At 38.3% G+C, this 115,343-nt stretch carries 104 protein-coding genes, 1 tRNA gene, 1 other RNA gene and 1 pseudogene; 22 read left to right on the plus strand and 85 right to left on the minus strand.

The features are described 5' to 3' along the window. Positions 1 to 125 (plus strand): annotated as a pseudogene (locus D8Q48_RS03010) (IS3 family transposase); the annotation flags it as partial. Positions 126 to 349: 224 nt separating this feature from the next. Here the strand turns inward: D8Q48_RS03010 and D8Q48_RS03015 are convergent. Both D8Q48_RS03015 and D8Q48_RS17085 read right to left on the minus strand, forming a co-directional pair. Further along, positions 350 to 577: a toxin-antitoxin system, toxin component, HicA family protein gene (locus D8Q48_RS03015; RefSeq protein WP_117991904.1), complete on the minus strand. Its 228-nt coding sequence runs from the start codon at positions 575 to 577 to the stop codon at positions 350 to 352. A gap of 105 nt (positions 578 to 682) precedes the next feature. Further along, a complete protein-coding gene (locus D8Q48_RS17085) occupies positions 683 to 826 on the minus strand; it encodes a hypothetical protein (protein ID WP_172696955.1) in 144 nt (47 codons plus the stop codon). A 311-nt stretch (positions 827 to 1,137) separates the two neighbouring features. Between D8Q48_RS17085 and D8Q48_RS03020 the strand changes: the two genes are divergently transcribed. The 3 genes from D8Q48_RS03020 (at position 1,138) to D8Q48_RS03030 (ending at position 2,541) form a co-directional block, all read left to right on the plus strand. Continuing rightward, positions 1,138 to 1,683: a Uma2 family endonuclease gene (locus D8Q48_RS03020; RefSeq protein WP_121055381.1), complete on the plus strand. Its 546-nt coding sequence runs from the start codon at positions 1,138 to 1,140 to the stop codon at positions 1,681 to 1,683. A gap of 109 nt (positions 1,684 to 1,792) precedes the next feature. Continuing rightward, positions 1,793 to 2,173, plus strand: a complete 381-nt coding sequence (locus D8Q48_RS03025; protein WP_121055383.1) for a DUF4825 domain-containing protein — start codon at positions 1,793 to 1,795, stop codon at positions 2,171 to 2,173. Between the two features lie 35 nt (positions 2,174 to 2,208). Next, complete coding sequence (locus D8Q48_RS03030) at positions 2,209 to 2,541, plus strand: DUF6054 family protein (protein ID WP_121055385.1); 333 nt, start codon at positions 2,209 to 2,211, stop codon at positions 2,539 to 2,541. A gap of 66 nt (positions 2,542 to 2,607) precedes the next feature. Here D8Q48_RS03030 and D8Q48_RS03035 read toward each other — a convergent pair whose 3' ends face one another. The 7 genes from D8Q48_RS03035 to D8Q48_RS03065 all read right to left on the minus strand — a co-directional run bounded on the left by D8Q48_RS03035 (position 2,608) and on the right by D8Q48_RS03065 (position 8,114). After that, the gene (locus D8Q48_RS03035) at positions 2,608 to 3,579 is read right to left on the minus strand and encodes a hypothetical protein (RefSeq protein WP_121055565.1); all 972 of its coding nucleotides are present in this window, start codon (positions 3,577 to 3,579) and stop codon (positions 2,608 to 2,610) included. Positions 3,580 to 3,843: 264 nt separating this feature from the next. After that, complete coding sequence (locus D8Q48_RS03040) at positions 3,844 to 4,368, minus strand: CinA family protein (protein ID WP_117989686.1); 525 nt, start codon at positions 4,366 to 4,368, stop codon at positions 3,844 to 3,846. A 4-nt stretch (positions 4,369 to 4,372) separates the two neighbouring features. After that, positions 4,373 to 4,915 carry a CDP-diacylglycerol--glycerol-3-phosphate 3-phosphatidyltransferase gene (gene pgsA / locus D8Q48_RS03045; protein WP_121055387.1) on the minus strand — a complete coding sequence of 181 codons (543 nt, stop codon included), beginning with the start codon at positions 4,913 to 4,915 and terminating at the stop codon, positions 4,373 to 4,375. Continuing rightward, complete coding sequence (gene rimO, locus D8Q48_RS03050) at positions 4,899 to 6,236, minus strand: 30S ribosomal protein S12 methylthiotransferase RimO (protein ID WP_121055389.1); 1,338 nt, start codon at positions 6,234 to 6,236, stop codon at positions 4,899 to 4,901. Before rimO ends, pgsA begins: the two co-directional genes overlap by 17 nt. A 71-nt stretch (positions 6,237 to 6,307) precedes the next feature. Next, the gene (gene rpoZ, locus D8Q48_RS03055) at positions 6,308 to 6,556 is read right to left on the minus strand and encodes a DNA-directed RNA polymerase subunit omega (protein ID WP_117989683.1); all 249 of its coding nucleotides are present in this window, start codon (positions 6,554 to 6,556) and stop codon (positions 6,308 to 6,310) included. 4 nt (positions 6,557 to 6,560) lie between these two features. Further along, entirely contained in the window at positions 6,561 to 7,193 is a 633-nt protein-coding gene (gene gmk / locus D8Q48_RS03060) for a guanylate kinase (RefSeq protein WP_117989682.1), read from the minus strand. Between the two features lie 45 nt (positions 7,194 to 7,238). After that, positions 7,239 to 8,114 carry a YicC/YloC family endoribonuclease gene (locus D8Q48_RS03065; protein ID WP_117989681.1) on the minus strand — a complete coding sequence of 292 codons (876 nt, stop codon included), beginning with the start codon at positions 8,112 to 8,114 and terminating at the stop codon, positions 7,239 to 7,241. A 207-nt stretch (positions 8,115 to 8,321) separates the two neighbouring features. Between D8Q48_RS03065 and D8Q48_RS03070 the strand changes: the two genes are divergently transcribed. After that, entirely contained in the window at positions 8,322 to 10,058 is a 1,737-nt protein-coding gene (locus D8Q48_RS03070) for an NFACT RNA binding domain-containing protein (RefSeq protein ID WP_117989680.1), read from the plus strand. A 54-nt stretch (positions 10,059 to 10,112) separates the two neighbouring features. Here the strand turns inward: D8Q48_RS03070 and D8Q48_RS03075 are convergent, their stop codons facing one another. Then, positions 10,113 to 11,408, minus strand: a complete 1,296-nt coding sequence (locus D8Q48_RS03075; protein ID WP_121055391.1) for an ATP-binding protein — start codon at positions 11,406 to 11,408, stop codon at positions 10,113 to 10,115. 89 nt (positions 11,409 to 11,497) lie between these two features. Beyond that, entirely contained in the window at positions 11,498 to 12,628 is a 1,131-nt protein-coding gene (gene pheA / locus D8Q48_RS03080) for a prephenate dehydratase (protein ID WP_121055393.1), read from the minus strand. A 165-nt stretch (positions 12,629 to 12,793) separates the two neighbouring features. Here pheA and D8Q48_RS03085 point away from each other — a divergent pair, with 165 nt between their 5' ends. Genes D8Q48_RS03085 through D8Q48_RS03095 form a run of 3 tightly spaced genes read left to right on the plus strand, consistent with a single transcriptional unit; the run spans position 12,794 to position 14,774 of the window. Continuing rightward, positions 12,794 to 13,330 (plus strand): nitroreductase family protein, encoded by a 537-nt coding sequence (locus D8Q48_RS03085; protein WP_117989677.1) that lies wholly within the window; start codon positions 12,794 to 12,796, stop codon positions 13,328 to 13,330. A gap of 39 nt (positions 13,331 to 13,369) precedes the next feature. Further along, a complete protein-coding gene (gene pyrB, locus D8Q48_RS03090; RefSeq protein ID WP_117989676.1) occupies positions 13,370 to 14,290 on the plus strand; it encodes an aspartate carbamoyltransferase in 921 nt (306 codons plus the stop codon). Between the two features lie 40 nt (positions 14,291 to 14,330). After that, complete coding sequence (locus tag D8Q48_RS03095) at positions 14,331 to 14,774, plus strand: aspartate carbamoyltransferase regulatory subunit (protein WP_117989675.1); 444 nt, start codon at positions 14,331 to 14,333, stop codon at positions 14,772 to 14,774. A gap of 50 nt (positions 14,775 to 14,824) precedes the next feature. Here the strand turns inward: D8Q48_RS03095 and D8Q48_RS03100 are convergent, their stop codons facing one another. From D8Q48_RS03100 to D8Q48_RS03145, 10 genes are all read right to left on the minus strand, one after another. Continuing rightward, positions 14,825 to 15,856, minus strand: a complete 1,032-nt coding sequence (locus D8Q48_RS03100; RefSeq protein WP_121055395.1) for a 3-deoxy-7-phosphoheptulonate synthase — start codon at positions 15,854 to 15,856, stop codon at positions 14,825 to 14,827. Positions 15,857 to 15,907: 51 nt separating this feature from the next. Continuing rightward, positions 15,908 to 16,260, minus strand: an RNA gene (gene rnpB / locus D8Q48_RS03105) — RNase P RNA component class A. A 30-nt stretch (positions 16,261 to 16,290) separates the two neighbouring features. Next, a complete protein-coding gene (gene rnhA / locus D8Q48_RS03110; RefSeq protein ID WP_117989673.1) occupies positions 16,291 to 16,770 on the minus strand; it encodes a ribonuclease HI in 480 nt (159 codons plus the stop codon). Between the two features lie 29 nt (positions 16,771 to 16,799). Beyond that, positions 16,800 to 17,261: a molybdopterin-binding protein gene (locus D8Q48_RS03115; RefSeq protein ID WP_117989672.1), complete on the minus strand. Its 462-nt coding sequence runs from the start codon at positions 17,259 to 17,261 to the stop codon at positions 16,800 to 16,802. Positions 17,262 to 17,362: 101 nt separating this feature from the next. After that, positions 17,363 to 18,640 (minus strand): amidohydrolase, encoded by a 1,278-nt coding sequence (locus D8Q48_RS03120; RefSeq protein ID WP_121055397.1) that lies wholly within the window; start codon positions 18,638 to 18,640, stop codon positions 17,363 to 17,365. A 105-nt stretch (positions 18,641 to 18,745) separates the two neighbouring features. Further along, positions 18,746 to 20,218, minus strand: a complete 1,473-nt coding sequence (spoIVA, locus tag D8Q48_RS03125; RefSeq protein WP_117989670.1) for a stage IV sporulation protein A — start codon at positions 20,216 to 20,218, stop codon at positions 18,746 to 18,748. Positions 20,219 to 20,315: 97 nt separating this feature from the next. Next, complete coding sequence (locus D8Q48_RS03130) at positions 20,316 to 21,335, minus strand: NAD(P)H-dependent glycerol-3-phosphate dehydrogenase (protein ID WP_117989715.1); 1,020 nt, start codon at positions 21,333 to 21,335, stop codon at positions 20,316 to 20,318. Positions 21,336 to 21,353: 18 nt separating this feature from the next. Next, the gene (plsY, locus tag D8Q48_RS03135) at positions 21,354 to 21,983 is read right to left on the minus strand and encodes a glycerol-3-phosphate 1-O-acyltransferase PlsY (protein ID WP_117989669.1); all 630 of its coding nucleotides are present in this window, start codon (positions 21,981 to 21,983) and stop codon (positions 21,354 to 21,356) included. 3 nt (positions 21,984 to 21,986) lie between these two features. Continuing rightward, positions 21,987 to 23,315, minus strand: a complete 1,329-nt coding sequence (der, locus tag D8Q48_RS03140) for a ribosome biogenesis GTPase Der (RefSeq protein ID WP_117989668.1) — start codon at positions 23,313 to 23,315, stop codon at positions 21,987 to 21,989. Between the two features lie 53 nt (positions 23,316 to 23,368). Further along, positions 23,369 to 24,679, minus strand: coding sequence for a DUF512 domain-containing protein (locus D8Q48_RS03145; protein ID WP_121055399.1), 1,311 nt, complete (start codon positions 24,677 to 24,679; stop codon positions 23,369 to 23,371). Positions 24,680 to 24,873: 194 nt separating this feature from the next. Between D8Q48_RS03145 and D8Q48_RS03150 the strand changes: the two genes are divergently transcribed. Further along, positions 24,874 to 26,052 (plus strand): ribose-phosphate pyrophosphokinase, encoded by a 1,179-nt coding sequence (locus tag D8Q48_RS03150; RefSeq protein WP_117989666.1) that lies wholly within the window; start codon positions 24,874 to 24,876, stop codon positions 26,050 to 26,052. A gap of 52 nt (positions 26,053 to 26,104) precedes the next feature. On the opposite strand, the gene ilvA is transcribed toward D8Q48_RS03150, so the two are convergent. The 11 genes from ilvA to mgtE form a co-directional block, all read right to left on the minus strand. Beyond that, positions 26,105 to 27,325 (minus strand): threonine ammonia-lyase, encoded by a 1,221-nt coding sequence (ilvA, locus tag D8Q48_RS03155; RefSeq protein ID WP_117989665.1) that lies wholly within the window; start codon positions 27,323 to 27,325, stop codon positions 26,105 to 26,107. Positions 27,326 to 27,475: 150 nt separating this feature from the next. After that, positions 27,476 to 28,432, minus strand: a complete 957-nt coding sequence (gene ftsY / locus D8Q48_RS03160) for a signal recognition particle-docking protein FtsY (RefSeq protein ID WP_117989664.1) — start codon at positions 28,430 to 28,432, stop codon at positions 27,476 to 27,478. 37 nt (positions 28,433 to 28,469) lie between these two features. Continuing rightward, a complete protein-coding gene (gene smc / locus D8Q48_RS03165) occupies positions 28,470 to 32,042 on the minus strand; it encodes a chromosome segregation protein SMC (RefSeq protein WP_121055401.1) in 3,573 nt (1,190 codons plus the stop codon). Between the two features lie 15 nt (positions 32,043 to 32,057). Continuing rightward, positions 32,058 to 32,744: a ribonuclease III gene (rnc, locus tag D8Q48_RS03170; protein ID WP_117989662.1), complete on the minus strand. Its 687-nt coding sequence runs from the start codon at positions 32,742 to 32,744 to the stop codon at positions 32,058 to 32,060. Between the two features lie 87 nt (positions 32,745 to 32,831). Further along, positions 32,832 to 33,065 carry an acyl carrier protein gene (gene acpP / locus D8Q48_RS03175; RefSeq protein WP_121055403.1) on the minus strand — a complete coding sequence of 78 codons (234 nt, stop codon included), beginning with the start codon at positions 33,063 to 33,065 and terminating at the stop codon, positions 32,832 to 32,834. A gap of 26 nt (positions 33,066 to 33,091) precedes the next feature. Then, complete coding sequence (gene plsX / locus D8Q48_RS03180; protein ID WP_118687598.1) at positions 33,092 to 34,129, minus strand: phosphate acyltransferase PlsX; 1,038 nt, start codon at positions 34,127 to 34,129, stop codon at positions 33,092 to 33,094. 100 nt (positions 34,130 to 34,229) lie between these two features. Next, positions 34,230 to 34,409 (minus strand): 50S ribosomal protein L32, encoded by a 180-nt coding sequence (gene rpmF / locus D8Q48_RS03185; RefSeq protein WP_004068723.1) that lies wholly within the window; start codon positions 34,407 to 34,409, stop codon positions 34,230 to 34,232. 3 nt (positions 34,410 to 34,412) lie between these two features. Next, positions 34,413 to 34,940, minus strand: a complete 528-nt coding sequence (locus tag D8Q48_RS03190; protein WP_117989659.1) for a DUF177 domain-containing protein — start codon at positions 34,938 to 34,940, stop codon at positions 34,413 to 34,415. Between the two features lie 148 nt (positions 34,941 to 35,088). Further along, positions 35,089 to 36,282: an acetate kinase gene (locus D8Q48_RS03195; protein WP_118687599.1), complete on the minus strand. Its 1,194-nt coding sequence runs from the start codon at positions 36,280 to 36,282 to the stop codon at positions 35,089 to 35,091. A gap of 10 nt (positions 36,283 to 36,292) precedes the next feature. Next, on the minus strand, positions 36,293 to 37,285 hold the full coding sequence (gene pta, locus D8Q48_RS03200) for a phosphate acetyltransferase (RefSeq protein ID WP_118687600.1): 993 nt from the start codon (positions 37,283 to 37,285) through the stop codon (positions 36,293 to 36,295). Between the two features lie 219 nt (positions 37,286 to 37,504). After that, a complete protein-coding gene (mgtE, locus tag D8Q48_RS03205) occupies positions 37,505 to 38,848 on the minus strand; it encodes a magnesium transporter (RefSeq protein ID WP_118687601.1) in 1,344 nt (447 codons plus the stop codon). Between the two features lie 82 nt (positions 38,849 to 38,930). Here mgtE and D8Q48_RS03210 point away from each other — a divergent pair, with 82 nt between their 5' ends. After that, a complete protein-coding gene (locus tag D8Q48_RS03210; RefSeq protein WP_118687602.1) occupies positions 38,931 to 40,217 on the plus strand; it encodes a nucleotidyltransferase in 1,287 nt (428 codons plus the stop codon). 82 nt (positions 40,218 to 40,299) lie between these two features. Here D8Q48_RS03210 and D8Q48_RS03215 read toward each other — a convergent pair whose 3' ends face one another. The 6 genes from D8Q48_RS03215 to polA all read right to left on the minus strand — a co-directional run bounded on the left by D8Q48_RS03215 (position 40,300) and on the right by polA (position 47,075). Continuing rightward, positions 40,300 to 41,163, minus strand: coding sequence for a DegV family protein (locus D8Q48_RS03215; protein ID WP_117989654.1), 864 nt, complete (start codon positions 41,161 to 41,163; stop codon positions 40,300 to 40,302). 74 nt (positions 41,164 to 41,237) lie between these two features. Next, complete coding sequence (locus D8Q48_RS03220) at positions 41,238 to 42,602, minus strand: PFL family protein (RefSeq protein WP_117989653.1); 1,365 nt, start codon at positions 42,600 to 42,602, stop codon at positions 41,238 to 41,240. Between the two features lie 62 nt (positions 42,603 to 42,664). After that, positions 42,665 to 42,937, minus strand: a complete 273-nt coding sequence (locus tag D8Q48_RS03225) for an ACT domain-containing protein (protein WP_118687603.1) — start codon at positions 42,935 to 42,937, stop codon at positions 42,665 to 42,667. Positions 42,938 to 43,037: 100 nt separating this feature from the next. After that, positions 43,038 to 43,835 (minus strand): MBL fold metallo-hydrolase, encoded by a 798-nt coding sequence (locus tag D8Q48_RS03230; protein WP_118723844.1) that lies wholly within the window; start codon positions 43,833 to 43,835, stop codon positions 43,038 to 43,040. Continuing rightward, positions 43,832 to 44,413: a dephospho-CoA kinase gene (gene coaE / locus D8Q48_RS03235; RefSeq protein WP_121055568.1), complete on the minus strand. Its 582-nt coding sequence runs from the start codon at positions 44,411 to 44,413 to the stop codon at positions 43,832 to 43,834. Before coaE ends, D8Q48_RS03230 begins: the two co-directional genes overlap by 4 nt. 46 nt (positions 44,414 to 44,459) lie before the next feature. Continuing rightward, positions 44,460 to 47,075: a DNA polymerase I gene (gene polA / locus D8Q48_RS03240; RefSeq protein ID WP_121055405.1), complete on the minus strand. Its 2,616-nt coding sequence runs from the start codon at positions 47,073 to 47,075 to the stop codon at positions 44,460 to 44,462. A gap of 237 nt (positions 47,076 to 47,312) precedes the next feature. Between polA and D8Q48_RS03245 the strand changes: the two genes are divergently transcribed. Then, complete coding sequence (locus D8Q48_RS03245; RefSeq protein WP_121055408.1) at positions 47,313 to 47,930, plus strand: HAD family hydrolase; 618 nt, start codon at positions 47,313 to 47,315, stop codon at positions 47,928 to 47,930. Between the two features lie 130 nt (positions 47,931 to 48,060). On the opposite strand, the gene D8Q48_RS03250 is transcribed toward D8Q48_RS03245, so the two are convergent. Continuing rightward, on the minus strand, positions 48,061 to 50,049 hold the full coding sequence (locus D8Q48_RS03250; RefSeq protein WP_121055410.1) for a TIM-barrel domain-containing protein: 1,989 nt from the start codon (positions 50,047 to 50,049) through the stop codon (positions 48,061 to 48,063). A gap of 175 nt (positions 50,050 to 50,224) precedes the next feature. Between D8Q48_RS03250 and D8Q48_RS03255 the strand changes: the two genes are divergently transcribed. From D8Q48_RS03255 to D8Q48_RS03265, 3 genes are all read left to right on the plus strand, one after another. Next, positions 50,225 to 51,130, plus strand: a complete 906-nt coding sequence (locus D8Q48_RS03255; protein ID WP_121055412.1) for an AraC family transcriptional regulator — start codon at positions 50,225 to 50,227, stop codon at positions 51,128 to 51,130. 191 nt (positions 51,131 to 51,321) lie between these two features. Next, a complete protein-coding gene (locus D8Q48_RS03260; protein WP_121055414.1) occupies positions 51,322 to 52,362 on the plus strand; it encodes an SPFH domain-containing protein in 1,041 nt (346 codons plus the stop codon). A gap of 2 nt (positions 52,363 to 52,364) precedes the next feature. Next, positions 52,365 to 52,574: a PTS ascorbate transporter subunit IIC gene (locus tag D8Q48_RS03265; RefSeq protein WP_117989646.1), complete on the plus strand. Its 210-nt coding sequence runs from the start codon at positions 52,365 to 52,367 to the stop codon at positions 52,572 to 52,574. 99 nt (positions 52,575 to 52,673) lie between these two features. On the opposite strand, the gene D8Q48_RS03270 is transcribed toward D8Q48_RS03265, so the two are convergent. Next, positions 52,674 to 52,756, minus strand: a tRNA-Leu gene (locus tag D8Q48_RS03270). 273 nt (positions 52,757 to 53,029) lie between these two features. On the opposite strand from D8Q48_RS03270, the gene D8Q48_RS03275 reads away from it, so the two are divergent. Then, positions 53,030 to 53,800, plus strand: a complete 771-nt coding sequence (locus D8Q48_RS03275; RefSeq protein WP_191855105.1) for a TSUP family transporter — start codon at positions 53,030 to 53,032, stop codon at positions 53,798 to 53,800. A 201-nt stretch (positions 53,801 to 54,001) separates the two neighbouring features. Further along, positions 54,002 to 54,178, plus strand: coding sequence for a hypothetical protein (locus tag D8Q48_RS17090; RefSeq protein ID WP_172696954.1), 177 nt, complete (start codon positions 54,002 to 54,004; stop codon positions 54,176 to 54,178). Positions 54,179 to 54,269: 91 nt separating this feature from the next. Here D8Q48_RS17090 and gpmI read toward each other — a convergent pair whose 3' ends face one another. The 9 genes from gpmI to D8Q48_RS03320 form a co-directional block, all read right to left on the minus strand. Then, positions 54,270 to 55,808, minus strand: coding sequence for a 2,3-bisphosphoglycerate-independent phosphoglycerate mutase (gene gpmI, locus D8Q48_RS03280; RefSeq protein ID WP_117989643.1), 1,539 nt, complete (start codon positions 55,806 to 55,808; stop codon positions 54,270 to 54,272). Positions 55,809 to 55,887: 79 nt separating this feature from the next. After that, positions 55,888 to 56,637, minus strand: a complete 750-nt coding sequence (gene tpiA, locus D8Q48_RS03285; protein WP_117989620.1) for a triose-phosphate isomerase — start codon at positions 56,635 to 56,637, stop codon at positions 55,888 to 55,890. A 73-nt stretch (positions 56,638 to 56,710) separates the two neighbouring features. Next, a complete protein-coding gene (locus D8Q48_RS03290; RefSeq protein WP_022075780.1) occupies positions 56,711 to 57,904 on the minus strand; it encodes a phosphoglycerate kinase in 1,194 nt (397 codons plus the stop codon). Between the two features lie 147 nt (positions 57,905 to 58,051). Further along, complete coding sequence (gene gap / locus D8Q48_RS03295) at positions 58,052 to 59,065, minus strand: type I glyceraldehyde-3-phosphate dehydrogenase (RefSeq protein WP_117989619.1); 1,014 nt, start codon at positions 59,063 to 59,065, stop codon at positions 58,052 to 58,054. Between the two features lie 164 nt (positions 59,066 to 59,229). Beyond that, entirely contained in the window at positions 59,230 to 60,048 is an 819-nt protein-coding gene (locus tag D8Q48_RS03300; RefSeq protein WP_121055415.1) for a histidinol-phosphatase HisJ family protein, read from the minus strand. Then, positions 60,045 to 61,115 (minus strand): tRNA 2-thiouridine(34) synthase MnmA, encoded by a 1,071-nt coding sequence (gene mnmA / locus D8Q48_RS03305; RefSeq protein WP_121055417.1) that lies wholly within the window; start codon positions 61,113 to 61,115, stop codon positions 60,045 to 60,047. The genes D8Q48_RS03300 and mnmA overlap by 4 nt, the downstream gene beginning before the upstream one ends. Next, positions 61,115 to 61,558: a Fe-S cluster assembly scaffold protein NifU gene (gene nifU / locus D8Q48_RS03310; protein ID WP_022075784.1), complete on the minus strand. Its 444-nt coding sequence runs from the start codon at positions 61,556 to 61,558 to the stop codon at positions 61,115 to 61,117. The genes mnmA and nifU overlap by 1 nt, the downstream gene beginning before the upstream one ends. A 35-nt stretch (positions 61,559 to 61,593) precedes the next feature. After that, on the minus strand, positions 61,594 to 62,778 hold the full coding sequence (nifS, locus tag D8Q48_RS03315; RefSeq protein ID WP_121055419.1) for a cysteine desulfurase NifS: 1,185 nt from the start codon (positions 62,776 to 62,778) through the stop codon (positions 61,594 to 61,596). Positions 62,779 to 62,822: 44 nt separating this feature from the next. Then, positions 62,823 to 63,284, minus strand: a complete 462-nt coding sequence (locus tag D8Q48_RS03320) for an Rrf2 family transcriptional regulator (protein ID WP_121055572.1) — start codon at positions 63,282 to 63,284, stop codon at positions 62,823 to 62,825. A gap of 175 nt (positions 63,285 to 63,459) precedes the next feature. On the opposite strand from D8Q48_RS03320, the gene D8Q48_RS03325 reads away from it, so the two are divergent. Continuing rightward, positions 63,460 to 64,782: a polysaccharide biosynthesis protein gene (locus tag D8Q48_RS03325; RefSeq protein ID WP_118687610.1), complete on the plus strand. Its 1,323-nt coding sequence runs from the start codon at positions 63,460 to 63,462 to the stop codon at positions 64,780 to 64,782. Between the two features lie 49 nt (positions 64,783 to 64,831). Here the strand turns inward: D8Q48_RS03325 and D8Q48_RS03330 are convergent, their stop codons facing one another. The 11 genes from D8Q48_RS03330 to D8Q48_RS03385 form a co-directional block, all read right to left on the minus strand. Next, positions 64,832 to 65,371, minus strand: coding sequence for a stage II sporulation protein M (locus tag D8Q48_RS03330; protein WP_117989613.1), 540 nt, complete (start codon positions 65,369 to 65,371; stop codon positions 64,832 to 64,834). A gap of 70 nt (positions 65,372 to 65,441) precedes the next feature. After that, positions 65,442 to 65,981, minus strand: a complete 540-nt coding sequence (locus D8Q48_RS03335) for an NUDIX hydrolase (protein WP_118687611.1) — start codon at positions 65,979 to 65,981, stop codon at positions 65,442 to 65,444. A 109-nt stretch (positions 65,982 to 66,090) separates the two neighbouring features. Then, complete coding sequence (gene rny / locus D8Q48_RS03340; RefSeq protein WP_121055421.1) at positions 66,091 to 67,641, minus strand: ribonuclease Y; 1,551 nt, start codon at positions 67,639 to 67,641, stop codon at positions 66,091 to 66,093. A gap of 84 nt (positions 67,642 to 67,725) precedes the next feature. Beyond that, on the minus strand, positions 67,726 to 68,340 hold the full coding sequence (locus tag D8Q48_RS03345) for a regulatory protein RecX (RefSeq protein ID WP_121055423.1): 615 nt from the start codon (positions 68,338 to 68,340) through the stop codon (positions 67,726 to 67,728). A 1-nt stretch (position 68,341) separates the two neighbouring features. Beyond that, positions 68,342 to 69,430 carry a recombinase RecA gene (gene recA, locus D8Q48_RS03350; protein ID WP_022076408.1) on the minus strand — a complete coding sequence of 363 codons (1,089 nt, stop codon included), beginning with the start codon at positions 69,428 to 69,430 and terminating at the stop codon, positions 68,342 to 68,344. A gap of 436 nt (positions 69,431 to 69,866) precedes the next feature. Next, a complete protein-coding gene (locus tag D8Q48_RS03360; RefSeq protein ID WP_117989608.1) occupies positions 69,867 to 70,343 on the minus strand; it encodes a methylglyoxal synthase in 477 nt (158 codons plus the stop codon). 323 nt (positions 70,344 to 70,666) lie between these two features. Continuing rightward, a complete protein-coding gene (locus tag D8Q48_RS03365; RefSeq protein ID WP_117989607.1) occupies positions 70,667 to 71,338 on the minus strand; it encodes a UDP-N-acetylglucosamine pyrophosphorylase in 672 nt (223 codons plus the stop codon). 15 nt (positions 71,339 to 71,353) lie between these two features. Then, the gene (locus D8Q48_RS03370; RefSeq protein ID WP_118687612.1) at positions 71,354 to 73,381 is read right to left on the minus strand and encodes a DNA topoisomerase; all 2,028 of its coding nucleotides are present in this window, start codon (positions 73,379 to 73,381) and stop codon (positions 71,354 to 71,356) included. 23 nt (positions 73,382 to 73,404) lie between these two features. Continuing rightward, complete coding sequence (locus tag D8Q48_RS03375) at positions 73,405 to 74,451, minus strand: aldose epimerase family protein (protein WP_118687613.1); 1,047 nt, start codon at positions 74,449 to 74,451, stop codon at positions 73,405 to 73,407. A 21-nt stretch (positions 74,452 to 74,472) separates the two neighbouring features. Next, a complete protein-coding gene (ppk1, locus tag D8Q48_RS03380; RefSeq protein ID WP_121055425.1) occupies positions 74,473 to 76,590 on the minus strand; it encodes a polyphosphate kinase 1 in 2,118 nt (705 codons plus the stop codon). 15 nt (positions 76,591 to 76,605) lie between these two features. Continuing rightward, entirely contained in the window at positions 76,606 to 77,463 is an 858-nt protein-coding gene (locus tag D8Q48_RS03385) for a patatin family protein (protein WP_191855106.1), read from the minus strand. Between the two features lie 285 nt (positions 77,464 to 77,748). Between D8Q48_RS03385 and D8Q48_RS03390 the strand changes: the two genes are divergently transcribed. Next, positions 77,749 to 79,386, plus strand: a complete 1,638-nt coding sequence (locus D8Q48_RS03390; RefSeq protein WP_117989602.1) for an ATP-binding cassette domain-containing protein — start codon at positions 77,749 to 77,751, stop codon at positions 79,384 to 79,386. A gap of 234 nt (positions 79,387 to 79,620) precedes the next feature. On the opposite strand, the gene D8Q48_RS03395 is transcribed toward D8Q48_RS03390, so the two are convergent. From D8Q48_RS03395 to D8Q48_RS03410, 4 genes are read right to left on the minus strand one after another with little or no spacing between them, the layout of a single operon-like run. Then, a complete protein-coding gene (locus D8Q48_RS03395; protein ID WP_121055428.1) occupies positions 79,621 to 80,268 on the minus strand; it encodes a histidine phosphatase family protein in 648 nt (215 codons plus the stop codon). A gap of 19 nt (positions 80,269 to 80,287) precedes the next feature. Then, on the minus strand, positions 80,288 to 80,836 hold the full coding sequence (locus tag D8Q48_RS03400) for a DUF5662 family protein (RefSeq protein WP_118723876.1): 549 nt from the start codon (positions 80,834 to 80,836) through the stop codon (positions 80,288 to 80,290). Positions 80,837 to 80,854: 18 nt separating this feature from the next. After that, positions 80,855 to 82,552, minus strand: a complete 1,698-nt coding sequence (locus tag D8Q48_RS03405) for an alpha-amylase family glycosyl hydrolase (protein WP_121055430.1) — start codon at positions 82,550 to 82,552, stop codon at positions 80,855 to 80,857. A 12-nt stretch (positions 82,553 to 82,564) separates the two neighbouring features. Continuing rightward, positions 82,565 to 83,581, minus strand: a complete 1,017-nt coding sequence (locus tag D8Q48_RS03410; protein WP_121055432.1) for a substrate-binding domain-containing protein — start codon at positions 83,579 to 83,581, stop codon at positions 82,565 to 82,567. 158 nt (positions 83,582 to 83,739) lie between these two features. On the opposite strand from D8Q48_RS03410, the gene D8Q48_RS03415 reads away from it, so the two are divergent. Further along, positions 83,740 to 84,054: a DUF1292 domain-containing protein gene (locus D8Q48_RS03415; RefSeq protein ID WP_121055434.1), complete on the plus strand. Its 315-nt coding sequence runs from the start codon at positions 83,740 to 83,742 to the stop codon at positions 84,052 to 84,054. On the opposite strand, the gene D8Q48_RS03420 is transcribed toward D8Q48_RS03415, so the two are convergent. From D8Q48_RS03420 to D8Q48_RS03470, 11 genes are all read right to left on the minus strand, one after another. After that, complete coding sequence (locus D8Q48_RS03420; RefSeq protein WP_121055436.1) at positions 84,037 to 85,953, minus strand: ATP-dependent helicase; 1,917 nt, start codon at positions 85,951 to 85,953, stop codon at positions 84,037 to 84,039. The genes D8Q48_RS03415 and D8Q48_RS03420 overlap by 18 nt on opposite strands. A 45-nt stretch (positions 85,954 to 85,998) precedes the next feature. After that, positions 85,999 to 87,453 carry a glutamate--tRNA ligase gene (gltX, locus tag D8Q48_RS03425; RefSeq protein ID WP_121055438.1) on the minus strand — a complete coding sequence of 485 codons (1,455 nt, stop codon included), beginning with the start codon at positions 87,451 to 87,453 and terminating at the stop codon, positions 85,999 to 86,001. A gap of 124 nt (positions 87,454 to 87,577) precedes the next feature. Continuing rightward, complete coding sequence (locus D8Q48_RS03430) at positions 87,578 to 88,549, minus strand: hypothetical protein (RefSeq protein ID WP_121055440.1); 972 nt, start codon at positions 88,547 to 88,549, stop codon at positions 87,578 to 87,580. A 188-nt stretch (positions 88,550 to 88,737) separates the two neighbouring features. Continuing rightward, entirely contained in the window at positions 88,738 to 90,171 is a 1,434-nt protein-coding gene (gene purB, locus D8Q48_RS03435) for an adenylosuccinate lyase (RefSeq protein ID WP_117989593.1), read from the minus strand. 71 nt (positions 90,172 to 90,242) lie between these two features. After that, positions 90,243 to 91,670, minus strand: a complete 1,428-nt coding sequence (gene purF / locus D8Q48_RS03440) for an amidophosphoribosyltransferase (RefSeq protein WP_121055442.1) — start codon at positions 91,668 to 91,670, stop codon at positions 90,243 to 90,245. Positions 91,671 to 91,864: 194 nt separating this feature from the next. Beyond that, entirely contained in the window at positions 91,865 to 92,623 is a 759-nt protein-coding gene (locus D8Q48_RS03445) for an amino acid ABC transporter ATP-binding protein (protein ID WP_117989591.1), read from the minus strand. Positions 92,624 to 92,634: 11 nt separating this feature from the next. Next, positions 92,635 to 93,282, minus strand: coding sequence for an amino acid ABC transporter permease (locus D8Q48_RS03450; protein ID WP_117989590.1), 648 nt, complete (start codon positions 93,280 to 93,282; stop codon positions 92,635 to 92,637). Positions 93,283 to 93,404: 122 nt separating this feature from the next. Continuing rightward, a complete protein-coding gene (locus tag D8Q48_RS03455; RefSeq protein WP_118687623.1) occupies positions 93,405 to 94,247 on the minus strand; it encodes an amino acid ABC transporter substrate-binding protein in 843 nt (280 codons plus the stop codon). Positions 94,248 to 94,371: 124 nt separating this feature from the next. Continuing rightward, positions 94,372 to 95,139 (minus strand): hypothetical protein, encoded by a 768-nt coding sequence (locus tag D8Q48_RS03460; RefSeq protein ID WP_117989588.1) that lies wholly within the window; start codon positions 95,137 to 95,139, stop codon positions 94,372 to 94,374. Continuing rightward, positions 95,114 to 96,397 carry a DUF5716 family protein gene (locus tag D8Q48_RS03465; RefSeq protein WP_117989587.1) on the minus strand — a complete coding sequence of 428 codons (1,284 nt, stop codon included), beginning with the start codon at positions 96,395 to 96,397 and terminating at the stop codon, positions 95,114 to 95,116. Before D8Q48_RS03465 ends, D8Q48_RS03460 begins: the two co-directional genes overlap by 26 nt. Positions 96,398 to 96,411: 14 nt before the next feature. Beyond that, entirely contained in the window at positions 96,412 to 99,702 is a 3,291-nt protein-coding gene (locus D8Q48_RS03470; protein WP_121055444.1) for a DUF5717 family protein, read from the minus strand. Between the two features lie 211 nt (positions 99,703 to 99,913). On the opposite strand from D8Q48_RS03470, the gene D8Q48_RS03475 reads away from it, so the two are divergent. Continuing rightward, a complete protein-coding gene (locus D8Q48_RS03475; RefSeq protein ID WP_117989585.1) occupies positions 99,914 to 100,399 on the plus strand; it encodes a cytidylate kinase-like family protein in 486 nt (161 codons plus the stop codon). 113 nt (positions 100,400 to 100,512) lie between these two features. Here D8Q48_RS03475 and D8Q48_RS03480 read toward each other — a convergent pair whose 3' ends face one another. The 3 genes from D8Q48_RS03480 to pth all read right to left on the minus strand — a co-directional run bounded on the left by D8Q48_RS03480 (position 100,513) and on the right by pth (position 105,608). Beyond that, the gene (locus tag D8Q48_RS03480) at positions 100,513 to 101,565 is read right to left on the minus strand and encodes a peptidylprolyl isomerase (protein ID WP_118687738.1); all 1,053 of its coding nucleotides are present in this window, start codon (positions 101,563 to 101,565) and stop codon (positions 100,513 to 100,515) included. A gap of 108 nt (positions 101,566 to 101,673) precedes the next feature. Further along, positions 101,674 to 105,027 carry a transcription-repair coupling factor gene (mfd, locus tag D8Q48_RS03485; RefSeq protein WP_117989584.1) on the minus strand — a complete coding sequence of 1,118 codons (3,354 nt, stop codon included), beginning with the start codon at positions 105,025 to 105,027 and terminating at the stop codon, positions 101,674 to 101,676. Positions 105,028 to 105,029: 2 nt separating this feature from the next. Then, complete coding sequence (gene pth, locus D8Q48_RS03490) at positions 105,030 to 105,608, minus strand: aminoacyl-tRNA hydrolase (protein WP_118687626.1); 579 nt, start codon at positions 105,606 to 105,608, stop codon at positions 105,030 to 105,032. A 171-nt stretch (positions 105,609 to 105,779) separates the two neighbouring features. Here pth and D8Q48_RS03495 point away from each other — a divergent pair, with 171 nt between their 5' ends. Then, complete coding sequence (locus tag D8Q48_RS03495) at positions 105,780 to 106,214, plus strand: hypothetical protein (RefSeq protein ID WP_118687627.1); 435 nt, start codon at positions 105,780 to 105,782, stop codon at positions 106,212 to 106,214. An 82-nt stretch (positions 106,215 to 106,296) separates the two neighbouring features. Here D8Q48_RS03495 and D8Q48_RS03500 read toward each other — a convergent pair whose 3' ends face one another. From D8Q48_RS03500 to D8Q48_RS03530, 7 genes are all read right to left on the minus strand, one after another. Beyond that, positions 106,297 to 106,560 (minus strand): glyoxalase, encoded by a 264-nt coding sequence (locus D8Q48_RS03500; protein WP_117989581.1) that lies wholly within the window; start codon positions 106,558 to 106,560, stop codon positions 106,297 to 106,299. Between the two features lie 13 nt (positions 106,561 to 106,573). Then, positions 106,574 to 107,269, minus strand: a complete 696-nt coding sequence (locus tag D8Q48_RS03505; protein WP_330514333.1) for an HAD-IA family hydrolase — start codon at positions 107,267 to 107,269, stop codon at positions 106,574 to 106,576. 51 nt (positions 107,270 to 107,320) lie between these two features. Then, positions 107,321 to 108,103 carry an RNA polymerase sporulation sigma factor SigG gene (sigG, locus tag D8Q48_RS03510; protein WP_121055446.1) on the minus strand — a complete coding sequence of 261 codons (783 nt, stop codon included), beginning with the start codon at positions 108,101 to 108,103 and terminating at the stop codon, positions 107,321 to 107,323. A 115-nt stretch (positions 108,104 to 108,218) separates the two neighbouring features. After that, positions 108,219 to 109,757, minus strand: coding sequence for a sodium/proline symporter (locus D8Q48_RS03515; RefSeq protein ID WP_121055448.1), 1,539 nt, complete (start codon positions 109,755 to 109,757; stop codon positions 108,219 to 108,221). 223 nt (positions 109,758 to 109,980) lie between these two features. Beyond that, entirely contained in the window at positions 109,981 to 111,591 is a 1,611-nt protein-coding gene (locus D8Q48_RS03520) for an MBL fold metallo-hydrolase (RefSeq protein WP_117989577.1), read from the minus strand. Positions 111,592 to 111,698: 107 nt separating this feature from the next. Continuing rightward, positions 111,699 to 112,439 (minus strand): RNA polymerase sporulation sigma factor SigE, encoded by a 741-nt coding sequence (sigE, locus tag D8Q48_RS03525; RefSeq protein WP_117989576.1) that lies wholly within the window; start codon positions 112,437 to 112,439, stop codon positions 111,699 to 111,701. Then, the gene (locus D8Q48_RS03530; protein WP_117989575.1) at positions 112,405 to 113,271 is read right to left on the minus strand and encodes a sigma-E processing peptidase SpoIIGA; all 867 of its coding nucleotides are present in this window, start codon (positions 113,269 to 113,271) and stop codon (positions 112,405 to 112,407) included. The genes sigE and D8Q48_RS03530 overlap by 35 nt, the downstream gene beginning before the upstream one ends. 220 nt (positions 113,272 to 113,491) lie before the next feature. Between D8Q48_RS03530 and pckA the strand changes: the two genes are divergently transcribed. Next, positions 113,492 to 115,096, plus strand: coding sequence for a phosphoenolpyruvate carboxykinase (ATP) (pckA, locus tag D8Q48_RS03535; protein ID WP_117989574.1), 1,605 nt, complete (start codon positions 113,492 to 113,494; stop codon positions 115,094 to 115,096). Positions 115,097 to 115,343: the final 247 nt, after the last annotated feature.

The raw sequence follows: 115,343 nt of genomic DNA on the forward strand, positions 1-115,343 counted from the left end.
TGGTTGCGAGCATAACAGACCGCAATATTACCAGTGATCTGGCGATACGCACGCTTCAAAAAGCGTTGGATTCCCAACCGAAGATTCAAGGCGAACTCATCCTGCACAGTGATCAGGGATCCCAGTTGTTTATGTTTCATCTTTCTCGCCTATGAGTACAAAAATACCACCGGCCATTTTGATTGGTGGCAACTATACAACTGCATTTAATGCTTTGTTGTATTCAATGTCTAATTCATGTTTAAACTTTTCAAAATCTACATCAACCAGAATCAATATTCCATCAGAATAATCAAAATCAGTATTGGATATGCTCCTTTCATCTTTTTTTCACTTTCTTGCTATTTAGTTATAGTAATCGATGCCTTGACGTCAATAAATTATGCCCGAAAGCCTGGGAATCTATTTCAATCCCCATTTTTTTCAGGATTCTTTTCTCCGTAATCTCATTAATTTCAGTGTGTCTAGGAACTTGTTCCGTATCATTTCCACGTTTATACGTATCATAATTCCCGCCATGATCTTTGAACAAAAATCTTGCGTCTTCAAGTTTCTTTATCAGGTCACGCCGTTTCACGTACTCATCTCCGTTTTTCTTTGTTATACGCCTTAAATACGCATTTGCCAATAGTAAGTACGCATAATATACGCATTTATTTTATTTTCAAAAAAGGACAACTTGTCACCAGATTGCCCCTTTTCTAGGTTTGTCTCTATGGAGTTTTAACGAGCCGTATGGATTCAGCCTTTGCTTTAATCCCTTTTCTGAAATAACATTTTTCAAGCGAACTGCAACGATGCTATTTGATGCTGTAATATCAAGCAACTTTATTTCTCCTTTCTTTTTAACCAATTTTTGTTTTTGATAATATAATAAAATTCTTGTTTTATCGATATATTTTTAACAAACTTCTTCTTGTTTCCCTTTATTGACATACCAAGATTTACGAAATACAATACCTATATAAATTCAAGTCAAACATCCGTGAGACTTGGCGCGTGATTCTGATCAGCGAAGCTGACATATTCCTATCAGAATCACTGCGCATCCTCGCGGAGCGTTTATCTCAGTCTTCTCGACTGAGATAAAATTGGTTATACTTAAGTCATACAATCAAGTAGAAAGGATGTGATCACATGCCACTATTAAAAAACGATACTTACACAGTCGAAGACATCTACGCTCTTCCAGAAGGAAAACGTGCAGAGCTGATTGACGGACAGATTTATGACATGGCACCACCAAGTCCGTTGCATCAGGAATTAGTAATGGAGCTTTCTGCAACTCTCAGAAATTATATTAGAAATAATAACGGACCATGCAAAGTTTACCCTGCACCATTCGCTGTATTTCTCAATCAAGATGATCGGAATTATGTAGAGCCGGATATCTCAGTAATCTGTGATCCAAACAAAATGAATGACAGAGGATGTAATGGTGCACCGGATTTCATTATCGAAATCGTATCACCAAGCAGTCAGAGAATGGATTATTTGACCAAGTTATTCAAATATCGTACTGCTGGTGTTCGGGAATATTGGATTGTAAACCCTATGAAGCAAACGGTTCAAGTTTACTACTTTGGTAATGTTGAGGATTCAACACAATATTCTTTTGACGATGAAATCAGTGTTGGAATTTATGATGATTTAAAGATTTGTATTACAGATTTATTAAGATAAAATAACCAAGAAAGATCATATGTAATATAGAATTGAAAAAAGTGAAAAAATCGGTATTTGAAGAATTCAGGTGATTGTGCCATCTTACTGTTAAGAGAGGAGATTGCTTATGAAGAAAAAAGTAATTGCAATTATTCCAGTTGTATTATCAATAATATCAGTTCCTGCATGTGGAAGAAAAGAAAAAATGTATGAGATTCCTGATTTATCACAGTACAAGACAGATTATGTAGGAGATTCTTCGAATGTTATAAAAATTGTAAGCAGTCAAGATTATCCGGAAGGATACGCATATGACAGTATAGAGATACATTCTGAGAGTGAGCCTTATGGATTAACAGTTTTTCTAAAAGTTGAGCCGTCTGCCTCTAAGCTCGAAGATGAATTACAGGTTAATGCAGATATAACATTTGATTTGATTGGTAATTTGGAAACACTTGATTATAAAATAGCAGATAGCAAAGAAATTATTGCATCGTATGAACGGTAGTGCAGGATTTTTAGATAATTAAGGAGTGGTTGTGTATGGCAAAAATAGAAAGAAGTATAAATGAAGATTTTGATCAGTTACTTTCCAATATCGAAAATGGGATATTAAATAATAGTATGTCAGCAACACTAGAAGATGCCAGTGACTTTCAAAGTGGAACTGCGCGTTGCAGTGTTCGTGTTTTTGAGCGTTACAGCTATGCTGGTGGAAATAGAGTTAGTCTTAATATTACGCTTTTCCAAAACGACAAAGATCCTGTTCAACTTTCCGCAATTACATCAGGAGGAAGTCAAGCTGTATTTTTCAAAATTAATACATTAGGGGAAGAAGCATTTCTTGACAAGTTGATCGAGTTGCTAGATGTGTAACTTTCTTTTATATAGAAAGAAGCTGCTCACTAATTTCTTAGTTCGCAGCTTCTTCTAACATTCAAACTATTTTATTTTACACTCACTTATAAGATTCTGTATACCGATAACGGATTCTTCTAATTCTTCTGCTATCTCATCTATTGATTTTCCTTTAGAAAGTTTTCTTTGAATTTGTTGCTTTAGCAGTTCAATTCGACCTTCCTCGATTCCAGCCTTTCGTCCTTCTTCAATTCCAGCCTTTCGCCCTTCCTCCAGACCAGCCTCAAATTCAGCCTTCCTCAGCTTTTTCTCTTCTTCATCCTTGTTATATTCGAATATACTCATGCTAATCACCTCAGCTCGATTTTGGATTAGAAATTCCGCTAATATCCCTTCTTTTATACATTCTTCAACAGCACATTCTACCGCTTCTTCTAATGACAGCTCTCCTAAAGAAGTATATTTACGGACTTTCGCTACATACTGAGCATATTCCTTTAATGTTTGACAGTGTTCCATCAGTTCCTGATTATGACCTTCATTAACATTCAGCACGGTTACTCGCAATTCCAGATCCGGATCATCTGTCTGGCATTCATATGCTGATGAAAGTCTGAATTCACTAATGTCTTCAATCTCTTTCATTCCATTATAGAACACAACAAATTTTGGTGCCGGAATCTTCTGTAGCACTGATGAATACAAAGACTTCTGAACAACCAGTTTCTGGTATTCATTGGAGATATAAAACAAGTCTCTTAACGGCATGTTCGGGTTATATGTGGACTGGTGCTCATATAGATATAAATTCATATCCAGAATAAATGCCAAGTCATTTTTCATTCCCATATAAATCGAATTCTCCAATGTCACTACCTGTAATGCATCTGCATCGGTATAATTCTTGTGGTTCATTGCGTTGTAAAGCGACAACAGATTTTCCTTGTTTTCGAACAACATACGGAAAATGGTATCTTTGTACTTTTTTGTTGCTTTTACCGTCCGATTCCGTACAGAATACTTTCTGCTTCTCTGTGCATTCTTTCGTTTTGACATATTCACTTTTCCTCCTTTTTTACAGGAGGTCATCTACTTTTTTCAGCCGCCTCCTGCTTTACATAACTATTGGTATCTAAAGCATAGACTTCTGAAATGAAATTAGAAAATAGATGGTGAATCGTCACCTTAGATTCATAAGAAATATGCTTTGTGTTAGTATAGCACATGCTATTCACAAAAAACAACTTAAAAAGAAGCTGCTCACTAATTTCTTAGCTCGCAGCTTCTTTTTTACCTGTCTCTATATTTTCTCAATTATACTTATTCAGCCAGATTCTCTCCACAATTATCCAGGAATAACTGGAATACCGCCTGTACAGTATTCAGACGATTTTCCATGCGGCTTCCTTTGAAATGGCATTCTCTTACAAATACATTTCCCCGGATATAACAGCTCACAAAGATTAATCCTACCGGTTTCTCCGGCGTACCGCCTCCCGGTCCTGCAATTCCAGTCGAAGCAAAAGCAACATCTGCCCCTGCGGCTTTCGCTGCCCCTTCTGCCATTTCGCGTGCAGTCTGGTCGCTGACAGCACCATATTGCTCTAATGTCTGAATCTGAACTCCAAGTAATCTGTGCTTCGCCTCATTTGAATACGTAACGTACCCTTCATTCAAGACTTCTGATGCCCCGGAAACATTTACCAATGTGCCTGCTATCAGACCTCCTGTACATGACTCTGCAGTCGTTACTGTCCATCCGAATTTTGTAAGAACTTCAACTACACGTTCTTCTAATACATCTTTTTGATCTACCTTTTCTGCCATCTGCCAGTCTGCATACATTTTCTTACATGCCTCCCTGTGTTAAGACCTCTTTATTTTTTACAATATAATCAATCAATGAAATAACGGTAAGTGCCAATGCTATCCAAATCAAAACCTGTGCAATGATATCGAAAATGCCGCCAAAATCTGCAATCAGTACGATAATCATAGCCATCTGAAATACCGTTTTGAATTTTCCCCAGTAGCTTGCGGCGATAACAATTCCGTTATCAGAAGCAACCAGACGGAATCCACTAATGATAAATTCTCTTGCAATGATCACAATAACAATCCACGCCGGAAGTTTTCCCATCTCAATCATACAGATCATTGCTGAACATACGAGAAGTTTATCTGCCAATGGATCCATAAATTTTCCAAAGTTTGTCACCAGATTATATTTTCTTGCAATCTTTCCATCCAACATGTCTGTCAGACTTGCTACACAGAATAAAATGAGTGCGATCCATTTATTCGCCGGTCCACCTACATCTGTTAACATAAAAAACACAAAAAACGGAACCATGATTACTCTTAATACAGTTAGTTTATTCGGTAAGTTCATTTGTCAATCCTCCTATCAGATCATATTCTTCTGCTCCTGTCACTGTTACTTTTGCGAAATCACCTGACATGAGTAGTTCCCCTGTTTCCACAAAAATGAGTCCATCCACCTTCGGTGCATCGCGATAAGTTCTTCCTACATATGCCGGCTCATCTGCAATTTTTCCTTCGATCATAACGAGCATCTCTCTGCCAATCATTTTTTCCGCAGTATCAAAAGCAACCTCCTGCTGAAGTTCCATCAGTTCAGCCTGACGTTCGAATTTTACTTCTTCCTCTATCTGATCTGGCATTGTCGCAGCCGGTGTGTCTTCTTCCGGTGAATATGTAAATACACCCAGACGGTCAAATTCCATCTCATCTACAAATTCTACCAGTTCCTGATGCTGTTCTTCTGTCTCTCCCGGAAATCCTGTGATCAAGGTTGTTCTCAGACAAATATCCGGAATTTCTTTTCGAAGCTTTGTAACAATATCAACCAATTCCTGTTTACTTGTTCTTCTTCCCATACGTTTTAGAATTTCATCATTCGCATGCTGGATCGGAAGATCTAAATAGTGACAGATCTTTGGTTCTTCTTTTATAACCTGAATCAATTCATCTGTAATCTCTTCTGGATAGCAATAGAGGATTCGTATCCACTGAATCCCACTCACTTTACACAGCTCTTTTAATAACTTGTGAAGTGACTTTTCTCCGTAAAGGTCTTTTCCGTAAAGTGTCGTCTCCTGTGCGACCAGAATCAACTCTTTTACGCCTTGTGCTGCCAGTTCTTCTGCTTCTTTGATAAGCTGCTCCATCGGTACACTTCGATAAGTGCCTCGAATCTTCGGAATAATGCAATATGTACAATGCTTGTCGCAACCTTCTGCTATCTTCATATATGCGAAATGTCCGCCTGTTGTTATCTGTCGTTTTGTATTGACAACAGGCAATGCCTGAAGATCCTCCATCTCCAGAAAATGTTTTCCTTCCAATGCTTCGTCAACTGCATCCAGTATCTTGTCATATGCCGTTGTTCCAAGCACTGCATCTACTTCAGGAATCTCATCAATGATCTCTTGCCTGTAACGCTCTGCCAGGCATCCTGTTACGATCAGAGCTTTTAATTTTCCTGTTTTCTTATATTCTGCCATCTCGAGAATATTATCAACGCTTTCCTGTTTTGCATCGTGAATAAAACAGCATGTATTCACAACAATAATATCTGCTTCCTGCTCATCGTCGATCATCTCATAACCTCTGGACGCAAGAAGCCCTAACATTACTTCTGAATCAACCAGATTCTTATCGCATCCCAGGGAAATAAATAATATCTTCATAATCACTCTCCAAATCACTCAGAAAGGCAGATACCTGCCGGAACCTGCCTTTTCTTTATTCTTATCTACTTTTATTCTTCTTTCTCTGCGTTATCAGTAACGATTGTAAGCTTTCCTTCATTCATCTCCTGAATTGCGATAGAAAGTGGTTTTTCACCTTTCTTTGCTTTTACCAGCGGCATCTCTCCGTCGATAAGCTGTCTTGCTCTCTTAGATGTTGCCATAACGATAGAATAACGGCTGTTAACAACCTTTGTTTCGCCCTCTTCCACGTCCTTATTCACTACCTGCATTAAATCTGTATAAGATGGATGTAACATACTTTTATTCTCCTTTCATCTCTTTCAATTCTTTTTGAATCTTTTCTATAAAGTTTGCATTTCTTGAACATCTTAAATGTTCTGCCTGAATAACTGAATGCATCTGTTCCACACACTCTTCCAATGTATCATTAATGATCAGATAATCATAATTCTCCATACCTTCTGCTTCTTCCGCAGCACGGCTCATTCTGGAATTGATCACTTCCATTGTCTCTGTTCCTCGTCCCACAAGACGATGCTTCAGTTCCTGTGCAGTTGGAGGAGCTACGAACAATAACAGTGTATCAGGGAACTTCTCTTTCACCTTCAGCGCTCCTTGAATCTCAATCTCAAGAATCACATCCTTGCCTTCGTCAAGCTTCTGCTCTACATAGCTTCGTGGTGTACCATAGTAATTTTCCACGTATCTAGCATACTCTATCAGCTCATCTTTCGCAATCATTTTTTCAAATTCATCTTTTGAAATGAAAAAATACTCGCGGCCATGAAGTTCTCCTTCTCTTGGCTGTCTTGTTGTTGCCGAAATAGATAACGCATACTTTTCTTCATATTTCTGCAGAAGTTCTTTCATTAAAGTTCCTTTGCCGGCTCCTGAAAAACCGGATACTACGATTAAAATGCCTTTCTTATTCATTTGCTCTCTTCTCCACTATCTCATACTTAAAACCATATTCAATAACTATTCAATATTCTGGATCTGTTCACGAATTTTTTCAATCTCTGTCTTTAATCCAATCGCATAATTCGAAACTTCCAGATCATTCGCCTTTGAAAGGATGGTGTTGGCTTCTCTGTTCATCTCCTGGGCAATAAAATCAAGCTTTCTTCCGATTCCTTCCGTTTCCTCTAATGTATCCCGCATATGCGAAATGTGGCTTTTCAAACGAACTGTCTCTTCGTCTGTACAAATCTTGTCAGCATATAAGATTACTTCAGCTGCCATCCTGTTCTCATCGACTGGCATCTCCAGAAGTTCATGTATCTTATCTTCCAGTTTCTTACGATACTCTTCCACAATCTGTGGTGAACGCTCTTCCACATGTCCTACCAGTGTCTCCATGCCGGAAAGCTTGTTCAAAATATCTTTTTTCAGGTTCTCACCTTCTGTGGTGCGCGTCTCAACAAACTGTGCAAATGCACCTTCTAATGCCATCTTCAGACCACTCCACAAAGCGTCTTCATCATCCGGCTTTTCTTCCATTGTCAATACCTCCGGACAATGTGCCAATGTAGAAACGCGGATATCATTATCAATTCCAAACGATTCTTCCATCTGCTTAAAGTATCTCATGTATTCCGCTGCAAGTGTTTCATTATATTTAAGTGCAGCCTGACTTTCTGAGTTATCTTCGTATGTAATAAAAATATCCACTTTACCACGCAGCGCATACTGTTTTAACAATGTGCGGATTGCAGTTTCGAAAAAATTAAATTTCTTCGGCATACGAATGTTAACGTCTAAATATCTGTGGTTTACCCCTTTTAATTCCACTGTAAATTTTTTAGATCCGGTCTGATACTCATATCTTCCAAATCCTGTCATGCTTTTTATCATGATGTCAACCTCTGTTTATTCGTTTTTTTACATTCATAACATTATACCTCGTAACCACAGTCAAGGTCAACCATTTCACTTTGAGTTTTATAAATTTCTTTATCTGAAAATAAATCTGTGTTATACTTTCTCTGTATCAGTTACTAATTTTTTGTAACCTGACATTCCATATTCAGGAATATAATCATAAAGAAACGAGGATATGATATGGCATTTGATGGAATTGTCGTGGCCAATCTGGTTCACGAATTAAAACAAGAATTAACAAACGGAAGAATTGCCAAAATTGCACAACCAGAAGCCGATGAGCTTCTTCTTACGATCAAGTCTCCTGCCGGACAGAGACGTCTTTGTATTTCGGCAAGTGCATCGCTTCCTTTAATATATTTAACAGACACCAATAAACCAAGCCCTATGACGGCGCCAAACTTCTGCATGCTGCTTCGTAAGCATATTGCAAACGGCCGTATCGTTGATATATGGCAGCCAAAGCTGGAGCGTATCATCCATTTTACGATTGAGCATTTAGATGAGATGGGGGACTTATGCCGTAAGGATTTGATTGTAGAGATTATGGGAAAACACAGCAACATCATTTTCTGCAATGAAGAAGGTATGATTATCGACAGTATTAAGCATGTTCCTGCACAGATGAGTTCTGTACGTGAAGTATTACCGGGACGCACTTATTTTATTCCCGATACAATGGAAAAGCATGATCCGCTAAGTATCACTGCGCAAGATTTTATCGAAACTATTGACAGCAAACCGCTCCCGCTTGCAAAAGCTATCTATACTAGTTTTACCGGTGTCAGTCCTATTGTTGCGGAAGAAATCTGCTACTTATCCGGAATTGATTCTTCTATTACGCCTAAGGAATTATCTGAAGATATCAAGCTGCATTTATATAATCAGTTTACAATTTATTTTTCTGCTGTTTCCGAGGGGGATTTTAAACCGGCTATTTATTATAGTGGAAATGAACCAAAAGAATTTTCTTCACTACCACTGTCGCATTTTTCAAATTATACCCGCAAGGACTTTGAATCTGTTTCTGAAGTGCTGGATCTGTACTATTCTTCTCGAAATGCGCTCACGAGAATCCGCCAAAAATCTACAGACCTTCGTCATATAGTACAGACAGCTCTGGAACGTGCGCGAAAAAAATATGATTTGCAGGTACGCCAGCTTAAGGATACCGAAAATCGTGATAAGTTCAAAGTATACGGAGAACTAATCAATACTTATGGTTATAATCTTGAACCAGATGCGAAAAAGCTAGACGCACTCAATTACTATACAAATGAGATGGTGACGATCCCACTTGATCCAACAAAGACGCCGCAGGAAAATGCACAACGTTATTTTGACAAATACAACAAGCAGAAACGTACCTTCGAAGCACTCTCTCGCTTGATTGAGGAAACGAAAGAGGATATTGATTATCTGGAATCTGTCCAGAACGCACTTTTCATTGCACAGACAGAAGACGATCTTGCTCAGGTCAAGGAAGAATTGATCGAGGCCGGATATATGCGCCGTAAATTCACGAAAAAGAAGATTAAAATTAAAAGTCAGCCTCTGCATTATATTTCCAGTGATGGATATCATATGTATGTTGGAAAGAATAATTTTCAAAATGAAGAACTCACATTTCATTTTGCTGTCGGCAATGACTGGTGGTTTCACGCAAAACAGGCTCCCGGCTCTCACGTTATCGTCAAGACTAACGGAGACGAACTTCCGGACCGTACATTTGAAGAAGCCGGAAAACTTGCCGCTTACTACTCCAGTATGAAGGATAAAGATAAGATTGAGATTGACTATGTCGAGAAAAAGCACGTGAAAAAGCCACGTGGTGGAAAACCTGGATTTGTCGTATATTATACAAATTATTCACTGATCATCGACAGCGATATTTCCGGAATCCAGCTTATAGAATAGATTGAGATTATAAAAAGAGGATGACGAAGCTTTTGTGCTCCATCATCCTCTTCTTTATGCGTTCTGACCCAGCAAAAAATCGATAAACTGCTGTGCTGTTCTTCCCGATAATCCACCATGAGCAAGCTCCCACTTGTTCGCTTCAAGCAACAGCTCTTCCTCCGGCATCTGAATCTGATTTGCTTTTGCCAGCTCTTTTACAATCTGCTGGAACTCTTTCTTTGTCGGTGCTCCATAATAAATTGTCACTCCGAATCTTGCTACTAAAGATAATTTTTCCTGAACCGTATCATTTGTATGCATATCTTCATCACGATCCTGTTTATCCTTAAATGTCTCTCTGATCAGATGACGACGGTTTGATGTCGCATAGATCAGTACGTTGTTTGGCTTTTTCTCTAATCCGCCTTCAATAACGGCTTTCAAATATTTATATTCAATCTCAAATTCTTCAAATGAAAGATCATCCATGTAAATAATAAATTTATAATTACGGTTTTTAATCTGTGCGATTATGTCATTCAAATCTTTAAACTGATGCTTGTAAACTTCAATGATACGCAATCCTTGGTCGTAATACTGATTTAAAACTGCCTTGATAGAAGATGATTTTCCAGTTCCTGCATCTCCATACAACAGACAGTTATTTGCTTTTCTTCCTTCTACAAATGCTTTTGTATTATCGATTAGTTTCTTTTTTGCAATTTCATAACCTACAAGGTCGTCAAGATGTACGTGTGCAATATTGGTAATTGGAACAATCTCTGCACTTTCCCCTTCCAGATGCTCGATACGGAAAGCCTTATGAAGTCCTAATTTTCCGACTCCGAATTCTTTGTAAAATTGTGTCAGGCGTTTTCCAAATAACTCAACTGATTCTGCCTCTCCTAATGATTTACTCAAGTTACAGATTCTGTCCCGAATACGTTTATTAAACACTTTGCTTCCTTCATTTACATTTGTATAATTCAATAAAACAGCAAAGCTTTCTGCATCCAGCTCTTTCATCAATGGTTCAAAATCATAATCAAACAATTCCTTGAACACTTTAAAATCATGCATGGCAATTTGATTGATGCTGCCTTCTACCGGTCCTAGAATTTCACAAGAGGTGCTATAGGCGTTCTCATCATTTGATAAAAGAAATGTCAGGTATGTATGCCATAGGTTTCCTTCAAATCCATGACTGACCGAAATTTCTAACAATTCATTAATGCACTCGAACAATAAACTTCTCAAGTCTTCTCTGTTATAGTATTCATTGTTATAGTTCTCCATCAAAAATGTCATGTCCTGAAGAATCTCTCCATATTCCATGTTTTTGTACAGCATCAATTCATTTGTATGCATTGTAATTCCTTCTTTCTATCAAATAATTGCCATCACATTCAAGTTTCTTATTCCTTAATAATTTTCCAAATACATTCTACTTTTTGTTTTTAGTAATTTCCCAATATATTCAGATTTCTTGTTTCTTCGCGAAGCCCACGAAGCGCATTCTTCACTGCCGGCTGTTCCATATTCCCCTCAAAATCCACAAAGAAACGGTATTCCCAGTTTCTTCCTTCGATTGGTCTTGACTCAATCTTTGTCATATTCAGATCATTATAAATGAAATGGGACAAGATACGATAGAGTGAGCCGCTCTCGTGAGGCAGCTCAAAACTTATACTAATCTTATTCGCATCTTTCAAATATACTTTCTGGTTGGTTACAATTACGAAACGGGTTGAATTATTTTTTTCATCATTGATATTGTCCGCCAGTATTTCCAATCCTTGTAATTTAGCCGCATAAGCACTGCATACCGCTGCCTGTTCTTTATTCTGTTCTTCTGCTACTTTTGCTGCTGCAATTGCAGTGTTTACAACACTGATTCGTTGCCAGTCTGCATGCTCATCGAGAAAATGTGTTGTCTGCATGAGTGCTTCTGCCTTAGAGTAAACACGTTTTACTTCCTCTAATTTAGTTCTGGGAATGCCTGCTAATGTATGTGTAATTGGAATGATTGTCTCTGCAACAATATAATTCTCGAACTCGTCAAGGAGATCGTACATCTCATTTACTGCCCCTGCCGATGAATTTTCAATCGGAAGTACGGCGTAATCTGCCGAACCTTCTTCGATAGCTTCCATTGCATCACGAAATGTATGCACATGAAAGCCATTGCAAGACTCTCCAAAATAATTAAACATGGCAGCTTGTCCATAAGCTCCTTCTACGCCCTGAAATACGACTCTTGCTTTTTCTTTTTCTAGAGATTCAATCGCAATAAATGGGAGTCTTCCCAATGCTCCTGCCTCTACTAATTTCTGATACTGAAGCTTACGGCTCATTGACATCAGCTGTGTATAAAGTTCCTGAATCCCCTTTTTATTAAACTCACCATGTACTTTTGATGCCACATCGGCAAGCTTATTATTCTCTCTTTGTCTGTCCAGAACCTTCTTCCCGCTCTGGATCTTATATTCACCAACTTCACCACACACTTTCATACGTTCTTCAAAAAGCCGGGCAATCTCATTATCTATTCCATCTAACTGTACTCGCAATTCTTCCAGTGTTGCCATAGTCTTTCTCCTTTCCACTTTTTGCGGCAATTCCCCAATAATCGACGCAAAATTGAACAGTAATCATGATATCATATTTTTTTTGCAAAATCTATGTGAAAATGTGTTGAAAATAACCAGAATGTGTTATATTATTATTTAGAATATTTGATAGGAGGTAGCATTATGAACGTCAATGAATGTATCAAAAGCAGAAGAAGTATTCGAAAATACAAACCAAACGCGATTGACCATTCTATTATTGATTCTATTGTTTCCACAACTTCTTTTTCCCCTTCTTGGAAAAACACACAGATTACCCGTTTTATTGCAATTGAAGATCAATCTATTTTAAGCACAATAGCCAAATGCCATGTGCCTGATTATAATGCTAAGATTATAAGTCAGATTCCTATGTTGATCGCCGTAAGCTACATAAAGGGACGCTGTGGATTTGAGCGTGATGGTTCTTATTCTTCCAAAAAAGGAGATCGCTGGCAGATGTTTGATGCCGGAGTTGCCTGCCAGACATTTTGTCTCGCAGCAAAGGAACAGGGTTTAGGCACTGTTATTATGGGAATGTTTGATGAAGATGAGATAAGTAAACTCATTGAACTCCCAGAAGATCAGGAACTTGCTGCTCTCATTGCAATCGGTTATCCTGATATCGAACCGGAAGCACCAAAACGTAAGACTGTTGACGTTTTGCTTCAATATAAATAAGAAATATATGTCATTGAACATACTAGGAGGTATACAAATATGAGACATCTGATGAGTCCTTTAGACTTCTCTGTTGAAGAACTTGACACACTTCTTGATCTTGCACAGGATATCGAGAAGAATCCAAAGAAATACGCACATGCTTGTGACGGAAAAAAACTTGCAACTCTTTTCTATGAGCCAAGTACACGTACACGTCTAAGCCATGAAGCTGCAATGCTGAATCTTGGTGGAAATATTATGGGATTCTCTTCTGCTAATTCAAGCTCTGCTGCTAAAGGTGAAAGCGTATCTGACACGATTCGCACAATTTCATGCTATGCAGATATTTGTGCAATGCGTCATCCAAAAGAAGGTGCTCCTATGGTTGCATGCCAGCACTCTACAATCCCTGTGATCAATGCAGGTGATGGCGGACACGAGCATCCTACACAGACACTTACTGATCTTTTAACAATCCGTAATGTTAAAGGCCGTCTGGACAACATGACAATTGGTCTTTGCGGAGACTTGAAATTCGGTCGTACTGTACACTCTCTGATTCACGCTCTGGTTCGTTACCCTGGAATCAAATTTGTACTTATTTCACCAGAAGAATTACGACTTCCTGACTACGTTCGTCATGATGTCCTTGACAAAATGAACATTCCTTATAAAGAAGTTGTCCGTCTGGAAGATGGTCTTCCTGAACTTGATATTTTATACATGACTCGTGTGCAGAAAGAACGTTTCTTCAACGAAGAAGATTATGTTCGTATGAAAGACTTCTATATTCTTGACAAAAAGAAAATGGAACTTGCCCCTGAAGATATGTACATTCTTCATCCACTTCCACGTGTTAACGAAATCTCTGTTGAAGTTGATGATGACCCACGTGCAGCATATTTCCGTCAGGTACAGTATGGTGTATATGTACGTATGGCATTGATCCTTACACTGCTGGATATTCATGTAGACTAAGTTTAAAACATTTAAATTTTGGAAAGGAATAAAGATTATTATGCAAAATACATTATCAGTTGGAAAAATCTCAGAAGGATTTGTCCTGGATCATATCGAAGCCGGAAAGAGTATGGAAATTTACAAATACCTTCACCTTGATAAACTGGATTGCTGTGTTGCAATCATCAAAAATGCAAAAAGCAGTAAAATGGGAAGAAAAGATATCATGAAAATTGAATGCCCGATTGACTTCATTGATCTTGATATTTTAGGATTCATTGATCACAATATTACGATCAATATCATCCAGAATGAAGAGATCGTTGAGAAAAAACTTCTCAAACTTCCAAAAGAAATTAAAAATGTGATTCGTTGTAAAAACCCTCGCTGTATCACTTCTATCGAGCAGGGACTGGATCATATCTTCGTACTTACAGACGAAGAAAAACAGGTTTATCGTTGTAAATATTGCGAAGAGAAATATCATCGTAAAAACCAGTAATCAAAAAAGCTTTCGCTTCACGATCATTCATCGTAAAGCGAAAGCTTTTTTTAACACTTTTCTGCAATTTCATAAATCAAGCGTTCTGTATCTTCCCATCCAAGACATGGATCCGTAATAGATTTACCATAAATCATATCCGGACATATCTTCTGATTTCCTTCTTCCAGATAACTTTCGATCATTACACCTTTTATCAGCTTTTTAAGCTCTGGATTATAGCTTCTGCTGTGAAGTATCTCACTTGTAATACGAATCTGTTCTTTAAACTTCTTGTTAGAATTTGAATGATTCGCATCAATGATCGCTGCCGGATTTTTCAACTCCATTTTCTGATATAAAGAAAGCAGGCGGACCAAATCTTCATAATGATAATTTGGATTGCATGTACCATACTTATCTACGCCACCGCGCAAAATCACATGTGCAAGATCATTACCATCTGTAGTCACATCCATACCTCGGTAAATAAATGAATGCGAATGCTGTGCTGCTATTACAGAGTTCAGCATAACAAGGAAGTCACCGCTCGTCGGATTTTTCATTCCGATTGGAATATTCATCCCACTCGCTGTAAGGCGATGCTGCTGATTCTCCACTGAACGAGCTCCAATTGCCTCATATGACAAAATATCATCCAGATAGCTTCTATTTTCAGGATAGAGCATCTCATCAGCCGCTGTCAGTCCTGTCTCTTCAATGGCACGGATATGCATCTTGCGAATTGCAATAATTCCTGCCAGTAAGTCCGGTGCCTTATCCGGGTCTGGCTGATGAAGCATACCTTTATATCCTTCTCCGGTTGTTCTAGGTTTGTTTGTATAAATTCTAGGAATGATCATAAGACGATCTGAAACTTTTTCATTAACTCTCGCAAGACGATTCACATACTCGCAGACTGCATCTTCATTATCTGCCGAACACGGTCCCACGATTACAATAAATTTATCGGACTTTCCTGTAAATATATCTCTAATCTCAGCATCTCTTTTTTCTTTAATCTTGATAATCTTGTCTGAAAGCGGATATTCTGCCTTCAAATCAGCCGGTAACGGAAGCTCCGCATTTATTCTCATTCCCATGTTGATATCTCCTTATGTTGTCTCACTGTGTTTTATGTCAATTGTTTCAATGTGTTAAGCAAGACGATGAGCCGGGTTATGTCGTTGAACAATCATCTATCTAGGCCTGTTGTCGCCAACAGGCTCGAGCGACCTACCTAAAGCGTGACGGGCAGCCACATTGCTTTTATCCGGTCTTGCTTCGGATGGGGTTTACATGTGCCCTCTCTGTTACCAGCGAGGCGGTAGTCTCTTACACTGCCTTTCCACCCTTACATATGTAAATACATATGCGGTTTATTTCTGTTGCACTTTCCTTAGAGTCACCTCTACCGGACGTTATCCGGCATCCTGCCCTATGAAGCCCGGACTTTCCTCGTCTGCAATCTTTCGATTCCCGCAGCCGCGATTGTCTGTCCTACTTAACACAGTTAAGAATTGTACCATGATTTTTCCTAAAAGTCCAGTCCCTCATCCACAATCAATGCATTCCCATCTGCTGCTGTTGTTGCAAGTTCATCACATCGTTCATTCTGTGGATGTCCATCGTGTCCTTTAACCCAATGAAATGTCACATCATGCTTTGCTTTCACTGCCATAAGACGCTTCCACAAATCTACATTCTTTACCGGTTCATTTTTTCCACGTTTCCAATTCTTTTTGATCCATGAATCCACCCAATGCTGATTAAACGCATCTACAACATATTTAGAATCGGAATACACATCCACCTGACACGGACGATTTAACGCCTCCAATCCGGAAATTACAGCCATTAATTCCATTCTGTTATTTGTTGTCTTCTTATATCCTTGTGACAACTCCTTTATATGAAGTTGTCCTTTTGTATCCACGTACTCCAATACTGCGCCATATCCTCCCGGTCCATCGGGATTCCCTCTTGCAGCACCATCTGTATATAGTTTTATATGCATCTGCTATATATCTCCCTTTTTAATCTTCACTATGCATTCATCGTCTCCAATGCCTGTACTAATTCCATTATAATATATTCCAGACTTTCTTTTGCTGATTTTTGTCCTTCATGAAGATTTACTATAATTGTCTTGTTACGGATTCCTGCTGTTCCGCGATCCAATATTACTTTCTTCGTATATCGGATATTATATGCCCGGATTGCCTCTGGAATTCCCGGAAGTAAACGATCTGCCACTTCCATCAGTGCATCCGGCGCGCAATCTTTTTTCAAATATCCAACTGCGCCTGTTGTAATGATCAGCTGTACTGCTTCTGAATCTGCCAGCTGCTTAATTACAGCTGCCACTACTGTCTTGTCTTCCGGAAGCACACCTTCTTTTACTTCAAAGCCGATCTGTTCTAGTGTTGTTTTCAATGCAGCACCTGTCTTGCTGCTTTTTTTCTGTTCATATGCTCTTGTATTTATTGTAAATACTGCTGCCTTCACTTCTTGTGTACCCCTTTCTATTTATATCCCCTGCATTTGCCATAAAGGCAGCTTATGTTTTTCTTCCCCAAAGCTGTCCTTTACTTTTTACTTTTTATTTTCTAATCTAATATCTTTCTTGCCAATGAATTTGCCTTTTCATAAACTTCTTCTGCCGGACAATCAAGATAGAATTCTCCGTCCTGATATAATACTTTACCCGCAACCATTGTCATCTTGACATTCTGCTTGCTTCCTGCATATACAAGATTCTTCTCTGTATTCTGGATTGGCTGCATATTCGGCTGTTTGAGATCGATCATGATCAAATCTGCTTTTTTTCCTTCGCTCAAAGTATCACATTCATTAAGTCCCATAGCATGTGCTCCATTTACCGTAGCCATCTTCAAAACTTCCATTGCCGGTACTGCTTCCGGATCATCACACACTACCTTCTGAAGACCTGTCACAAGAAACATCTCTCTAAACATATCAAGGCAGTTGTTACTTGCAGGTCCATCTGTTCCTATAGCAACCGGGATTCCTTCTTTCAGATAACGATTGATCGGTGCGATACCACTTGCCAGTTTCAAGTTTGATGCTGGGTTTGTCACTACATACATACCACGTTTTTTCAAAATATCATAATCTTCTTCATCCAAATGCACACCATGGAATATAGTTCCTCCATAATTAAACAGCCCCAGTGAATCCATATATACAACCGGTGTCATGCCGCTGTGGGCACGACAACCCTCTACTTCTTTTCTTGTCTCCGAACAATGCACACTGACCGGTGCCTGATATTTATGTGCAAGCTGGGCAATATCCTCCATCAGTTCTTTCTTTGTTGTATACTCTGCATGGAAACCAAGACGATGGCTGATCATGCGAGATGGGTCTTCATTCAAACGAATATAATCTTTTTCCATGCTCTCTGCTGTTCCGCCAAAATCATTTGTACTATCACAGAATGTATAGCGGAATCCACAATCTCTGGCTGAACGTGCTCCATCATCTACAAAGAAATACATATCATATGCTGCAGTGATCCCGCTTGTCAGATATTCCATGATTCCTAATTTCGTAAACCAGTATACAGCTTCTCCATCCAGCTTTGCTTCATTTGGAAATACCTGTTTATTCAGCCACTCGTCTAATTTCATATCATCTGCATAAGAACGTAAAAACGTCATTGCTGTATGTGTATGTGCATTTTTAAATCCCGGCATGATCAAATTGCCCTTTGCATCAATTTCTTTATCCCAAACAATATCCGTTTCTTTCCCTTCCGGTCCTGCATAAACAATGGTGTCCCCATCAATCCACACTTCACCCACAAATGCAGACTTTCCTTCTTCCATTGTTAAAATTCTTGCATTATATATCCTTGTATTCATCTTCCATCCTCGTCTTTTCCATAATATTTGTCAGTAGTCTCTCAAATTCTTTACCTCTGCGATATCTCATTTTTTATCACTTACGCAGTCATTTTTATTATACTCTTAAATAATAATACAAACAAGACCTCCATTGCTGTCATTTACAATCTTTTGCATCGTATCCTGCAGCTTCACCTGGCTTTCTTCATTAATTTTTACAAGCTTACTCTGAATCCCCTCTATCACTAATTCTTCTACGGATTTTCCGAAAATATTTGTTGCCCAGACACCTTCTTCTGTCTGACTTTCTGCTTTAATATATTGTACCAGATCTTCCGCCTGTTTTTCACTTCCAACAATCGGAGCAATCTCCGTTGCAATATTCGCCCTGATCATATGAATAGAAGGTGCCTCTGAATGGATTTTCACACCAAACTTATTTCCCTGCTTTATGATTGTTGGTTCATCCAACACGATTTCGTCTCGTTTTGGACTGACAACTCCATAACCTTTTCGTTTCACATCCGCAAATGCATCTTTTATCTGAACATATTCTTCTTTCATCGCAGATAAAGATTTTAAAACAGATATCAATTCATATTCTCCCTGGATAGATGTCCCCGTCAGTTCGCTCAATACTTGATAATAATATTGCATGTCAAACTCTAACTGAACACAGACTTTTCCTGTATCCATCTCAATCCTATCCACCCGAACTTTCTCTATGTAGGGACTGTCTGTTTTTTCTTCTATTAATCCGGCGCTTCTGATATCCACAAGTTCATCTAAAATTTTTTTCACTACTTTCAAAAGATCTTGTTTAATTACATGCTCCCTCGACAACATTTCTACCCATTTGGGAATAAAAAATTCGACCTCCGATATTGGAAATTCATATAAAAGCTGCTGAATCATCTGATTAATATCTTCCATTTTTAATTGTTCGCAGTTCACTGTTATTACTGTTGTCTTATACTTTTTCTCAAGCTCCTGCTTCAAATCCTGTGCTTCCTCAGAATACGGTTTTTTACAATTTAGTATAATTAAAAATGGTTTTCCTATACTTTGAAGTTCTTGTATTGTCTGTTCTTCTGCTGCCACATAATTTTGTCGTGGAATTTCTCCGATACTTCCATCTGTTGTGACAACCAGACCTATTGTTGAATGATCGCGTATTACTTTCTGCGTCCCTATTGCTGCTGCTTTTGTAAACGGGATTTCTGTATCAAACCACGGTGTCTTCACCTGTCGTTCAACATCATGCTCAATATGTCCTATTGCACCATCTACCATAAATCCGACGCAATCAATCAGTCTTACTTTTATATTTACATCCTCTCCCAGCTTTAATTGCGCCGCATCTTTTGGAATAAATTTCGGTTCTGTTGTCATAATCATTGTACCGGATGCCGATTGTGGAAGTTCATCCTGCGTTCTCTTCCTGTCATGCTCATCTGTTATATTGGGAAGCACCAGCAAATCCATAAATCTTTTGATAAATGTCGACTTGCCTGTCCGAACCGGTCCTACTACTCCGATATAAATCTCCCCATTGGTTCTTGTCTGCATATCTTTGTATAACTGAAATGAATCCATAAAAATACCCCCTTGTTCTGCTGATACAAATGTATGCAGACCAAGAGGGGTTTATACGTTTGTTTTCTTTTAATCCAAATTCAAGTCGAACGTCCTATTACACTTCATCTGGCCATGGCAGTGATGCATGTTCGTTTTTAGACTCTCTAAGCATCAATTCGTTTACTGCATCACGCGCTTTCTTACCTTCAAACAAAATCTGGTTGACCGCTGTTACGATTGGCATAGATACATCATATTTTTCTGCAAGTTTTGCTGCTGCTTTTGCAGAATAAACGCCTTCTACTACCATCTGAACTTCATCCATTGCCTCTTGCATGGATTTTCCCTGTCCCATAAGATATCCGGCTTTACGGTTACGGCTGTGTACACTTGCACAGGTTACAATTAAATCTCCAATTCCTGTAAGCCCTGTAAATGTTTCCAGTTTTCCACCCATCTTCATACCAAGTCTTGCAATCTCTGCGATTCCACGTGTGATAAGTGCGGCTTTTGTATTGTCTCCATAACCCAGCCCGTCAGCCATGCCGGCTGCCAGTGCAATCACATTCTTAAGTGAACCGCCAAGCTCGATTCCCAGAATATCCGGGCTGATATAAACACGAAATACCGGACTGATAAAAGCCTTCTGAAGATATTCTGCTGTTTTCTTAGTCTTTGCTCCAATCACACATGTCGTTGGTAATTTTCTTCCAACCTCCTCTGCATGACTTGGTCCTGAAAGTACTGCCACATCTGCTTGAGGAATCTCTTCCTCTATCTGTTGAGACAATGTCTTCAATGTACTCTCTTCAATACCTTTCGCAACGTCTACGATTTTTTGTCCCTCTGCAACATACGGGCACATCTTCTTTGCCGTTGCTCTTGTAAATGGAGATGGTACTGCCAATACAAGAAAATCTTTTCCTTCAATTGCTTCCTGAAGATTTCCTGTGATCAGCATCTTATCAGACAGCTTTACTCCCGGCAATTTTTTAGCATGTTCACGCTGCTCATTCAACATCTTCACTTCTTCCGAATCGATCGACCAAATCGTCACCTGATGTCCGTTATCATCCAAAAGTACCGATAATGCTGTTCCCCAGCTTCCTGCTCCAATTACTCCTACGTTTGCCACATCAAACACCCCTTTCTCTTATTTTTTTGAGCCGAATCTATTTTCTGTTCCGGCTATCAGACGTTTGATATTTTCTTTATGTCTAAACCATGCAAGAACCATAATGATACATGCAAGCACATAAGTTTCAACACGATAATTTAAGCTCATTCTAAGACCGCCCATCTCGCCATAAAGAATGATCTCCATAAAAAATGTGGTTGCTGCCAATAGAGAACCAAGCGACACATAACGCGTTAAAATTGATGCGATCAAAAAGCATGTCAATGGAATTGGCACCAAAACCGGATGAGTTGCAACTACCAGTCCTGCCAGTACAGCAATTCCTTTTCCACCTTTAAACTTCAAATAAAACGGAAAATTATGTCCCAGAGTTGCACCAACACCTGCGTACATTGCCAGCATCGGCGCATACGCTGTATCACGGTAAATATATCGAGTAAGACATATCGCTAATACGCATTTCAACACATCTCCTGCAAATGTACACAAGCCGGCTTTCCATCCCATTACACGAACTGCATTTGTCGAGCCGGCATTTCCACTGCCCTGCTGTCTGATATCAATATGATGCAGTTTCCCAACAATATAACCTGTCTGAAACAAGCCAAAAATATATCCAATTACTAAACAGATGATACGTTCCATCTTCTACTGATCCTTTTCCTTTCTCTCTCTAATGAAGAATTTTAATGAAGTTCCTCTGAATCCAAAAGCTTCACGAATCTTGTTCTCCAAATATCTTGTATATGAAAAATGCATCAGCTGCTTATCATTTACAAAAATTACAAATGATGGTGGTTTAACCGCTACCTGAGTGATATAGTAAAGTTTCAAACGTTTTCCCTTATCTGAAGGTGGCTGCTGCATAGCAACTGCCTCTGTCATGATCTCATTCAAAACACCTGTTGCAACACGAAGTGTCTGATTCTCAATAACCATATCGATCATATCATATAATTTATTCAAACGCTGTCCTGTCATAGCAGATACATACATGATTTCTGCATACGGCATATATGACAATACCTGACGGATCTTATTCTCATATTCACGCATTGTCTTATCATTTTTTTCAATGGCATCCCATTTATTCACTACAATGATGACACCCTTACCTCGTTCATGGGCAATTCCGGCAATCTTTGCATCCTGCTCTGTTACACCTTCTGTTGCATCAATCACCATCAAGACCACATCTGCACGCTCCACTGCTGTTACTGTACGGATAATACTGTAACGCTCCAGTTCTTCTTTTATCTTATTCTTACGGCGAAGTCCCGCTGTATCAATAAAAACATATTCCTTGTCATTATGCTTGATTGCTGTGTCAATGGCATCTCTTGTCGTACCTGCAATATTAGATACAATCACGCGGTTCTCTCCCAACAATTTATTAATGATCGAAGATTTTCCTACGTTTGGTTTCCCTACGATGGCGATACGAGGACGTTCATCTTCCTCTTCTTCTCCTGCCCCTTCCGGGAAATGTGAAATCACAACATCGAGCATATCTCCCAATCCAAGTCTGGATGCAGCCGAGATTGGAATTGGATCTCCGATTCCAAGATTATAGAACTCGTACACATCTGCCATGTATTTATCAAAATTATCTACTTTATTTACAACAAGTACGATTGGTTTTCCGGAACGACGAAGCATATCTGCAACCTTTGAATCCGAATCCTGAAGTCCTTGTTTTACATCTGTAATAAATACAATCACATCTGCTGTATCAATGGCAATCTGCGCCTGTTCTCTCATCTGTGATAAAATGACATCTCTGCTGTCCGGCTCAATACCGCCTGTATCGATCATTGTAAATTCTTTATCCAACCAGGAAACATCCGCATAAATACGGTCTCTTGTTACTCCCGGTGTATCTTTGACGATGGAGATCATCTCCCCCGCCAGTACGTTAAATAATGTAGACTTTCCTACGTTAGGTCTTCCCACAATTGCTACCACTGGTTTACTCATCTTTGTATCTACCTTTCTTATATTCTCTATTTATCAGTTACTTTTTTATGTGTTTATTTTTCCAATATTGCATCAAGCAAATCTTGTCCGCTTGATTTTACAATATTCAACTTTACTTGTAAAGTTTTCTCTACATCATCTGTCGTATAATCATCCAAAAATACATCCTCATCTATACGCAGCATATTGCATGGAATCAATAATCGTTCTCCCTGCATCTGTACTTTCATCTGGCTCATCAAATCCTGTCCGGTAATCAGTCCGGACACCGTGATTAATTCACCAAAGAAATCATTTCTGATTGGGACAACATTTACATGAACATTCGGGAACTTGTCCTTCATCGCCTGTACAAGACGCAACAGATACGGATAAGCAAGACGCCCCGTTGCCATAGACATCACACGTTCTTTGTCATCCCCTTCTTCTTTCTCCAGTGCTTCCATGAACTCATCATGGAGCAGTCGAAGCATTCCAACACCATTCTCAAGCTGAAGATATCCATCATATTGTTCTTCATCCGGAAGTTCCCGCTCTGCAAGAATATACCATTCATCGCTGGCATGAATAAAATGTATTCCGTATTCCGGATAAATTTTTTCTCTCCATTTGTAAATAATATCCAACACCTGATTCGCATCTTCCTTTGTAAATGGTTCGAGTGGCTCAAGCCCATCACGATATTTACTAAGTCCTACCGGAACGACAGAAACACTTCTTAAAAATGGCAAGTATTTTGTCAGGTCCCGGATACTTCTCTCCAACTCTTCTCCGTCATTAAAGCCCTTACACAGTACGATCTGGCCATTCATCTCAATGCCTGCCTGATATAAAATATCAACCTTCTTTAAAGCATCTCCTGCAAAACGATTGTGCAGCATCCTGCACCTAAGTTCCGGATTGGTCGTCTGAAATGAAATATTGATTGGCTCCAGATGATACTTTACAATTCTTTGCATATCATGCTCACTCATATTTGTAAGTGTCACATAATTCCCCTGTAAAAATGAGAGTCTGGAATCATCATCTTTAAAATAAAGTGTCTCTCTCATTCCCGGAGGCATTTGATCAATAAAGCAGAAAATACATTTATTATGACAGGAACGATATTCATCCATCAGACCCTGCTCAAAATCCATTCCCAAATCTTCAAATTCTTCTTTCTCAATCTCTAATTCCCACTGTTCTCCATTTGCCTTCTCTACGAGCAGAACAACAAGCTCATCTTCCATGTAATAGCGATAATCAAAAATGTCTTCGATTTCATTTCCATTCATCGTCAACAATCTATCCCCTGGTTCGATTCCCATCTCTTCAGCAATGCTGCCAGGGTGCACTGTGCTGATGATATGTTTATGTTTCATATAATTAAACCTCTTTCATATTGACATAATTTCCGCAATATACCATGATATTTTAACATAATCCGCAAATTTAGTAAAGATAAGGTTGAGTCACTTGAATTTCTATATAAAAAATGATATAACGATATTGTATCTGTGTATGATGATGTATTCATACACCGCACGATTACGAAAATAATACTTAGGAGAAAATCATGTCAAACAATATTGAAGCATTGGAAAAAACACTTCCTATTGCACCTCTGAAACTGGTTGCAATGGAAAGCTGTAAGGACCTTGGTCATAAGGTCAATGACTATCTTGTATCTTTTCGAAAGGACACTATCAACGAGATTACAACCTCTCCACTTTACACAAACTACAAATCAAACAGTTATCTTGTAGATTGTAGTTGTCCGCGTTTCGGAAGCGGAGAGGCAAAAGGTATTCTGAAAGAAACTATCCGTGGAACTGATCTGTTTATTATGACGGATGTCTGCAATTACAGTCTGACTTATTCTGTAAACGGACATCTCAATCACATGTCTCCAGATGATCACTATCAGGATCTGAAGCGTATCATCTCTGCTGCAACTGGAAAGGCTCACCGTATTAACGTTATCATGCCATTCCTCTATGAAAGTCGCCAGCATAAACGCACAAAGAGAGAATCTTTGGACTGTGCACTTGCATTAGAAGAGTTAAATGCAATGGGGGTTACAAATATTATTACTTTTGATGCACATGACCCACGAGTACAGAATGCAATCCCTTTGAGCGGATTCGATAGTTTTGATCCTCCGTATCAGTTTATGAAAGCTCTTTTCAGAGCAGTTCCTGATATCATTGTCGACAAAGAACATCTGATGATCATCAGCCCGGATGAAGGTGCAATGCACCGTGCTGTATACTTTTCAAATGTCCTTGGCGTGGATATGGGTATGTTCTACAAACGTCGTGACTACTCTACTATTGTAAATGGTAAGAATCCTATTGTTGCCCACGAATTTTTGGGAGATGATGTAACAGGAAAAGATGTTATCATCGTTGACGATATGATTTCTTCCGGAGAAAGTATGCTTGATGTTGCGAAGAAATTAAAAGAACGTGGTGCCGGACGTGTATTCGTATGTACAACATTTGGTCTGTTCACAGAAGGTTTTGAGAAATTTGATGATTATTATGAAAAAGGATATATCAACAAAGTAATCACAACAAACCTGACATATCTTCCATCTGTTGTAAATGAAAAACCATATTTCGTTACTGCCGATATGAGTAAATTCTTAGCTTTGATCATTGATTCATTGAATCACGATGTTTCAATCGGCAACGTACTGAATCCAACAGACAGAATTCATTCTTTATTAGAAAAACACAATATCAAACGATAAAAGCAAAAAAGAAAAGGTTTTCGGACCTTTTCTTTTTTTGCTTTTATTATCATTAATACAATTTTGCGCTGATTGTTTTTGGTTTTAAACCATTTTCTTCAAGTGCTGCAAGTATCTGATGCTTATGCTCTGTTCCAAACGCTTCCATCGTAATTCTAAGTTCTACTGCTGCATTTCTATTTGTACTTACAAACTGATTGTGCTCAAGTTTGATAATATTACCTTTCTGACCTGCAATAACAGATGCAACTCTCTGCAACTCACCCGGCTTATCCGGAAGTAATACAGATACTGAGAAAATACGATCTCTCTGGATCAATCCATGCTGTACGATAGATGACATTGTAATCACATCCATGTTACCACCGCTTAAGATACATACAACCTTTTTGCCTTTGCAATCCAGCTGTTTCAATGCTGCGACACTCAAAAGACCGGAATTTTCTACTATCATCTTGTGATTTTCTACGATATCCAAAAATGCACCGATCAACTCATCATCTTCTACCAACAATACTTCATCTACATTCTCACGTACATATGGGAGATTCTGATGTCCTACTGCTTTTACTGCTGTACCATCTGCAATTGTATTCGCACTGTCAAGTTCTACTACTTCTCCGGCTTTTAACGCTGCTGTCATACTTGCAGCTCCGGCTGGTTCTACACCAATGACTTTAATCTTTGGATTGAGCATCTTGGCAAGTGTAGATACACCTGTGATCAATCCGCCTCCGCCGATCGGTGCAAGAATATAATCTACAGTAGGCAGTTCCTGAATGATTTCCATAGCAATTGTTCCCTGTCCGGTTGCAACGTCCAGATCATCAAATGGATGCACAAATGTATACCCATGTTCTTCTGCAAGTTTATATGCATACTCACATGCATCGTCATATACATCTCCGTGAAGAATTACTTCTGCACCATAGCTCTTTGTACGATTCACCTTGATAAGTGGTGTTACTGTAGGCATAACAATCGTTGCCTTACAGCCATATGCCTTTGCTGCATATGCAACTCCCTGTGCATGGTTTCCCGCAGATGCTGTGATCAGACCTTTTGCACGTTCTTCTTCTGACAATGTACTGATCTTGTAATAAGCTCCACGTAACTTGTATGCTCCTGTATGCTGCATATTTTCTGGTTTTAAATACACCTTTGCCCCTGTCTGCTGGCTTAAATAATCACTCTTTATCAATTTTGTCGGGTTTGTAACTCGTGTAACTATTTCACTTGCTTCCTCGAACTTCTCTAATGTTAATTCATTCATCCTGCTCACCTTTTTTCTTCGTGTTTTAACTTCTATTTCAGCTTTTTTAAAAAAACTTTATCTGTTTCTTATGTTATATCATAAGAACTCTCGAGTTCGATGTCAATTATTTTTTATATAATATGCAAATTTTTGTATGTTTATTCGTCATTACGCCTCATCTTCTGCATATTCTTTTTTGTCATTTGTATAAAATAATGCATTTACAAATTCATCTGCATTAAATTTCTGCAGGTCATCAATCGACTCGCCAACGCCGATATATTTTACCGGAATACCAAGCTCTGACTGGATTGCAACTGCTATTCCGCCTTTTGCTGTTCCGTCCATCTTCGTTAATACAACACCTGTAATATCTGTAACTTCATTAAACTCTTTTGCCTGAGCTAATGCATTCTGCCCTGTTGTAGCATCCAGAACAACCAGTGTCTCACGATACGCATCTGGATATTCTCTATCTATCACGCGATTGATTTTTTTCAATTCTTCCATCAGATTCTTTTTGTTATGAAGACGTCCTGCTGTATCACAGAGCAAAATATCTGCTTTTCTCGCTTTTGCTGCTGCTACTGCATCATAGACAACTGCTGCCGGATCAGAGCCTTCCTGTCCGCCAATCATCTCTACCTGCGCACGATTTGCCCATTCTTTAAGCTGTTCTCCTGCTGCAGCACGGAATGTATCTGCCGCACCAAGGATTACTTTCTTCCCTTGTGCATGAAATTTTCCTGCCAGCTTTCCAATTGTTGTAGTTTTACCTACTCCATTGACTCCAATCACAAATACTACCGATTGACGGTTTTCAAATTCATATGCTGTCTCGCCTACGTCCATCTGTTTTTTTATGCTATCGATCAATAGTTCTCTACATTCGATAGGTTCCTTGATATGCTGTTCTTTTACTTTCTCTTTGAGATCTTCTATAATCTCCATTGTTGTATGCACACCGAGGTCTCCCATGATCAATGTCTCTTCTAATTCCTCATAGAAATCATCATCAATATGAGAAAACCCATGAAAAATACTGTCCATTCCGGACACAATATTATCTCTTGTTTTTGTCAGACCTGATACCAGTCTGCTAAAAAAACCTTTTTTCTCTCCCATTTTTCTCTCCTTTTGTAATTGCTTCTCTAACCTGCAATTATGCTTTTCTTTCTTTTTCTAATTGCTCCTCTACCAAATCAACAGAAACCAATGTAGAAATACCTTTCTCCTGCATTGTAATACCGTACAGGCGGTCTGCAGCCGCCATAGTTCCTCGTCGATGAGTGATTACAATAAACTGTGTATGCTTTGTCAGCTTATGTAAATATTGTGCATATCGGTCTACGTTGCTGTCGTCAAGTGCTGCCTCAATCTCATCCAACAGACAGAACGGCGAAGGCTTCAAATTCTGAATCGCAAATAATAAGGAAATCGCAGTCAATGCTTTCTCTCCACCTGATAATTGCATCATATTCTGTAATTTCTTGCCAGGTGGCTGAGCAATGATTCGGATTCCGGCCTCAAGTACATCTTCATCTTCCATAAGCTCCAATGTACCTTTTCCACCTCCAAAAAGTTGTTTAAACACACTGTCAAATTCTGATCTGATACGTGCGAACTGTTCTTGGAACTGTTGTCTCATTGCTACATCAAGTTCCTCAATAATTTTCACAAGAGATACCTCTGCCTCTACCAGATCATCATGCTGTGTTTTTAAAAATTCATATCGCTCTGACACACTCTTGTATTCTTCGATTGCATTGACATTTACATTTCCAAGATTTTTAATCTCATTCTTCAAACCATGGATTGCCTGTTTCATATAAGCCAGATCTGTCATATTCTCGTCACGCAGCTCCAGCGCATGATTATATGTCAGTTCATATTCTTCCCACATATAATTAATCTGCTTATCAGAAGCCTCTTCATATGACTCTTTTCGACTGTTCAGACGGAAACATTCTTTATCAAGATCTGACATGTATTTTGACAATGCTTCTCTTTTTTCCAAAAAGCTTTTATTTTTACTGCTCAGTTCTTCCCTCTGCTTTGTTTTTTCTTCAATTTCTTTCTGGATTTCCTCAAACAAATCTTTTGACTCTTCGATCGTTCTCTGTAAATCTGAAATTTCTTCTTCTTTTGCCCGAATTTCTTCAACTGCATTTCCTTTATTCAGTTTCAATTCTTCCAGTTCCTCTTCAAACTGTTTTATCTCTTCCTGAATACGATTGATATTCTCCTGTACAAATGCTTCCTTTTGCTCTAATCCTGCAAAATTAAGATGTACTTTTTCTGAAAGATGCTGCTGTTCGCTTTCTTTTACCTTATCGGCCTCCAAAGTCTGCTGCATCATATCAATCTTCTCATTCAACTTTTTTTCCAGATTTTCAGATGTCTCTAACTCCATCTGAATAGACTCCTCGTTGTCACGGATTTCTTCCAGTTCTTTTTCAATATCACCTAATTCTGACTGATAACGTTGTTGTCTTTGGAATAGTTCTCTCTGATTTTCCTGCACCTGTTCCATATTCATCTTAAGTGTATTTTCAACTACAGATGCTTCCTGGACATTCTGCTTCAAAGAATCAATCTTTTCATAACATGCTGTACGCTTCTGTTTTATTCCAGCCAGCGATTCTTCGATTTCCTGAATCTTGTCTTTTATCACAACAACATGTTTTTCAAATTCTTCAATCTCACGGCGTCTGCTTAAGAGATTACTTGAATTTTTAAATGCACCACCAGTCATAGAACCGCCTGGATTGATCAAATCGCCTTCCAATGTCACAAGTCGAAGCGACTGTCTGTATTTTTTCGCAATCGCAATTCCATGGTCAATATGATCTACCACAACTGTTTTTCCAAGTAACTGATCTGCAAGAACCTGGTATTTTTTCTCAACATGGACCAGCGTATTTGCCAGACCAATCACCCCCGGTTCTCTCAAAGCTTCTTCATTTCGGATTCCATTTCCTCCATGCATACTTGTTAACGGGAGAAATGTTGCTCTTCCAAATTTATTTTTCTTTAAAAATTGAATCATCCGTTTTGCAGTTTCTTCATTATCTGTTACGATATTCTGTATACTTCCACCAAGTGCAGTCTCAACAGCGATCTCATATTCCTTATCTACTTTGACGATATCTGCTACCACACCCAGCAATCCCGGCTCATGGTCTCGATTGTTCATCACGCGCTTGATGCTGTTGCCATATCCGTCATAACGCTCTGTCATATTTTTTAATGATTCTAACCTTGAAACTTCTCTGTGATAATTTGACTGCTCTGTACGTAATTCCTGCTCTACTTTTGATATTTCATTTTGATAAGCTAAAATCTGCTCTTCCTGCTCTTGCATCACATGATTATAGTCTGCTATCTCTGCTTGAACTTTTTTTCTTTGTTCTGCATAATCTGAAAGTACTGCATTCTTCTGTGCACCTTGACTTGCAATCTCAAGGATTACTTTATTCAAAGAGGCTCTTCTTGTTGTAATCTGACTTTTTGTTGTTGTAAAATGCTGAATCTGTGCTTTTGTAGATGCACGATTATTCAAAAGCTCCATGATTTCCTGTTTATGCTGCTCAATCTCATCTGTCGCACGGGCAATCCTTGTCTGAATATCCGTCAATTTCTGCTGTGCATCGTTGTTTTGAACAGACTCTTGCTGTAATTCCTGACGAATCTGATGACGTTCACTCTCCAGAGCTTCCTTTTGTTCTTGTCTGGACTCGATTTCTTTGCAAATTATATTGAAACGATTTTCATAGTGTTCATCGTTCATACGGACTGTATTGATCTGCTCCTTCAGGACATTGATCTGTCCTTCAAGCTGCTGCTTCAATAAATTCGTTTCATTTAGTTGTGTTTTTGACGTTTCTAATGCCACATCAATAATATCAACCTGTTCTTCAACAGACTCGTATTCAGCCTTCATTTTTTCATAATTGCCTTCTGCCTGTTCCAGTTCTTCCTCTGCAATTTTTAACTGTCCTTCAATCTGGCTCAGTTGTTCTTTAATCCGCTCTGTCTCCAGAAGGAACATATTGATATCCAATGTTTTCAGAGCTTCTTTTTTCTTCAAATATTCTCTTGCGGTCTGAGACTGACGTTCCAATGGCCCAATCTGCTTTTCAAGCTCAGAAAGAATATCATTAACACGAGTCAGATTCATTCTTTCTTCTTCTAGTTTTTTTAATGACAGATTCTTACGACGTTTAAATTTTACGATTCCAGCTGCCTCGTCAAACAACTCTCGACGTTCTTCCGGCTTACCGCTTAATATCTTATCAATCTGTCCCTGCCCGATAATGGAGTATCCTTCTTTACCGATACCTGTATCATAGAACATCTCATTAATATCCTTCAAACGGCACGATGCTCCATTAATCAGATATTCACTCTCCCCAGAACGGTATAATTTTCTGGTAACTGTAACCTCTTCATAATCAACCGGGAGTTTATGATCTTCATTATTAAGCGTTATTGCAACTGAGGCATAGCTAAGCGGTTTTCGATTCTCTGTTCCCGAGAAAATTACATCCTGCATCGAACCGCCTCGAAGCTGTTTTGCTCTCTGTTCACCCAAAACCCATCTGACTGCATCTGCGACATTGCTTTTTCCACTTCCGTTCGGTCCTACAATTCCCGTGATTCCTTCGTGAAAATCAAATTTTATCTTGTTCGCAAATGACTTAAACCCTTGTACTTCAATGCTTTTTAAATACATATATCACCTGTTCTATTATTTCTTTTTCAGCGCAAGAATTGCCTGATATGCTGCCTGCTGCTCCGCTGCTTTTTTTGTACGGCCTTTTCCGGTTCCATAATCCACATCACCGATAAATACTTTTACATAAAATGCCTTATTATGGTCCGGTCCTTCTTCCTTCAATAACTGGTACGTAATTGGCTTATTACTATCTGCCTGTACGATTTCCTGTAAAATAGTCTTGCTATCAAAAAAGAGTTTCTTATTTTCCAAATCCGACAAAATAAATTTGTGGATAAACTCTTTTGCATTAGCAAAACCACCGTCCAGATAAATGGCTCCGATCAATGCTTCCATTGCATCTGAAGTAACAGATTCACGTGTTCTGCCGCCTGTCGCCTCTTCTCCTTTTCCCAGAAGAAGATAACTTCCAAGTTCAATATCTCTTGCACAAAATGCCAGCGATGGCTCACATACCATACTTGCTCTCGTTTTTGTCAGTTTTCCTTCCGGTTCCTTTGGATTTTCCAAAAATAAAAACTCACTGGATACCAGCTCCAAAACTGCATCTCCCAAAAACTCCAATCTTTCATTACACTGATATTTCGGCAAATGCTTTTCATTTGTATAAGAGCTATGCATCAAAGCATGTTTTAATAAAGAAAAATCCTGAAATTTATAGCCGATTCGTTTCTCTAATTCTTTTAATTTATCTTCCATTAATTTCTCCTCTTAGTAAATTCAAAGTCGCTATTTATAAAGCAGAAAAGCCCCTTACGGGCTTTTCTATATCTTTGTATTGATTACTTATGCATTCTTTTTGCTTTTAATCTGATCTACTGCGTCCTGCACTGTTGAAATCTGCTCTACTGCATCATCCGGAATCTCAATATCAAATTCCTCTTCTAATTTCAACACAATCTGGATCACATCCAAAGAATCCGCTGCCAGATCCTCAACAAATCTGCTTTCCTGTTTTACATCCTCTACATTTAAATTCATCTCTTCTGCAATGATTTTCCGTATTTTTTCAAATTCCATAATCTTAGTCCTCTCTTTAACTTCTTTTAATCTTCTTTTTTTGTTTCTTCCTGTGCTTTTTCCAATTGAATTGCTTCCTCAATCTTAGCACTGATTGCCTGTTCCTTAAATGTAACACACTGAATGATGGAATTGCAGACTTCTGTCGCCTTTGAACTTCCATGTGTTTTAACAACCAGTCCTTTCAGCCCTAACATTGGTGCTCCGCCATATGCAGTTGCATCAAATGACTTGAGTGTTGTCTTTAATGCCGGTTTTACAAGCAATCCGCCAATCTTACTTTTTAAAGTTGACATCATGCCCTTCTTCACTTCACTTAACAAAGTACCTGCAACACCTTCATAAAGCTTTAAAATAACATTTCCCACAAAAGCTTCACATACAATGACATCTGCTGCTCCTGATGGAATATCTCTTGCCTCCACACTACCGATAAAGTTAATGTCTTTGCATGCTTTTAAAAGTGGAAATGTCTCTTTTACCAAGGCATTCCCTTTTTCTTCTTCTGCACCGATATTCACTATACCTACTGTTGGATTCTTCTTTCCGATAACATGTTCCATATAAATAGAACCCATCTTAGCAAATTGGACAAGATGAGAAGGTCTTGCATCTACATTGGCTCCACAATCAATCAGTAATGATACTCCTTTTGCGGTCGGAATCAACGGTGCCAAAGGTGTACGCTCTACTCCTTTTATCTTGCCTACCAATATCTGACCACCGACAAGAACTGCCCCTGAATTACCTGCTGATACTACTGCATCAGCCTTTTTATCATGTACCAGTTTCATCGCAACTGACATGGATGAATCTTTCTTTCTTCTAATTGCAAGAACCGGTGACTCTGCCATCTCAATTTCTTCTGTAGCATTGACAATCTCTAACTGTTCTTTTGGATATTCATATGCTTTCAATGTATCTTTCAGTATCTCTTCTTTTCCAACCAACAGAACTTTTATGTCTTTTCGCTGTTTTATTGCATTTACCGCTCCCTTTACAATCTCCTGCGGTGCATTATCTCCGCCCATTGCATCAAGAGCAACTATTGTAGTCTCGGACATATTTTTTCCTCCTTACATAACTGTTTATAATTCTATCAAAAAAACAGAAAAAAAACAAGGACTTGATGTTACTCAAATCCTTGTCATTATCCATTTCTAATTAGTCAACTGAAATGATTTCTTTTTTGTTGTAGCTACCGCAAGCCTTACATACTCTGTGAGGCATCATAAGTTCTCCACACTTGCTGCATTTAACAAGGTTTGGAGCGCTCATTTTCCAGTTAGCTCTTCTCTTATCTCTTCTTGCTTTAGAAGATTTATTCTTTGGACAGATAGACATAGGTTACACCTCCTTAAAATTCTTAAACAGATCACGGACAACTGACATTCTTGGATCAAGACTCGTGTCTTCACAGTCACAAGTACCCTTATTTAGGTTCTGACCACAAACGTTACAAATGCCCTTACAGTCTTCCCTGCAAAGAACTTTCGTCGGCCATCCTATTAGTATCTCGTTATAGAGCATTTTGTCCACGTCAAGATAATATCCGTCAATATAGTTTGATTCATCGAATCCTTCTTCCAGTTCCGCATCGGATTGTGCGAGATCGACATGCTTCTCCACATCCAGCACAATCTCCTGCTCCACATCTTCCAGACAACGATCGCATGGAATCAAAACACAAATCTTTGATTTAGCTTGAATCCGATATTCTCGCTTCTTCATATGTGAAACTGTAATCATTACCGGATCTTTTTGAACAATAGAATAAGTTCCTGCTCTCATCTGAAACTCTTCCATATCCAATTGTACGGTCTCATTAATCGTTTGATGACGGTCTGATAACACGTCTGATAGGTTTAACAACATAGTTCGACTCCTATTCACACAAAGACTATTATATCATGTAAAAAGTATTTGTCAATCATTTTTTTATTTTTTCAAAAGAGGAAATAATGGGGACGGGGAAAGATGGCTTTTTAAAGCCACTTTTCTCCGTCCCCGACCGGTTTTGAAATTATTTCAACAGTGCAACTGTTTCTCTAGCGATTGCAAGCTCTTCGTTTGTAGGGATTACCATTACATTAACTTTAGAACCTGGTTTAGAAATCATGATTTCCTGACCTCTTGTATTGTTAGCTTCCTCATCCAGCTCAATTCCAAGATATCCAAGATATCCAACAACCGCCTCACGTACACCATGATCGTTCTCTCCGATACCTGCTGTAAATACGATATTATCTACACCATTCATTGCTGCCACGTATGCTCCAACGTATTTTGCAACACGATAAGAGAATACTTCCAGTGCAACCTTAGCTTTTTCATTTCCTGCATCTGCAGCATCCCACAAATCACGGAAGTCACTTGAAAGGTTTCCAGATAATCCGTAAACACCTGATTTTTTATTTACAACATCCATCAATCCATCAATATCAAGATTCTCTTTCTTAGCGATGAACTCTAAGATAGCTGGATCGATGTCTCCTGAACGTGTTCCCATTACAAGACCTTCCAATGGAGTAAGTCCCATAGATGTATCAATTGATTTACCATTCATAACAGCTGTTACGCTTGATCCGTTTCCAAGGTGACATACAATAGTCTTTGTCTGATCATATGGAACACCAAGAATTTCTGCTGCTCTCTTAGATACGAAACTGTGGCTTGTTCCATGGAATCCATAACGTCTTACTTTGTATTTATCATAGTACTCATATGGAAGTCCATACATATATGCTTTCTGTGGCATTGTCTGATGGAAAGCTGTATCAAACACTCCTACCATCGGTGTTCCCGGCATCAGTTTCTCGCATGCTGCGATACCGATTAAGTTTGCAGGATTGTGAAGTGGTGCAAGTTCATTACACTCTTCTACTGCTTTTTTCATATCTTCTGTAATAATTGCAGATGAAGCAAATTTTTCTCCACCATGCACAACACGATGTCCTACTGCACCGATTTCATCCAGGCTCTTAACAACTCCTGTTTTCTCGTTTGTCAATGCGTTGATCACATACTGGATTGCTTCTTCATGTGTAGGCATTGCAAGATCTGTTTTTTCTTTTTCTCCGCCAGCCGGCTGATATGTCAGTCTTCCGTCGATTCCGATTCTTTCGCAAAGTCCTTTTGCAAGAACTGCCTCTGTTTCAGAGTTGATTAACTGGAATTTCAAAGATGAACTTCCACAGTTGATTACTAATACGTTCATAATATCCTCCTTATGCTTGAGCCTGTACAGCTGTAATAGCGATAACGCCTTCAATATCTTCTGCACTACATCCACGAGACAAATCGTTAACTGGTGCTGCAATTCCCTGTGTCAGAGGACCGTAAGCTTCTGCTTTAGCAAGTCTCTGAACAAGTTTGTATCCGATATTTCCTGCATCAAGATCTGGGAAAATCAAAACATTCGCATGTCCTGCAACCGGGCTTCCTGGTGCTTTAGACTCTCCTACTGAAGGTACAATTGCTGCATCAAGCTGCAATTCTCCATCCAGACGTACATTTGGATTCAATTCTTTTGCAATTCTTGTTGCCTCTACAACCTTGTCTACGTCTGCATGTTTTGCACTTCCCTTTGTAGAATGTGAAAGCATAGCAACGACTGGCTCTTTACCTGTTAACAGCTGGAATGATTCTGCTGAAGATAATGCGATATTTGCAAGTTTTTCCGGATCTGGATTCTGTTCAAGTCCTGAATCACCAAAGATAAATGTTCCGTTTGCCCCCATATCACAATCCGGAACTACCATTACGAAGAATGCTGAAACCAGTTTTGTGCCTGGTTTTGTCTTTAAAATCTGCAGACATGGACGGAGTGTGTCTGCTGTTGAGTGGCATGCTCCTGATACCATTCCGTCAGCATCTCCCATTTTTACCATCATTACACCATAATATAAATAGTTTGTTAACAGCAATTCTCTTGCCTGCTCTTCTGTCATACCTTTTTTCTGTCTTAATTCAACTAATTTTGTTATGTATGCTTCTGTCTTATCGTTTGTAGCAGGATCTACAATCTGAGCTCCTGTAAGATCATATCCGGCACCAACCTTCTCAATCTGTTCTTTACTACCAACAAGAATCAGTTTTGCTGTTCCCTCTCTTAAAACTGCTTCTGCTGCTTTATAAGTTCTTTCGTCTTCTGTCTCAGGAAGAACAATTGTCTTAATATCAGATTTTGCTCTTGCTTTGATTTCATCAATAAATCCCATGATTTAAAGCCACCTTTCATTTTTCTCACTGCCCCCATTATACCTCAAAGATTTTAGGGAAACAAGAGGATTCTATGTGCATTTTTTAGTACAATATGCCTTTTTTTCGTTATTTTTTTATCTATCTTGTACTTTTTTAGAAACAATTGTATTTTTCAATTTTAAAAGCCCTCAAAAAAAGAAGCGGTTATTTTTCAAACCACTCCTTTTACTCTTGTTTTATAATTTAAAAAATGCTGTAATAATCGCAAAATACATCAAAATTGTACAAGTATCCATAATCGTTGAAATCAATGGTGCTGCCATCAACGCCGGATCAAGTCCTATCTTCTTGGCAAACAATGGCAATGTACATCCGATACACTTTGCCATACAAACAATTGCAATCATCGTAATTCCAATCGCAATTGCAAGCATTATATCCTGGTCATACATAATATAAATTCTAATTCCATTTACAACTGCCAGCATCACTCCCACTAATATGGCAATCCGTATTTCTTTAAATACAACTTTGAAAAATTCTTTAAATTCAATCTCCCCGACAGCAATACCGCGAATCACCATTGTCGAACTCTGTGAGCCGCAATTACCGCTGGTTCCCATCAACATTGGAATAAATGTGATTAGAATCGGCATAACCGCCATCGCTGATTCATAATGGGCCAATATTTCTCCGCTGACCGTTGCTGACAACATCAACAGCATCAGCCAGAGTGCCCTGTTCTTCGCATGTTGGAAAACAGATGTGCCAAAATAAGAATCTTCATTTGGTGTAACACCAGCCATAATACTGATATCTTCTGTTGCTTCATCCTGTAATACCGTCATCGCATCATCTACTGTTACAATTCCAACCAGACAATTTTCATGATCGATGATTGGAATAGCTACCAGACCATATTTCTCAATCATGGCTGCCACCTTTTCCTGATCATCCAGTGTCCTTGCACACAATACATTTTCATCCATAATTTCTTCAATCAGTCTGGATTCTCCTACTGTTAAAAGATCTTTTACATCAACCGAACCGATCAGCTTTTTCTTCTCCGTCACATAGCAAGTATAAATGGTTTCTTTATTAATACCAACCTGACGAATCTTTAAAATAGCTTCTTCTACGGTCATCTCTTTTCGCAGACTGATATACTCAATATTCATAATACTTCCCGCACTGTCTTCGGGATACTGTAAAAGTGCATTGATCTTCTTTCGTGTCTCTTCATCTGTTGCTTTCAAAAGACGATCAACTACATTTGCCGGCATCTCTTCTACGACATCTACTGTATCATCCACATACATCTCTTCCATGACTTCTTCCAGCTCAGAATCCGTCAATGCATTAATCAGATCTTCGCGCATGTCACTGTTCATGTCCGTAAATACTTCTGCCGCCTCTTCCTTTGCCAGTAAACGGAACATCAAAACTCTCTGACGCTCTTCCGCTTCCTCCATTACTTCAACGATATCGACAGGATGCATATTTTCTAACTTTTCTTTTAACTTTTTAAATTCTCTTGCATCTAATAATTCCAGCAATCTTTCACTATTTAATTCTTCCATTGCATCCAACCTCTTTCATCAGACATCTTTATATAGTATAATGGTTTATATCAACATATACAAGGAGCAAAATGTTAAAAACATGAAAATCGTAGGATTAATCACAGAATACAACCCTTTTCACAACGGACACGAATATCATATTGAGCAGGCAAAAAAAATAACCGGTGCGGATGCTGCCATCGTTGTTATGAGCGGGGACTATGTACAAAGAGGCATGCCTGCCATTATGCCCAAACGTTTGCGGGCAGAGATGGCATTGAACTGCAAAGCTTGTGCAGTCTTCGAACTTCCCGTCTGCTATTCTACCGGCAGTGCGGAACTATTTGCCCTCGGTGCGGTATCCTTATTAGACAAGCTTGGAATCGTTGATTATCTTTGTTTCGGAAGTGAGTGCAATGATTTACAGGGACTCCAGGCAATTGCTGATATTTTATGCGAAGAACCGACAGAATACAAACAGCTTTTACAAGAAGCTCTGCGAAGCGGACTTTCTTTTCCTGCCGCAAGACAAGAAGCACTTGGTACAATTATGAAAACTGCCGATTCTTCTTTTTTATTAAACGATCCAAATAATATTCTTGGCGTAGAATACTTAAAAGCACTCCGACGTATAAACAGCAACATAAAACCTTGCACGATCAAACGGCAGGATTCTCATTACCATGACCGGACACTGCGCACAACATACAGTTCTGCTTCTGCGATCCGTTCACTTTTTGCGTATTCAGATTCCTTTTGCACTGCATCAGAAGGTCTCCACAAGCGTGGAAACACACGTTTTTCCGGCATCTCAGGTGAATTAGCAAAACAAGTTCCATCCTCTTGTTTTAAATTATTAGAAGAAAACCATCAGGTTCTTTATCCAATCTCAGAACAGGATTTTTCACTTCTTCTAAAATATAAGCTATTAAACAAAACTCCTGAAAAGCTCATTCGGTATGCGGATGTTTCCGAAGAATTGGCTAATCGTATTTATGCAAATCTGAATAACTTTTTTGATTATCGTCAATTCTGCGAATTGTTAAAAACAAAAGAAGTAACACAGACAAGAATCAATCGTGCACTATTGCATATTATGCTCGGCCTCAAAAAGAAAGAGCAGGAAACTTATTTAACTGATGGATATCATTACTACGCACATTTGCTTGGTTTCAGAAAAGATAGTGAAAAAGTAATTTCTGCAATCTCTAAAACCGGAACGCTTCCTTTATTAACAAAGCTATACAAACAGGACAAGCTTTCAGAGGCTGGCCAACGTATGCTAAATCAAGATATTTTAGCTTCCAATTTGTATAATTCTGTAATTACTGAGAAATTCCGGACTCCATTTAAAAACGAGTATAACTACGGCATTTTAAAATTATAATTTTTTATAAATTCAAAACAGAAAAGCTATTGTTTGAATTTCCGCAAACAATAGCTTTCTTATTATATATACTTTTTAAATTTTACAGACTTACTTTCTTCGTACATGTTATTGCAAGCGAACCAGGTCCGATATGACATGCCACACTCAATGATAATGGTGCACTTTTCAGTTCATACTGTGGAAAATTTTTCTGGATCTCTTCTTTCCATTCCTGTGCTGCCTCTTCATCTCCTGTATACGCCATACCAAGAATCAATTGTTCTTCTTTTCCTTTAAAACGCTCTTCAATGTCCTGTTTAATTGCTTTTAGCATTGTACGTTTTGCAGCTTTCAATCCCCGCACTTTTGAAAATGCGTCTAACTTATCACCTTGGACTGTCAGTACCGGTTTCAGATTTAACACTGTTCCAAGTGCCGCAGCCGCAGCTGTTATTCTTCCACCTTTTTTCAGATATTTCAAAGTATCTACGGTAATATAAATTGTTGACTCAAACTTTTCTTTTTCAAGAATTTCTTTGATTTCTCTTGCTGATTTACCTGCATCACATAGTGTCAACGCATCCATGACCGACTGCTCTTGTGTCACTGAAATGCGCTTATTGTCTACAACTTGTACTCTTCCATCGTATTCCATAGACAACGAAATTGCATTTTCACAAGTACTGCTCAATCCACTTGACATTGGGATATGTACAATCTCATCGTATTCTTCAAGTAATTTTTCCCACAGATCCATCACATCTCCAGGAGATGGCTGCGAAGTAGATATCTCCGCATCCTCTCCTAATTTCTGATAGAATTCTTCCTGTGAAAGTGATATGTCTTCAAAAAACAATTCTTCATTAATATAGAATGGCATTGGGATAACATAAACTCCCAGTTCCTTCCCCCTTGCCTGTGTGATTCCACTATTACTGTCTGTTACTATTGCAATTTTACTCATCTCTAATTTGTTCCCCTATTCGTTTTCCAACCTGTGCCTGACAAATGTCTTTTCACACAGAATAAACTTCTTTATTAGTTCTTAAAGCTATGAATTGGTGCTGGGATTCTTCCCTTGCGACTAATAAATGCCTCGCATCCAAATTCATTGATTGGCATAATTGGTGCATAACCAAGTAATCCACCAAACTCTGCTACATCTCCTACATCTTTACCAATAACCGGAATCAGGCGTACTGCTGTTGTTTTCTGATTGACCATACCGATTGCCATCTCATCTGCAATCATACCTGAGATTGTACTTGCACTTGTTTTTCCCGGGATTGCAATCATATCCAGTCCAACAGAACATACACATGTCATTGCCTCAAGTTTTTCCATTGTAAGCGAACCTGCATTTACTGCATCGATCATTCCCTGATCTTCACTGACAGGAATGAATGCTCCGCTAAGTCCGCCAACATAAGAAGAAGCCATAACTCCGCCCTTCTTCACCTGATCATTAAGCATTGCAAGCGCTGCTGTTGTTCCTGGTGCTCCTACTCTTTCCAATCCGATTTCTTCCAAAATCTCAGCTACACTATCTCCAACTGCCGGAGTAGGTGCAAGAGATAAATCGATAATACCAAATGGAATACCCATACGCTTTGAAGCTTCTCCTGCAACAAGCTGTCCTACTCTTGTAACCTTAAACGCAGTCTTCTTGATCGTCTCGCAAAGTTCTTCAAATCCTTTTCCACGAACCTTTTCTAAGGCTTTTTTTACAACTCCAGGACCACTGACACCAACATTGATCACTGCATCTGCTTCTGTTACTCCTAAGAATGCACCCGCCATAAATGGATTGTCATCCGGTGCATTACAAAATACAACTAATTTTGCACATCCAAGGGAATCATTATCTGCTGTTGCTTCTGCTGTTGCTTTCACAATTTCTCCGCAAAGACGTACTGCATCCATGTTAATTCCTGTTTTTGTTGAACCTACATTCACAGAACTACAGATTCTCTCTGTCTGTGCGAGTGCCTGCGGAATTGAACGGATCAGATTTTCCTCGCTTTTTGTCATGCCCTTTGACACAAGTGCTGAATATCCACCGATAAAGTTAACGCCAACTTCTTTTGCTGCTTTATCCAGTGTTTTGGCTATTGTCACATAATCCTCCGGTGTCTTACATGCGGCACCTCCGATTAAAGAAATAGGTGTAATAGAAATTCTTTTATTGACAATTGGGATTCCAAATTCTCTTTCAATATCCTGACCTGTTGAAACCAGATTTTTTGCCACTGTTGTGATTTTCTCATAAATCTTACGATTCAATTCATCCAGGTTAGAATCAATACAATCTAATAGGCTGATTCCAAGTGTGATTGTTCTGACATCCAGATTCTCCTGTTCGATCATCTTATTTGTCTCAGATACTTCATACATATTAATCATAGCATTATTTCCTCACATATTCGTTTTTTTGATCTTGTTTCTGTATGTCTGTATGATACCTCTTACAGTCTATGCATCTTTTCGAAAATTTCTTCTCTCTGACAGCGGATTGCTACACCGATTTCTGTTCCAAGCTCTTCCAGTTCATCACAAATCACTGCGAAATCTTTTTTTATATTTGCAGCGTCAACAACCATCATCATGTTAAAATATCCCTGTACGATTGTCTGAGAAATGTCCAGAATATTAATCTGGTTGTCTGCCAAGTATGTACATACCTTTGCGATAATTCCTACGGTGTCTTTTCCCACTACAGTTACGATACATTTCTTCATGATTCTCTCCTCCTAATTGTCTCAAGATGTACATTGTTCCATATTATATTTCTGTCTGCACCGAAAATCATATCCGGTACGCATGCCTGAATATCTCAGGCTAGACCTCTATGATATCAGATACCGAATCACGCTTTGCGACCCACATATCCAGGTCTTCTCCTTTGTAAGCATTATCCGCCAGCGTCACTTCCAGCTTCACTGTTTCATAAGCAAGTCTTGCATAATTATTCTCTTTACTCAAGTGCCCCAGCATGATATGTTTCAAATTATCATGTAGTATATCACAAAGTAACTGACCTGACAATTCATTTGATAAATGACCTTTATCCCCAAGAATTCTTCTCTTTAACGGGTAAGGATATCCGCCTACTTCCAGCATATGTATATCATGGTTTGCTTCCAGCAAAACTGCATCCAGATTTTTTAGTTTTTTTACGATGTAATCATCATATGTTCCAAGATCTGTCGCAACTGCAACTGCTTTTCCTGCATTCTCCATCCGATATCCGCATGGTTCATTTGCATCATGCGAAATCTGAAATGGATGAATATCGATATCTCCCAACTGAAACATCTTATCTGTCTCGATTGGATGCAATAGCCCTTCCGGCATCTTTCCAAGACTGGAAGATCTTTCAATCCCCCGAATTGTTCCCGGTGTTGCATAAATCGGTATCGCATATTTACGGCTAAATACCCCCAGTCCCTGGATATGATCTGAATGTTCATGTGTCACAAGAATTCCATCCAATTCCTCTCCTTTCACATCCAGTTCTTTTAATCCTTCTTCAATACGTTTTTTGCTAATGCCTGTGTCCACAAGCAAATGTGTATCATCGCTTCCTACATAAATACAGTTGCCACTGCTTCCGCTGGCAATGCTGCACATCCTCATAATATTTCTCCTATCTGCTTCTCTGTATCTTTAAAATCCCCACTGTTATCAATCACATGTGTACACACTTTCCGAAATAGTTCTTCTGAAGTCTGTGATGCAATCATCCTTGTAATACGCTCATCGCTGTATCCGCGGGATGCTTTTAATCTTTCTCTTCGAATAGCTTCTTTCGCATAAATGTACCACATTTCCTGACAGATATCTTCATATCCTGACTCTGGCAACAGAGCTGACTCAATCACAAACAGTGGTGTATCTTTTTTCTTTTCCTCTATAATCTGACGGGTCACTTCCGCCTTCACCTTGGGATGAACAATTTCATTTAACATTTCCAGTTTATCCGCATCTTGAAACACAATACTGCTTAAAACAGGTCTGTTCAGTTCACCATCTTCTCCTACCACCTGTTCTCCGAATGTTTCTACGATTTTTTGAAAGCAAGGCTTCCCGCTTTTTTGTAATTCTTTTGCTACCTCATCAAGCTGACAAACTTTTGCCTTATATGTTTTTTCCAAATATCCAAGAACCTGACTCTTGCCCGAGCCAACGCCTCCTGTAATTCCTATTACTTTCATTTCATACTCCACAATCATATCATATATCTATGATAATAATCTTCTGTTATTTTGCTTCGTACCAATTATTACCATTGTGCATATCTACAATCAACGGCACTTTTAATTCTGCCGCATGCTCCATCTGGTCTTTTAAAATCGTCTGCACTTCTTCTATTTCATCCTGGTAAGCTTCAATCAACAATTCATCGTGTACCTGCAAGATCAATCTGGATTTCATATTACGTTTCTTTAATTCCCTGTTCACACCAAGCATTGCTATTTTCATAATATCGGCAGCGGTTCCCTGGATTGGTGCATTCATTGCTACTCGTTCTCCAAAACTCCTCTGCATAAAATTGCTTGATTTCAACTCCGGTACCGGTCGTCTTCTTCCATATAATGTCACTGCATATCCATGCTCTTTTGCATTTTCCACAGATTCATCCAAAAATGTTTTGATTCCCGGATAAGTTTGAAAATAATTCTCTATATATTGTGCTGCTTCTTTTCTTGTAATACTCAAATCCTGACTTAACCCGAATGAGCTGATTCCGTATACTATTCCAAAGTTTACAGCCTTTGCATTTCTTCTCTGCAGATCTGTCACTTCATCAAATGGAATATGGAATACCTGAGATGCCGTAATCCTGTGAATATCTCTTGCCTCTCGGTATGCCTGAATCAACTGTTCATCTCCTGAACAGTGTGCCAATATACGCAATTCAATCTGAGAATAATCCGCATCTACAAAAACATATCCTTCTTCCGGAACAAACACCTTTCGAAGCAGTCGTCCAAGTTCTGTCCTGATTGGAATATTCTGCAAGTTCGGTTCTGTACTGCTGATACGTCCGGTAGCAGTGATCGTCTGATTAAAGGTTCCATGTATTCTTCCGTCTGTCTGAATAAAACCTGCAAGTCCGTCTGCATAAGTAGATTTCAGTTTTGTTAGCTGACGATATTCTAAAATTTCTGATACAATTGGATAATCCGGTGCCAGTTTATCTAATACATCTGCTGCTGTTGAATATCCGGTCTTTGTTTTTTTCCCGTTCGGCAGCCCCATTTTTTCAAACAAAATCACACCCAACTGTTTCGGTGAATTAATATTAAATATCTCTCCTGCTTTGTCATAAATATTCTTTTCAAGCTCCACAATTTTACTTCCGAGCTGCTCACCATAAGTTTTCAAAGCGTCTGCCTCTATTTTCACCCCTGCATGCTCCATATCATACAAGGTAAATAATAATGGCATCTCGATCTCATCAAACAATTTTTTCATCTTTGTCTCATCGAGCTTTTTCTTTAATATTTCTACAGATGCAAATGCTGTGTACGCTTCATAACAGGATTTTGTTTTTTCATCTGCTTTTTCATCAATTATCAAATTTAACTGTTCTCTGGCAATATCTTCAAAATCATAATCATTTTTCAAAGGATTTAACAAATATGCTGCCAAAATCGGATCAAAACAATGTTCTTCTTTTTCCACAGAAATCAATGATAAATATTTTTTCAGATTACATAATACAAATGTGTCTACCTTCTTTGCAAGCTCTGTAAGCTTTCCAAATAGATAATCCATTGTCACTTCCATGTCTGCCGGAATGGTATAAATTTTTTTTCTATCATAAGCCAGCGAAATTCTTCCGTATCCGGACTCGTGTGCAAATAATGGCAGAACATTTCCCGCATCTTCTGAAATTCCGACTCCCACAAGTTTTGCCTTCATTGCTTCCGCAAATACCTGTTCAATCTCTGCTTTTTCTGTGATTTCTTTAAAATATTCTTCTACATCATTCGAATCTGCCTCTACATCAAATCGTCCGAGAAGATTTTTAAACTGTAATCTCTGGAAATAATCATGTGCTTCCTTTGTATACATGTTGCCATGTCTGGCAGCCTCCAGATCAAATGGCACATCTGCATGGATATCAATTGTAGCAAGTGTTTTACTCAGTACCGCCTGATCCCAGAATTCATCCAGATTTTTGCTTGCTCTTGGCGGTTTTAACTCTGACACATGTTCGTGTGCATTTTCAATATTCCCATATTCTACAATAATCTTTGTTGCAGTCTTCTCTCCGATTCCCGGCACTCCAGGAATATTATCTGCAGTATCTCCCATCAATGCTTTTACATCAATAAATTCGATTGGAGTCACACCATATTTTTCCTTTACATCTGATGCAAAATAATCCTCTATCTCGGTACGTCCCTGCTTCGTCTTTGGAATTCTGATTTTGACATGTTCTGTTGCCAGCTGCAAAGTATCTCTGTCCCCTGAGATAATCGCCACATCCATTCCTTTCTCTTCGCAGGAATGTGATATTGTTCCAAGCAGATCATCTGCCTCTAAGCCTGCTTTCTCGATCGTTGCAATATTCATTGCCTGCAGTACTTCTTTAATAACAGGAACCTGCTGTCTTAGTTCTTCTGCCATTGGTTTTCTTGTACCCTTATACTCCGGATACATCTCATGGCGAAATGTCGGTGCATGTACATCAAATGTAACAGTAAGATATTCCGGCTGTTCTTCATCTAATATTTTAAACAAAATATTCAAAAATCCATATATCGCATTGGTATGCAGTCCTTCTGCATTTGTCAAATCCGGAACACCGTAAAATGCTCTGTTCAAAATACTGTGTCCATCTATCAAAACAATTTTCTCACGCATATCATCTTCTCCATTCAATGGCCTTTTAAATTCAAAAAGGCAATTCTTTCGCTTTTATGAGTATACACTAAATCTGCTTGTTTTTAAAGGGGAAGTTCTAACAGAAAGTACTCTAAAACTTGAAGATTTTTAGTTCTTCTGCTATATTATATTGCATAATAATTGCAGTCTTTTACTCTTATGACTGCAATCCATAAATTTAGATTTTTTTACCACAATAAAAGGAGACTCTTATAAATGGATGGAATTATTTTTGATGTAGACGGAACACTTTGGAACTCAACTGATGCTGTCGCAAAGGCATGGACAAAAGCGATTGAGGAGAATTCAGATTTAGACTTGATCGTAGATGCTCCACTGTTAAACAGAATATTCGGAAAGACAATGGATGAAATCTGCGATATTGTTTTCCCTATGCTTCCTTTAGAGGAACGCACTCATCTTGGCGACTTGTGTTTTGAATATGAAAACCAACTGCTCGCCGAAGAACCTTGCCCGGTATTTGACGGAGTTAAAGAAACATTTCAAAAACTCTCCAAAAAGCACAAACTTTTTATTGTCAGTAACTGCGCCTGTGGTTATATAGAAGTTATGCTTTCTACTTCCGGTCTGGATAAATATGTTGCAGACACGCTTTGTTTTGGTCAGACAAACACATCCAAAGGCAAAACGATCCGTACCTTAATGGAACGTAACAATCTAAAAGATGTTGTTTATGTCGGTGACACACAAGGCGATGCCGATGCATGCAAAGAAGCTGATGTTCCCTTCATTTTTGCAGAATATGGATTTGGTGATGTTCCTGATGCAAAGACAAGAATCAAAGACATCACAGGACTGACAACACTTTTTTAATTCTGCCGGATAATTTAAGGTGCAACAAATATTTTCTTTCATTTGTTGCACCTTTTATGTATTTTCCCGGATGATTCACCTATGTTTCTGTCACCGTTTTATTTTTTTATAAATTTTTTCAGTATGATTTTTACATCGTTAGTTTCCGATAATTTTCTACATTCCCGTAATCTTTATGCACTCCATCATCTTCATACAGTGTATATTGTGTGCCTTCAAATCCAATCATTTTCAAATTTTCTGTATCCAGCTCTGCCACCGATTCCGCAGTTTCTGCCAATGGAATGCATTTTCCACTTCGGATAAATAATGGCACTTCATTTAATGCAACTTCAACATAATGATCGCCTTTTTCCAAAATTTCTTCCAAGATTGTTCCGTCTGGTAAGAACTTGACAAACTTCATTGTCTCTGGAAGATAAACATAACGGCCTCGTGCATTCTGTTCGTAAACCGGTGCAATCATAATCTCATTTCCAAGCATTAACTGATCTTCTACACGAACAGCCCTCTTATCCTCCGGATATTCAAACGCTAATGGCTTAAAATACATATCGTCATTCAATGCAGCTTTCATATATTCACTGTACAAATATGGAATCAGACGATATCTGACACCTATTACATGGCGGAAATCTTCTATCTGTTCAAACTGATAACATTCCTGCTCTCTCGTGCCCTTTGCCGCATGATCACGCATCAATGGTGTAAAGACACCTAATGCAAGATGGCGTAACAACAAATCTCTTGTTGTATCTGCCCCAAATCCACCAAGGTCTGCTCCTGTATACAAGAAACCACACATATTCAAAGACGGCATCATTTTCAAATTTAACAAAATGTGTGACCACCAGGATTTGTTATCTCCTGTCCATATTCCACCATAGCGATGCATGCCCACATACGAAGAACGTGAGAACATAAGAAAACGTTTCTCAGGATTGATCCGTTCAAATGCTTCTCCTGCTGCTCTAGTCATATTATACCCAAACAGATTGTGCACTTTGTCATGACGCACTTTCTTTCCATTTACAAGATGATAAAATCTACGGTAATCTTCATGATTATTTGCAAGTCCAAATAATTTTCCACCTACTTCCCATAAGTTCACCTTGCCTTCTTCATCATCTGCAAATCGTCTTGCAACCTCCTTTGCTTCGGCAAGCCCTTCTTTTGAGTAGAAAATAGACGGCTCATTCATATCATTCCAAAAACCTTCAATTCCCTGCTCTGTCAAAAAACGATACTGGTCTCCAAACCATTTTCTTGCATCCGCATTCAATACATCTGGGAAATGTGTATCTCCCGGCCAAACTGCTGCCACAAAATCACTTCCGTCTTCACGTTTACAGAAGTATTGTTTTTCCACACCTTCTTCATAAATCGAATATCCATCTTCGACTTTAACACCTGCATCAATAATCGGTATCAAGCGAATATTTTTATCTTTCATTTCCTGTACAAATCCTGGGAAATCTTTGAAGTTTTCCTCATTTAATGTAAAATCTTTAAAATCCTGCATGTAATCAATATCCATATATATCATATCCAATGGAATATGATTTTCACGATATTTTGCTGCTACTTTACAAAAATCTTCTTTTGTCTCATATCCCCATCTGCTCTGTCCGAATCCAAACGCAAATTTAGGTGGGATATAACTATGTCCGATTGCTTTGCGGAACTGTTTTACAATATCGTATGCATTTTCTCCTTCAAATACATACAAATTCAAATCCGCATTTTCACAGGATACTTTCATTGTATCCATTCGTGTATATCCAATATCAAATGTCAATGTTGACGGATAATCAAAGAACATTCCAAATGTCTGCTTGCCGCTCACAATAATAAAATTATGTGCCGCATATAAAGAACGTTTATCTTCTGTATGTTCCGGGTCATCTGAACAGTCACTGATATAACAATATCCTCTCTTATTAATTCCTCGATTTGCCTCACCAAGACCATAAACGATATCATCTTCATCCATAATATAAGTAAATACAAATCCTTCTTTCTGTGAAATAGTTCCGTACTTTGGATTTCCTTTTGTTGCATCAACCTTCTCTACGATTGCTTCTGTGTCAAATGGATTTCCATATTCATAACGCTTCATTTTGATTCCTCCCTAGTTTTATTTTCGTCACTTGTCTGATAAATGGTTGCCTTATAATCACAGTATATCGTTATGGATTTGATATTTCTTGCAATATCCGCTATAATTATAACACAATATTGACTTTTTATAGATGTTATAAATTTAATTGATACATTTGAAAGGACTTTGATTTATGTATAATAAAACTTATCTCGATACTTCCTTAAAGGAACATGCATCTCACGGAACCAAAAAGCATCCTATGATCGGACTCCACTTTGAATCAGGAAACAACTCATTTTATCCAAATCATTTCTTTGTGGAGCGCCACTGGCATCACACAATAGAAATCATCTTAATCCTCAAAGGACGTTATGAATTTGAAATCAATCTGGAGCAATATATATTAAACGAAGGTGATATTGCTTTTTTAAATAGTGGGGATTTACATCAAATCACCGGGTTAAAAAAAGGCACCATACACGACGTATTCATTTTCAATCCTGAGCTTTTGGCTTTTCAATATTCTGATGCATTGCAGACAGATATCCTGCAGCCATTTATAAACCACGATAATATTTTTCCTCACGTATTACACCCAAATGATGCTCTTTATCCTGTGCTTTATCCACGGATTCAAAAAATTTTGCATGATTCTCTCTTGCAAACTGAGAATTGGTATATCTCCTGTAAATTGCAGTTATTGGAAATGATGAGCACGATGTATTTGCATCATTTTTTTCTTCAGAAAAATGATACACTTTCATCCTCTGACCGCCAGAAAATTGCACGCTACAAAAAACTTGTTTCCTATATGGAGTTGCATTATCCTGAACATATTTCTTTAGATAACCTTGCTGAAATCGCAGAATGTAACAGCCAATACCTATGCCGTTTTTTCAAAGATATCACCGGTATGCCGCCAATGAAATACCTGATTCAATACCGTATCGAACAAGCTTGTGAAATGTTGCGAGATACTACTAAAAGCGTACTGGAGATTAGTTTGGACTGTGGATTTGAAAATGTAAGTTATTTTATTCGGAAATTTAAGGAGCTGAAAGGGTCTACGCCTCAAAAATATCGACAACTTCAATAACTCCGCGAGGATGCGCAGTGATTCTGATAGGAATATGTCAGCTTCGCTGACCAGAATCACGCGCCAAGTCTCACGGACGTTCGTCTTGAATTTATATATATCAATTATTTTTAGTATATTGACTTTTTCGCGAGAGATGATATCATAATGATATCAAATAAATTTCATTCTATTTCAAAGGAGGAATCAACATGAATGAGAAAATATTGTCAACTAAAAAGAATGGAATGGGAATGCTTCTGCTTTTTTCTTTCCTTTATATGATTGCAATTGCCGGATGTATTTTTTCTGCTATATCCATGGGATTTTCAGTTACTGCACCTGCTGTTACTGTATTGATTATCAGTATTATCTGGCTTAGTATTGGATGGGTTCCATTCCTCGGTCTGAAAGTCCTTAAACCACAGGAAGCTCTCGTACTTACTCTTTTCGGTAATTATGTGGGTACACTCAAAGAGGCTGGATTCTATTTTGTGAATCCTTTCTGTACAAGTGTAAATCCTGCTTCCAAAACAAAATTAAGCCAGAGTGGTGATGTTGATAATAATGCAAAGAAAAATGCAAACCTTTCTAACATTTTAGGAATTTCTACAACCGGAACAGCAGAAGAATCTTCAAGCAAAAAGATTTCTCTCAAGGTTATGACACTCAATAATTCCCGTCAGAAAATTAATGACTGTCTGGGAAATCCAATTGAAATCGGGATTGCTGTCACATGGCGCGTAGTAGACACAGCGAAAGCTGTTTTCAATGTAGATAATTATAAAGAATATCTTTCCCTGCAATGTGATGGTGCTCTTCGTAATATTGTCCGCATCTATCCATATGATACTGCACCTGATGTAGATACAACGGGGGATGGTCAGGCAGATGAAGGAAGTCTGCGTGGCTCCAGTGAGATTGTTGCCGCGAGAATCCGCGAAGAAATTCAGAATAAAGTGGCCGATGCAGGTCTTGAGATTATTGAAGCAAGAATCACTTATCTTGCTTACGCCCCTGAAATTGCCGCTGTTATGCTTCAACGTCAGCAAGCCTCTGCAATCATTGATGCAAGAAAAATGATTGTTGACGGTGCTGTCGGAATGGTTGAAATGGCTCTTAATCAATTAAATGAAAAAGATGTTGTAGAACTGGATGAAGAACGTAAGGCTGCTATGGTATCTAATCTACTGGTTGTTCTGTGTGGTAACCATGACACCCAACCAATTATTAATTCTGGAAGCCTGTATTAATTATGGCTGAAAAGGATAATAAAAAGAAACAAGTTCCTCTGCGTCTCTCCAACAAATTGTATGACGCAATTGCAGCCTGGGCAGAAGATGATTTTCGTTCTGTAAATGGTCAGATTGAATATCTTCTGACTGAATGCGTCCGACAACGAAAGAAAAATGGGAAATATGTTTCTGAACATCTGGATGAGCCGATTGATTTAGATATTTCTTAAAAAAACAGTTTAATGCTGTGCAAAATAAAAAAGGTCCATTGGACCTTTTTTCGTATACATAACAAAAAACCTGAGGACAGTAATTGTTCTCAGGTTTTATGCGGATGGCGGGACTTGAACCCGCACGTAGTCACCTACGCAAGATTTTGAGTCTTGTGCGTCTGCCATTCCGCCACATCCGCTCACAGTTCGTATCATCTCCGAACCGAGATTTATCTTACCATATCATTTCTATTTTTGCAATAGCTTTTTTTAATTTTTTTCATTTTTTTCAAAAAAACATAAAATTTCTTTAATTCAATATATTTTCATCAAAAAAGCGCAAATTTTTGAGCTGCCAGACACTTCAAGCCAACTACTTATATTTACACTTTATCCTTCTTTATGCTATACTTTGACATGTTCATCTATTCAGATTATGACACTGAATTATATTTACTACAAGGAGAATTTTCATGAATACCATTATTACAATTGAACCGACGCTTTCTATGTTTCTGATTGTCTGTCCGTTTTTATTTCTCGCCGGGTTGGTTGACGCAATCGGCGGCGGAGGCGGTCTGATCTCGCTTCCAGCATATCTGATTGCCGGACTTCCTACCCATACTGCGATTGCAACTAACAAACTTTCATCAACTTGCGGGACTACCCTTGCAACCGCCCGCTTTATCAAGAATGGCCTGGTAAATTTTAAATTAGCAGTTCCATCCGTTATTATGGCAATTATCGGCTCTGCCATCGGAGCACATATTTCTCTGATTATTCCTGAAAAAATAATGATGCATGTACTGATTGTCGTTCTGCCGATTGCTGCGTTTTTTGTACTAAACAAAAAGCTGTTCCATGATAATGAAAACGATGTTATTACACTTGATAAACGTACTTATCTCACTGCTTCCATTGCTGCTTTTGTGATTGGAATGTATGATGGATTTTACGGTCCGGGAACCGGTACATTTTTAATTATCGCCTTTACTGTATTTGCTAAGCTTAGTATTAAAACAGCCAATGCACAGGCAAAAGTTATTAATCTTACAACCAATATCACTTCTTTAGTCATATTCTTTTTAAACAGACAGGTACTTATTCCTCTTGGAATTGCTGCTGCCCTTTGTAATATGCTTGGAGGTTATCTTGGCGCAGGAATGGTAATGAAAAGTGGAGCTAAAATTGTTCGTCCCAGTATTTTACTTGTACTATTTCTGCTCCTGCTGAAAATCATATAGGGACGGAGTTTTCCGGCTCTTTTCTGATAGAAAAAGCCGGAAAATTCCGTCCCTATTCAGCTTTCAAATGTCAATAATGACCTATTTTTTACACAAAAACTTATCTAAACAATTTATTTTAGTAATGCTATTATAATACACGTAGCAAGGGAAAAGAAATTTTCCAAAACAATTATGTAAGATAAGAAAAGGAGATATATTATGTTTGATTTTGCATTAACACCAGAAATGTCAAAAGAATTTTTAAACTATCAGGAAGAATTATTAAATAAAGTAGTTTCTTCAATCAAAAAATATTTTTCAGAAAATTATGAGACAATTGTCAAGGGGCTTGCATGTATGAATGGTAATTTTTCTGGATATATGTACAGAAAGTAAGATGCCATGGCTGAAAATATTTTAATACTCAACAAATAAGGAGTAGAATTCCATTATAAGAATTCTACTCCTTTTATTTTTTGTCTATTTATTATTTTACAAGTAAAGATTTACCTGTCATCTCAGCTGGCTGTTCCATTCCCATCAATTCGATTAATGTAGGAGCGATATCTGCCAGGCATCCACCTTCTCTTAATTTGTATGCAGGGTCTGCATTTACAAGAATAAATGGAACCGGATTTGTTGTGTGAGCTGTAAATGGCTCTCCAGTTTCATCATCGATCAGCTGCTCTGCATTTCCGTGGTCTGCACAAATAAACATCTGCCCATCTACTTCTTTGATGGCATCTACTGCTTTTCCAACACACTCATCAACAGCTTCAATCGCTTTGATTGCTGCATCCTCTACACCAGTATGTCCTACCATATCCGGATTAGCAAAGTTGATGATGATTACGTCATACTTATCAGATTTTATTGCATCTACTAATTTATCGCACACTTCGTATGCACTCATCTCAGGTTTCAAGTCATATGTTGCTACCTTTGGAGATTTTACAAGAATTCTGTCTTCTCCTTCATTTGGCTCTTCTACTCCACCATTAAAGAAGAATGTTACATGTGCATATTTTTCTGTTTCTGCAATACGAGCCTGTTTCAGACCATTTTTTGCAAGGAACTCTCCAAATGTATTTGTAATTTCATCTTTTACAAATGCAACCTGTTTGTTTGCGATTGTAACATCATACTCTGTAAAGCAAACAAATGTTGTTTTTACTCTTTCTCCTCTTTCGAATCCTGTAAATTCATCATCGCAAAGAGTTCTTGTGATCTCTCTTGCTCTGTCAGGGCGGAAGTTAAAGAAGATAACAGAATCATTTTCTTTGATTGTTGCAAGTGGTGCACCGTCTTTTACAATGACTGTTGGAAGTACAAATTCATCTGTCACATCATTGTCATAAGATGCCTGAATTCCTGCTGTAGCAGACTCAGCTGTCTCGCCTTCCCCTTTAACGATTGCATTGTAAGCTTTTTCCACACGATCCCAACGATTATCACGATCCATTGCATAATAACGTCCTGATACGCTTGCAACTGCTCCAACACCAAGTTCTTTCATCTTAGCTTCTAACTGCTCTACATATTCTTTTCCTGATGCCGGAGGTGTGTCACGGCCATCAAGGAAGCAATGTACATATACTTTTTCAATGCCTTGTTTTTTAGCGAGTTCAAGAAGTCCAAATACATGTTCAATATGGCTGTGTACTCCACCATCAGACATAAGTCCCATCAAATGTAATGCAGAATCATTGCTTTTTACATTCTCACAAGCTGCAAGAAGTGCTTTATTTTCAAAGAAATCTCCATCCTGAATTGCTTTTGTAATCTTTGTAAGATCCTGATATACAATTCTACCTGCTCCCATGTTCAGATGTCCTACTTCTGAGTTACCCATCTGTCCATCCGGAAGTCCTACAGCCATTCCACTTGCATATCCTTTTACAAATGGATATTCTGCCATAAGCTTATCCATAACCGGAGTTTTACCTTCAGCAACAGCATTGCCTTTTTCTTTATCATTCAATCCATATCCATCAAGAATCATCAATACGGTTGGTTTTTTACTCATTATATGTGTTTCCTTTCTATCTTTAAGGTAACAGCAATTGTGGAGAGCCTGTTCGACTCCCCACGCCAATGCTTTTTAATTATTTGTAGTTAACAATTTTTCCAAAATCAGCTTTGAGGGAAGCTCCTCCAACAAGACCTCCATCGATATCTGCCTGAGCAAATAACTCTGCTGCATTACCAGCATTTACAGATCCGCCGTACTGAATACGAATTGCCTCAGCTGTAGCCTCATCATAAACTTCAGCGATGCAAGCACGAATTCCTGCACAAACTTCTTCAGCCTGCTCTGTTGTAGCTGTTTTTCCTGTTCCAATAGCCCAGATTGGCTCGTAAGCGATAACTGCTTCTTTAGCCTGATCTGCTGTTACATTCTGGAATCCAACTTTAACCTGCTGGCGGATAAAGTCCATTGTAACACCCTGTTCTCTCTGCTCAAGAGTTTCTCCACAGCACATGATTGGTGTAAGGCCATGCTCAAATGCTTTAAGAACTTTTTTATTTACATCTTCGTTTGTCTCTCCGAAGTAATCTCTTCTCTCAGAATGTCCAAGAACAACATATTTTACTCCTGCATCTACAAGCATTGCTGGAGAAATCTCTCCTGTGTAAGCTCCGCTCTCTTCGAAATACATGTTCTCAGCACCAACCTGGATGTTTGTTCCTTTTGTTGCTTCCACAACAGGAACGATGTCGATTGCTGGTACACAGAATACAACATCAACTTCTTCATTTGCTACTAATGGTTTTAATTCTTCTACAAGTGCTACTGCCTCACTTGGAGTTTTATTCATTTTCCAGTTTCCTGCTACAATTTTCTTTCTTGCCATTTTATTGGCCTCCTCATCTATTTTTTGTTAAAACAATTTTATTATTCAAAATCATTTGCTGAATAACAGATAATTAACGATCATTTGCTGCTGCAACACCTGGTAATTCTTTTCCTTCAAGGAATTCCAGAGAAGCTCCACCACCTGTTGAGATATGTGTCATCTTGTCACCATATCCAAGCTGGTTAACTGCTGCTGCTGAATCTCCACCACCAATGATTGTAACTGCATCAGTATCAGCAAGTGCTTTTGCAACTGTCTCTGTTCCTGTAGCGAATTTAGGCATCTCGAAACATCCCATTGGTCCGTTCCATACAACTGTCTTCGCATCTTTTACAGCGTCAGCATATAACTTAGCTGTCTCCGGACCTACATCAAGTCCCATCCATCCTTCTGGAATCTCTCCCATAGGAACTACTTTTGTATTTGCATCATTAGAGAATTCATCTGCAATGATTGCATCTACAGGAAGAAGAAGTTTTACACCTTTTTCTTCAGCTTTTTTGATCATATCCAATGCATACTGGCAGTAATCCTCTTCAAGAAGAGAATTTCCTACTTTTCCACCCTGAGCTTTGCTGAATGTGAAGCACATTCCACCACCGATGATCAATGTATCTACTTTATCAAGTAAGTTCTCGATTACAGAGATTTTGCTTGAAACTTTAGAACCACCAAGGATTGCTACGAATGGTCTCTCTGGATTGTTTACTGCATTACCAAGGAAATCAATCTCTTTCTGCATTAAGTATCCAACAACTGCTGTATCAACGAACTGTGTTACACCAACGTTAGAGCAGTGTGCTCTATGAGCTGTTCCGAATGCATCGTTAACGAATACATCACACAGAGATGCAAGATCTTTGCTGAATGCCTCTCCGTTCTTTGTCTCTTCAGCTCTGTAACGAGTGTTCTCAAGAAGGATGATATCTCCATCTTTCATAGCTTCTACTGCAGCTCTTGCGTTTGGTCCTACTACTTCTGGATCAGCAGCAAATTTTACTTCCTGTCCAAGTAATTCTGATAAACGAACTGCTACTGGAGCAAGTGATAATTCTGGTTTTGGCTCTCCCTTTGGTTTTCCAAGATGAGAACAAAGAATAATCTTTCCTCCATCTGCAACTAATTTTTTGATTGTTGGAAGAGCTGCTACAAGACGATTTTCATCTGTAATTTTTCCATCGATCAATGGAACGTTGAAGTCACATCTTACAAGAACTCTTTTGCCCTTTACGTTGATATCATCTACTGATTTTTTGTTAAGCATAGTTGTAATTCTCCTTTTTTATAAAGCATTTTTAAATTTATAGAAATTTGCTTCTTATAAATTTAAAAAGGGTCCGGTCCCAATAAGACCGGACCCTTTGTGAGTCTATTCCCGGACATACATCCGTTTCATATTCCCAATTTCGGCTTACAGTAATGTTCCGAAATGTTTGATTGTTCTTACCATCTGGCTTGTGTAAGAGTTCTCGTTGTCATACCAAGATACAACCTGAACCTCTGTATTTCCATCACCTGTTGGAAGAGCCATTGTCTGTGTAGCATCGAACAGAGAACCAAATTTCATTCCTACGATATCGCTAGATACGATCTGATCTGTGTTATATCCGAATGATTCGTTAGAAGCTGCTTTCATAGCTTCGTTGATCTGGTCAACTGTAACTTCACCTTTAACTACTGCTGTAAGGATTGTTGTTGATCCTGTTGGAGTAGGAACACGCTGAGCAGAACCAATCAGTTTTCCGTTCAGTTCTGGGATAACCAGACCGATTGCTTTTGCTGCACCTGTGCTGTTAGGTACGATATTAACTGCTGCTGCACGAGATCTTCTGAGGTCACCTTTTCTCTGTGGTCCATCAAGAGTCATCTGATCTCCTGTATATGCATGGATTGTGCACATGATACCAGACTGAACTTCTGCAAGATCATTCAATGCTTTAGCCATTGGAGCTAAACAGTTTGTTGTACAAGAAGCTGCTGAGATGATTGTATCATCTTTTGTAAGCTGCTCGTGGTTTACATTGTAAACGATTGTAGGAAGATCATTTCCTGCTGGTGCAGAAATAATAACGTGTTTAGCACCTGCATCAATATGAGCCTGAGCTTTTGCTTTAGATGTGTAGAATCCTGTACACTCCAGAACAACGTCAACACCAATCTCTCCCCATGGAAGTTCAGCTGCGTTAGCTTTTGCGTAAATTTTGATTTCTTTTCCGTCAACTGTGATAGAGTCTTCTCCTGCCTCTACTTTGTCAGCCAGTGCATATCTTCCCTGTGTTGAATCATATTTCAACAGGTGAGCAAGCATGCTTGGAGATGTTAAATCATTGATTGCTACAATTTCAAATCCCTCTGCTCCGAACATCTGTCTGAATGCAAGACGTCCAATACGTCCAAAACCATTAATCGCTACTTTTACTGCCATGATTAATTCCTCCTAAAGTTATATAAATTGTCAACTGTAATACAGTCTATCATGGTGATATCCATTTAACAAAGCACAATTACTTTGTTAAAGATTCATCAACTGAGATTATTGTACTAAAACAAGAACAAAAATTCAAGTCCTAAATCCATTTTGTTTGTTTTTTATGTAAGTTGTTTAAAAATCGGTTTTCTTTCTTCAAATTCTGTATAATATTTAAAACCACAAGCCTTTAAGACATCATTTACCTTTCCGAAATCATATGCAATATGTTCCGGCTTGTGTCCGTCTGCTCCGATCGTTATGATTTCTCCTCCAAGCTCCCGGTATCTTTTCAATACATCCGGATGCGGATTACAAAACGGAAGTCCATATTTCCACCCTGCCGTATTCAACTCAATACCTTTTCCAAGCTCAATAACGCGTTTTAGAATTTCATCAATAATATCTGAAAACTCTGTCTGTGAATATTCTTTTTCCTTGTAAGTCCCATAACGCACTACATAGTCCAAATGCCCCAACACATCGAATGCTGTTACATGTTGCAGATTTTCTAAAGTATTCTCAAATCCTTTTCTATATAATTCGCGGTCCGACAATTCTGCGAAGCCCTCTCTGTAGTACGGATCTTTCCCATCTACCAGATGTACAGAACCAATCACAAAATCAAATGGATACTGTTGTGTCAATTTTTGATAGAATTCTTGCAAATGAGTCTGCAGTCCAAGTTCTATTCCAATTCGAATATGTATCTTATCTTCATATTCTTTCTGTATTTTTTTCATAGTCTGCATATACTCATCCAAATCGAATTGAAAAGCATCTTTCCCAAATTCTGTATCAGAAGGAAAATCTTTATCAAAATGATCTGTAATGCAAATTAATCTTAATCCTTTCGCTATTGCACCTTCTATCATTTTTTCCACCGGCGTATCACTGTCTGTAGAAAAAACGGTGTGCATATGACTGTCGCTTAATATCATAGGATTGTTCCGCCTCCAAGTACATATTCTCCATCATACAATACAACTGCCTGTCCCGGGGTCACTGCTCTTTGCGGTTCTTCAAATGTACAGGTAATCTCATCTTCGCCTGTTTTTTCTACCGTACACCAGGCACCTTTATGATTATATCTGATTTTTGCAAAAACTCTTTTTGGTTCCGGCAAATCTTCAACCGACATAAAATTCACCCTGTTTGCCTTTAATGTGGTTGTCATTGAATCTTCATTTGTTCCAATCACAACTTCATTTGTCTCCGGACGAATTTCTAATACAAAAGCAGGGTATCCCAATGACAGGCCAAGACCTTTTCGTTGTCCCACTGTATAATGAATGATTCCTTTATGTTTTCCTAAAACCTTCCCATCTAATGTTACAAAATTACCTTCCGGAATTTTTACAGCTGCATTTTCTTCTATATAAGAAGCATAGTCTCCATCCGGCACAAAACATATATCCTGACTGTCCGGCTTATTTGCAACCAATAATCCTATCTTTTCTGCTATCTTGCGAATCTCATCTTTTGAATACTGGCCGACTGGCATCAATGTTCTTTTCAGCTGTTCTTGTGTCAAATTGTACAGTGCATAAGTCTGATCCTTTGCCAGTGTAGCAGAACGCCGAATCGCATATCTTCCATTCTCAAGCTGATCAATTCTTGCATAATGTCCTGTCGCAATATAATCTGCCCCAATTGAAAGACTTCTTGTCAGCAAGGACTCCCATTTTACATATCGATTGCATGCAATACATGGATTTGGAGTTCTTCCATGAAGATATTCATCCACAAAATAATCTATCACATTTTCTTTGAACTCCTGTTTGAAATTCATTACATAATATGGAATCCCCAAATTTGCTGCTACACGACGTGCATCTTCTACTGCACTCAACCCACAGCATCCGCCATTTTCTTCTTGTACAGCCTGTTCTTCATCCTGCCAGATCTGCATCGTCACTCCTACTACATCATATCCTTGTTCTTTCAACAGATATGCTGCAACAGACGAATCCACACCTCCGGACATTCCTACTACTACTGTGCTCATTAATATTCCTCTTCTTCCTCTTCTTCACCTTCATGGATATCTGATTTTGGTTTTTCAAGTCCTTCAATCTTAATACCATTTTTTTCTGCATAATCCCAAAGTGCTGCATGGATAGCTTCTTCGGCAAGCAGTGAGCAATGTACTTTTACCGGTGGAAGTCCATCAAGAGCCTCCATAACTGCTTTGTTTGTAATCTGCATTGCTTCCTGGATATTTTTACCTTTTACAAGTTCTGTTGCCATACTGCTTGTTGCAACTGCGGCACCGCATCCAAATGTTTTAAACTTCACGTCACGGATGATCTGATTTTCGTCAATATCAAGATAAATTCTCATGATATCTCCACATTTTGCATTACCTACTGTACCTACTCCACTTGCGTCTTCGATTTCCCCTACATTTCTTGGATGTTGAAAATGATCCATAACTTTTTCTGAATACATATTATATTTCCTCCTGGTTTTCTTTCGCTTATCTCTTATTTATTTTGTTTTTTCACAAAATCCTCATATAATGGAGACATACTTCTTAAATTCTCCACAATTGCTTTTAAATTGTCTACTACATAATCCAAATCTTCTTTTGACACCTCTTCACTCAATGTCATTCTCAAAGAACCATGTGCAATTTCATGTGGAAGTCCGATTGCTAAAAGTACATGAGATGGATCTAATGAACCTGATGTACATGCTGAACCACTTGAAGCACAAATACCTTTCATATCAAGCATAATCAAAAGGGATTCCCCTTCTACAAATCGGAAACTGAAATTCACATTATTTGGCAAACGTTTTTTTCTGTCTCCGTTAAGGCGGCAATACGGAATCTCATTTTCAATTCTTTCAATCAGATAATCTCTCAATTCTACTTCTTTTGCAGTTCGTTCTTTCATTGTGCTGATTGCACGCTCTGTTGCTGTTCCTATTCCGACGATTCCAGGAACATTCTCTGTACCTGCACGACGTTTTCTTTCCTGTGCACCGCCATGAACAAACGAACGTATTTTAACACCTGTTCTAATATATAAGAAACCGATTCCCTTTGGTCCATTCAACTTATGTCCACTCGCACTAAGCATATCAATATGACATTCATCTACATTGATCGGAACCTGCCCAAATGCCTGAACCGCATCTGTATGGAAGAGAATTCCATGTTCATGTGCAATCTCACCAATCTCTTTGATTGGCTGAATTGTACCAATCTCATTATTTGCAAACATAACTGAAATCAATATTGTATCCGGACGGATTGCAGCTTTGAGTTCTTCCAGATCCACGATACCATTCTCATTTACATTAAGATATGTCACTTCATATCCATGTTTTTCAAGATATTCACATGTATGCAGAATCGCATGGTGTTCAATTTTACTTGTGATAATATGTTTTCCCTTTTTTTCGTAAGCTTCCGCTGTTGCTTTCAGTGCCCAGTTGTCAGATTCCGAACCACCTGCTGTGAAATAAATTTCATTTGTTTTTGCACCTAATGCATTTGCAATTGTTTCTCTTTGCTTTGCGATCACTTCTTTGTTCGCAGCAGCAAATCCATAAATACTAGATGGATTTCCATAATGTTCTGTAAAATATGGAAGCATTGCTTCTACAACTTCCGGTGCAGTTTTTGTTGTTGCTGCATTATCTAAATAAATTAATCTGCTCATTGTATTTCCTCCGCCAGTTCTATTATCTTGTCTTATTTTTTATCTTAATTCTTACATGTCTCAGACTGCTTCATACTTGCATCACAGCATTTCTGCTTACTTTCTTCTACAAGTTGATCTAACATAATACTGTCTACCGTCTGATTGATACTGTCATTAATCTTTTGCCATACATATTTGGTAACGCAATTTTCCGAAGCCGAACAACCTTCTTCGGCACTTAGCCCTGAACATTCTACCGGATCCAGACTTCCTTCCAAAGCTCTTAACACATCTCCTACTGAAATCTCATGCATATCTTTTCCTAATATATATCCACCTCCGGCTCCTCGTATACTTTTTACGATTTCTGCTTTCTTAAGCTTTGCCATAAGCTGTTCCAGATAGCGTTCTGAGATTCCCTGTCTATTGGAAATGCTTGTTATAGAAACAGGCTCTTTCTCGCTATATTGTGCCAGATCAATCAGCGCACGCAGTCCATATCTTCCTTTTGTAGATAATTTCAATCTATCACCTTCCGACTTTTTGTGCATCTATTTCCTAGTGTTTTATTTCCTAGCATTTTAATTCCTATTATTCTGCTAGGATTTCACATTGCTAGAATATCATTTTTCTATTGTTCTGTCAAGGAAGGGAATTGAATATTTTATATAAATAGCATTTTAAAATCACGGGTTTTCTATGTCAAAAAAACAATCAATTATTCTTGGAACTTTTGTTTTAACATTAACTGGTTTCCTAAGCAGGTTCATGGGATTCTTCTACCGTATTTTTTTGAGTCGTATTTTTGGTGAAGAAGGCATCGGTCTCTATCAGCTTATTTTCCCTATATATGCACTTTGCATTTCGTTTTCCATCTCTGGTATAGAAACCGCTCTTTCTCGTACTGTTGCCCGTAAACGAGCTCTTGGCAAACCAGATGAAGCCAGGGAAGTTTTATTATCCGGATTAATCGCAGCTTTCTTTCTATCCCTCTTTTGTACTCTCTTTCTTCAAAAAAATGCACTCTTCATCGCCGATAGACTTTTACATGATTCTCGCTGTAAAAACATGTTAATCATCTTGTCCTATGCTTTCCCTTTCTGTGCTATTCACAGCTGTATCTGTGGATATTATTATGGTCTTAAGGAAACTAAGATTCCTGCTATTTCACAGCTTATAGAACAATGTACTCGTATCTTATCCGTTTACATTTTTTTCTTTTTTCTAATTCAAAAAGGACAGACCGTGTCCATTTCCATAGCTGTCAGCGGTCTCGTTATAGGTGAATTATTCTCAACTGTATATGCCGCACAAATTTTTAATCATTTTCCTTCTGATTTAACTGCAGCCACTAATCTATGTAAAAATTTTCCCCGTCACTTACGCGAATTATTATCCTTGTCCATCCCCCTCACTGCCAACCGCGTATTAATTAATCTATTGCAGAGTATAGAAGCAATTTCCATTCCTATACAATTAAGACGTTTTCAGTATTCCGCCTCAGAATCTCTTCGAATTTATGGCGTATTAAACGGAATGGCTTTGCCATGCATTCTATTTCCTACGGCGGTCACTAGTTCTTTGTCTATTATGTTGATGCCTACCGTTGCTGAAATCCAGGCATCTCAAGATTCTTCTTTACTACGAATCATAAAAAAAGTGAGCAGATTTTGTTTTTCTCTTGGTTTATTCTCCTGTTTATGCTTTCTGCTTTTTGGTCATTTACTTGGAAATATTCTTTTTCATAGTGATTTGGCCGGAAATTTTATTGTAACGCTTTCCTGGATTTGCCCTTTCTTATATGTAAATGCTTCTTTTTTAAGTATTATAAATGGTCTGGGAAAAACAGGATGGACATTTTTAATTAATACCTTAGGCTTATCTGTAAGAATCCTCAGTGTTTTTTATATCATCCCACTCTTTGGAATACAAGGTTATTTATGGGGTCTGCTTAGCAGTCAATTACTTGTCAGTCTGCTTTGCATTTTTCTTATTTATCATTGGGTTTCCACAAACCAATAAAAGCATAGTGGTTTCATGCATTTTACTTTGCAGGAAACCACTATGCTTTTTACCAACATCTTATAATACTTCTTAGAATTATCGGTGTCAGATATGCTTCGATTATCATCCCTATTATCAACACGCCAATAACAAAAACTGTTTTTTGCCGGCTCCACTGTCTGCTCGGATATTGCATACAATATATCAATACAACTAAATATGCCGGTACATAGCATATACTTTGAGGAATTACGGATACAATGCAAAGTAAAACCCCTTTCATTCCTATTTTTATAGCTGCAACTGTCAGTAATACTCCAATTGAAAACGCACTGCCACTAACCACAATCGGCATTAACAGCTTTTTTATTTTTGTAAATGCCAATGCCATTAATAATATAAACGGAATCAGACGGATTTGGACAATATAGAGGAAATAAATATTTCCAAATGAGTTTATTTCTGTATACTTCTTTAAAATTTCAATATCAAATAGATTCGTATCTACTATTGTCTGTTTCAAAAAGCAATTGGCATATAGAATGCCAATCAAAAAGCCCGGCATAAAAAAAGCTAAAAGTTGCTTTTTTACCTGAAGTGATCTCACGGATATTCCTCCTGTTTTTCATAATTGATACTCCATTATATGCCGGGCATTTTAACTACATACTTTATTCTTATTGATGAAATTTTACTGCATATGCCATCAAAGCAGACACTGTTTTTGAATCTTCAATTTCTCCCAAAAAGATTTTTTCTTTCAATTCATCCAATGTATATTCTTTCAAATCGATAAATTCATCTTCATCCAGATGTTGATGTGATGGAATCAAATCTCTTGCTACAAATACTTCTATTTTTTCATTACAAAATGCTACTGTTGTTCTAAGAGTGATAAGCCATTCTAAATTGTTACTCTTATATCCCGTCTCTTCTTCCAGTTCTCTTGATGCACATTCAATTCCCGGTTCATCTACTGCATCCAATGCACCTGCAGGTATTTCCAATGTGTATCGGTCTAAAGCATTACGATATTGTCTTACCATCAGAATTTTTCCTTCTTTCGTAACAGGAACGACCGCTGCAGCTCCTTTGTGGTTAATAAAATCCCAGGTTGCTGTATGATTCCCATCAATCTCCATCGTATCCTGATAAAAGTCAATAATTGCACCTTTAAACTTTAATTCTCTTTTTAATCTTTTAAAATGTTCGCTCATTTTATCTCTCCTTTCCATGTACCGGGTAAATATTCTGCACCTCGGATATACAAAGAAACCCTTGTCTTACGACAAGGGTCATACTTTTATAAAACAGTCCGATTATCTGTTATTTTGCATAATCTGTAACACGTGATTCACGAATTACATTCACTTTAATCTGACCCGGATATTCTAATTCAAATTCAATCTGTTTTGCAATATCTCTAGCCATAAGTACCATATCATCATCGGTTACCTGTTCTGGAACTACCATTACTCGAATCTCTCTACCTGCCTGAATAGCAAAAGATTTATCAACCCCTTTAAACTGGTTTGTAATCTCTTCTAACTGTTTTAATCTGTTTGTATATGTTTCGATTGTCTCTCTTCTTGCTCCCGGTCTCGCTGCAGAAATTGTGTCTGCTGCCTGAACCACACATGCAATCAAAGATTGTGGTTCTGTATCTCCATGATGAGACTCTACTGTATTGATAACAGTTGCGGATTCTTTGTATTTTCTACAAAGATCAGCACCAATCTGAATGTGAGATCCTTCTACATCATGATCAATGGATTTACCGATATCATGTAATAGACCTGCACGTTTTGCCATACGAACATCCAGACCAATCTCCCCGGCTAATAAACCTGAAAGCTGTGCTACTTCTACAGAATGTTTTAATGCATTCTGTCCGTAGCTTGTTCTGAACTTCATACGTCCAAGTAAGCGAATCAATTCCGGATGGATACCTGTCACACCAACTTCCAGTGCAGCAGCCTCTCCTTCTTCGCGGATCATTGTTTCTACTTCTCTTTGTGCTTTTTCCACCGTCTCCTCAATTCTTGCCGGGTGGATACGACCATCCACAATCAATCTTTCCAGAGCAATTCTTGCGATTTCGCGACGAATTGGGTCAAATCCGGACAATACAACCGCTTCCGGTGTATCATCAATAATCAGTTCAACACCTGTCAACGTCTCAAGGGTACGGATATTACGTCCCTCACGTCCGATAATTCTACCTTTCATTTCATCGCTTGGAAGCTGTACAACAGAAATTGTTGTCTCAGCTACATGATCTGCTGCACAACGCTGAATGGCACTGACAACATATTCTTTTGCTTTCTTGTCAGCATCCGCTTTTGCCTGTGTCTCCAAATCTTTGATCATCTTAGCTGTATCATGCTTCACATCATCTTCCACAGTTTTTAACAGATATTCTTTTGCTTGTTCGGAGGTAAGTCCTGAGATTCGTTCCAGTTCCTGTACTCTTTTTTGATTCAGCTCTTCCACTTTCAGTTCTTTCTGTCTGAGCTGTTCTTCCTTCGCTGTAAACCTTGCTTCGCGCTGTCCGATTGCTTCTGTTCTTTTGTCAACTGACGCTTCTTTTGCAAGCACACGTTTTTCATAAGACTGCAATTCGGCTCTTCTTTCCTTTGTCTCTTTCTCAAGTTCATTCTTTGTCTTTATAGACTCTTCCTTCACTTCCAAGAGCGCTTCTTTTTTCGTTGTTTCAGCAGTTTTAACGGCATCATCGATTATCTCTCTTGCCTTTGATTCTGCATTTCCAATTTTAGAATCTGCATCCTTCTTTAAATTGGAAATCGTAACAAAGTGAGTAACAATCCCAACTATCAACGCGAGGGCTATAGCAATAATTATACTTATTAATTGCACAGGAGCACCTCCTTATTAAATTTTCATTGTACATTTTTTCTCATAAATACAACATATAAATTTTATACTGTTTTCACAATTCTGTCAAGCATTGTCCTTATAGTTTTGTATCACTTGACGGATATCATCATATTGAAATCCTTTTCGTGCAAGATAACCATATAATTTGTGTAATTCCTGCTCGGAAGCATGCAAAATATCCACATTTTTTTTGCGGATCAGGCGCGAAATTGCCTCCTGTTCAGTACTTTTTTCATAACATTGTTCAAACACCAGGTCAATTTGTTCTGATGACACTCCTTTTCCGAGCAACAATGCATAAATCTCTTTTCTGCTTTTTGTTTCTTGTTTGCTTTGTATAAAATTTTCAATATATGCTTCATCATTGATATAACCAAATGATTTTACATATGCGATTGCTTGTGATATCACATCTTCCGGATACATATTTCTTTTTAGTTTATCCCTCAATTGTGATTCTGTCCTTGCCATATCTGTCAGCAAATGCATCGCCCGCAATTTTGCCCTTTTTAACACTACATCCTTCTTAATCTGTTCATACAATTCTTCACTGAGTTCTCCATTCACTTCAATTCCAAATTGTAATATTTCTTTCTTATATAAAACGAAGGCGAACTGGCCATCCAGTTCCACCTTCCACTTTGTCTTTGTCAGTGATTCTACTTTTGTTACCTGCATCTTATTTTTCTTCCGGACTTTCCACTTTTTCTACATCAGCAGGAGCTTTTTTTAACTTCAGATCCTCTGCGGCATCTTCTGCATATTCTGCCCCGAGATGATAGTGTGTTCTTACCTTTTTCTCGATTTCATCCATAATCTCTGGGTTTGCTTCCAGGAAAGATTTGGCATTCTCACGTCCCTGCCCAATTTTCTCTCCTTCATAAGCATACCACGCACCACTCTTCTTCACGACATCACAATTTGCTGCAAGGTCCAGAATATCCCCTGATTTAGAAATTCCTTTTCCGAACATAATATCAAATTCTGCCTCTTTAAACGGAGGTGCAATCTTATTCTTCACAATCTTAATTCTGGTACGGTTACCTACCATCTCACCGCTTTGCTTTAGCGTCTCAATACGACGCACATCCATACGCACAGAGGCATAAAACTTCAACGCACGACCACCTGTTGTTGTCTCTGGATTACCGAACATAACTCCAACTTTTTCTCGCAACTGATTGATAAAAATAACAACGCAATTAGACTTACTGATAACCGGTGTAAGTTTTCTTAACGCCTGTGACATCAATCTCGCCTGCAGGCCGACATGACTGTCACCCATATCCCCTTCAATCTCCTGTCTCGGAACCAATGCTGCTACAGAGTCGATAACAATAATATCCATCGCTCCTGAACGCACCATCGTCTCAGCGATCTCAAGTGCCTGATCCCCACTGTCCGGCTGCGAAATATATAACTCGTCAATATCAACACCTATATTCTTTGCATAAACAGGATCCAATGCGTGTTCTGCATCTACAAATCCAGCAATTCCGCCTCTCTTCTGTACTTCTGCGATCATATGTAATGCAACTGTTGTCTTACCACTTGACTCCGGTCCGTACACTTCAATAATTCTTCCCTTTGGCACTCCGCCAAGTCCCAATGCCAGATCAAGACTCAAACAGCCTGTAGGAACCGTCTCCACATTCACATGAGCTCCGGAATCTCCCAGCTTCATCACTGCCCCTTTACCAAAATCTTTCTCTAATTTTGCAATCGCTGCATCCAGCGCTTTCTTCTTCTCTTCATTTGCGTTCGCCATAACTTGACTCTCCTTTTAAATTCGAACAGTTGTTCGTCCTTCTGTTAATATAGTAGTATAATTATTTCAAAAAGTCAATAAATATTTTTATCCACTTTACCACCTCGCTTTTTTCAGGCTCTATTTAATTTTTATATTTTTCTTGGGAAATAGTAAGAATCACAAGATACTCTGACTCTTTATGCGATTTGAATCTTCGCACATTGATTCCACAGATTTTGTGGACAAATTTATTATAATATGGTTGTTTCATTTTTTGCAAGCAGTTTTTCGAATTTCTCATTCCGATAATTTCTGCATTACCGTTCACTCCCATGTCAATCACTACACTGATTGGAACGAAGAATGCACATTTTACCTTGAACGGCAACAAAAAAGGGCAGTCTCTTGTCTTCTCGACTAAGATAAAACAATGTGCTGCCCTCTTCTATCTGTTCTATTTCATGCGATTCACACGATCCTGAATTGTCTTACTAAAATTTTCAATCTTTCTCTCATATGGTTTATCCATAAATTCAGAATGTAACATAAAGTCTGCTGTCGCCAGATTATTCGCTACCGGAATATCATATACAACGGCAATTCTAAGCAATGCTTTTACATCTGGATCATGTGGCTGCGCTTCCAACGGATCCCACAAGAAAATCATAAAATCAATCTGTCCTTCTACAATCTTAGCTCCGATCTGCTGGTCTCCTCCTAATGGTCCACTACAATATCCTTTTACCGGAAGTCCCGTCTTCTCTGAAATTAATTTTGCTGTTGTACCTGTTCCGCAAAGAAAATGTCCTTTTAAAACTTCTTTGTTTTTATCACACCATTCTACCAATTCTTTTTTCTTTCCATCATGGGCTACAAGTGCAATATGCTTTGCTTTCCCAATTTCCAACGTCACAAAATTCTCATCAAACATAATGTCGTCCTCCTGTCTTCTTTCTCCTGTTGTATAATTCATGACGGCGCCTTGTATTCAAGTCGAGCAGCCGCGAGACTTGGCGCGTGATTCTGGTCAGCATAAGCTGACACATTCTTTACAGAATCACTGCGCATCCTCGCGGAGCGTTTATCTCAGTCGGAGATTTGACTCCCACTGAGACAAATTTGCTGTTACTCACCACCTGAAAGAGGTGGGAGTCTTCTCGACTGAGATAAATCTTGTCAAGGACATCGAACTGTATTCATTGTATCATAAATTTACGCTTAACAGCAGTTTTTTCATTTATTTTACTGTTTTTTTTACAAATTCTGCTTTTCTACCACTTCGCCCTGTTTTTTGTAAATACTTCCTGCCGGAACAAATCCTCTCACTGAAGACAATGGATAAATATTCGTGTGGCTTCCCACTACTGTTCCCGGATTCAAAATACTTCCGCATCCGACTTCCACTTCATCTCCAACCATAGCTCCAAACTTCTTCATACCTGTCTCGATATTTCCTTCTGCTGTCTTAACAACAACCAGTTTCTTATCTGATTTTACATTGGATGTAATAGAACCTGCTCCCATGTGTGATTTATATCCAAGAATAGAATCACCCACATAATTATAATGTGGAACCTGTACTTTATTAAAAAGAACTACATTTTTTAATTCCGTTGAGTTTCCAACGACTGCGCCTTCACCTACAATTGCATTTCCTCGTATAAATGCACAATGTCTTACTTCCGCATTTTTCCCAATGATAGCCGGTCCGTTAATGTAAGCTGTCGGTGCAACTGTAGCTGATTTTGCAACCCAGACATTATCTCCTCGTTTTTCATATTCTTCTTCGCTTAATGTTGCTCCCAACTCCAAAATAAATGCACTGATTTTAGGAAGGACTTCCCATGGATAAGTAACTCCCTCGAATAAATCTTTTGCGATTGTCTCATCTAATGTATAAAGTTCTTTTACTGTTAATTCTTTCATTTTTGAATGCTCCTTCTATTTTGATTTTTTCACTTTTGTTGTATTTGTATTATAAAATGTTGCCGCTCTATCGTAACAATTTCTTAACTGGTATTGATTGTTTAAGCCGCGCACACCTTCTGTCCTGCTGACGATAAAGTGTTCGAGTTTCTGCATGTATTCATCTGGAGTGATATCTCCTTCTGCCACATAATTCAGTCCCTTTTCCCAACTTGCTGTCAATTCCGGATTTAATAAAGAGCGGATTGAGTGATTCACCACATCATAAATCATCTCGCCTTGTAATGTCGGTGTAATGATCTGCGTTTTTTTATTTAACGATAAATACTTAATATTCACCAGCTTTTTCAAAATCTCAGCCCTCGTGGCACTTGTTCCAATCCCGCTTCCTTTAATCTGGGCACGTAATTCTTCGTCTTCTATAAGTTGTCCTGCATTTTCCATTGCCAGAATCATTGACCCTGAATTATAACGCTTCGGAGGTGATGTCTCGCCTTCTTTTATATTTAATGCCTTTACCGGCAAATGCATTCCTTTTTTCAATGCCTGCACAGTCTGAAAAAATGCAGCATCCAGATTCTGTGCATTATCATCTTCATTTTTCGAATCTTGTCCTGTTTTTTTCTGTGGAACACCAACTACTTTTAAATAGCCTTCCTCTGCCAGCACTTTAAAACTCGAAAAAAAGCTTTCCTCTCTGATTTTTGTTGTGATTGAAACTTTTTGATATACTGCCGGCGGATAGAAAATACTCAAGAAACGCCTTACAATACAATCATATACCTTTCCTGCTGTCACCGATACACTCTTTAATGCCGCTATTCCCTGACCGGTTGGAATAATTGCATAGTGATCTGTAATCTGCTTGTCATTTACATATCGCGTTTTTGCCAACCCTTTATGTGTTCCAAACTTCACAATTTCCTGTAAATAAGGTACTGCCATCGGATATTTCATTAAACCATTTAAGTTATGTCCGATTTCTTTTGCAACTGCAGTCGACAATACTCTCGCATCTGTTCTTGGATACGTCACCAGTTTCTTCTCGTAAAGCTCCTGCACGATACGCAATGTCTCATCCGGACTGATTTTAAATCGTTTTGAACAATCATTCTGCAACTCTGCCAGATTATACAACAATGGTGGATTTTTCTTTTCTTTCTTTTTTTCAATAGATACAATTTCGCATTCCATTGGTTGTTTTTCCTTAAGATATGAAATCAACTCTTCTGCTTTTTTTCTTTCTTTAAATCCATTTTCCTTATACAGATCAAATGATTCAAAATAACGTGACCCTTTTACTGCACGCCATTCTCCCTCGAATGTCTGTCCTGATACATCTATCGTACTTAACACACGATAAAATGGTGTTTTTACAAAATCTCGGATTTCTCTCTCTCTTCTTACAACCATTCCAAGTACACAGGTCATTACTCTGCCGACTGAAACAACCGCATATTTTGTATGCAGATAATTTGAAATACTATTTCCATATTTCAATGTCAACAATCGCGAAAAATTAATCCCCATCAAATAGTCTTCTTTTGCCCTCAAGTATGCTGAAGCACTTAAATTATCGTATTCTGACAAATCTTTCGCTTCCTTGATTCCTCTTAAGATTTCTTCTTCTGTCTGAGAATCGATCCAGACACGTTTTCTTTCTTTTCCTTCTACATGTGCCTCCTGCTCTACCAGACGATAAATATATTCTCCTTCACGTCCTGAGTCCGTACACACATAAATACAATCCACATCTTCTCGATTTAAAATATTACTCACAATCCGAAACTGCTTTTCCACCCCCGGAATCACTTCATACTTAAAATCCTGTGGGAGAAACGGCAGCGTGTCAAGATTCCATTTTTTCAAAGAAGCATCGTAAACTTCCGGATAACTCATCGTCACAAGATGTCCCACACACCAGGTAACAATTGCTTCATCTGATTCTAGGAATCCATCCCCGCGTCTTGTTTTTAATTTTAATGCCTTGGCAAACTCCTGTGCCACACTCGGCTTTTCTGCTATGTATACCGATTTCCCCATTCTTACCCTGTCCGTTTCTTCTACTATTTTGTTTCAAATTTGTAAGATGTCACTGTGTGATATGGTATGCCCTTTTTGCAGATTGGACTGGCAAAATTTTCGTGATGTACTGCATCTGGAAAATACTGCGTCTCGAAACATACTGCATCCCGAATACCGTATACTGCACCATTTTTTCCGTGTTCATTATCAAGGAAATTTGCTGTATACATCTGCATTCCCGGCAAATCTGTCCATACTTCCATAACAATCCCGCTTTTTTCTGAAACTGCTTGTGCTACTTTATCAAATTTTCCATTATTTTTCAATACCCAGTTATGATCGTATCCTTTTCCCAACCGGACCGCTTCATAATCTGCATCAATTGCTTCACCAAGTGCTCTTGGCATTCTAAAGTCCATCGGTGTTCCTGTCACATCCACTAATTCACCTGTTGGAATCGACTGTGCATCTGCTCTTGTAAAATAATCCGCATCTAGTGTTACCAGTTCTTTTAAGACGTTCCCACTGTCATGTCCATCAAGATTAAAATAACTATGATTTGTCATATTGATAATGGTATCCTGATCTGGAACCGCATCATATATAAGTCTCAGCTCATTGTCTTCTGTCAGCTCATATGTAACATGCATATCCAGCGTTCCCGGATATCCCTGATCCCCATCCGGACTATGCAAAACAAATTCTATTTTAGAATCTGTTTTTTCACCCACATTCCAGATTCTCTTATTATAATAATTTGTTCCACTGTGAAGATTATTTCCATTATCATTTTTCTCAAGTTCATATGTCTTATCCTGAATTGTAATAACTGCACCTCCGATACGGTTCGCATTACGACCTACCGGTGCGCCAAACGATCCGCCTCCTTTTTCGTATCCGGTCACATCATCATACCCCAAAACTAGATCTCTTAATTTTCCTTCTTTATCCGGCACATTCAATTTTACTAATGCTGCACCATAGTTTGTTATAGATGCTGACATTCCATTTTCGTTTGTCAGTGTATATAAAACTGCTTCTTCTTTCTTTGATGTACTTCCAAATGTTTCGACACGAACTGCTTTCATAGTTGTTCTCCTTTTGCTGTCTTATTTTCTTTTTATTTTTAAAAATTTTTTTAATTTTTCAAACGGAGTGATATGTTTTTCTTTCTTTTCAGGACGCTTTGCTGTAATCGCATATTTCATAAATTCATCCTGTGCACAGATTATTCTGTCTCCCCGGTTCTTTTTCCGATAAGTCCCATCGCTCTTCATCTCTCTTGCTTTTACATTATCCGCAAGCATAATCTTCAAATCGCGGAGCAGACGTTTTTTAATATTTGGATCATAAACCGGACACGCAACTTCTACACGTTTTTCCGTATTTCTTGTCATCATATCTGCTGATCCGATATATATCGTAGCATTTTCATCTTTTCCAAACACAAATACTCTTGGATGTTCCAGATATCGTCCGACAATACTTGTCACTTTCAAATTCTCGGTCTCATCTTTAATCCCCGGCAATATACAACAAATTCCGCGAACAATCAGATCCACCTTCACACCTGCTTTGGAAGCTTCTGAAACTTTTCTCATGAAATCAATATCCGTCACCGAATTCATTTTCATCAAAATACGTCCTTCTGCTCCTTTTTTGATTTCTCCATCCATCAGGCTTAATACCTTTGTTTTTAAGCTGGTAGGTGATACGATCAAATGTTTATAAACTCCATCAAGATTACCAATTGACATGTTCTTAAAGAAAAGTGCTGCATCTTCTCCTATTGATTGATTTGATGTCATCAGAGAATAATCTGTATATAATTTTGCTGTCTTTTCGTTATAGTTTCCTGTTCCGATCTGTGTAATATATTTGATCTCATTTCGGTTTCGATACGTGATCAGGCAGATTTTCGAATGTACTTTATATCCTTCAAACCCATAAATCACCCTGCATCCTGCCTCTTCCATTCTTTCTGACCAGTCAATATTATTCTGCTCATCAAACCTTGCTCTAAGCTCAATCAATACGGTTACTTCTTTACCGTTTTCCGCAGCTGCACACAAATACTCCGCCAAACGTGTCTTTTTCGCCAGACGGTAAATTGTAATTTTTATTGTCATAACATCCGGGTCTGTAGATGCTTCTTTGATCAACTGCAAAAATGGTTCCATACTCTCATAAGGATACGCCAGCATGATGTCTCTTTTCTTTATCTGTGCCATCACACTGCTGCCTTCCACAAGAGAAACTGACGGCTGTGGTGAAAATGGTTCATCTATCAATGAGCGTTTCATCGAATCCGGTACTTTATCAATAATTTTAAAAATAAAATCCAGTTTCATCGGCATCTTAGTACGGAAAATACATTCTGGCCCGATTTTAATTTTTTCGCAGAAATACTTTTCCATCTCTTTACTCAGCGGATTTGCCGTTTCAAGTCTTACTGCTGCCATTTTTCTTCTCTTATGTAATGTTTCCCTCATAACAAAACGAAAATCTTCATTATCAGCATAAGCCTCATCATCTGGTGACACATCCGCATTTCTCGTCACGCAGATATAATTTTTTTCCGATACTTGATATTGTTCAAAAACAATATCTAAATATTCCATGATTACTTTTTCCATTCGGATATACCGTACATCATGACCCGGAAGATATAAAATATCTGAGACAAACTGTGGAACCGGAACAATTCCGATCATTGAGTGAGCTTCATATTTCAACATTGCCACAACATAAATCTCTTTATTAAGCAAATGCGGAAATGGATGGTTCGCATCAACTATCTGCGGAGACAAAATCGGAAGAATCTGTTCTTTAAAATATTTTTTTACATACTTCTTCTCCTGCTGCTCTAATTCCTTAAAATCAAGACCGCAGATTCCATATGGTGAAAGCTGCTTTTTAATCTCACTATAGGTTTTATCACGCTCTTTATAAAGCGGAGCTACCGCTTCATAAATTGCACTAAGCTGTTCTTGTGCTGTCATTCCGGATCTTTTATCTATTTTTTTTGCGTCTGCCTCTGCCATATCATAAAGGCTGCCAACTCGAATCATAAAAAATTCGTCCAGATTACTTGTGAAAATAGATACAAATTTCATGCGTTCCAACAATGGAACACTCTCGTCCTGTGCCTCCTCTAATACTCTCTGATCAAACCGAAGCCAGGATAATTCACGATTCTGTGTATATGTTAAATGTTCTTTTACCATATTATTCCTCCCCATCTAAACTTCCAGGTATTTAATCAATCGTTCATATTCACGTTCCATCAGCTGATATCCATGATCGTAAAACGCCTTCAATGTTGCCGCATTACGCTCAATTCTGGACACTGGTTTCACTTCCGGACGAAGTACAAATATTTTTCCTTCTCTCTCAAGACGTTCAATATGATTCATTTCTTTATTATACATAAAACTTCTGGTAAGAATTGTCTTCACCAGATTTGGATATGCTGCATACTGTTTACGATACAGATTAACCATACTGCTTTTCATTGTTTTCTTACGATATCCTTTGTTTCTCGTCAATATAACCACAATTTTTTCGTTTCCCAATTCCTGTGCATGACGAATCGGAATAGAATCTGCCAGCCCGCCATCCAAATATGGAACCTCATCTACATTCACAATTGGACTTACCAGTGGCATACTGCAGGATGCACGACAGATTTTCATCAGTCGCTTCTCATCCTTTCCTTCCTCAAGATACTCTGCTTCTCCTGTCAGACAATTCGTTGCCACAATCTCACATTTAGTCTCTGATTTAAAATATGTTTCAAAATCAAACGGAAATGTTTCATGAGGAAATTTATCAAAAATCATATCCATATTCATCAATGATTTTTCTTTAATAAAAGTACGTAAACCATTCACATAATTCAGACTTTTATCTGTCGGAATCATACAGTCTCTCGTCCGTCCCGGCTGTTTTGAAACATAATCTACTGCATTGCACGACCCTGCCGATACCCCGATCACATTTGAAAAATACAAATCTTTTTCCATCAGATAATCCAAAACACCTGATGTAAATACGCCTCTTGTTGCTCCGCCTTCTAGTACAATCGTTGCTTTCTCCATATATGTCATCCTCACTTTCTTGCGACTGGCTCCACAATAAAAATTTTAATAGCTCTATTATATAACGTTTTTTGCCTTTGGAAAATAACAATCTCCACAAATTTCTTAAAACATTTCCACTCTTTTTGAATAGAAAATGAAATTCTTCACAAAAAGCAATTTCCAAGGTCAACACACCTTGCCTTTTGCCTCCAAACCATGTTAATATAAGCGTTGGAGTTCTGATAACAATTGAAGCTTGTTATCCATTAACAAAGTTTTTTATTTTAAAGGAGAAACCAAAACATGATTAGTGCAAACAACGTAACACTGCGCGTCGGAAAGAAAGCGCTGTTTGAAGATGTTAATATCAAATTTACTGAAGGAAACTGTTATGGAATGATCGGTGCCAACGGTGCCGGAAAATCTACATTCTTAAAAATTCTTTCCGGACAGATTGAACCAACAAACGGAGAAATTGTAATCACTCCGGGACAGAGACTTTCTTTCCTGCAGCAGGATCATTTCAAATATGACGATTATCTTGTATTAGATACCGTTATTATGGGGAATGCCCGTCTGTATGAAATTATGAAGGAAAAGGAAGAAATTTATGCCAAAGAAGATTTCACAGATGAAGATGGTATCAAAGCCAGCGAACTGGAAGCAGAATTCGCTACTATGGACGGATGGAATGCAGAATCTGATGCTGCTACATTATTGAATGGACTCGGTATTGATACTGATTTACATTATAAATATCTTCGTGACCTGACAGGTGCTGAAAAAGTGAAAGTTCTGCTTGCTCAGGCTTTGTTCGGTAATCCGGATATTCTGCTTCTCGATGAGCCTACTAACCATTTGGACCTGGATGCGATTGCCTGGCTTGAAGAGTTTTTGATCAACTTCGAGAACACAGTTATTGTTGTATCCCATGACCGTTATTTCTTAAATAAGGTCTGTACACAGATTGCTGATATTGATTATGGCAAAATCCAGTTATACGCCGGTAACTATGATTTCTGGTATGAATCCAGTCAGCTTTTGATCCGTCAGATGAAAGAAGCAAACAAAAAGAAAGAAGAAAAGATCAAAGAATTACAGGATTTCATTTCTCGATTCAGTGCCAATGCTTCTAAATCCAAACAGGCTACTTCAAGAAAACGTGCTCTTGAAAAAATTGAACTGGATGAGATCAAACCTTCCAGCAGAAAATATCCTTATATTGATTTCCGACCAAATCGTGAGATTGGTAATGAAGTATTATCTGTTGAAGGAATTTCAAAAACAATTGATGGTGTAAAAGTTTTGGATAACATTTCCTTTACTCTAAATCATGATGACAAAGTTGCCTTTGTCGGAAGCAACGAGCTTGCAAAGACAGTTCTGTTTAAGATTCTGATCGGTGAGATGGAACCGGACGAAGGTGTTTATAAGTGGGGAATCACAACTTCTCAGGCATATTTTCCAAAAGATTTTGGCGGAGAATTCGATAATGATTATACAATCACAGAGTGGCTGACACAGTATTCAGAAAACAAAGATGCTACTTATGTCAGAGGATTCCTTGGTCGTATGCTCTTTGCCGGAGATGATGGTGTAAAACGTCTGAAAGTTTTATCCGGTGGTGAGAAAGTTCGTTGTCTTTTATCTAAGATGATGATTTCCGGTGCTAATGTATTACTCTTAGATGAGCCTACTAACCATTTAGATATGGAGTCTATCACTGCACTCAACAACGGTATGATCAAATTCCCTGGTGTTCTCTTATTTACATCTCGTGACCACCAGATTGTACAGACAACAGCTAATCGTATCATGGAGATTGTTCCTGGCGGAAAACTGATCGATAAGATCACAACTTACGATGAGTATCTTGAAAACGATGAGATGGCAAGAAAGAGACAGACTTATACTGTAGATAAAGAAGACGACGAAGATTAATTTTCTCACTTACTTTTTTATCACAATGCATAATTTGTTACTGTTCACTCCCGTGTCAATCACTACGCTGATTGGCACGGAGGATGCACGTTTTATCTTGAACGGCATCTCGCCCATTGCCAAAGGCAATTTAAAATGGCGAGATGCGTTGCTGGTCACAGGTACTGTGAACAGTAACCATAATTTAAGAGCTTCGGATGATATGTTCGTCCGAAGCTCTTTTTTATCTGGTTTTTATTTCCCTACTTTCCAGGTGCGAACCTGTTCTTTATAATAAATTACATTTTCCTTTATAATTTCCGGTTTTCCTTTCTTCACATCTACAATTGTAACTGCACAGTTTGCCGGAACTCCATTTTTCCAAAATGCCGCCACATCAAAATTTTCTTTGATATTATTTAATAATGCCGTCATCGCAGCACCATGTGTAGTAACCAGAACATTCTTCTGATATAATTCCTTATTTTCACACAGTTCACGTAAAAACTCTCCAGTCCTTTTCATCAACTGAGACACAGTTTCTCCACCATCTAAAGGAACATAATTTTGAGTGTCTACAAAGAATTTATTAAACTCACCACTTTTCGGATCCATCTTTTCACCACCTATGCACATGCCTTCATAGCTGCCGAAACAAATTTCCTGGATTCGTTTATCTTCTTTTATTTTTATATTACGTCCTTCCAAAATCACTTCCGCAGTTTTTTTTGCTCTGCTAAGCGGACTGGAATATGCTGCATCAAATCTGATGTCCTTCAAGCCGTCTGCTGTCTCTTCTGCAAGATGGATTCCATATTCATTTAACGGAATATCAACAGCCCCCTGCACTTTATGCTCTTTATTCCAATCTGTCTCTCCATGTCGTACAATATAAACCAGCATCGTTTTCTCCTCTTTTTCTCTAATATGAGAAATTTTTATCCTTCAGCACAACTTTTTTGATATATTCAAATGTTTCTGCTTCTCCCTTATCTGCCAACATCCGGAGTAATTTTTCCAAAAGGGCTTTTGTATCTTCATGCATCACATATCCATCTGTTCCGCCATGTGTAAAATATTCCAGCGGATCAGAATCTTTGTATGCATCTCCTTTATAGACCTTGCTTGCTGCAATGCGATCCAGTACCATCTCCACCACATAATTTTTTGGCATCTTCATACCGATCAGAGCTTTCTTCCCATCAAGTCCATAATCGATCCAATATTCATAATGATGCTTATTTCTTCCTTTATGGTGAAGCCAGGCTGAAGAATAACCGAGAGTTTCTCTTTCCGCATTATTCGGACTTCTAGTGCCCTGATAATACTTACATCCTACTCTGAATTCTGTCCAGCCGTATTTTGACATATCATGCAATAATCCCTGTCGATATAAGCCTACGCGAAAACACTCTTTCATAACCAATATTTTGTGTTTTGTAATTGTTCGAAAATGTTGCACTGCTTTCAAAATATCTTCCTACTTTCTTTATTTTCCACACAATACTACGATACTTCTCTCATCAAGCCGAACTGCCTTCTGCATTTCTTCCAGTTTTTCATCACACGCTTCTGTTGCTGTATCCATAACTCGATACCATTTTTTTCCTTTCGGCAAGGATGGCAATGCGAATGTATGCTTTAACCAGTGCATATTGTAGGCTATATAACATGTATCCTGCTTTGCTTCATTATCACAATACAATACGCCAAGCTGTCTGCTATAAACAGCTACCGGTGTCTGCCATGCCAGTTCTCCGTGAAATGAAATGTCAGGAAGCCCACATGCGGTCTTATCCATACCTAGCAATGGCATTTCTTTATGAAGAGAAGCATGTTCTTTTCTAAATTGAATCAATGTCCTCACATATTCAAACAATGCTTCATTCATCTTTTTCTTATTCCAGTTCAGCCATGCTGTCTCATTATCCTGACAATATACATTATTGTTCCCCTTCTGGGTATTGCCAAACTCATCTCCTGCAAGCAGGCACGGTGTTCCCTGCGATAACAATAACAACATCATAGCATTACGTATTTGTTTTTTTCGTAATTCTACAATTGCCTTTTTCCTGCTTGGACCTTCTGCTCCGCAGTTCCAGCTATAGTTATAATCTGGTCCATCCTGGTTATTTTCCCCATTTTCTTCATTATGCTTTGCATCATATGATACAAGATCCTGAAGGGTAAAACCTGTCTGGTTCGTCACATAATTATACTTATTATCTTCACTGGAATTGTGTTTGATCGCCCAGATAACATCTGGGATCATCCCTTCATCTCCCTTCAAAAAGCGACGCATCACATTTTGGAATCCGTCGTCTTTTTGGATCAGCTTAATTCCTTTTAAAAGAGGATCCTGCTTCATACTTTCCCACGGGGCATTATATGGATTGAGCACAAACCCATCTATATGATATTCCAGCATATAATATTTCAGACATTCAATTGCCATCTGCGGCAGTATCTCCGGTGTAAATGGCATTTCTATCACCACTTCAATACCTGCTTTATGACATGCTTTCACCATATCCTTCAATTCACGGCACGCATGCCCTGAAGCACTGTAAGACGGCTTTGGAGCAAAATAATATCCCTTTCCATATCCCCAATAATTTGTCTTGTGTCCGACAATCTCTGAAAATTCATAAATCGGCATACACTGAATTTGATTTACGCCAAGAGACTTCAAATATGATATCTTCTCGATCACTCCTAAAAATGTACCTTTGTGTTTTACCTTTGATGAGCTATGTTTTGTAAACCCTCTTATATGTAAACTATATGCTATCACTTCATTCAATGGTAATTTTAAATGATGATCTTGTTCCCAGTCATACGCTGTTTCCGGAACCCGTCCACGGATTTCGTGTTTCTGCGGATTTGGTTTTTCTCCAAAACGTTTTGTTCGCGAAACTTCTCTTACATAAGGATCTACACAAACCTGTTTATCTATTTCAAAATTATATTCCTGTCTGTCTGCACGAAATCCCTCCAGACCAAGAAATCGAACTTCACCAAGTCCTTCTTCTTCCAGCATATCAAATGTTTGTACCGGTTCTACTTTTCCTTTCTGATAGATCAATAAACGACATGTTTTCCCTGCCGGTACTGATACTGCAAAATTTGTATAATTAGGGTACGATGTTGCCCCCAGCGGCTGTGGTGTTCCTTCCACTCTCCTCATTCTGATGTCCTCCTACTGCCAGCCATTTGTTCCATACAGTTCTACATTATCTTTATTAATGATAAATGTTTCTTCCTGTATCTTTTCTTCATAATCTTTATCTTCCAGTATTGCCATAGCTGTTTCTGCAGCATCTTTTCCTATATTAATCGGCGACTGTGCTCCTGTTCCCACAAATGCACTTTCTTCTTTTGCAATTTCTTCCTTTGCTTCCGGACAGCCGTCAGCTCCATAAATATAAATATCCTTACGTCCTGCCTCATTCACCGCCTGAAGTACTCCCAATGCAACTTCATCCGTTCCACACATGACTGCATTGATTTCTGAATATTGTTTCAAAAATTCCTTCATCTGTTCGTATGCTTTTTGTTTTTCTCCATTCACATCTGCTCGATTCAACACTTCAAATCCTGCATTGGAAATGGCCTGTTCAAATCCTGTAATTCGCTCGTTTACAGAATTGATTCCCTTATCTTCAAAAATCAGGATTTTTCCTCCATCCGGGCATTTTTCCTTCAAATCTTTTCCGCACACATATCCTGCATTTTTATTATCTGATCCTATAAATGCATCCGTAAGATCTGAATTTTTCACTTGTGTATCAAGATTGATAACCGGAATGCCTGCTTCTTTCAATGCTTCCAGTGCACTCTCAATCTCTTCCCAGTCTACCGGACATAAAAATACTGCATCTACGCCCATATCAATCATTTCCTGTATCTGCTGATTCTGTTTCGAAGCATCGTTCTCAGCTCCCATAGACACAATTCGAACATCTTCTCCGATAGAGGTCTCTATTGCCTTTTCCAGTGCCTGAAAATACGGATTATTCAAATTAATACAACTATATCCAAGCAGAAGCCCTGCTTCTTCCTCTTCTTGGGCTTCCTCCTGGGCTTCTTTTGCCTTTGCTTCTTCTGTCTCTTTTGTTGTATTATCCTGTGGTGTTCCTGCTGTTTTTTTACAACCTGATAAAAGCAATGTTATCATCATGACCGCCATTAATATCGTAAATATACGTTTCTTCAACTTCAATCTCCTCCTGTAATAATTCAAATTCACTGATTCTATTCTAACTTTTTTTCATAGTTTGTCAATTCGTTTTCATCTTCTTCTTGCGTTTCATCTTTATCTTTGTTAAAGTAAATCTAGATAAATATTGTCAATACTTCAAAAAGGAGACTCTTATGGAACAGAATGAATTGGGTACTGTAACCCTGTATTTAGACAATGATGAAACAATTGAATGTCAGATTTTATGTATATTGGATGTAAATGAACAGCAGTATATTGCACTTCTTCCACCGGATGAAGAAGGCGGCGAAGAAAGCCCTGTATACATCTACCGCTACACACAGGATGCGGACGGAGAACCTGGACTTGAATCCATCGAAGATGATGAAGAATACGACGCAGTCTGTGATGCATATGATGAATGGCTCGATACTATGGAGTACGAGGCACTCGATCTGGATGCACTTGGATTAGACTCCCTCGAATAACTCTTCAACGAAACGGGAAGGACTTATTTCCTTTCCGTTTTTATTTTTCACATAACTAATCTTTAAAACTTCTTTCGCCCTGGTCATTGCAACATAAAACAGTCTTCTTTCTTCTTCCAGCCCATTTTCTTCTAACGCACGTTTATAAGGAATGCACCCTTCATTTGTCTGGATCAGATATACCGTATCAAATTCCAGCCCTTTTGATGCATGCATTGTCATCAAATGAACCCCTCGTTTATTTTCTCCGTTTTTTTGTTCTTTCATTTTTAATGCGGTGCTATATTCTTCTATGTGTGCGAACCATTCCTGTAAAGTCTCATATGGTTTCGCAGCTTCTTCAATCTCAGAAAGTATATCAAACAGATCGCTTTTCTGCATCTGATGCTGTGTTGCATATTCTCTTAAGTATTCATCGTATCCGATTCGTTTTCTCAAATATTGAATTGCTGCATAAGGTGCCATCTTTCCAAGCATCTTAATATCCCATTCCATCTGGTCTATACGATCTATCATCCAGGCTTTATCTTTATAGAATTTCCGTACATCATCATAAAGACTTTTTTCTTTTCCCGAAACACTGTCCCTGCTGATATAACGTTTTGGTCGATTCATGATCTGTAAGAAATCTGCCCTCGTCAATTTACCAAGCGCTATACGAAAATATGCCTGGATATCTTTTGCAATAAAATGCTGATATAAATTTGGCATGTGTTCTTTCATTTGAAAAGGAATCTTACTGTCAATCAACTTTTCCACTAAAGCTCTCGCATCTGTATGTACTCGGTATAACACAGCAATCTGTTCTGCCAAAATACCTTCTGCTATTCTCGATGCAATCTCTCCTACAATGTATCTGCTCTCTTCTTCTGAATCTCTTACTTCCTGTACATGCAGACTCTTTCCTGCTTTCTTCTTCGTCTTAATCGCCTTATCAAAACGTACCTCATTATGCTCGATTACTTTCAACGCATTTTTCACAATATTGGCTGTTGACCGGTAATTAATATCCAGCAAAATCTGTTTTGCATCCGAGTAGTCTTTTTGAAATTGAAACATCAGCTTCGCATCCGCACCCCTGAATCCATAAATGGACTGGTCATCGTCACCTACAACAAAAAGATTATTTTGCGGTGCAGCCAGCATCTTAATCACATCATACTGTACTTGATTGATATCTTGAAATTCATCGATTAATATATACTGAAACTTTTCCTGCCATAGCTTTAACAAATCTGGCCGGCTTATAAACAACTGGTAACACAAAACAAGCATATCATCAAAATCTATTTTTCTTAATTGCTTCCGCTCTTTTTCGTATTCCTGGTAAATATTCCGAAAGATATCCGGTCGACATCTTTTTGATTCATATGTATCTATATGGTTCCGATTGTTTTTCACAACACCAATCTCTGTGATTATATCTTTCAAAAAATCTTCTTCATCCATAATCTCCAGTCCATCCTGATGATTCACAATCTGACGAACCAGTTTATACTTATCTTCTTCCGATAAAATATTTTCCGGTCCGAACCGATACGCCCATTTCAAAATTCCATAATAAATTCCGTGAAACGTACCCATAGTTACCGGAAGTTTTTTTCCTTCCATCCCGGACTGTAATCGCAATTTCATCTCTGTTGCCGCATATTTAGTAAAAGTAATGACCAGAATTTCTTCTGGTCGTACATGTAATTCTTTTATTAAATATTTTATTCGGTTTACAATCGTCATCGTCTTCCCGGAGCCGGGACCTGCCAATACAAGACACGGTCCCTTTCCGTGAAGCACAGCACTTTTCTGTGCCTGACTAAGTGAAGTCCGTCTGGCTTTCTGCGTGCCAGTGACGCCGTTATGAGAAACAGGTATCTGATTCTCTACATGGCTATCTGAACTCATCTTTACCTCTTTCAAATCTTTCTTTTTTTACAAGTGCTATTTGAATTATGACAATTTTTCAATTCCTGATTTCAGACGAATCAGAGATTCTTCTTTTCCAAGGACATCCATAAGCTCTGTAGCTCCTCCAGGTGTATTCTGTTTTCCTGAAATTGCAGTACGGATTGGCCACATTACATAACCTACCTTGTATTCCTTTTCAGCTGCAAATGTTTTCAATGTCTCAAATAGAGCATCATTGCTAAAATCTTCCTGAGCTTCCAGTACAGGAACAACTTCTTTTAATAATTCCAGTGAATTCTCCGGATTTGTTTTCATTTTCTTATGTGTATACAATGCAACATCATATTCCGGAACTTCCTCGAAGAAATCTATCTGATCTTTGATGTCAGGCAGAATCTCAATTCTTGATTTAACAAGTGCTGCTATTTTTCTGAGATCAAACTCTTTTTTGACAACTTCTTTGATATATGGTTCAGCCATCTCATAGAAGCGATCATCATCCATTGCTTTTAGATACTCACCATTCATCCATTTTAATTTCACAGTATCGAAAACTGCCGGAGACTTGCTCATATGTCTGTAGTCAAATGCTTCTACCAGCTCTTCTAAGCTAAAGATCTCACGATTGTCTGTTGGACACCATCCAAGAAGTGCCACATAATTCACAACCGCTTCGGAAATAAATCCCTGGTCGATCAAATCCTCATATGAAGAGTGTCCGCAACGCTTGCTTAACTTCTTATGGTTCTCATCTGTAATCAGAGGACAATGAACGTATATAGGTACTTCCCATCCAAATGCCTCATATAATCTGTTATATTTTGGTGCAGAAGAAAGGTACTCATTTCCTCTTACAACATGTGTGATCTCCATCAAATGGTCATCTACTACATTCGCAAAATTGTATGTTGGATATCCGTCTGATTTAATCAGGATCATATCATCTAATTCTGCGTTTGGCACTGTGATATCACCATAAATCTCGTCATGGAATGTTGTTGTTCCTTCATTTGGTACATTCAAACGGATAACCCATGGTTTTCCTGCTGCCAGGTTTGCTTCTACTTCTTCTTTTGATAAATTCAGACAATGCTTGTCATATACTACAATCTCTGTGCCATTCTCTGATACTGATGTCTTCAAAGACTCTAAACGTTCTTTATCGCAGAAACAATAGTATGCATCTCCCTGCTCAACGAGCTGCTTCGCATATTTTAAATATATTCCCTGTGCGTTACGCTCGCTCTGAACATATGGACCATATCCTTTATCTTTATCCGGACCTTCATCATGTACAAGGCCTGTCTTAGCAAGTGTACGATAAATAATATCAAGTGCTCCCTCTACAAATCTTTCCTGGTCTGTATCTTCTACACGAAGGATAAAATCTCCTCCCTCATGTTTTGCAATCAAATATGCATAAAGTGCTGTACGTAGATTTCCAACATGCATTCTTCCTGTTGGGCTTGGTGCAAATCTTGTTCTTACCTTACTCATTTTTTCATTCTCCACTTCTTGTTTTTTAACATAATTCTATTCAAATATCACTGTTTGTACATTTACAAACAGTGATATTAAAGCCACGCTCTATTATAAAGCAAGTGGGATAAATGTTCAAGTGTTACTGTTCACATCTCACCAATTGTGCTGCCCTGTCATCTTCTATCAAAAGCGTTCCGCAGTCACGAATATCAATCACCGACAATCCTGTCTGTGCAAATGCATTTGCTGCAATTCTTTCTGTCTGTGTCGGAACAATATATCCTCCTGTTCTTCCTGACGGAAATGCTAATAATGTTATTTCTTCTTCATCATATAGTACACCATCAATTGAGGTGTAATTTATATTTTCTTCTTCCACCATAATATCAAATAAATTATCAATCCCTTCAAAGGCACCTGTTTCAATCACCGAGATATTAGATGGTATGTAAATCTCATAAATATCAGTAAAGCCATTTATAAATACATGACTGCGGATTCCGACGCAATTTTCTGATGGGAGCTCCAACACACCACTTGTACAGTCCAGCATTTCTTCATTGATTCCATAAATCATTCCATCTCCATCAATTAAAAATGGCGTTATTGTCTCTGCTATATCTGTCCTGGCATCCTCTTTTTCTTCTGTATCATTTTTCGGAATATTGTTTGATTCGTCCGCGATCGTATCCTGTGACTCGTCTGTGATAACATCTTTTGTTTCATCCACAATCGTATTCTTTGGTGTATCTGTGATAATGTCTTTTGTCCCATCTACGATTATATCCTTTGGTGCATCCACAATACTTGCTTTCGTTTTATCCACAATTGCAACTTTCTCTGCAAGATTGTCTTTCTCTTCCACCATAACAGTTTTGTCTGGCTCGCTTACTATAATCTCTTGCGAGCCTGCTGTAACAATTCTCTCCATTTTACTTACGGCAATCTCATTTCTTGTTTCTTCTTGCTTTTTTGCACTTAAATATTCTTTTGTTCCTACAGCTTTTCTTGAAAATACAGAGCCTGTTAAAATAGCAATACACAATATCCCCACAATTGTGCGTTTTATATTTGGTCTGTAAAATCCGTAAATTTCCAAACATGCTTCCATAGTTATCCCTCACCATTTCTTATTCTATAGATTCGGCAACGTTTTATAGACAAAGCTATTTACATTTTTACCAATTGTGAAAAATTCTATAAAAGAAAAAGGAACGCTGCAATTAAATGCAACATTCCTTTGCTTTTTTCTTCAAATCTTAACAGTCCATTCAAGAAAACTATATTTTGTTCTATATTTTATACATTAATCTCTGCTTTTACACCAAGCACTTCTTTATTTTTCTCCAACAATGGACGAATCACACGATTCAAATATGCATCAACCTGCTCTTTTGCACGTCCTACATATCTTGATGGTTCCATTGTCTTCTGAAGGTCTTCCAATGAAAGATTGAACGCTGAATCTGCTGCAATAAGCTCAAGCAGATTGTTATCCAGACCTTTTTCTTTTACATTTCTTCCTGCTTCCATAGACAATTCACGGATTCTCTCATGTAATTCCTGTCTGTCTCCGCCTGCTTTTACTGCATCCATCATAATATTTTCTGTTGCCATAAACGGAAGCTCTGCCATCAGACGTTTTTCTATTACTTTTGGATATACAACCAGACCGTCAACTACGTTCAGACAGAGATCTAAAATACCATCAATCGCAAGGAATCCTTCTGGTATACTAAGACGTTTGTTTGCAGAATCATCCAATGTTCTCTCGAACCACTGTGTAGCTGAAGTGATTGCCGGATTCAAAGCATCGATCATCACATATCTGGAAAGTGATGCGATGCGCTCACTTCTCATCGGATTTCTCTTATAAGCCATTGCTGAAGAACCAATCTGTGTCTTCTCAAATGGCTCTTCTACCTCTTTCAAATGCTGAAGAAGACGGATATCATTTGAGAATTTGTGTGCACTTGCTGCAATACCTGCAAGTACATTGAGCACTCTTGTATCTACTTTACGTGAGTATGTCTGACCTGATACCGGATAACAAGCTTTAAATCCAAGTTTTTCAGCAATCATTGGATCAATCTTGTCGATTGTCTCCTGATCTCCGTCAAAGAGTTCCAAAAAGCTTGCCTGTGTTCCTGTTGTTCCCTTTGAACCAAGCAATTTCAAACTCTCAAGTACATATTCAAGATCTTCTAAATCCATCTCAAATTCCTGCATCCATAAAGTTGCTCTCTTCCCAACTGTTGTTGGCTGTGCCGGCTGGAAGTGAGTAAATGCAAGTGTAGGCTGTGCTTTATACTCATCGGCAAATTTTGCCAGCTCTGCAATTACATTAACCAATTTTGTACGAACAAGTTTTAAAGCCTCTGCCATTACGATAATATCTGTGTTATCTCCAACATAACATGATGTTGCACCAAGGTGGATGATACCTTTTGCTTTCGGACACTGTACACCATATGCATATACATGTGACATCACATCATGACGTACAACTTTTTCACGTTCTCTTGCAACATCATAATTAATATCCTCTGCATGTGCTTTTAATTCTTCAATCTGCTCATCAGTAATATTGAGTCCTAATTCTTTTTCTGTCTCTGCAAGTGCGATCCATAACTTTCTCCATGTTTTGAATTTCTTGTCCTGAGAAAAAATATACTGCATCTCTTTACTTGCGTAACGCTCTGAAAGCGGACTTGTATAACGGTCTGTTGCCATAATTATATTCTCCTTTGTTGTTATCCTATTAAATTTATTATATAAGATATTAAAAAGTCTCGTCAAGTGCTTCAATCGAATGCATGACTGACATCTTCATTCGGAACCTCGATTGGATATTTTCCTGTGAAACATGCATCACAATATTTTAAATCTCCAACCATATCTTTCAGCTTGTCAATTTCCATATATCCAAGTGAATCAGCTCCGATCATTTCACGAATTTGCTCTGTTGTATGTGAGTGTGCGATCAACTGTTCATTAGATGGAACATCGGTTCCAAAATAGCATGGATATAAAAACGGTGGTGAACTGATTCTTACATGAACCTCTGTTGCTCCGGCCTTCTTTAACATCTTAATAATGTTCGCACAAGTCGTTCCACGTACAATGGAATCATCTACCATTACAATTCTTTTTCCTTTTACTACTTCTTCTATAACATTCAGCTTAATCTTAACACTGGACTCTCTTTCACTCTGTGTTGGTTTGATAAATGTACGGCCCACATAACTATTTTTATGAAATGCCATTCCATACGGAATACCTGACGCTTCAGAATATCCTTTTGCTGCCACCAGACCGGAATCCGGAACACCTACTACAAGGTCTGCCTCAACCGGGTATGATTCTGCCAATGCCTTTCCTGCTGTGATTCTTGCATGATATACATTCACATTGTCAATTGTACTGTCTGTTCTTGCAAAATAAATATATTCAAAAATACATCTTGCCTGCTCTTCCTCTGGAATTGCCATGCTCATATCTGAAGAGATATCATTTTTTGTTATAGTAACAATCTCTCCTGGTTTTACATCACGAACAAATTCTGCACCAACTGCAGAGATTGCACAACTTTCAGATGCCAGCAGATAAGTATTATCTCTTTTTCCTATGCACAATGGTTTAAATCCCCAAGGATCGCGTGCTCCGATCATTTTTCTCGGACTGCTGATAACAAGTGCATACGCACCTTTAATCTTCTTCATTGCATTTCTCACTGCGATTTCTGCAGTAGGTGTATTCAAACGTTCTCTTGCAATATGATATGCAATTACTTCCGAATCAATTGTCGTCTGGAAAATTGCACCAGTATACTCCAGTTCTTTTCTCAGTTCAACTGCATTTGTCAAGTTACCATTATGTGCTATTGCGAGTGTTCCTTTTACATAATTAATAACCAATGGCTGTGCATTCTCAACACGTGTCGCACCTGCTGTAGAGTATCGAACATGTCCTACTCCCAGATTTCCTTTTAACTTTGTCAAAGACTCGCGGTCAAACACATCATTGACATGTCCCAATCCTTTTTTGGAAAGGACTTTTCTCTTTCCATATGTATCGGTCACTGCGATTCCGCAGCTTTCCTGTCCACGATGCTGCAATGCAAACAGTCCATAATAAACTGTAGAAGCGACATCGCCGCCATCCATATCGTAAGCACCAAAGACACCACACTCTTCACCCAATCCTGTTGTTACTTCTTCAAATTCGCTCATGAATGAAACTCCTTCATCTATTTTTATCCTGTTTTTGCCGAATAACCTGCACGATGATTATAATACAAGGCAGGTTGAAAATCAACATTTCTCCCCGCCTTGTCCGTCTTCGCAGTCATTATTTATTTCAAATTTTATATATAAGTCTTCCTAATAATATTAGTTATTTTTTTACATTTTCTGTCAGACATATGCTATTCTTCTGCCAGTTTTCCCAAAAACTCTTTCATTCTGGCATTATCTGATGCAAATACTTCTTCCGGAGTTCCTTCCTCTGCAATTACACCTTTATCCATAAAAATGATCTTATCCGCAACTTTTCGGGCAAAATTCATTTCATGTGTAACAATAACCATGGTCATATGCTCTGACGCCAGACTTTTGATAACTTTCAAAATCTCACCGGTAAGTTCCGGATCCAATGCAGATGTTGGTTCATCAAAAAACAACATCTTCGGTTTCATTGCCAGAGCTCTTGCAATTGATACACGTTGCTGTTGTCCGCCGGATAACTGATATGGATATGCATCTGCTTTATCCTCCAGTCCCATCTTTTTCAGCAGCTCTTTTGCTTCCTTATATACTTCCTCTTTCTTTCTCTTCTGTACTTTAATCGGCGCATCTGTTATATTTTTCATTACAGAAAAATGCGGAAATAAATTAAAATTCTGGAATACCAGTCCAAAACAGGACTGTATCTCTTTTCTTTCTTCTTTCTTTGGAAATACTGGTTTTCCATTTTCTATCCAGGCTGCTTTTTTCCCCAGATACAGAATTTCACCATCACTTATTGTCTCTAACATTGTCGCACAGCGGAGCAATGTTGATTTTCCAGAACCTGATGGCCCAATAATAGCAAGTATTTCTCCTTGTTCAACGGATAAGGATATATCTTTAATAACCTGAACTCCGTCGAAATCTTTTTTTATATGATTCATTTCTAAAAGCTTCATACTGCCGTCTCCTATCGATAGTAATTCAATTTCTTTTCGAGCAGCTCCATCACACCTGCAACCGCATAGTTAAATATGTAATAAAAAACACCCGCTATAAAGAACGGCAAAACCGTTGTCTGAGCCGCTGCAATCTGCTTTGCTACTGCAAACATTTCAATATAAGATAATGAATATACAAGCGATGTATCTTTTACCAGTGTAATTACTTCATTTGTCACCGATGGCAATACAATTTTTATCACCTGTGGCAACACAATTTTACAGAATGTCTGCTGTTTAGAATATCCCAATAAAGCTGCCGCCTCATACTGTCCTTTTGGGATTGATTCAATTCCCGAACGATAAATTTCTGCAAAATATGCTGCATAATTTAAAGAACAGCCCAATAAGATTGCCGTTAATTTGTATCCGCCTATGTTCATCCCCCACAAATAATATGGTCCGAAATACCATACCAGAAGCTGAAGCATCAACGGTGTTCCCCTCATAATAGAAATGTATACTTTAACCAGCCAGCTAACCGGTTTTAATTTGCTTACCCTGCCGAAATATACAACCATTCCAAGCGGCAGTGAAAATACTAATGTTAAAATAAATATTAAAAATGTCTGTCCAAACCCTGCGCCAAGCTGACGCAGCATTACTTCAAAACTCATATTGCCTCCTCTCATGTAAAAAGCTTCCCCATTGCTTTTTTACATTTATATGCTAACGAAACTATGCCCCTCTGAATCTCTTCAGAGGGGTATAGTCATCCTGCACCATTCATCTTGTCCTATTATTTTAATGTTACCATATCGGCAATTTCATATTTCTCAGCCAGTTTTTCAACTGTACCATCTTCTGCCAGTTTCTTTAAATCTGCATTCACTTTGTCGCAAAGCTCTGTATTTCCTTTTTTGAATCCAATCGCATACTGCTCTGTATTCAAAGTTTCATCCAAGATTTTATATCCGTCTCCTCTGGAATTAATCTGATATTTTGCAACACCGATATCAATCGCGAGTGCATCCAGTGCTCCTGCCTGAAGCTCTGTAAATGCTGTATTATAATCAGCAAACTCATTAAGCGAACCAAATGTATCTGCCAGTGCTTTCTGACCCCCCTCTTCTTCGCTATTCAAAAGATCGAGTGCTGCTGAAGCTGCCTGCACACCTACTGTCTTTCCTGCAAGATCTGAAAGTTTTTCAATTCCTGAATTTTCAGCAACTACGATTACCTGGCTGTTATCTACATATGGTGTAGAGAATGTGTACTCATCTTCTCTTCCATTCATTGTAAATCCATTCCAGATGCAATCAATAGAACCGGAATTTAATTCCATATCTTTTGAATCCCAGTTGATTGGTTTTTTTACAAGTGTCCAGCCTTCCAGATCACATACTGCCTGTGCAAGTTCCAAGTCAAAGCCTGTATATTCTCCATCATCATCCATGTATCCGTATGGTGGATATTCTGCATCAAATCCTACTGTAAAAGTATCTCCTCCATTTGACACTGAATCTTTCGAGCTTTCTGTTTTTGTATCTGTAGATGAAGAATCTTTACTACCTCCGCATCCCACTGCCATTGTTGATACTGTCAACGCTGCAATCAATGCTACTGCCAATTTCTTTTTCATTGTATCACCCTCCTGCGTCGGTGGTTTGCGTCACTCTTTTAGCAATTGACTGCTTTACCACACTAAATCACCTAGGCAGTGTAACACATTTTAAGATACTTGTCAATTATTGACCACATATAACTTACATATTGCTCCTACGATATTTTCGTTTCCACTCATCAATTTGTATTTCGTTATTCTCTGACAATGATTTTGCTTTTACATCTTCTACTTCCTGGCGCATCTGTGCATTCACTTCCACATAATCCGCGTGTTTTGTAAGTAAAATATGATATTCTTCCATTGACATATATTTGTAAGATGCATAAAGATATGGCTTTAAATATTTTTTATCTTCACAAATTTTATACGCATGATCATACATTTTAGCAGCTTCCTGATATAAGAACAATTTTCCGTATGCTGCACCCAATCCTGCATAGATTTGTCCATAAAACTTATCCTCTACGCTTTCGTCACGCTCTTCATTTAATATTTCCTGATAAACAAGGATTGCCTCTTCAATTTCTCCGCTTTCCAGCAGGTTGTCTCCTTTGAATTTCTGGCGCTCAATGTCCTTCTGATTTTTCAGACGTTCCAGTACGTTTTGAATTCGGATCATCTGTGCTTCACGATAAATCTTTGATTCCTTCAATATCGTAAGTACAAATTTTTCTACTGAACCATGCATCTGCATCATCTCACGCAATTGCTCTGACAAATCAGAAAGTCCTAATTCTTCGTCCAGCCAATTACACAATTGCTCGTTCATAATGGTGTAATCTATCAGATAAAGATTATTACACAGATAATAGCACAGTTCTTCTATTGTATATATTTTGCAGTGGATCCTGGAAATCTCATAAGGATGTGCTGCATGCTGCTCATGACATAGAACTAAATTTCCCATCATTGCCTCCTAAATGAATAATCTTCTCTTTCTGAAAATCTGTCGCCGGATAAAATTCTCCGAATCCCATATCACGCACAATGATCTTACATGTCTTTTCATCCATAAACAGTGTTTCAATCATCAGGCGCATCGCATACTCAGAGCGTCTCGGAAATTTATCCATCGGGATTACTTCTGTTCGTACTGTTCCTTGAACAAGTGACTCAATATGTAATTCGATATCCTCTACCTTTTCCAATAAAACTTCCCACTGATTATTTGACTCGTACCACTGTGCTCCCCAAGATACGATCGGATACCACATCTCCTGACCATTCACCCTGAGATTAAGTGTGATCTGATCTGTCAGCTTGCCATCCGACAAATAAACAGGATCTTCTACCTGCATATACATCTTTCTATAAGATGTAAAGCAAGCACCTTTACTATATAGATTATTTCCTATAAAAGCTCTTCGTCCGTTGCAAAGCAGACGTAAAGCATTCGGATACCAGTTATTCTCAAAACCTTCACCGGTCAAAAACACAGATGAGACAATTCTCTTATCAAATACCCCTTCTATGAACTTACAGAACATAGAATCTGCTTCTCTGGCTTTGTCTTCATTTAAAACCGGATATACTGCCGCCAATTCTTTCATATGTGCACTTGCGACCTCGTCAACAGTCACAAATGTAGTTTTCCCACCGCCAAGTCCAGGTTTTAATCTTCTAAGCATATAGGCCTTTATTTCATTACGATCACAGCAAAACAGTGCTGCTTCATACTGCCATAATTCTTTCGGCTGATAAAACAGGTAATTACAAAAACTTTCTTTATAATCCTGAATAAAAATATGCTGTTTATCAATATTCATACGGACAGCAATTCCTCTTAATAGCTTTGCCAGTTCTTCCGTCAACTCCGGCACTGTGAAGACAATCCCATCAATTTTAGGGAATGTCTGCAAAGACATCTGAATGAATTTTGATAAGAGCCATACCGCATCATAAGTATCCTCTCCAAATTCAACCTTTTCTCCGGCCAGACTTCTCTCCAACAGCCTTGTCACAGTAAAACCTTCACTGATCGACACCAGTCTTTTAGCCTCTTTCCCATAAGCCCAGGTATCTCTAAGTTTTCCAATGATCAGCGGAATCTGATAATTATCAGATTCTGACTCCAACGTCTCCGGTTCAAGCTGCTGATCATTATAGAAACTGATCTGGCAGGTTTTTTCATTTATTTCGTATCCTATTATATTTCCCTGCATCATGCAGATAAGCCTCCTTAATTTTCTCCAAATATATGAGCAGCGACAGCATCTTCTATCTCATATTCTTTCATCTTTGCTTCTTGTTCTTCTCCATCTAAAAGCAGAATATCATTGATTCTTCCATAACGTCCCCGTTCGCCTTGCTCTACTTTTTTTGTACACTCTGCTTTTTCACTTCGATATACATTACCATCTATTATTTCTTTAAAATAATATTTCAATTTTTCATTGGCAAACAGGACAAATTTTTTAACATATAAATTTTCATACATTGGTGTTAATACTTCTGTTGAATAATCCACATTTTCAGAATCACCTTTCTGCAACTGATAATACAACATGACTCTGCTGCCCTTCTGCCCTTTGTATTCAATCAGTGTCTTATCCCACAGCTGCTGTTCAATCAGCCATTCTTTCTCATACTTCATAAAGAATGGGAAATATATCTGTTTTCCGCATAAATCCTGCATAAACTTTTTCAATGTTTTTCTCATTGAAGAATCATATTCTTTCTGTGCATAATATTTCAGCACCGCAATCTTACAGATATCAATCGTCTCTTCACCTTTTTCAAATTCTTTGCAGATAATATCAATCACGCTCTTACTGATTTTTCTATTTTCTACTACATACGCTCTCGACATATATGCCAGATAAGCCTGCTGCAATCCAATATATGCACCTTCTGCATAATATTCCTCAAAAATAGCAGCCTCGCCAAATAAGGATTCTGAAAAAAGCATCTGTGTCAGGATTCGTTCTCCGAGTTTATGAGTATGCACCTCATATTCCTTTGCTTCTCTCCAGAGTTCTTTCATCTCGATCGTAGCTCCACAATAATAATTTGCCAGATATGTCAGGATTACTTTATCATACTGTCCTCTTTTAAACAGTCTGAAACATACATATGTAAGGAAATCATCACATGCATAATTATTTTCACGGATTGTTTTACTGCTAAGAGCCAGCATCTCACTGTCTTCGTATTTTTCCACACCATTTTGCTGTACGATTTCTAAGGTCAATTCAGGAACAGTTTCTTCTTCCTGATTTATTTTTAAACTATTCAAATAGCGCTTACAAACATCCATGTAATGAAGTTCATAGAACATACGCTTGCTGTCATATGGAATAGAATCTGTATAATGTCTTCCATCTTTGCTCTCCCACACAAGGCGGTCTGATTTTGCATACAGGCAGATCAGTGTTCCCTGCTCTGAATATGGTACTCTCTGTGTAATCTTTCCATCTTCTGCAATGACATAAATAAATTTTATGTTATGTACCTTTGTTTTCACCTCATAAGAATAGCAAATATCATATAATGCCTTCACACGTTCCGGATTCAGTTCTTTTTCTGAAATAAATCTTTTATATATTGTTCTTAAATGCGCATTAATATGTCTGCGTTCCAACTGTCTCCATGCAAATGATTCCATCTCTTCACGATAATGTGCATAAATTTCGCTGCTCTCATCTTCATAAGTAATAACATTGGCATACAAAAATGCACATTTATTGTAATCAAGCATATTGCCATGTAAAAAATATAAATATACAGATCGTGGCAATGGCTTCTGAAACATATCTACATCCACTGATTCCATATAAAATTCGTAAAGCTGTGCGATTTTTAATTCCTCTTCAACAGCCTTTTCATACCACTCAAAATACTCTTTTCCTACACAGTTTCCTTTTATCAAAAGGGTACAGATAGAAGTCAGTATCATACTTTCCGGATATGCTTTATAGCACAGCACCAATGTCTGGAACAAATGTTTATCATATGCTTTCGACTGACTTGCCAGATTAGCTGTATAAAGTGCAAGCTCCTTTGTCATCAATCCATATTTTGCCGCAAATAAAAGAACTCGAATTTCAAACATGCCTAGTTTTTTCAAGCTTGTACTCTTTTCACGATAACAACGAAATACCTCCAGATAAAAAATAAGGCTGTTTGTCTTTTCTGTATTAAATAATTTTTCTAAAATACGAAGCTTCTCACTGAGGATTTTATATTCTGAATCTACATTGATCAGCATACATAAAATGCGCCAGCTGTCTGGATGCTTCATATACGATTTTGCAAGCTCTTCCGCTACTCTTCTCTGTCCAATCGTGTCATTACTTAAAAATGTAGTCAAATATAAATAATACGAGCTAAGTTCCACATTCTTACCAATTGCAAATCGGTTATAATTGTATGATTCAAGCAGCGTTCTTGCCTGCTCCTTCTTTCCACCGATAATACAAATATGTGCCTGTAAAAGCAGATACCATTCATTATTCTCATCCATCTTACGCAGACGCTCTGCCTTATGGATAGAATCCGCCGTCCATTCTTCCAGCTCTTTCTTGCCTGATTCATATACAAGATAATCTTTCAGAATACTCAAATACTCTCTTGTCTCATCTCTCTTGTCTTCATCTCTGCATATATCTTTTTCAACAATGATTTCATATGACAATGTTTCATATGGCGTTTCAAGAATAATCTTGCCAAAGTTACTGCCTTTATGTAAACGTTCTGCACTGATAAAATACTCTACTCTATAAGAATTTCCTAAAAATTCTTCTGTCGATATCTTTGTATGTTCTACATATAAAAAGTCACCCTCTGTACGGACATCAATATCTAAATGTCCCCAAGTATTCTTTTTCAATGTAAACTTTTCTTTTCTTGCCTCCTTCATAGAGGTAAAAGCTCGACTCTCTTCTTCCAGCGTCAGATAAATTTTTTCTTTTTGTTTACAGCCAACTAAAAATTCTTCCAGTGCCTGCTGATCCAATTCCCACTTACGCATATTGTCATAAAGTGCCTGGATTCTTTTATCTTCGTATTTTAAAATTTCATAAAAATCTCTGGAACGGAATAATTTTTCCGCTTCTGCCGGATCACGATAAGTTAATTTTTTAAAGTCTTCTAAGCTCTGGACTTTTCCATAAGAAGTCATCACAAACGGCTTCTCAATCACTGCTGTAAAAGCAATATCATATTCTCCGCCATTACATACGATAGTAAACTTTCCATGTTCGACATGCCCAGGCACCAATCCGGTCCCATCATATGTATAGGATATGTTTACAGGATTCCCGTCAAACCCCTGTTCCTCACAATGTACACGAAAAGAAGACGGGTATACCAATCCTCGGATTGTCCCCTCTCCCTGGTTCTGCAATGAAAAACTGCCTTTATATATTTCGCCTTCTCCGACACGCATAATAATCCTTGTTTCCGGGAAAATAATGTCAGGCTGTGGGACATGAAAATCCCCTTTTGAAAGTCTTTTTATTTTATTTTTCAACTTCGTCACCTACTTATATTCTTTTACGCACACGACGCTACTATGAATTATAACATCATCCCTTTCATTCTTGCAATGGTGTATAAAAATATTTTCGAATTAAACTGTATACATGCATACAGTTTAATTTTTCATCATTTTTTCACTTTGTTTTTAGTGAATCCTTTGCAAATAAGTGTTATAATGGAAAAATACAAAGGAGGAATGCATTATGAAATTAGTAATTACAATGAGTCGACGTTTCGGAACCGGTGCAAGCGTCATTGCAAATGAACTGTCAAAGCGCCTGGATATTCCGGTATATGACAAAGCATATATTGAACAGAAATTAGGAGAACATGAATATGAAACAGAGGCTGATGCAATTCGTAAACTTGCCGAGAAACCTTGTATCATACTTGGTCGATGTGCCTCCGATATTTTAAAAGACCGCATGAATGTTTTAAATATTTATGTTTGTGCTGCTAAAGAAGATCGTATTCATCGAATCATGAAACTAGAGAATCTTTCTTATGATGCTGCCAAAGAAAGGGTCGAAAAGACAGACGAACAGCGTGCCGCCTATTATTATGAACATACCGGTAAAACATGGGGCGATGTCAATGACTACCACATGATTCTTGACACAAGTGAGTTAGGTGTTGAGCACTGTGCCGATATCCTTATGCAGTATTTTGAAAAGCTGGAATACATTTAGTATCTCATATCAAGCGAGTTACATTTTGCACAAGCATTATTCACTTTGCCTGATTTACATAAAAAGAGGATGAAAGCTATTTTTTGCTTTCATCCTCTTTTTAATTTTCTTATCTACTCTGCACTCTCTTCTGCATTACTTGATGTATCTTTTACTGTCACACCCTGTTTCTGGAAATCTACTTTCTTCCATACACGTTTATTCAGATCGATATTTGTTTTCTTTCTCCACTTTTTCAAAAAAGCATCATATTGATCTTGCTTTCTCTCTTCTACAATTGACTGCTTCTTTGCGTCTGTTGCAGTACGATCCAGAAAGCTTGTCACTTTTGCAACATATATACCGGAATCCGTCTCAATCGCATCTGTTACGTCGCCTTCTGCTGTAAGAGCATCTGCTGCCTTCACTAAATCTGCATTCGGAGAAGTAGATTCTGAATCAAATGTAGCAGTCTGTACTTCCATGCCAGCTTCATTCGCTACGGCATCAATATCCTTTGTATCACTATTCTTCAACTTTTCCGCAAAATCTGTTGCCTTTTGTTTCGCTTCTGTCTTTTCTATCTCACTCATTGTCGATGTCGAATCGTTCTCATCCTTTGTATAACTATAAAATACATATTTCATAGATTTCTGAGCCGCCTCATCATCTGATACCTCTGTATCCACATCCGCTGTCATCACATCTTCCATCTTACTCTGAATTGTTAAAAGCTCCAGAACTTTCTTGACATACTTATTATAGCCTGAGACAGCCTCTTTGTCTTCAAGTGCATTATTCTCATCAAATTCCTCTGCCGCCTTATCAATCGCTTTCTTTTCATCCTCGCTAAGTGCTACATCATACTCTGAAGCATGCTGCTCCAAAATATACATATTCTCTAATGACTTGATCATATTGCTTTTAACTGACTGCTCATATGTCTTACCATCAGTTTCCTTTGCCCACAGCTCTTCACCTGTCGTTCCCATCATACCTGCATAATAAGTTTCATACTGCGCCTGCTGCATTCTCGCATAGAAATTTGCCACCCCTAATTTTATTTCACTTTCTCCTACTGTTGCAACAACGTCATCATTATTCATAGAGCCGCATCCTGTCAGACCAGTGACAGCTAACATACCTGCCAGTCCCAGAGCAGTCACTCTTTTTTTCCACTGATTCATATTTTCTGTCCGTTCTCCCTTCATATTCTCTGCATTCTAAAAAGAAGCTTTCTTCACTTCCACCACGCTCAAGCTGAGCCCGTCAACTTAAATCATTATAATCTGTTTTTATATTTCTAACAAGGTTTTTATATCATTTAACAGCTTTTTCACAAGTTCAAGAACATCTTCGCTTTTTTCCTTTTTATTCTTTCCCTTTTTCTGGTAGAGAAAATATGGCGTTGCCTCTGCCTTTAACACCAAATTTCCATGATATGCTTCCAACAAACCTGGTATCTTTTTTGGATCCACCTTTGCTTTTTCATACATTACAATCTTAATTGTATCAGTTTTCTGTTCTACTGCTGTCACATAAACAGAATGTGCGAATGCTTTAAGTAGCGCAATATGCAATAACTGCTGCACCTTTCTCGGGACATCCCCAAAACGGTCAATCAGCTCTTCAAGCATATCATCCATCTCTTCTTCATTTTCAATACTTGCGATTCGTTTGTAAATATCCAGCTTCTGAAATTCATTTGAAATGTAACTATCCGGAATATAAGCATCCACATTCAGATCTATCGTTGTGTTGAAAATATCTTCATCCATCTCGCCTTTTTCCTGCTTGACCGCTTCATTAAGCATCTTACAATACAAATCGTATCCAACTGCTTCCATATGTCCATGTTGTTCTGCGCCAAGCAGGTTTCCTGCACCACGGATTTCAAGATCACGCATTGCAATTTTAAATCCTGAACCAAGTTCTGTAAATTCCCGGATTGCTGCCAATCGCTTTTCTGCCACTTCTTTTAACAATTTATCTCTTCTATATAATAAAAATGCATATGCCATTCGATTGGATCTTCCAACTCTTCCTCTCAGCTGATACAACTGAGATAGTCCAAGTCTGTCAGCATCATGGATGATCATGGTATTCGCATTTGAAATATCCAGACCTGTCTCTATGATTGTTGTTGAAATCAACACATCAATCTCACCATTGATAAAATCATACATAATATCTTCTAATTGACGTTCATTCATTTGACCATGTGCAAACATTACATTCGCATCCGGAACTAATTTTTGTACCTTATCTGCTACATCCGCAATATCACTGACACGATTATATACATAATATACTTGTCCATTTCTGGCAAGCTCGCGTTCGATGGCTTCTCTTACCATCTCATCATTATATTCCATTACGTAAGTCTGAATCGGCATACGATCCATCGGAGCCTCTTCTAATACACTCATATCACGTATTCCTATCAAACTCATATGAAGCGTCCTCGGAATCGGTGTGGCTGTTAAAGTCAATACATCAATATTTTCACGCAATTTCTTTATTTTTTCTTTGTGCGTCACTCCAAATCGCTGTTCTTCGTCTATGATCAAAAGCCCTAAATCTTTATATTGTACATCCTTTGACAACACACGATGTGTTCCGATCACAATATCTACCAGTCCTTTTTTCAAATCTTCTATTGTTTTTTTCTGTTCTGTACTGGTTCGGAACCTACATAATAAATCAACACGTACCGGAAATTCTTTCATACGCTGTACAAAATTATTATAATGCTGCTGTGCCAGTATTGTTGTAGGCACAAGATATACCACCTGTTTTCCTTCCTGAACTGCTTTGAATGCCGCGCGTATAGCAATCTCTGTTTTGCCAAATCCGACATCCCCACAGATCAACCGGTCCATGATTTTATGACTCTCCATATCATGTTTTGTATCTTCTATCGCCTGCAGCTGGTCTTCAGTCTCTTCAAATGGAAACATTTCTTCAAATTCTTTCTGCCATACCGTATCCGGTTCGTAGACATATCCATCTGCCCTCTGACGTGCTGCGTACAATTCCACCAGATCTTTCGCTACCAGCTTCACTGCACTTCGAACCTGGCTTTTTGTTTTCTGCCACTGCGCTGTTCCGAGTTTATTTAATTTAGGTTTTTTTGCATCTGAACCGGCGTACTTCTGAATCATATCCAGCTGCGTTGCGAGAATATACAGTGCACTGTCTCCCGCATAGCGAATCTTCATATAGTCCTTCGTTACTTTATCAACTTGTATCTTCTCGATTCCTTCGTATACACCAAGACCATGATTTTCATGAACAACATAATCACCCACTTTTAATTCTGTAAAATCCCGAATTTTCTGTCCTTCATAACTATGTTTTTTCTTGCGTTTTTTCTTTTTTCTGCCAAAAATATCGCTTTCTGAAATAACCACAAACTTTAACATCGGATATTCATATCCTTCCGTTACATGTCCGTAAGTCACAAGTATCTCGCCCGGCTGCACCTCTTTTTCCAATGTTTCACTATAATAACTGCTTAGCTCATAATCCCGAAGATCTTCTGCCAGTCTTCGCGCTCTCGTTCTTGAACCTGATAACAAAATCACTCGGTAGCCATTTCGTTTTAATCGTTTTAGATCAAGTGTCAGCATTTCAAAACTATTATTATATGGATTGACCCCTTTTGTCTGGAGCGAATATGTCCGTCTCACATGAAATGTGCCACACTTTGATTCTAACGTAGTAAATGCAACAGATGAATACTGATTCATCTTCTCAATTATCTCTTCTACCGCAAATACCAAAAGTTCATCCGCAGACTCCTCCATACCTGCTTCTTGTCGGTTTTCTCTGCTTTTTTGATATTCTGATTCTATCTCTTTTGCCTGTTCCAGAAGCCGGATTGGCTCATCTAATAACAACAGACTTTCTTTTCTGTTAAAATACTCCAAAAAAGAAACGCTTTTTGTCTCATCCGTTATCAATTCTCCTGTCGGATAAATCGTTACCTTTTCTAAATTTTCAATTGAGCGCTGACTTTCTGCATCAAATGTCCGAATAGAGTCAATCTCATCTCCCCACAGTTCAATTCTTACCGGCAATTCATCTGTCAATGGAAATACATCCAAAATTCCGCCACGGACAGCAAACTGCCCCGGACTTTCAATCTGCGTTTCCCTCTCATATCCCATTTTCACAAGTTGTTCCTGCACCTTACCAAACTCAAGAACATCCCCGGATAACAATGTAAGTTTTTGTGTTTCTATCTCTTTTGGCCCGATCACCCCATCAAGAAATGCATCCATCGTTGTGATTACAGTAATTGATGCACTCTTGTCACATTCCAGTATTGCCCTGATAACTTCCATTCGCTGGCTCTGCAAATATTTTCCTTTGATGTCTGCATGATAAAACAACAAATCACGGGCCGGATAATAATATGTGTTTTCATCAAGAAATTTATATTCTTCATACGCCTGTTTAGCTTTTTCCTCATTTGAAAATACAACAAGATTATATTTCACGCCTTTACTGAGCGCATACATCAAATGTGTTTTCTGAGAATTTACACATCCCGTAATCTGTATAGTACCGGATTCTCTATTTCTATTTTTTATAATTTCTTCATAATCCGCCAGTTCCTTTAGCGGTGACAACAATGCATTCACGTTTACTCTTCCTTCTTTTTCCGATTATATTCATTCATTGCAGCAGAAATATCACCTTCCAGAATCATTTCAACTGCATGTATCGCATGAGCATAGCCTTCGTCCATGAGCACCTGCTCTTCTTTTGAAAAATGTCCAAGCACATAATCTGCCAGATCATATTTTGATGGTTTTTCTCCAACTCCGACTTTTACTCTTGGAAATACCTGTCCACCAAGATGCGCAATAATATTCTTAATCCCGTTATGTCCTCCTGCACTTCCCTTGGCACGAATACGGATCTGTCCGTTATCCAGACTGATATCATCGTAAATCACGATTAATTCTTGTTCTTCATCTACCTTATAGTAATCCAGCAAACTTCTCACACTCTCACCACTAAGATTCATAAAAGTCTGTGGTTTCGCAAGGATTACTTTCTGACCTTCTATGATTCCTTTTCCAATCAGTGCACGGTGTTTTTTTGTATCTACGGAAATATTATATTTATCAGAAATTCGGTCTATAACTTCAAATCCTGCATTATGTCTTGTTCCTTCATATTCTTTTGATGGATTTCCTAATCCTACTATAATAAACATCCTATTAACTCACCTTTCATTCTATTCTTTCACATTCCTATTCTATCCGAAAACCTCTGACTTGTCATCTGCATCTTTCAATATTACCTTTTTCATGCTTCGTAAGGCATTAACATATTTTCTTCTTTTCTTTCATACAATAATAAAAAATGCATTGGAGGTTTACTTTACATGGGGTCTAAAACCAAAATCGTAGTTCTTCACATGAAGGAAATCATATATACACTTATCTTTGCAGCCTTAGGAATACTTTTAATCATTTTACTGGTCATAATGTTTCGCTTTGAACATTCTTCCGCACCTACAGCCTCAGCCAGACTCTATACTCCCGGCATTTATACATCTTCACTCACTTTAAATAACACAAATCTGGAAGTAGAAGTAACCGTAGATGAATCACAGATTAAAGCGATCCGACTATCAAATCTGGATGAAAGTACAGCCACCATGTTTCCTCTGTTGCAACCGGCTATTGAAAATATAGCAGATCAGATTTGTAAAACCCAATCAACCGACAATATCTCTCTTTCCTCTGAAACACCATATACCTCGCAAATCCTCCTGGATGCAATTAATGAAGCCATTGAAAAAGCCGCAGTCCATTAGGCTGCAGCTTTTTTTTGCGGTTCTTTCTATTCATTTTTTCATATAAAATATTTCAAAACTTAGTCTGAATGGTTCTACTACACTAACCTTCTACAATCAAATACTGACCGTTTGGTAATGGAAATACTTCCGAAGCCTCTTCTAATTCATCCATGCTCATAGTTTCTACATCTGCTCCGTTCTCTTCGAAGTACTCTTTTACCTCATCGAGCGAATCCACGACTACTGCCATACAATCTTCTAAAAAAGCTTCTGCCTCTTCCATTGATCCCGCAACTGGCTCATCAAATAACTGAGACTGATTTTCTAAGAAAGTTAATAAGCACTCTTCACTGTATTCGTTCATATTTCAAACCTCCCTAATCCTCTATCATGTTCATGATTTCTTCTGGCGAATTCACAATCAATTCCGGTCCGGCATCTTCTAAAACCTCTTTACCGCGAAATCCCCATGTCACTCCTACGGTATGCATCTGTGCATTCTTACCTGTAGCTACATCCACTTCTGAATCACCAATATATAGTGTCTCTTCAGGCGTTGCTCCTAATTTCTCTGCGATCTGAAGTACAGCCGTAGGATCTGGTTTTCTCGGAACTGTGTCTATCTGCCCTTGAATCCATTGAAATGTCTCTTTGCCAAAAATAGTCTCCACAACATGAACCGCCTGCTTATGTGGCTTATTTGACAAAACTGCAAGTTTCAATCCTCGATTCTTCATCGACTCCAGCATCTCTGTGATCCCTTCATAAGGTACTACATGATATGTGCAATTTGCATCAAATATACGTCCATATATCTGCATTGCTTCTTCAATTCTGTCAAGGTTCTCTGTACCTGAACTGCCCAGTGCTTTTTCTATCAGCACTCTTGCTCCATTCCCAACAAATATTCGACACTGTTCTTCTGAAATCTGCGGGAGCTTCATCTCTTTTAATGTCTCGTTTGTCGAATACACAAGAGAGTCTAATGTGTTTGTCAATGTTCCATCCAAATCAAATATGCATGCTTTATACATGGTTACTTCATACCCTTTCCTGTAGTCTACGATTATCATAGTATGAAGTCTCAAAAATTTCAATATCTAACTCTACTTTTTTTCTATCTTTTATTTTCCCGTCAAATATTGCCGCATTATAAGCAACGCATTTTTCTCCAATCTGCTTACTTGCGCCTGTGAAATTTGAATCTCCTGCGCCACTTCTATCTGTGTTTTTCCTTCAAAAAACCGCATCTGTATAATATGACGTTCCCTGTCTCCCAACCGATTCATCGCCGCTTCCAAAGACAATTCTTCTACCCAGTTTTCTTCTTTATTCTTTTTATCGCTCACCTGATCCATAACATACAGCGTATCACCTCCATCGCTATAAATCGGCTCATACAAACTCATCGGACTTTGAATTGCATCCATTGCAAACACGATATCTTCTTTTGAAATACCAATTTCCTGTGCAATTTCCTCTACTGTCGGTTCTTTCATATTCATTTTCACATATGCTTCTTTTGCATAAATTGCTCTGTATGCCGTATCCCTAAGTGAACGACTCACCCTGATTGAATTATTATCTCTCAAATAACGTCTGACTTCTCCAATGATCATCGGAACCGCATATGTCGAAAATTTCACCAGGCGATCCGGTTCAAAATTATCCACAGCCTTCATCAACCCCACGCATCCAACTTGAAACAGATCATCAGCATTTTCATTGCTTGACGAAAATCGCTTGATCACACTTAAAACCAATCTGAGATTTCCCTTTATATATTCTTCTCTGGCGTCCCTGTCTCCTTGTTTGATACGAACAAACAAAGCTTCCTTCTCCTGTTCAGACAGGAGAGGAAGCTTCGCTGTATTTACACCACATATTTCAACTTTATTTAGAGCCATAGTTTGAATCCTCCTACAAGATTTCAAAAATTTAAATCTAGTAAAATTTTTCTCACATTGTCTCCTTGTTATTCCGACTCTAATAAAATAAAAAAAGTTTTAGTCCTTGACAATTCTACAAATTATAACTATTATCTGCTGCTTTTTCAAATTCATCAACAATCTCTTTTTCCGGCGGTGCAGTCATAAGACTCACAATAATATTTAAAACCATCGCACCCAGAAAAGCTGGGAGCAGTTCGTAAATATCCAACGCTCCGCCCATTGGGCGTACAAGATATTTCCATACAAAAATCATAACACCGCCTGCAAACATGCTGACAATGGCTCCCTGTCGGTTGGAACGTTTCCAGAACAGTGCAAGCAATACTACCGGTCCAAATACCGCGCCAAAGCCTGCCCATGCAAAAGAAACGATTGCAAAAACTGAACTTTCCGGATCCAGCGCCATAAGCACTCCCATGACCGCAATCAAAAGTACGGTTACTCTTGCGATTATAAGAGATGTCTTCTCACTAACTTCTTTTTTTAATATTCCCTTTAACAAATCTTCCGATACACTTGACGATGCCGCAAGAAGCTGTGAATCGGCTGTCGACATCGTACATGCCAGAATCCCTGACATGATCAGTCCAGCAAGTACAATTCCAAGCACACCACTCTTGCTCATCAATGTTGCAATGGTGATAATTACTTTTTCGGAATCTGCTCCTGTAAGCATATCAATGTATCCTTGTCTACTTAAAGTATATCCCATAATTCCAATAAATACTGCAACCGCCATGGAAATCACTACCCAAATTGTTGCAATTCTTCTGGAAAGTTTTATTTTATTTTCATCACTAATTGCCATAAAGCGCAAAAGTACATGCGGCATCCCAAAATATCCAAGTCCCCATGCAAGCGTAGATGCGATTTTAATCGAACCATAAGGGACCGCTGTACCCTCATTATATACACTTGTAAGAGACAAATATCCCTGCATGGAAGCAGTCTGTGATGTTATCACATCCATACCGCCCAATGTCTTAATACCAAATAACACAACACTGATCAAGGCCACCGACATAACAATGCTCTGAATCAAATCTGTTGTGCTTGCTGCCGAGAATCCTCCTAATGCCGTATATGCCACAATTACAATTGCACTGACCAACATTGCTCCAAAATAAGGAACTCCAAACAAGGTAGAAAATAGTTTTCCGCATGCCGCAAAACCGGATGCTGTATATGGAATAAAAAAGATAACAATAAAAATTGCGGACAATCCTGCCAGAATTCCACTTTTATCATGATAGCGATTCTTAAAAAATTGCGGAATTGTAATTGCATTTCCCGCAACAACCGAATATCGTCTCAGCCGCTTTGCTACAATTAGCCAGTTCAAATAGGTTCCAATTGCAAGTCCGATTGCCGTCCACGCCGCATCTGCAGTTCCTGTCAGATAAGCAACTCCCGGCAGTCCCATCAATAACCAGCTACTCATATCCGATGCCTCTGCACTCATTGCTGTCACAATCGGACCTAACTGTCTGCCCCCGAGATAATAATCTCCGGTGGAACTGTTTTTCTTCATAAAATAAATTCCAATTGCGACCATCCCTACAAGATAGCATACAATAATCGCAGAAATTCCCCACACATTACTATTCATATTTATTCCTCACTTTTCCTTGTTTCTTTTAAATTCACCCCTTTGGCGTAGTAGCGTCCTAAAGTGTTCTTTTCGTAAAATCATACCATAAATCTATATGTTTTTGCAAGATTAAATAAGAGCCCCTGCAATTTTCATCTATTCTGCATCAAAAAAAGGCCCCTGCGGACCTTTTTTTGTATTTTTGTTTCTAAGTTTGTGCAAAAATCGTTTGATTATTATATTACTCTAATCTATCCCATTTGTCTGCAAGATTTTGAATCTGAGATTCAAATTTAGCTTTTTCTTTATTCGCCAATCCTTCATTTTTATATACAATATCAAGCAATCGTTTTGCTGCTGCCAACAATCTTTCAAAGGCTGCATCATCCCTCTTCTGTGAAGCTTTCTTTGCTTTGATTGGAATTCTTACTCCTTCTTTCTCAATCTCGCCTGTTATAAGATCAACACAACCTTGAGGGTATGGGGCAAATGCCGGATATCCAAATTTTTCTTCTACTGTCCGGGCAAATTCCTCAGTCACAGTATCTTCTCCATGTACCACAAATACATGCTGTAGCGGAGTCTGAAATCCTCCAATCCATTTTAATAATCCATTCATATCTGCATGGCCACTGACTCCATGCAGGCTTTTAATATGTGCATGTACCTCGATTGGTTCTCCGAAAAGCTTTACATTTTTTTCGCCCTCAATCAATCTACGTCCTAATGTTCCTACTGCCTGATATCCGACAAACAAAATGGTACATTCTTCACGCCATAGATTATGTTTCAGATGATGACGGATACGTCCTGCATCGCACATTCCGGAAGCTGAAATAATCACCTTTGGTTTTTCGATAAAGTTTATCATCTTAGAATCATCACTTGTTGTCATAATCTTTAGTCCCGGAAATACCAATGGGTTGACTCCTGCATTCACAAGCTTCATGGCATCCTCATCAAAACATTCCATCTTATTCTTCGAAAATACCTTCGTTGCCTCAATTGCCAGAGGGCTATCCAGATACACTTCAAAATCTGCATATTGCGGGAGCATGTTTCTCTCTTTGATCTCACGGATAAAATATAAGAGCTCCTGTGTTCTTCCAACGGCAAAAGAAGGAATAACTACATTTCCACCCCGGTCAAAGGTTTCTTTCAAAATCTGAGTAAAATCTCCCACGTAATCTATCTTTTCCGTACTGTGTACCCGATTACCATACGTAGATTCAACAACCACATAATCTGCTGTAGCAGTATAGGTTGGGTCCTTAATAATCGGCTGGTCCAGATTACCCACATCGCCGGAAAATACAATCTTCTTGCTTACATCCCCTTCTGTAAGCCATACCTCAATACTTGCAGATCCAAGCAGATGTCCTACATCTGTAAATCGAATCTCAACCCCGTCACAAATCCGAATACGCTGTCCATATTCACATGGAACTAATAAATCAATTGCATTGATCGCATCTTCCATTGTGTATATCGGCTCGTATACCGGTTTACCTGCACGTCTTCCCTTACGATTGCGCCATTCTGCTTCGAATTCCTGAATATGTGCACTATCACGAAGCATAATGTTACATAAGTCAGCTGTCGCATAAGTTGCAAATATCTGTCCTTTAAATCCATTCTTCACAAGTTTTGGAAGCATACCTGAATGGTCAATATGTGCGTGTGTCAGCAACACATAATCCACTTCATTCTCCGGAATCGGTAAACCAGGGTTTTCATATAAATCGGGTCCCTGTTCCATACCACAGTCAACCAGTATATTCTTTCCTGCCACCTGCAAGAAATGACAACTACCAGTAACCTCATGTGCAGCACCTATAAACGTCAATTTCATACTATTCACCGACCTTTTTATTTTATTGTATCACCGGAAAACAAAGTGGTAAAGTTAAACATTTCCTGTTTTTATATATTTTTCACTGTATATTTTCTTACTTTTTATTATTGATATCGAACAATTTCTCTTCTTAGACGAAGCATGATTTTTTTCTCCAATCTTGAAATATAAGATTGTGAAATTCCAAGAAAATCTGCAACTTCCTTTTGTGTTTTTTCCTCCCCGGACGGATTGTCCAGCCCATATCTCATCCGGATGATCATCCGTTCTCTGTTTGATAGTTTGCTAATTGCATGGATTAACAACTTTCTTTCCGCTTCATTTTCCAAATCTTTATAAATTGTATCTTCTTCTGTTCCTAATATATCGGACAACAGCAACTCGTTTCCATCCCAGTCTACATTCAATGGCTCATCAATTGACACTTCCAGTTTTGTTTTATTATTTCTCCTAAGATACATCAAAATTTCATTTTCAATACAGCGTGACGCATACGTCGCCAGCTTAATTTTCTTTGTTGGATTAAATGTGTTGATTGCTTTAATCAACCCGATTGTTCCAATGGAGATCAGATCTTCCACCCCAACCCCTGTATTATCAAATTTCTTTGCAATATAAACAACGAGACGCAGATTATGTTCAATCAGACGCTTTTTTGCTTTCTCCTGCTCATTTGTCTCAAGTGCTTCTATCATTTTTTGTTCTTCGTTTGCATCCAATGGTGCCGGAAGTACATCTGGTCCACCTATGTAATGAATTTCTTTTCTCGGATGAAAAAATATATTTTGAAAATTAGATATTACATTTATCTTAAACTGTTGTGTATTTATTGTCTCTGCAACCATATTTAGTTCCTCCTATACTCTGCGCATTTACAATCATCTGATAGTCTGTTTCTTCCATAACACCAATACCAATCTGAGGCATCTGTATTTCTATTACTGATTTTTGTATGATTTCCATTTTTTCCATCGTTACGACCGGCAATAAATGTGTTCCTTGAATGGTCTGACACGAAATAAAATGTAGCTTCTTCTGCATCCATTTTTCTTCATTTTCTTTAGAAATTGAATACTCTATTAATTCTTCAACCATTTTTGTCCCATATATTTTTTCTGCCATTTTCTTTGAAATAATATGAACCGGTTTTTGCCCTACAGGATCTTGAAGCATATTTCCTGTGTCGATCATTGCACGAATATCCCATTTTTTTGTTTCATCATATAAGACAACCCGACAGCACCGCTTTTGAAGATTTCCCTCTCTTGTAAGCAAATTCCAGCTCGTTTTCAAAATAAAACACCCCAGCAGTGCACTTGCATACATCACACTTACAATTCCAATGTATGGTCTGAACAGTTGCATAATCCCTCCTAAGCATATTTCCGTAAAATACAACAACAACATGCCTTCGAACAACTGCAATACAGTTGAAATTTTTACTCCTACCCAGATCATGATGACCGGGATAATACAATAATTGCAAAAACACTTAACCACTTCCGGCATTCTTATTGCAATAAGCACACAGGAAAATACTGCGGAAATAATTCCTGCAGTAAATGTTCTTATCGTAAAGGACTTTTTACCAAACACACTACGCACAAACAATAGTAAAATGGAATCCATCATAAAATTTTCTAAAAAAAATAAATCTATGTATAATTCATAGTACATATCCCCTCCTCATTTCCTACAAACTTATTATAGAAACAACGTCTCTCAGATTTTGTCAAAATCTGGCAGCCTATATCAAAGAATCTTCGACAAATTTCTAACATTTAATAGGATTTTTATTGATTTTATCCCCATATTATGTATAATTAGAAAAGAATATGGTATCGTCTAAACTTATATAGACATACAGTATTACTACAAAGAAAGAGGTATATGTAAGATGGCAAAAATTGATTTAACTAAATACGGCATTACTGGAACTACTGAGGTTGTTTACAATCCTTCATATGAAATGTTATTTGAAGAAGAGACAAAACCTGAATTAGAAGGTTTTGAAGTTGGTCAGGAAAGTGAACTTGGTGCAGTGAACGTTATGACTGGTGTATATACAGGTCGTTCACCTAAAGACAAATTCATCGTTATGGATGAGAACTCTAAAGATACAGTATGGTGGACATCTGATGAATACAAGAATGACAACCATCCAGCTACAGAAGAAGCTTGGTCAGCTGTTAAAGATATCGCAATCAAGGAGCTTTCTAATAAGAGACTTTTTGTTGTAGATGCATTCTGTGGTGCAAACAAAGATACACGTATGGGAATCCGTTTCATCGTGGAAGTTGCATGGCAGGCACACTTCGTAACAAACATGTTCATCCAGCCTACAGAGGAAGAACTTGAAAACTTCGAGCCTGATTTCGTTGTTTACAACGCTTCTAAAGCAAAAGTAGAGAACTATAAAGAATTAGGACTGAACTCTGAAACAGCTGTTATGTTCAATATCACAAGCAAAGAACAGGTTATCGTTAACACATGGTATGGCGGAGAGATGAAGAAAGGTATGTTCTCTATGATGAACTACTTCCTTCCATTAAAAGGAATTGCTTCTATGCACTGTTCTGCAAATACAGATATGAACGGAGAAAACACAGCTATCTTCTTCGGTCTTTCAGGAACAGGTAAAACAACACTTTCTACAGATCCTAAACGTCTCCTGATCGGTGACGACGAGCATGGTTGGGATGATAATGGCGTATTCAACTTTGAGGGTGGATGCTACGCAAAAGTTATTAACCTTGACAAAGAATCTGAGCCAGATATCTACAATGCAATCGTTCGTGACGCTCTTCTTGAGAACGTTACACTGGATGAGAACGGAAAGATTGATTTTGATGATAAGAGCGTAACAGAAAACACACGTGTTTCTTACCCTATCAGCCACATTAAAAATATTGTACGTCCAATTTCTTCTGCACCAGCAGCTAAAAATGTTATCTTCTTATCAGCAGATGCATTTGGAGTACTTCCTCCAGTATCTATCCTTACAGAAGATCAGACACAGTACTACTTCTTGTCTGGATTTACAGCAAAACTTGCTGGAACAGAGCGTGGAATCACAGAGCCAACACCTACATTCTCAGCTTGCTTCGGACAGGCATTCCTCGAACTGCACCCAACAAAATATGCAGAAGAGCTTGTTAAGAAGATGGAGAAGAGTGGAGCTAAAGCTTACCTCGTAAATACAGGATGGAATGGAACAGGAAAACGTATCTCTATCAAAGATACACGTGGTATCATCGATGCTATCCTGAACGGAGCAATCAACAACGCTCCTACAAAGACAATCCCATACTTCAACTTTGAAGTTCCTACAGAACTTGAGGGTGTTGACACAGGTATCCTTGATCCTCGTGACACATACGCTGATGCTTCTGAATGGGAAGAAAAAGCAAAAGATCTTGCACAGAGATTCATCAAAAACTTCGCTAAATACGAAGGAAACGAAGCTGGTAAAGCACTTGTTGCTGCAGGTCCACAGCTGTAAGATTTTAGTTGATAATTTAAAAGAGTGTGTGAAAACCAGTTTTTCACACACTCTTTTTATATATTAGGAAAGTGCTTTCCTAATATATAAAAATTGCTCCGCTAAGGATGCGCACTACGGCGTACAATGAAGGTGTCGCAAGCGACCGCCACAGGCGCAAGAATGTGCAAAGCACATTCTTTGTTCTATGCATGGCAACTAAAAAAAGAAGAGCACCGATATTCGATACTCTTCTGTCATATTACTT

Origin of the sequence: Ruminococcus sp. B05, assembly GCF_003628495.1 — a bacterium.
Lineage (GTDB): Bacteria > Bacillota > Clostridia > Lachnospirales > Lachnospiraceae > Schaedlerella > Schaedlerella hominis.

Excerpts from the sequence above, each read along its gene's own strand:
- rpmF (WP_004068723.1), bottom strand. The coding sequence starts at position 34,409 with ATGTCTATCTGTCCAAAGAATAAATCTTCTAAAGCAAGAAGAGATAAG.
- D8Q48_RS03075 (WP_121055391.1), bottom strand. The coding sequence starts at position 11,408 with ATGCATACAAATGAATTGATGCTGTACAAAAACATGGAATATGGAGAG.
- D8Q48_RS03420 (WP_121055436.1), bottom strand. The coding sequence starts at position 85,953 with ATGAGTTCAGATAGCCATGTAGAGAATCAGATACCTGTTTCTCATAAC.
- nifU (WP_022075784.1), bottom strand. The coding sequence starts at position 61,558 with ATGTATTCAGAAAAAGTTATGGATCATTTTCAACATCCAAGAAATGTA.
- D8Q48_RS03405 (WP_121055430.1), bottom strand. The coding sequence starts at position 82,552 with ATGAGGAGAGTGGAAGGAACACCACAGCCGCTGGGGGCAACATCGTAC.
- plsX (WP_118687598.1), bottom strand. The coding sequence starts at position 34,129 with ATGTCCGAGACTACAATAGTTGCTCTTGATGCAATGGGCGGAGATAAT.
- mgtE (WP_118687601.1), bottom strand. The coding sequence starts at position 38,848 with ATGGAAGAATTAAATAGTGAAAGATTGCTGGAATTATTAGATGCAAGA.
- pheA (WP_121055393.1), bottom strand. The coding sequence starts at position 12,628 with ATGGCAACACTGGAAGAATTGCGAGTACAGTTAGATGGAATAGATAAT.
- D8Q48_RS03245 (WP_121055408.1), top strand. The coding sequence starts at position 47,313 with ATGGATGGAATTATTTTTGATGTAGACGGAACACTTTGGAACTCAACT.
- D8Q48_RS03275 (WP_191855105.1), top strand. The coding sequence starts at position 53,030 with ATGAATACCATTATTACAATTGAACCGACGCTTTCTATGTTTCTGATT.
- D8Q48_RS03480 (WP_118687738.1), bottom strand. The coding sequence starts at position 101,565 with ATGAATCAGTGGAAAAAAAGAGTGACTGCTCTGGGACTGGCAGGTATG.
- D8Q48_RS03085 (WP_117989677.1), top strand. The coding sequence starts at position 12,794 with ATGAACGTCAATGAATGTATCAAAAGCAGAAGAAGTATTCGAAAATAC.
- pta (WP_118687600.1), bottom strand. The coding sequence starts at position 37,285 with ATGGGATTTATTGATGAAATCAAAGCAAGAGCAAAATCTGATATTAAG.
- D8Q48_RS03390 (WP_117989602.1), top strand. The coding sequence starts at position 77,749 with ATGATTAGTGCAAACAACGTAACACTGCGCGTCGGAAAGAAAGCGCTG.
- D8Q48_RS03120 (WP_121055397.1), bottom strand. The coding sequence starts at position 18,640 with ATGAATACAAGGATATATAATGCAAGAATTTTAACAATGGAAGAAGGA.
- D8Q48_RS03385 (WP_191855106.1), bottom strand. The coding sequence starts at position 77,463 with ATGGAGAAAGCAACGATTGTACTAGAAGGCGGAGCAACAAGAGGCGTA.
- D8Q48_RS03150 (WP_117989666.1), top strand. The coding sequence starts at position 24,874 with ATGTCAAACAATATTGAAGCATTGGAAAAAACACTTCCTATTGCACCT.
- D8Q48_RS17090 (WP_172696954.1), top strand. The coding sequence starts at position 54,002 with ATGTTTGATTTTGCATTAACACCAGAAATGTCAAAAGAATTTTTAAAC.
- ppk1 (WP_121055425.1), bottom strand. The coding sequence starts at position 76,590 with ATGGTAAAAGAACATTTAACATATACACAGAATCGTGAATTATCCTGG.
- D8Q48_RS03260 (WP_121055414.1), top strand. The coding sequence starts at position 51,322 with ATGAATGAGAAAATATTGTCAACTAAAAAGAATGGAATGGGAATGCTT.
- D8Q48_RS03460 (WP_117989588.1), bottom strand. The coding sequence starts at position 95,139 with ATGGGAAATTTAGTTCTATGTCATGAGCAGCATGCAGCACATCCTTAT.
- D8Q48_RS03065 (WP_117989681.1), bottom strand. The coding sequence starts at position 8,114 with ATGATAAAAAGCATGACAGGATTTGGAAGATATGAGTATCAGACCGGA.
- D8Q48_RS03040 (WP_117989686.1), bottom strand. The coding sequence starts at position 4,368 with ATGTATGCAGACTGGCAGATGGCAGAAAAGGTAGATCAAAAAGATGTA.
- D8Q48_RS03370 (WP_118687612.1), bottom strand. The coding sequence starts at position 73,381 with ATGGGGAAATCGGTATACATAGCAGAAAAGCCGAGTGTGGCACAGGAG.
- D8Q48_RS03500 (WP_117989581.1), bottom strand. The coding sequence starts at position 106,560 with ATGAACGAATACAGTGAAGAGTGCTTATTAACTTTCTTAGAAAATCAG.
- D8Q48_RS03475 (WP_117989585.1), top strand. The coding sequence starts at position 99,914 with ATGAAATTAGTAATTACAATGAGTCGACGTTTCGGAACCGGTGCAAGC.
- D8Q48_RS03335 (WP_118687611.1), bottom strand. The coding sequence starts at position 65,981 with ATGAGCGAACATTTTAAAAGATTAAAAAGAGAATTAAAGTTTAAAGGT.
- pth (WP_118687626.1), bottom strand. The coding sequence starts at position 105,608 with ATGTTTATTATAGTAGGATTAGGAAATCCATCAAAAGAATATGAAGGA.
- D8Q48_RS03465 (WP_117989587.1), bottom strand. The coding sequence starts at position 96,397 with ATGATGCAGGGAAATATAATAGGATACGAAATAAATGAAAAAACCTGC.
- D8Q48_RS03225 (WP_118687603.1), bottom strand. The coding sequence starts at position 42,937 with ATGAAGAAATGTATCGTAACTGTAGTGGGAAAAGACACCGTAGGAATT.
- D8Q48_RS03250 (WP_121055410.1), bottom strand. The coding sequence starts at position 50,049 with ATGAAGCGTTATGAATATGGAAATCCATTTGACACAGAAGCAATCGTA.
- pgsA (WP_121055387.1), bottom strand. The coding sequence starts at position 4,915 with ATGAACTTACCGAATAAACTAACTGTATTAAGAGTAATCATGGTTCCG.
- D8Q48_RS03070 (WP_117989680.1), top strand. The coding sequence starts at position 8,322 with ATGGCATTTGATGGAATTGTCGTGGCCAATCTGGTTCACGAATTAAAA.
- D8Q48_RS03025 (WP_121055383.1), top strand. The coding sequence starts at position 1,793 with ATGAAGAAAAAAGTAATTGCAATTATTCCAGTTGTATTATCAATAATA.
- D8Q48_RS03195 (WP_118687599.1), bottom strand. The coding sequence starts at position 36,282 with ATGAACGTATTAGTAATCAACTGTGGAAGTTCATCTTTGAAATTCCAG.
- recA (WP_022076408.1), bottom strand. The coding sequence starts at position 69,430 with ATGGCGAACGCAAATGAAGAGAAGAAGAAAGCGCTGGATGCAGCGATT.
- D8Q48_RS03210 (WP_118687602.1), top strand. The coding sequence starts at position 38,931 with ATGAAAATCGTAGGATTAATCACAGAATACAACCCTTTTCACAACGGA.
- nifS (WP_121055419.1), bottom strand. The coding sequence starts at position 62,778 with ATGAGCAGATTAATTTATTTAGATAATGCAGCAACAACAAAAACTGCA.
- coaE (WP_121055568.1), bottom strand. The coding sequence starts at position 44,413 with ATGAAAGTAATAGGAATTACAGGAGGCGTTGGCTCGGGCAAGAGTCAG.
- D8Q48_RS03255 (WP_121055412.1), top strand. The coding sequence starts at position 50,225 with ATGTATAATAAAACTTATCTCGATACTTCCTTAAAGGAACATGCATCT.
- sigE (WP_117989576.1), bottom strand. The coding sequence starts at position 112,439 with ATGGTTGCAGAGACAATAAATACACAACAGTTTAAGATAAATGTAATA.
- ilvA (WP_117989665.1), bottom strand. The coding sequence starts at position 27,325 with ATGAATGAATTAACATTAGAGAAGTTCGAGGAAGCAAGTGAAATAGTT.
- D8Q48_RS03445 (WP_117989591.1), bottom strand. The coding sequence starts at position 92,623 with ATGAAGCTTTTAGAAATGAATCATATAAAAAAAGATTTCGACGGAGTT.
- D8Q48_RS03190 (WP_117989659.1), bottom strand. The coding sequence starts at position 34,940 with ATGTTGTTAAACCTATCAGACGTGTTATCAGACCGTCATCAAACGATT.
- smc (WP_121055401.1), bottom strand. The coding sequence starts at position 32,042 with ATGTATTTAAAAAGCATTGAAGTACAAGGGTTTAAGTCATTTGCGAAC.
- D8Q48_RS03145 (WP_121055399.1), bottom strand. The coding sequence starts at position 24,679 with ATGAAACATAAACATATCATCAGCACAGTGCACCCTGGCAGCATTGCT.
- ftsY (WP_117989664.1), bottom strand. The coding sequence starts at position 28,432 with ATGGGAGAGAAAAAAGGTTTTTTTAGCAGACTGGTATCAGGTCTGACA.
- polA (WP_121055405.1), bottom strand. The coding sequence starts at position 47,075 with ATGCGTGAGAAAATTGTTTTGATAGATGGACACAGTATTTTGAACAGA.
- D8Q48_RS03415 (WP_121055434.1), top strand. The coding sequence starts at position 83,740 with ATGGAACAGAATGAATTGGGTACTGTAACCCTGTATTTAGACAATGAT.
- pckA (WP_117989574.1), top strand. The coding sequence starts at position 113,492 with ATGGCAAAAATTGATTTAACTAAATACGGCATTACTGGAACTACTGAG.
- plsY (WP_117989669.1), bottom strand. The coding sequence starts at position 21,983 with ATGGAACGTATCATCTGTTTAGTAATTGGATATATTTTTGGCTTGTTT.
- acpP (WP_121055403.1), bottom strand. The coding sequence starts at position 33,065 with ATGGAATTTGAAAAAATACGGAAAATCATTGCAGAAGAGATGAATTTA.
- der (WP_117989668.1), bottom strand. The coding sequence starts at position 23,315 with ATGAGTAAACCAGTGGTAGCAATTGTGGGAAGACCTAACGTAGGAAAG.
- D8Q48_RS03495 (WP_118687627.1), top strand. The coding sequence starts at position 105,780 with ATGGGGTCTAAAACCAAAATCGTAGTTCTTCACATGAAGGAAATCATA.
- tpiA (WP_117989620.1), bottom strand. The coding sequence starts at position 56,637 with ATGGCAAGAAAGAAAATTGTAGCAGGAAACTGGAAAATGAATAAAACT.
- D8Q48_RS03520 (WP_117989577.1), bottom strand. The coding sequence starts at position 111,591 with ATGAAATTGACGTTTATAGGTGCTGCACATGAGGTTACTGGTAGTTGT.
- D8Q48_RS03290 (WP_022075780.1), bottom strand. The coding sequence starts at position 57,904 with ATGCTTAACAAAAAATCAGTAGATGATATCAACGTAAAGGGCAAAAGA.
- D8Q48_RS03430 (WP_121055440.1), bottom strand. The coding sequence starts at position 88,549 with ATGGAAGCATGTTTGGAAATTTACGGATTTTACAGACCAAATATAAAA.
- D8Q48_RS03450 (WP_117989590.1), bottom strand. The coding sequence starts at position 93,282 with ATGAGTTTTGAAGTAATGCTGCGTCAGCTTGGCGCAGGGTTTGGACAG.
- D8Q48_RS03505 (WP_330514333.1), bottom strand. The coding sequence starts at position 107,269 with ATGATAATCGTAGACTACAGGAAAGGGTATGAAGTAACCATGTATAAA.
- D8Q48_RS03325 (WP_118687610.1), top strand. The coding sequence starts at position 63,460 with ATGTCAAAAAAACAATCAATTATTCTTGGAACTTTTGTTTTAACATTA.
- D8Q48_RS03395 (WP_121055428.1), bottom strand. The coding sequence starts at position 80,268 with ATGCTGGTTTATATTGTACGACATGGAGAGACAGATTGGAATAAAGAG.
- D8Q48_RS03220 (WP_117989653.1), bottom strand. The coding sequence starts at position 42,602 with ATGATTAATATGTATGAAGTATCTGAGACAAATAAGATGATCGAACAG.
- gmk (WP_117989682.1), bottom strand. The coding sequence starts at position 7,193 with ATGAATAAGAAAGGCATTTTAATCGTAGTATCCGGTTTTTCAGGAGCC.
- pyrB (WP_117989676.1), top strand. The coding sequence starts at position 13,370 with ATGAGACATCTGATGAGTCCTTTAGACTTCTCTGTTGAAGAACTTGAC.
- gltX (WP_121055438.1), bottom strand. The coding sequence starts at position 87,453 with ATGAGTAAGGTAAGAACAAGATTTGCACCAAGCCCAACAGGAAGAATG.
- D8Q48_RS03515 (WP_121055448.1), bottom strand. The coding sequence starts at position 109,757 with ATGAATAGTAATGTGTGGGGAATTTCTGCGATTATTGTATGCTATCTT.
- purB (WP_117989593.1), bottom strand. The coding sequence starts at position 90,171 with ATGGCAACAGACCGTTATACAAGTCCGCTTTCAGAGCGTTACGCAAGT.
- D8Q48_RS03360 (WP_117989608.1), bottom strand. The coding sequence starts at position 70,343 with ATGTTTGATGAGAATTTTGTGACGTTGGAAATTGGGAAAGCAAAGCAT.
- D8Q48_RS03030 (WP_121055385.1), top strand. The coding sequence starts at position 2,209 with ATGGCAAAAATAGAAAGAAGTATAAATGAAGATTTTGATCAGTTACTT.
- D8Q48_RS03035 (WP_121055565.1), bottom strand. The coding sequence starts at position 3,579 with ATGTCAAAACGAAAGAATGCACAGAGAAGCAGAAAGTATTCTGTACGG.
- D8Q48_RS03215 (WP_117989654.1), bottom strand. The coding sequence starts at position 41,163 with ATGAGTAAAATTGCAATAGTAACAGACAGTAATAGTGGAATCACACAG.
- D8Q48_RS03455 (WP_118687623.1), bottom strand. The coding sequence starts at position 94,247 with ATGAAAAAGAAATTGGCAGTAGCATTGATTGCAGCGTTGACAGTATCA.
- spoIVA (WP_117989670.1), bottom strand. The coding sequence starts at position 20,218 with ATGGATTCATTTCAGTTATACAAAGATATGCAGACAAGAACCAATGGG.
- mnmA (WP_121055417.1), bottom strand. The coding sequence starts at position 61,115 with ATGAGCACAGTAGTAGTAGGAATGTCCGGAGGTGTGGATTCGTCTGTT.
- D8Q48_RS03530 (WP_117989575.1), bottom strand. The coding sequence starts at position 113,271 with ATGTACTATGAATTATACATAGATTTATTTTTTTTAGAAAATTTTATG.
- D8Q48_RS03345 (WP_121055423.1), bottom strand. The coding sequence starts at position 68,340 with ATGCAGGTAACAAAAGTAGAATCACTGACAAAGACAAAGTGGAAGGTG.
- D8Q48_RS03265 (WP_117989646.1), top strand. The coding sequence starts at position 52,365 with ATGGCTGAAAAGGATAATAAAAAGAAACAAGTTCCTCTGCGTCTCTCC.
- sigG (WP_121055446.1), bottom strand. The coding sequence starts at position 108,103 with ATGGCTCTAAATAAAGTTGAAATATGTGGTGTAAATACAGCGAAGCTT.
- D8Q48_RS03300 (WP_121055415.1), bottom strand. The coding sequence starts at position 60,048 with ATGATATTAAGCGACAGTCATATGCACACCGTTTTTTCTACAGACAGT.
- rnc (WP_117989662.1), bottom strand. The coding sequence starts at position 32,744 with ATGGAAGATAAATTAAAAGAATTAGAGAAACGAATCGGCTATAAATTT.
- gpmI (WP_117989643.1), bottom strand. The coding sequence starts at position 55,808 with ATGAGTAAAAAACCAACCGTATTGATGATTCTTGATGGATATGGATTG.
- D8Q48_RS03020 (WP_121055381.1), top strand. The coding sequence starts at position 1,138 with ATGCCACTATTAAAAAACGATACTTACACAGTCGAAGACATCTACGCT.
- rpoZ (WP_117989683.1), bottom strand. The coding sequence starts at position 6,556 with ATGTTACATCCATCTTATACAGATTTAATGCAGGTAGTGAATAAGGAC.
- rimO (WP_121055389.1), bottom strand. The coding sequence starts at position 6,236 with ATGAAGATATTATTTATTTCCCTGGGATGCGATAAGAATCTGGTTGAT.
- D8Q48_RS03100 (WP_121055395.1), bottom strand. The coding sequence starts at position 15,856 with ATGGGAATGAGAATAAATGCGGAGCTTCCGTTACCGGCTGATTTGAAG.
- D8Q48_RS03095 (WP_117989675.1), top strand. The coding sequence starts at position 14,331 with ATGCAAAATACATTATCAGTTGGAAAAATCTCAGAAGGATTTGTCCTG.
- rnhA (WP_117989673.1), bottom strand. The coding sequence starts at position 16,770 with ATGCATATAAAACTATATACAGATGGTGCTGCAAGAGGGAATCCCGAT.
- gap (WP_117989619.1), bottom strand. The coding sequence starts at position 59,065 with ATGGCAGTAAAAGTAGCGATTAATGGTTTTGGACGTATTGGACGTCTT.
- D8Q48_RS03375 (WP_118687613.1), bottom strand. The coding sequence starts at position 74,451 with ATGAAAGCAGTTCGTGTCGAAACATTTGGAAGTACATCAAAGAAAGAA.
- D8Q48_RS03365 (WP_117989607.1), bottom strand. The coding sequence starts at position 71,338 with ATGAAAGAATTAACAGTAAAAGAACTTTATACATTAGATGAGACAATC.
- purF (WP_121055442.1), bottom strand. The coding sequence starts at position 91,670 with ATGAGCGAATTTGAAGAAGTAACAACAGGATTGGGTGAAGAGTGTGGT.
- D8Q48_RS03230 (WP_118723844.1), bottom strand. The coding sequence starts at position 43,835 with ATGAGGATGTGCAGCATTGCCAGCGGAAGCAGTGGCAACTGTATTTAT.